Source organism: Pseudomonas saponiphila (genome assembly GCF_900105185.1).
GTDB classification, from domain to species: domain Bacteria; phylum Pseudomonadota; class Gammaproteobacteria; order Pseudomonadales; family Pseudomonadaceae; genus Aquipseudomonas; species Aquipseudomonas saponiphila.
The window spans coordinates 2,619,118-2,734,460 of the sequence record NZ_FNTJ01000001.1 but is presented as its reverse complement, the minus strand read 5'-3'; the positions used below and the strand labels follow the sequence as shown (position 1 = coordinate 2,734,460).

The following is a 115,343-nucleotide window of genomic DNA, read 5'->3' as shown; positions in this document are numbered from 1 at the left end:
TATCCATGAGGCACCATGAGCCACATCGATCTGAACCTGATCCGCACCTTCGTCACCCTCTACGAAGCCCGCAGCGTGACCCTGGCCGCCGAGCGCCTGTTCGTCACCCAGCCCTCGGTCAGCTACGCCCTGGCGCGGCTGCGGGAGCTGTTCGACGACGGTCTGTTCAGCCGCAGCCGCGACGGCATCCAGCCCAGCCAACTGGCCGATGAGCTGTACCCGCCGCTGCGCGAATCCCTGACGCGGATCGAAAACACCGTACACAGCACCCGGCGCTTCGACCCGGCGACCACCGAGCGGCGCTTTCGCATCGCCCTCTCGGATCTCGGCGAAATGGGCTTTCTGCCGCTGATCCTGGCGCGCCTGAACCAGCAGGCACCGGAGGCCGAAGTCGAAGTCCTGCCGCTGCAGGTGGATCAGGCCGGCGAATGGCTCGGCAGCGCCAAGGTCGACGCGCTGATCTGCCGCAAGCCCCTGACCGGCACCCGCAGCCAGGTACTGATCCGCGAGCGCTACGTGTGCCTGCTCAGCGACCGCCACCCGCGCATCGGCCAGCACCTGAGCCTGGAACAGTTCCTCGCCGAGCGGCACATCGCCGTGACCCGCACCAGCGGCCACGGCAACGTCGAGGACGTGCTCAAGCAGATGAACGCCAAGCGCCGCATCAGCCTGCAGGTGCCGCACTTCTCGGTGCTGCCCAAGGTCCTGCCCGGCACCGACCTGCTGGCGGTGCTGCCGGCGCAGATCGCCCGCCTGTTCACCCTCGAAGGCGGCCTGCGGCAATTGGAACTGCCGTTCCCCGTGGGGGAGTTCGAGGTGTCCCTGCACTGGCACCCCAACAGCGACAGCTCCGCCGCCCTGACCTGGTTCCGCCAGACCGTGGCCGCGGCGATCATCGACGGCCAGTCTTGAAGCGGCGCCCGCAGGCGCCTCCAGCTCCGCGGCCCTAGGCCAGGGCCGCCTGCCTCTGCGGCGCCGGGCGCAGCAACAACAGGCAAGCCGCCGCCAGCACGAACACCACGGCAAACACCCCGTACAGGTGCAGCGGCTGCCAGCCGGCATCCAGCAGCACCCCGGCCACCGTGGGCGAGACAATCGCGCCAATGCGCCCGATGCCAATTCCCCAACCGACCCCGGTCGCCCGCACCGAAGCGTCGTAGACCGCCGGCGACAAGGCGTAGAGCCCGGCCACGCAGCCGTTGGCGAACAGCCCGATCAGTAGCCCCAGGCCCAGGGCCGCGGCAATCGACGAGGCACTGCCGACAAACAGCACCAGGAGCCCGGCGGTGAGCAGCATGAACAGCGACAGCACCCGGGTCAGCGGCCAGCGCGAAGACAAGCCGCCGATCAGCGCCGCGCCGAAGATCCCGCCGACACTCAGCAGCACCCCGCCGGTGATCCCCTGCTGCGCCGAAAGCCCGGCGGCCACCAGCAGTTTCGGGGTCCAGCTCATGACGAAGTAGAAGCCGAACATCACCAGGAAAAACAGCAGCCAGATCAGCAGCGTGGTGCGCCGCATCGGCCCGGCAAACAGCTGGCCGAAGCCGCTGCCGGCGCCCTCCTCGCGCAGCGCCGCGGCGGGCAACCGCGCCAGCGGCGGGTGGCCCAGGCGCCGGGCCAGGCGATTGACCCGCAACAGCGCATCGGCCGGGCGCCGGGCCAGGAGAAAGTCCAGGGATTCAGGGAGCCAGAGCAGCACCAGGGGGATCACCAGCAAGGTGACGATGCCACCAAACACAAACACCGAGCGCCAGCCCCAATGGCTCAGCAGCCACACCGCCAGCAAACCGCCCAGGGTCGCCCCCAGGGCATAGCCGGTGGATTGCAGGCTCACCGCCAGCCCGCGCCAGCGGCGGCTGGCGTATTCGGCGGCGATCACGTTGCTGCTGGCCAGGATGCCACCGATGCCCAGCCCGGTGAGGCCGCGCAACAGCGCCAGTTGCAACGGGCTGTGGCTGATGGCCGAAAGCAGCATGCCGACACCGGACAGCAACAGGCAGCCCAGAATCAGTGGCCGGCGACCGAAGCGGTCGGCCCAGGGCGCGATAAACAGCGAACCGCCGGCCATGCCGAACAACCCGGCACTGAGCAGCAGGCCGATCTGCGCACCGTTGAGTTGCCACTCGGCGGACACCGAGGCGGCGGTGAAGGCCATCACCAGCACATCGAAGCCGTCGATCATGTTGAGGACGATGCAGATGCCGATCGCCAGGCACTGGAAGGCGCCCATCGGCCCCTGTTCGAGCCGTTGCTTGAGATCGTGGTTCATGGGCGCACCTGCCATTCGGCTACAAGCCGAAGCGCAACAGCCAGCGAACCTGTGCACGCAGAAAGCCAGCGCGCGCCAGCCAGGCGGCTGCACGCCGTCGATAAGACATTCATGACGAAACCCTTTTTGTTGTTTTTATTACGGACGGTCAGGAGGGCTCCTGCCATCGCCAGGCCGCCAATAAAACGCCTAATGGATCCAATAACAAGAGAGAAACGGGTTGAAATGGCTGAGCAAAGGGCCCCAGGCCCACCATGCTCGGGGTTAATTTCCATAGGGATCAAATGCTTAGGTGCCCGACAAGGCATCGGGATTAGCGGGCGATTATCGACCAGCACCGTTCAGGCACGCGCTGAGCCCCACTACCAGGCTCATTGCCAAGCAAGCCTGTGGCGAGGGAGCCTGCTCCCGTTCGATGGTGCAGCCAGCGCAAAGACTGCTGGCGCGCCGGGCCTGAAAACGCTCGGAGGCCGCAGATGGGGGGCGCTGCGCACCCCAGCGGGAGCAAGCTCCCTCGCCACAATATTGGATCCAATAGCCTGCATCACCTCAGATAAAGGCCAACTCCGCCCGGGCGCTGCGTACCGCCGTCATTCGCTGTTCGACCTGGGGCAACAGGTAGCTGAAAAAGAACTTCGCCGTCGCAAGCTTGGCCCCCCGCAGCGGGTCGCTCTCGGGCAGCCTGCGCGACACCCGGGCCGCCCGGGCCCAGGCCAGCGCCAACAGGCTCAGGCCACACAAGGCGAGAAAATCCCCCGCCGCGCGATACGGGTACTCGGCATCCTCCAGCGCCCACTGTTGCACCTCGGCCACCAATGCCTGCAACGCCTCGGCCAGCTCCGCCAACGGCCGGGCAAAGCCCGCGCATTCGGCTACGGCGGCGCCCTGCCCGGCCTCATCGCGCAGTTGCTCAAGCAACAGCGCGAAGCCCTGCCCGCCATCCCCCAGCACCTTGCGCAACAGCAGGTCGTTGGCCTGAATCTCGTTGCTGCCTTCGTAGATCATGGCGATGCGACTGTCGCGCAGGGTCTGCTCGATGGCGAACTCGGCGACGTAGCCGTAGCCGCCGAAGACCTGCAAGGCGTTGCTGGCCTGGCGAAAGCCCTGCTCGGTAAAGAACGCCTTGATGATCGGCGTCAGCAATTGCGCCAGCTGATCGGCCTGGTGCCGGACCCGCGGTTCGGGGTGATGCTCGGCCTGATCCAGCAGATGCGCGGCCCAGTAGCCGATGGCCCGCAAGCCTTCGCTGGTGGCGCGCAATTCCAGCAGCACACGGCGCATGGCCGGGTGGTAGCGAATCGGGTCGGCGGCCTGGGCGGCGACACCGGCGGGCCGCAATGGCGCGCGCATCTGCTGGCGCTCGCCGGCGTAGTCCCGGGCGTTCTGCCAGGCCGCTTCGACATGCCCCAGGCCTTGCAGGCCAACGTGCAGGCGCGCCGAATTCATCATCACGAACATCGCCGCCAGACCGCGATTGGCCTCACCCACCAACCAGCCCTGGGCCGCCTCGAACACCAGGGCACAGGTGGCGCTGCCCTTGATGCCCATCTTGTGCTCGATGCCGTCGCAGCGCACGCCGTTGTCCTGGCCCCGCTCCAGGCGCTTGGGCACCAGGAACAGCGAGATCCCCCGGCTGCCCTCGGGCGCGTCCGGCAACCGGGCCAGCACCAGGTGCAGGATGTTGGCGGTGAGGTCGTGCTCGCCACCGGAGATGAACAACTTGCTGCCGCTCAGGCGATAGCTGCCATCGGCTTGCGGCTCGGCCCGACAGCGCAGCAGGCCGACATCACTGCCGGCCTGGGGCTCGGTCAGGCACATGGTGGGCAGGCTTGCGCCGCTGATGATCCCAGGCAAGTAGCGCTCCTGGAGCCAGGGCGCGCCATGGGTCTTGAGGCACAGGTAGGCGCCGTGGGCGATGCCGGTGTACATGGCCCAGGCATGGTTGCTGGCGTAGAGCATCTCTTGCAGCGCCGCGTCCAGCAACTGCGGCAGGCCCTGGCCACCCAGGGCCTCGGCACAGGCCAGGGCCGGCCAGCCGCCCTCGACATAGGCCCGATAAGCCTGGGCAAAACCCTGCGGGGTGCTGACCTGCCCGTCCACCCACTGGCAGCCCTGGCGGTCGCCACTGGCGTTCAGCGGGGCCAGCACGCCCTGGCTGAAACGCGCGGCCTCCTCCAGCACCTGCAGCGCCAGGGGCAGGTCCAGCGCCGCGAACGCCGGGTTCCGGCGCCACGCTTCGGGCGCCTCCAGCCAGTGTTCAAGGACAAATTGCATATCGCGCAGCGGCGCCTGGTAGCTCCACATGGGGACACCTCATCGGATGGAAAAAAAGGCCCGCCGGGGAGCGGCGGGCGCTGGAACTCAGGCGCGCCAGGCCGGGTTTTCGATCAGCAGCGCCATGCCCTGGCCGCCCCCCACGCAGGCGGCGGCGATGCCGTAGCGCAGGTTGTGCTCGCGCAGTTGCCGGGCCAGGGTCAGCACCAGGCGCAGGCCGCTGGCGGCCAACGGGTGGCCCAGGGCCAGGGAGCCGCCCCGGGCATTCAGCCGATCACTGTCCAGTTCCAGCTCGCGAGCCACAGCCAGCACCTGGGCCGCCTGGGCTTCGTTGATTTCAATGCGGTCGATCTGCCCAAGGCTCAGCCCGCTGCGCTGCAGGAGCAGGCGGATCGCCGGGGCCGGGCCAATGCCCATGCACTCCGGCGCCACCCCGACCACGGCGCTGGCCCGCAACAGCGCCAGGGGCCTGTCCTTGCACGCCGACGCCCGCCCGACCAGGGCCGCCGCCGCGCCATCAACCACCGCGCAGCTGTTGCCGGCGGTCTGCACCCCGCCCTCGTGGATCGGCCGCAGTCGCGCCAGGGCAAACCGCTCGCTGGGGCGCGGATGGCTGTCCTGGCTGACCGTCTCGACACCCCGCGGCAGGCGAATGCCGCGCGCTTGGTAGCCGTCGAGCTCGAAGGTCTGCTGGCTCACGGCGACGATTTCCGCCGCGAACCAACCTGCCTCCTGGGCGGCCAGGGCCCGCTGGTGGCTGGCACGGGCGTATTCATCCACGGCTTCGCGGGTCAGGCCATAACGCCGCGCCAAATGGTCGGCGGTGGCGATCATGTCCAGCCCCGGCGCCGGGTCGTACAGCGCCTCCCATAAAAAGTCCTTGAACTGCACCGCCGCCCCCAGGCGAAAGCCGCCGCGATGGGTGTAGGCGGCAATCGGGTTGCGCGACATCGATTCACTGGCCACGCACAACGCCAGTTGCACCTCGCCGCGCAGTTGCTCAGCCGCCTGACGCAGCAGCTCGAAACCGGTGGCGCAGATGCGCTGCACCCCCAGGGCCGGCACCGCCTGCCCGACGCCGCTGTACAGGCCGATGTGCCGGGGCAGCAGGTAGGCGTCGAAACTGGCCTGGGCCATGGACCCGGCCAGCACGCTGTCCACCGCCCGGGCATCGATGCCGGCGCGCAGCAGAACCTCGCGCCCGACCTTGATCCCCAGATCGATCGGCGAGATCTCGGCCAGATCCCCGCCAAGGTCGACCCAGGGCGTGCGCAACGCCTCCAGGATCGCCACATCGGCAAACTCGCTGTACTGCCCGACGCCACTCATGGCTTGGGCCCGGCGCGCAGGATCGACGGCTCGCGGCCGCGATACAGGTTCTCGACCTGTTCGGCGCGCCACTGCAACACCGCGCGCTGGTTGATCGAGCCCTTGTCGGTGATTTCCCCGCGGTCGATGGACGCTGGCTCCACTTGCAGGGCGATCCACTCCAGGCGGCTGGCATTGCCGCTGGCCTCGCGGTTCAGGCGCTGCAACCAGTCGCCGAACCACTGGCGCACCGGCGCGCTGGCCAGCACCTGGGCATCGCTGGCCTCGGCGGGCAAGCCAGAAAGCCGTCGGCATTCATACAGGCGCGGGAACACCAGGGCCCCCAGGCACTCACGGTCCGGCGCGGCCACCACCAGATCCTGGACATAGGGCGAACCTTCCAGCACCGCGCGATTGCGCAGCGGGCCGACGCTGACAAACACCCCGGACGACAACTTGAAATCCTCGGCGATGCGCCCGTCGAACATCAGCCCCAGTTGCGGGTCCTGGGGGTCGGCGAGCTTGAGCGCATCCCCCGAGCAGTAGTAGCCCTGGGCGTCGAACACCTCGGCGGTCTGCTGCGCCGCGCGCCAGTAGCCGGGCATGATGTGCGGCCCGCGAAAACGCCCTTCGAGCTTGCCGGCCACCGGCACCAGGCGCACTTCGCAACCCGGCGCCGGCAGGCCGATGTAACCGGCCATCGACAGCGGCCCGGTGGTGAAGGTGCAGGACGGCGCGGCCTCGGTCATGCCCAGCCCGGCCATCATGCGGATGCGTTCGCCGCAGTGCTGCTCGGCCACCCGGTCCAGGCGATCCCAGACACTTTGCGAAAGCCCGGCAGCGGCGAAGAAGAACAGGCTCATGCGCTTGAAGAAGCACTCGCGCAACTCGGCATCCTGCTCCAGGGCGTTGACCAACTCCTCCCAGCCCTTGGGCACGGTCAGGTAGGCGGTGGGCGAGATCTCCTTGAGGTTGCGCAAGGTTTCAGCGAAGCCCTGAGCCGTGGGCTTGCCCTCGTCGAGGTAAAAACTGCCGCCGTTGTAGAGCACGATGCCGACGTTATGGCTGCCGCCGAAGGTGTGGTTCCACGGCAGCCAGTCCACCAGCACTGGCGGCTGTTCACCGAACACCGGAAAGGTCTGCAACAGCATCTGCTGGTTGGCGCAGAGCATGCGCTGGGTGGTGATCACCGCCTTGGGCAGCTTGGTCGAACCCGAGGTGAAGAGAAACTTGGCGATGCTGTCCGGGCCGGTGGCGGCAAAGGCGGCATCGGCCTCGGCGCCAGCGGGCTCGGCCAGCAGGCTGGCAAAGCTCGCCAGGCGCCGCCCCGGCACCTGGCCACGCACGCAGATCAGCGGCGTCTCGGGCGGCAGCACCGCGTCGATGGCGCGCTGGTAAGGGCCGGCGTCGCTGACAAACACCAGCCCCGGCTGCAGCAGATCGCAGACGTGACGCAGCTTGGCAAAGTCCTGGGACAGCAGCGAATAAGCCGGCGACACCGGGCAATAGGGAATCCCGGCGTACATCGCACCCAGGGCCAGTTGCAGGTGTTCGATGTCATTGCCCGAGAGCAGCACCAGCGGCTTGTCGGCCGACAACCCGTAGCCGAGCAGGCCCTGGGCGATGGCGCGCACGCTGTCGAGCATTTGCCCATAGCTGACCCGGCGCCAGTCGCCGCCGGCCTCGCGGGCGGCAATGAAAGTCTGCTCGGGACGCACCCGGGCCCAGTGCACCAGGCGATCGAGCAGGCGCTCGGGCAAGGGCGCCAGGGGTTCCAGGGAGCGCATGTGCAACACCCCCTGCTCCTCGCTGACGGCCACCGCTGGCCGGCCAATCGACACCTGGCGATAACGCGGCGGCTCGGCCACGGATGAAAGTGGCGCTCTGAATTCGGAACTCACGTACATGTCCTCCATCAAGGCACGCCGGCGCCGCGCCCCCAGGACGACAGCGGGCAAGCGTGACAGCCGGTGGCTGCGGCCTTGTTATTGTTGTGCCTGGCCCGTGGCGACGGATCAGATCGGGTAGTGCCGCGGGCCGTGCTGCAAGGTGACCCAGCGCAATTGGGTGAAGTGCTCGATCGAGGCCTTGCCGCCAAAACTGCCGTAGCCGCTGGACTTGACGCCGCCAAACGGCATCTGCGCTTCGTCGTGCACGGTGGGCCCGTTGATATGGCAGATACCCGACTCGACCCGTTGCGCCAGGGCCAGGGCGCGCCCGGTGTCGCGGCTGAAAATCGCCGCCGACAGGCCGAACTCGGAATCGTTGGCCAGACGCAACAGCTCTTCATCGCCGCGGCCACGCAGCAGCACCGCCACCGGACCGAAGGACTCCTCGCGGTACAGGCGCATCGACTCGGTGACGCCGTCGAGCAGGGTCGGCTGCAGGATGCTGCCGTCCAGTTGCCCGCCGACCACCAGTCGCGCGCCCTGCTCCAGGGCATCGTCGATCAGCGCCCGGATCCGCGTGCCGGCGCTGGCATCCACCAGCGAGCCGAGCACCGAATCCGCAGCCGTCGGATCGCCGGCCCGCAGGCTCGCGACCTTGGCCGCCAGCTTGGCGACGAAGGCATCGGCGACCTTGGCATCGACGATCAGGCGCTCGGTGGACATGCAGATCTGTCCCTGGTTGAAGTAGGCGCCAAACGCCGCGGCCTCGACCGCCGCATCCAGGTCGGCGTCGTCCAGCACCAGCAGCGGCGCCTTGCCGCCCAGCTCCAGCAGGGCCGGCTTGAGGTGGCGCGCCGCGAGCTGGCCGACAATCCGCCCGACATGGGTCGAACCGGTGAAGTTGACCCGGCGCACCGCCGGGTTGGCGATCAGCCGCTCGACAATCGCCGCGGCATCGGCCGGGGCATTGCTGATGACGTTGACCACGCCATCGCCCAGGCCGGCATCCTGCAGCACCTGGCCGATCAGCCGGTGCACCGCCGGGCTCAGCTCGGAGGCCTTGAGCACCACCGTGTTGCCGCAAGCCAGGGGCATAGCGATGGCCCGGGTGGCGAGGATCACCGGGGCGTTCCACGGGGCGATACCGAGCACCACGCCGCAGGGTTGGCGCAAGGCCATGGCGAAACTGCCGGGCACATCCGAGGGAATGACTTCGCCGTTGATCTGGGTGGTCATCGACGCCGCTTCGCGCAGCATGTTGGCCGCCAGGCGCACGTTGAAGCCGTACCAGTTGGCCATGGCCCCGGTCTCGCCGGCGGCGGCGATGAATTCGTCGCTGCGTGCCTGCAATTGCTCGGCGGCCCTGAGCAGGCGGCTGCGACGTTCGTTGGGGGCCAGGGCCGCCCAGGCGGGGAATGCGGCCTGGGCCGCGGCCACGGCGGCGTCGGCATCGTCCAGGGTCGCGGCGGCCACGCGCGATACCACCGCGCCAGTCACCGGGTTGCAGCGATCAAAGGTTCGACCGTCGCCGGCGGGGCGCGACTGGCCACCGATCAGCAGGGGCACGTCCAGCATGGTGATTCCTCTTGTTGTCTTTGTCGGGAATGCAGCACAGCGGTGTAGCAGTAATGCCAGGGCCTGGCGAACAGCGGGATGGGCCCGCCGTTCGCCCACCGGGCTCAGCGTTTATACGCCTGCAGGCCGGGCTTGATGCTCTTGTCGTCGAGGAACTGCTTCATGCCCTGCTCGCGGCCGCCTTCGGTGTCCAGCAGGCGCGACTGATCGAGCTTGGCGTACAGGTAGTCTTCGTTCTGCTCCCAGGTCAGCTCGCGGCAGCGCTTGAAGCCATGCTTGGCGGCGCGCAGCACCACCGGGTTTTTCTCCAGCAGGTTGCGCGCCAGCTCGAGGGTGACTTCACGCAATTGCGCCAGGGGCACGCTTTCGTTGACCAGGCCCATCTCGGCGGCTTTCTGCCCGCCAAAGGTCTTGCCGGTCATGATGTAGTACAGCGACTGGCGATGACCCACGGTGTCGGCCATGGCCTTGCTCACCAGGTTGCCCGGCGGGATGCCCCAGTTGATTTCCGAGAGGCCGAAGGTCGCTTCGTCGGCGCAGATCGCCAGGTCACAGGCCACCAGCGGGCTGAAGCCACCGCCGAAGCACCAGCCGTTGACCATGGCAATGGTCGGCTTGGCGTACATGCGCAGCAGCTTCCATTGCCACTGGGAGGCCTCGCGGCGGATCTTTTCCTGAAGGATCTCCGGGCCGGCGTCCACCTCGCGAAAGTACTCCTTGAGGTCCATGCCGGCGGTCCAGGCTTCACCGGCGCCGGTCAGCACCAGCACGCCGGCGGCCGGGTCCTGCTCCAGGGTTTCCAGCACGTCGATCATTTCCCGGTTCAGGGTCGGGCTCATGGCGTTGCGTTTTTCCGGGCGATTGAGGGTGACCCAGGCAATGCCCTCTTCGATTTCGACCTTGACCGTGGTCCAGCGACCTTCGTAGTTGCTCATGGCGATGCTCTCTTGTTCTGGCTTGAAGATGGATCGAAATTAAACCGCAAAATTAGTTATGTCAATTAACTATTAATTTTATTAGCCATTTCCTCAGCCCTGGAAAATTCCTTCAACAACGCCTGCCAACACAGGCAAACGTAGCCATCAGCGGCCGATCTCGGCAAACTGGATAGCCTTGTTAACCGACCCAGGATGTTTTCGTCATGGCCAAGCCCGCTCCCCTCGCCGACCCGCGCGAGGCCCCACCCGCCAACGCCGAGGTCCAGGCGCCGCTGGATTCGGCACTCGACGAACTGATTGGCTACGCCATGCGTCGCGCCCAGCTCAAGCTGTTCCAGAACCTGATCGGCCGGCTCTCGACCCACGACCTGCGCCCCGCGCAGTTCTCGGCCCTGGCGATCATCGACAGCAACCCGGGGCTGATGCAGGCCGACCTGGCTCGCGCCCTGGCCATCGAGCCACCGCAAGTGGTGCCCCTGCTCAATAAACTGGAAAGCCGCGCGCTGGCGGTACGGGTGCGCTGCAAGCCGGACAAGCGCTCCTACGGAATCTTTCTGAGCAAGACCGGCGAAACCCTGCTCAAGGAGCTCAAGCAGATCGCCGCGCAAAGCGACGTCGACGCCACCTCGGCCTTGAGCACCGAGGAACGCGAAGAGCTGCTGCGCCTGCTGAAAAAGGTTTACCAGGACTGAAGCCAAGGTGCCGGCACAGGGCCGGCACGCTGACGCAGCAAGGGGCTTGCGGGCTTACCAGATCGGCAAGGTGTAGAGCACCAGGAAGCGGGTCTGGTTTTCATCGCGAAACGCCGCGCCCGCCGGGAAGTCATTGCGGTAGATCGACTTGCGCGCCACCAGCCCGAGGTTCTTCAGCGGGCCACTCTGCAGCACGTAGCCCAACTCCATCTGAAACTCGCGCTCCTTGCGGTCCTGGGCATTGAAGGCCGCCAGCTCGATGTTGTCACCGCGCACGTAACGCAGCCGGCCCTTGAGCCCGGGCAGGCCGGAGGCGGCGAAGTCATAGTCGTAGATGGCTTGCCAGGTGCGCTCCTTGGCATTGAGAAAGTCCGAACTCATGGTCAGCTCGCTCATGCCCATCAACTCGGTGCCGGAGATGTAGGGCGTGGCCGTGGCGCCGCTGGAATGCATGTAGCCCAGGCTCAGCCGGTGCCCGCCGAACTTGTAGCCCAGCAGCGCCGAGAGGTTGCGGTTGTCGACCCGGCCGGCCTTGGCACTGCCGTCTTCACGACTGAAAAAACTGCGCAGGTCGCTGCTCAGCACGCCATCGCCCAGGGGCAGGTTATGCAGCAGGGCCAAGGTGTCTTGCTGGTAGAGATCAGCCACTTCGGCGTGGTAGGCGCGCAGGCTCAAGTCCTTGTTGACCTGGTAATCGCCCCCCAGGTAGGCCAGGTGCGAGGTGCTGGCCGTGGCATTGAAACGCCGGTTGGGCGAGGCAATGGTCATGGCCTGGTAGTCGGTGGAGTCGCGCTTGTTGATGCGATCGATATAGCCGGTGTTGAGGGTCAGGCCGTCGATGTCTTTGGAGCTCAAGGTGGTGCCGCGAAAGGTCTGCGGCAACAGGCGCGACGGGCTGGCAAAGGCGAACGGCAGGAAGATCGAGACATCGCCGGTCTTCACCGTGGTCTGGGCAAAGCGCAGTTTGGCGGTGGGCGCCAGCCGCGAGTATTCATCGGCGGCGCGCTTGTCGCGGGCAGAAACCGGCAGCAGTTCGGTGCCGCTGCGGTCCGGCGAGGAATCGAGCTTGACCCCCAGCAGCCCGCGCACATCCAGGCCAAAGCCGACAGTGCCCTCGGTGAACCCCGACTCCACGTTCATGATGAAACCCTGGGCCCATTCCCGCGCGGCGGTCTTCGCCCCATCGTCCTTGTAGTCGCGATCCAGGTAGTAATTGCGCAGGGTCAGGGTGCCGTGACTGTCGTCGATAAAACCCGCCGCCCAGAGTGGAGCGGGCAACAGGCTCAGGCCCAGCGAGGCCAGGAGCAGCCTCCGATGCAGACTGGGCACACAGGAAGCTGACGCCGACGCAACGGCGTTGGTGGGGAGGTTTGGCATGTCCGATGTCCATTTTTTGTTGTTGTTTTAGGTGTCGAACGCGGGCCTGGCAGCCAACGTCGCGAGCAGAGAATGGAAACAGCTCAAGCCTTACGTCAACCGTAAATGACCGATAATCGAACATTAATAATATTATCTATTTTTACTTAGAATCCTGATTGATGGTTTAACTATCTGTTTTAAATGAACTTATTTGCATTTATCGGCAAAAATAAAGGCTCTATTCATTTTTTAGTTAGCTTTGTTATCTTAATCACCAGCCAGCAACGCCGGCGCATTCAGCGCCAGCGTGCGGCTGGCCACCACAACAAAAACAACAATGAGGTTTGCCCATGGACAGTCCATCGCGTCGTTCGACGCTGACCATTGCTTTGTGCTTTATCGTCGCGTTGATCGAGGGCTTCGACCTGCAGGCGGCCGGCACCGCCGCCGCCGGGTTGCGCCAGAGTTTTGCCCTGGACCCGAAGATGATGGGCTGGGTGTTCAGCGCCGGGATCATCGGCCTGCTACCCGGGGCCTTCTTCGGCGGCTGGGTCGCCGACCGTATCGGACGCAAGAAGATCCTGGTCGGCGCGGTGCTGCTGTTCGGCCTGTTTTCGCTGTGCACGGCCTACGTCGAAAGTTATTCGAGCCTGCTGCTGGTGCGCTTCATGACCGGCCTGGGCCTGGGCGCGGCGCTGCCCAACCTGATCGCCCTGTGCGCCGAAGCGGTGAGCGAACAGCGCCGGGGCACGGCGATCAGCGTCATGTATTGCGGCGTGCCCCTGGGTGGCGCGCTGGCGGCGGTAGTGGCGATGTTCTCCAGCGAACACTGGCAGACCACCTTCATCATCGGCGGCCTGGCGCCGCTGCTGGTGGTGCCGCTGATGGCCTGGCTGCTGCCGGAATCCAGCGCCTTTCGTCAACACACCGCGAGCGTCGGCAGCCGCCGCGCCTCGACCGCCCAGGCGCTGTTCGGCGAGGGGCGCGCACGCACCACCCTGGCCTTGTGGCTGAGCTACTTCTTCACCCTGACCGTGATGTACATGCTGCTCAACTGGCTGCCGTCGCTGCTGCTCGAACAGGGCTTCAGCAAACCCCAGGCGGGCCTGGTGCAGATGCTGTTCAACATTGGCGGCGCTCTTGGCTCGCTGCTCGGCGGCCTGCTGCTGGACCGCTGCAACGGCCTCAAGGTGGTGCTGTTCGTCTATGCCGGGTTGCTGGCGGCGCTGGCCGGGGTCGGGCTGTCGGTGGGCATTGCGCCCATGGCCATGGCCGGGTTTGCCGCCGGGCTGTTCGTAATGGCTGCCCAGCTGGTGCTCTACGCGTTGGCGCCGCCCTCCTACCCGACCGCGGTGCGTGCCACCGGCGTCGGTGCTGCCGTGGCCATCGGCCGCCTGGGCTCGGTGGCCGGGCCCCTGGCCGCCGGGCAGATCCTCGCTGCCGGCGCCGGCACCGCCGGGGTCCTGCTGGCCACCTCCCCGGGCCTGGTCATCGCGGCGCTGTCGATCCTCAGCGTCGTCGCTCGCGCCGACGCTACTGCCCAACTCAAACCGGTGCATTGAGCCGAGGCGGCCATGCGGGCCAACGCCACACCTGGGCTGCGGCGACCCCCGGTCCAACCCGGGTGTCGCCGCGATCAACGCCTCAGAACGTCAGGCAGATTTTCCCCAGGTGCGCGCCCGAGGCTTCATGAGCGAAGGCCTTGGCGATATCCGCCAGGGGGAAGGTGCTGTCGATGATCGGCTTGATGCCGGTGGCTTCCAGGCCGCGGACCATATCGATCTGCTGCTGGCGACTGCCGACGATCAAGCCCTGCAGGCGCTGCTGTTTGGCCATCAGCGCCGCCGTCGGCACCGGCCCGGCCCAACCGGTGAGCACGCCGATCAGGGCGATATGCCCGCCGATACGGCAAGCGGTGATGGACTGCGGCAAGGTGCCCGGGCCGCCGACTTCCACCACGTGATCGACGCCGCGACCGCCGGTGAGCTTGAGCACCTCGTTGCCCCATTCAGGCTGAGTGCGGTAGTTGATGGTGTGGTCGGCCCCCAGTTCGCGCACCCTGGCCAGCTTGGCGTCCGAGGACGAGGTGGCAATCACCGTCGCGCCCATGGCCTTGGCCAGTTGCAGGGCGAAGATCGACACCCCGCCGGTGCCCAGCACCAGCACGGTTTCCCCGGCCTTGAGCGCGCCATCCACCACCAGCGCGCGCCAGGCGGTCAGGCCGGCGGTGGTCAGGGTCGCGGCTTCGGCATGGCTGTAGCCCTTGGGCGTATGGGTGAACCAGTGGCTGGGCTGGATCACCACTTCACGGGCGTAACCGTCGACGCCATCGCCCGGGGTGGTGCTGAAATCGGCAATCGCCGGACCGCCGTCGTGCCAATGGGGGAAGAAACAGGACACCACCGCGTCGCCGACCTTGAACTCGCTGGCGCCCTCGCCCACCGCTTCCACCACCCCGGCGCCGTCGGCCATGGGAATCCGCCCATCGGCGGTGGGCAACGCGCCGGTGACCACGGCGTAATCGTGGAAGTTCAGCGAACAGGCATGCAGGCGCACGCGGATCTGCCCGGCACCGGGTTGCCCGGGATCGGCCAGTTCCACGGTTTTCAGGTTGTCCAGGGATGCCGGCAGGCTGAGCTTGATGGCTTGCATGGGGGGTGTCTCCACAGATCGGTAATCTTCGGGGGGCTAACCCTACCACCAATGCCGGCGATCTGTAGCCGCTGCCGAAGGCTGCGAACGACTGCAAACGGCTGCGCAGGCTTTCAGTGGCGCCACAGGCTCGACTCGAAACCGCCAAGCAAAGCCCTGCGGACCTTTGCGCAGTTTCGCGGGCTCAGCAGCGGCTACAGCGCTCAGCGGATTGTGTCGCGTTCCGCCCGCCTCGCTCGGACAAAACACTGCTCGGTCACCGCCGCGCCCCACTGCTCGCCCACCTGCTCCTGCACCAGCACAAACCCCTGCTCCTCATACAATGCCCGCGCCGCGTCCAGGCCCTTGAAGGTCCACAAGAGAGTGGCGGCAAAGCCCCACTGGTCGCAGAACGCCAGGGCCTCCACCAGCAACCGCCGGCCCAGACCTTGGCCGCGCGCGGCAGCGTCGAGGATGAAGCACCGCAGGATCGCCTCGTCGCCCTCGCCTTCCCCATCAATGGCGATGGACCCGACGATCCGCTCGCCCCGCAATGCCACCCAGACCTCATTGCGCGGGTTGTGCAAACGTCCCATCAACTCGGCCATGTCCCGCGCCACCAGGCTCTCGAACGGCTGACCGAAACCTGCCAGGTCCGCGTAGTAACGGGCATGCATTTCGGCAATGCGGCCAATCACCCCGGGGCGGTAGCCGCGAGCGATGGACCAGCCCTCGGGCGCCTCGGGCACCTCGCCCAGGCGCGCCGCACGTAATGCTCGGGCGTAGTCGGCGATGCCCGTCGAGGCACGACGCTGCTGGTCCGCACTCAGGTGCCCCAGGGCCGCGGCCACCTGGGCCTGGGCGAAACGCTCGATACCGGCCAGGGTCCGGCGTCCCTGGGCGCTGAGTTGCAGGCGCTTGGAGCGGGCATCCCGGGCGTCGGCCTGTTCGCTGATCTCGCCCGCCTCCACCAGCTTGCGCACCAGCCGGCTGACGCTGGATTTCTCCAGCCCCAGCAGTGTCACCAGATCACCGCCGGTCACGGCATGGCCCTGGCCGATCTCCAGCAGGGCGTGCACCGCCGAGGGCGGGTAGTCGGTGGCGGCCAGGGTGGCCTGCATGAAGCCCAGCTCGCGGACCATCTGCCGCGAGGCCTGGCGCAGTTGCTGGATGAGCTCGGAGGATTCGACAGGCATGGCGCAGCACCTCGGCACGGATCGTTTTAGTTGTAGCGTACAACCATATAGCCGATCAACCGCCTGTTTCAAGCACTTCCTGCGCCCTGGCCGGCGAAATACTGGCTAACCCATTGCGCCGACCGCAGCGCCGAAAGGGCTACAGCCGTGCCGGGACATCTGTTAAAACGCCCTATCGTTTGTCCTGCGGTGAAGCCCTCCATGTCCCCAAGCCTGTTCCAGCGCCTGCACCGTCGCTGGTTTCCCCTGCTGTGCCTGGCCGCACTGATCGTCGGCCTGCCGGTGAGCTGCGCGGTGCTCCAACACCAGGAACGCCAGCTGGTGTTTCGCATCGAGCCCGGCACCGCCGGCTGGTATCGCGGCCTGCCCGGCACGGTGCAGGAACTGGAACTCAAGCCGCAAAGCTTCAAGGCCGGGCAGAACATCCACGCCTGGTGGTGGCCGGCCACCCGCGCCGACGCCCCGGCGATCCTCTACCTGCACGGGGTGCGCTGGAACCTCACCGGCCAGCTGTTTCGCATCGAGCAACTGCACGCCCTGGGCTACTCGGTGCTGGCCATCGACTACCGGGGGTTCGGCCAGAGCCACGGCGACCTGCCCTCGGAAAGCAGCGTGTATGAAGACGCGCGCATCGCCTGGGAGCGGCTCAAGCTGCTGCAGCCCGACGCCGGCAAGCGCCTGATCTACGGCCATTCCCTTGGCGGTGCGGTGGCCATCGACCTGGCCGCCGAACTGGGACGCACGGCCGCCCGCGACAACGCACCGATTGCCGCCCGCGGACTGATCGTCGAATCCACCTTCACCACCCTGGCCGATGCCGCCCAGGCGGTGACCAAGACCTCGCTGCCGGTGCGCTGGGTGCTGTCGCAGAAGTTCGATTCCCTCGACAAGATCCGCGACATCGGCATGCCGCTGCTGGTGGTGCATGGCCTGAAAGACGACTACGTACCACCGCGCCTGAGCAAGGAACTGTTCAAGGTTGCGCTGGAGCCGAAAAAACTGCTGCTGGTGCCCGGCGGCACCCACAACAACAGCATGAGCCTGGCAGGCAAGGACTACGGCCAGGCCATCAACGCCCTGCTGCGGGCCAAGCCCGGCCAGCACATCGCCGGCCCGACCACCACCTCCGCCGACAAGCCAGCCCCCACAGCAAAACACCCACCTCCCACGTAGGAGCTGGCTTGCCAGCGAAGAGGCCCGCAAAATCGCCTTCGCCGGCCAGCCAGCCCCCACAGCAAAACACCCCACCTCCCACGTAGGAGCTGGCTTGCCAGCGAAGCGGCCCGCAAAATCGCCTTCGCCGACCAGCCAGCCCCCACAGCAAAACACCCCACCTCCCACGTGGGAGCTGGCTTGCCAGCGAAGCGGCCCGCAAAATCGCCTTCGCCGGCCAGCCAGCCCCCACAGCAAAACACCCCATCTCCCACGTAGGAGCTGGCTTGCCAGCGAAGCGGTCCGCAAAGCCGGCTACAGGGAGAGGCCGCGCTTCTCGTAGGTGCTGGCCGCTACCGGGTGCAGGGCCTCGCCGATGGTGCGCAGCTTCAGGCAGGTTTCCTGGTACTCGCTCGCAGGGTCCGACTCGCCGACGATGCCGCAGCCGGCAAACAGGTGCGCCCGGTTGCCGCGAATCAGCGCCGAGCGCAAGGCCACGGCAAACTCGCCATCACCCTCGGCGTTCAGCCAGCCCACCGGCGCGGCGTACCAGCCACGGTCCAGTTGCTCGTGCTCGCGGATGTAACCCAGGGCCGCGCCTCGCGGCAGGCCGCCCACCGCCGGGGTCGGGTGCAGGGCGTCCACCACTTGCAACAGCTCGACCTGGGGCCGCAAGCGCCCCAGTACCGGGGTCAGCAGGTGCTGGACGTGAGCCAGGCGATGCAGCTGCGGCTGCGGCGCAATTTCCAGCATGGCGCAGTAGGGTTGCAGGGATTCACGCAGGGTCTGCACCACCAGGGCGTGTTCGTGGCGATCCTTGGCGCTGTCCAGCAGGGCCTGGCCCAGTTCCGCATCCTGCTGTTCATGCTGGCCGCGGGCGCAAGTGCCGGCCAGGGCCACGGTGCTCAAGGTGCCCCGGGCCACCCGCACCAGGCGCTCGGGGCTGGCGCCCAGAAAGCAGCTGTCGCCACGGCTGAAGGCGAACAGGAAAGCCTGGGGATAGGCCGCGCCGAGGTTTTCCAGCAACGGACCGCAGGGAATGTTGCGGCTCGCCTGCAGACAGACTTCCCGGGCCAGCACCACTTTGTTCAACTCGCCACCCTGGATTCGCGCAATCGCCTGGGCCACGCAGTCCTGCCAGCGTTCGGCGGCCTGGGGGTCGGCCTCGGCCTCGATCCCGGCGGGCAGTTGCGCCGCCGGGGCGTGCTGATAGCGCGCCAGCAGCAGGCTCCATTCCGCCTCCAGGGCCGCGGCGCACTGGGCGACATCGGCGCCGGGCTCGACCCACAGGCTGAACAGCCAGTGCTGCTGCTCGCCTTCGCACAGCAGCAGCAGGCGCGGCAGCACCAGGGAGGTGCTGGCAAACGACTGCCACTGGGCGCTGCGTGGCACCTGGGGGTCAAAGGCGAACCCGCCACACAGGTAGGCCTGGCGCGGCCCCACTTGATGGGCTCGCTCCAGCAATTGACGCCAGGCCCGGGTGCTGGCGCCAAAGCGCTCCGCCGACGGCGGGCTGATTTCCTCGGTGCAGCCAAACCCAGCCAGGGCCAGGGCGCCCTGGTCGCTGGACCAGAACAGGCTCTGGCCGAACACCTGGCGGTTGGCGGCGAACAGTCGCAGCGGCTGCAGGCGTTCAGCGGCCAGGCTGAACACCACCAGCACCGCCCGGCCCTCCCGCCGGGCCCGGGCTTGACCTTGCTGCAGGGCCCGGGTCAACCCGGACAGGCACGACTCATTCATCGCCGGCTCCCTGCTCAAGCCCGTGCTGCAAGCGCCAGTGGCGCACTTGCTGGGCAATATTCCAGTGAATGATCTGGGCAAACAGCGGCACCACGAACATCGGGTCCAGGCCCGCCTGTTCGGCCCATTGCCGGCGTTGCGGGAGCATCGCCGCGACCCGCTCCGGGGCGGCGATGCTGTCCTCGGTCGGCTTGAACTGGGCCGCCGCCTTGACGTAGGCCAGGCGCTGGCCGAGGGCCTGGATGATCTGCCGGTCCATGGCATCGATACCGCAGCGGACATCGTCCAGGCCGCTGCACTGCTCGGGGGTCTTCATATGAAGGTCTACCAAAGAAAGATTCATGGGGTCGAAGGCCAGCACTGCCACGGCTGCTCGCCGAGGCCCGCCAGCAGCCGGGTCAGGTGCCGCAGCACTTCGGCCTGCTGCTGGCGCAGGTAGAAGTGCCCGCCGGGAAACGTCTGAAAGTCAGTGACCTGGGCACTGACCTCGGCCCAGGCATAGGCTTCGTCCGCGTCGACTTCGCTGTCCTGGCTCCCCAGGCACACGCTCAGGGGCAGGTCCAGGGCGCGACCGACAGTGCCGCGATAGCACTCGATCAGCCGGTAGTCGTTGCGCAAGGCCGGCAGGTACAGCTCGCGCAGGGTCGGGTCGTCCAGCAGTGACGGTGCACCGTCCGACAGACGCCGCACATCCGCCAGCAACGCCTCGTCCGAGCCCAGGTGAAGCTCGCTGTGGCGCTGGCGATGGGGCGCCGGGTGCGCGGACACGATCAGCCGCTGCGGCGCCGAACCCTGCTGCTGCAGGCGCGCGGCCACCTCGTAGGCCAGGGCCGCGCCCAGGCTGTGGCCGAACAGCACCAGCGGCCGCTCCACCAGGTCCGACAGGGCCCGGGTGATGTTGCCGGCCATCCACTCCAGGCTGCCGGGCCAGGTTTCACTCAGGCGCTCCTCGCGCCCCGGGTACTGCACGGCGATCAGCTCGATATCCGTCGGCAACAGATTGCGCCAGTCATTGAAGAAGCTCGCGCTGCCCCCGGCATGGGGCAGGCACACCAGCCGGCAACGCGGCGGTTGTGGCTGCGGATAACGCCGCAGCCAGGCACTGGGAGCCTTTCTCACAAAACGCCCTCCTCTGCTTCGGCCAGGGCCACGCCGGTGAAGTCGGGCAACTGCACCCGAGTCTCCGGCAGCCAGCGCTGCAGCTGTTGCAGGCAGGCGGCCGCATCCAGCACCTGAGCGGCGTAATGCAGCCCCTCGGGCAATTGCGCCCAGTGCAGGGCGCAGAACGCCGCGACGCTGCCGGTCAGGCGCGAACCGTCCGCCGCCCGCAGCCAGGCGCAGGCATGCTGCTCGCGCCCGTCCCGTACACCGTCGATCTCCACCGCCAGCAGCTGATAGGGCTGGCGCCCGGCCACATCCAGGGCGCTGGCCTGGACCAGCGCGGCAACGTTCTGCGCCGCGTCCCGCGCCTCTGGCGCCAGGCCCTGGATCCGCTGCAAGGCCGCCGCCAGCTGCCCGCCCTCGAACAGGTTGAACCCCTGCCCGTGGCCTATCTGCAGGTCGCTGAACAGTCGCAGTTGCTCGCTGCTCAAGTAGGCATAGGCCGGCACTCCGCTCACCGGCAGCCAGGGCCGCTCCAGGTGCTGCGGGGTACTGGCACTGCTGCGCACCCGCTGCCCTTGGCTAAAGGCGCACTGGGCCTGGCCGAAGCCATTGCCCAGGCTCAGCAGAAAGTCCTCGGCGGCGGTGGCCGACAAGCGCCCCAGCCCACCGGCATAGCAGCGCATGGCATCGACCCGCTGGAAAGACTGCGCCAGCAACCGCGGAAACAGCCCCGACAGCCCCGGCAGCATGCCCGCCGACAGCAGCACCCGGCGCCCCGCCGGCAACTGCCCCGACAACCGCTCATGCACGGGATCGTCGCCGCCCACATCCAGGTAGTCGGCACCCGCGGCCAACGCGGCCCGGGCCACCCGATCGAGGATCCGGTAGCTGGGCCCGGCGCAGTTGATCACCAGCGCACAACCGACGCAGAAATCCGCCAGGCTCTGCGCGTCCCACAGGTCGAGGACGCGCACCTCGGCGCGCGCCCCCAACTGCCGGTTCAACAGCTCGGCCTGCTGCCGATCGCGGCCACCCAGGCGCAAGGCGACCCGGGGTGCCAGCAGCTGCGCCACTTGCCGGCCGACGCTGCCATAGGCCCCGATCAGGCCAATCACCGCCCCCTTCATGCCGCCACCTCGGCAACCGCCGCGAACGCCTGGGCCACGGCTTGCACCTGGGGCTGCTGCATGCAGCTGAAATGATCCCCGGGCACATCCACCACCCGCAGTTCACCCAGGCACAGGGCCTGCCAATAGGCGCTCATGTCGCGGTGCATGCCGGGCAGCACCTGCACCTCGCCGCTCTGGCGAATGAACAGCAGGTCGCCCGGGTACGGCGTGGCCTCGTGCAGGGCCACCGCCGCCAGACTGTGGCGCAGCACCTGCAACTGCTCGCCCAGCCAGTGCAGGTCGCTCAGTGGCGAGCCGGCGTGGCGCATGGCCTCGGCAATCGCCTGCAGGCGCTGCTCCGGGGTCTTCTGTGCCAGGCGCCGCAGGCCGGCCAGGGCCGGGGCGCACTGGGCATCCTCGCTCAGGGCCAGCAGCGAACCCTGGGGCACCCGCCCCGGGGTCTGCGCCAGCACCCGGGCGATGCTGCGCTCCATGGCCTGTTCATCCTCGGGGTAACCCAGGGCCAGCGGGTCGGCCTGCATCACCCGGGCGAACACGTACTCGGCCAACAGGTCGTCCTCGATCATGAACGGCACCCGGTAGCTGCTGATCACGCTCAGTTGCAGCACCTGGATCGAACGCGCCGCCAAGCACGCCGCCAGCTCCGTGGCCAGCAGTCCGCCCAGGCAATAGCCGACGATGTTCACCTGACGCCGGCCTTCGGCCTGCAGGGTGTCGGCATAGCGCTCGGCCAACTGGCGAATCGCCGTGGCCGGTTCCAGGGCCAGATAGCCCGCTACATCGTTGAGCACCAGCCCTTCCACCGGCACGTTTTCTCCCAGGGCGGCGAACAAGGCGCGGTACGGCGCCAGGGTGCCACTGCCGTCATGGACGAAGATCTGCGTCGGGCCCTGGGCCTTGTCGCTGATGCGCACCAGTGGCGAATCGCCTGCCACGCCCTGGCCGCGCAGGTAGTCGGCCAGGGCCGCCACCGTCGGCTGGTTGATCAGCTGGCGCAGCAGGTCGCTCCAGGGCAATGGCCGGGCCTGGGGCAAGACTTCCCGCAAACGCCCCACCACCTGCGCCACCAGCAGCGAGTCGCCGCCCAGCTCGAAGAAGCCCTGGTCACGGCCCACCACCGGCACCCGCAACAGGCTCTGCCAGACCTCGGCGATGCTGCGCTCCAGCGCGTCCAGCGGCGCCGCCCCGCTGCTCACCTGCTGCTCGGGGCCGGCCACGCCGATCCGCGCCAGGGCCTGGCGATCGACCTTGCCGTTGGCGCTCAGGGGCATTTCGTCAAGCACCAGCCAGTCCGCCGGGATCATGTAGTCCGGCAGGCGCTGGGCCAGGTGGGCCCGCAGCGCCTCGGGCTCCAGGGTCTGGCGCTGGCTCTTGAAGCGGGTGATGAACAGGTGCTGGCCGATCTGCGACATGGCGTCGTCGGCCTCGGGCAGGCACAGCGGGCGCTCGCCCCCGGCCTCCAGCAGCAACTGCTGCCACTGCTCGCGACAGATGAAGGTGGTGTCCTGCTCGGCGCGAAAATCCTCGAAAGCGCTCAGGCCTTCCTTGAACTCCATGGACGCCATGATCTGGTAGGTGTCGCGGGTGGCCTCGATGAAGATCAGCCAGCCACCCGGGGCCAGCATCTGCCGCAGCCGCGCCAGCACCCGGCCGGCGTGCCGCGAGTTGTGCAGCACGTTGGCGCAGAGGATCACATCCAGGGAATTGGCGGCCACGCCCTGGGCCCAGTGGTCCTGGTTGAGGTCGAACAGGCCGTAGCTGACCCAGGGGTAGGCGGCGAAATGCTCCCGCGCCTCATTCAGGAAGAACTGCGACAGGTCGGTGAACTGGTAGTCCACCGCCAGGCCGTCCAGCGCCGGGATCAGGTCGGCGCTGGTGCCGCCGACCCCGGCGCCGATTTCCAGCAGGCGCAGGCGCCGGCCCGCCGGCTGCTGGCGCACGATCTCCTGCACCGCGGCGCACACCGCCTGGTTCAGGTACTGGCTGATCAGGTTCTTGCGGTAGGCGCCCTCGGCGGTGTCGGTCCGGCCTTCGGGGAACAGCAGGTGCAGCGGGTCGAGCCGGTCGCTCATCAGTGCCGGCAATTGCTCCTGGCTTTCGCGCAGGTAGCGCAGGACCTCGGCGCCCCAGCCCACGGACGGCTCCAGGGCATCGATGCGCTGCCATTGCTGGCGGTACTCCTCGGCCGACACCTGCAGGTCCGAATAGCGCCCGGTGTGCAGGTCCCGGTGCACCAGGCCCTCCCTGGCCAGGGCTTGCAGCCAGCGACGGATCAAGCGCTGATTGCGTGGCGCCACCTCACAGACCGCGACAATTTCTTCCAGGGCATGGCTCTGCCCCGGGGCCTCGAACAACCCCGGACGCTGCAGGGCCAGGCCCATGGACAGCAGCGCGGCGCGCTCGACGCAGGCCGACATTTCAGTGACCAGGGCATCGCTCAAGTCGCCACGCACCGCCTGGGCCGCCGCCCGGGTCCGCGCCTGCAAGGGCTCCGGCCAGGCCAGCGGCATGTCCCGCAGGCTGGCCGTCAGGCAGGCTTGCAGGCGCCGGTCGAAGGCGCCCTCGCCCGCGGCCACCACCACCGCCGACTCCACATGGGGATGGCTGAGCAAGGCGCTTTCCACTTCCGCCAGTTCAATGCGGTGGCCGCGCACCTTGACCTGGAAATCCTCGCGGCCGAGGAACTCGATCAGGCCATCTTCCAGGTAGCGCCCCAGGTCGCCGGTGCGGTACAGGCGCTCGCCGCTGCGCGGATGCTCGACAAAGCGCTCGGCGTTTTTTTCGGCATCCCCCAGGTAGCCCAGGGCCAGGCCGCTGCCGGCGATGTACAGCTCGCCGGCGACCCCTTGCGGGCGGTCGCGGCCCTGCTCGTCGAGGATCATGAAGCGCTGGTTGGCCAGCGGCCGGCCGTAGGGAATGCTGCGCCACTGCGGGTCGACCTGGTTGATCGGGTAATGGATCGACCAGATCGCCGCCTCGGTGGCGCCCCCCAGGCTGATCAGGCGCAGCCGAGGCAGCAACTGGGCGGTTTCCGCCGGCAGGTTCAGGGGGATCCAGTCCCCCGACAGCAACGCCAGCCGCAGGGTCGCCGGGGCCATGGACGGCAGCGCCTGCAGGTAATGGGTGAGCATCTGCAACTGCGCCGGCACCGAGCTCCACAGGGTCACCCCGTGCTCCCGGGCGCACTCGGCCCAGTGCGAAGGGTCGGCGCGGCGTTGCGGGTCCGGCAGCACCAGGGCGCCGCCCACCGCCAGCAGGCCGAAGATGTCGTACACCGACAGGTCGAAGCCCAGGCTGGCCAGGGCCAGCACCCGGTCCTCGGCGTCGATGGCAAAGCGCTGGTTGATGTCGACCACGGTATTGAGCGCCGCCTGATGGCTGATCATCACCCCCTTGGGCACCCCGGTGGAGCCGGAGGTGTAGATCACGTAGGCCAGTTGCTGCGGGTCGATGGCCACGGTGGGCACGGGCCGCTGCGGCAGCCGCGGGCCCTGGTCGACCTGGATCACCTGGGTCACCCGCGCCGGCCAGCACAGCTCATCGCTCAACCAGGACTGGCTGAGCACCCGGCCGACCTCGGCGTTGTCCAGGATCAGCTGGCGCCGGGCCTCGGGCTGGTTGGTGTCCAGCGGCAGGTAGGCGGCCCCGGCACGCAAAATGCCAAGCACCGCGATCACCTGTTCCAGGCCCTTGTGCATGCACACCGCAACCCGCTCCCCGGGCTGGCAGCCGGCATCGAGCAGGGCCTCGGCCACGGCTTCGGCGCGCCCGGCCAGTTCGCCGTAGCTGATCTGCGCGGCGCCCTGGATCAGCGCCACCCGCTGCGGCGCCGCGGCCGCCTGGCGCCAGAACGGCTCGTGCAGCAGCCCCTCGGGCAACGGCGCGGCGCTCTGGTTCACCAGCTCGCGTTGCAGGCGCTGCGCCGCCGGCAGCTCCAGGCAGTCGTCCAGGGTCCAGGCCGAGGGTTCCCGGGCCAGGCGCTTGAGCAAGCGTTCGAAGGTGTCGAACAGCGCATCCAGCAGGGTGTCGCTGAACACCCCTTCGCGGATGTCCCAATTGATCGCCAGGCCGTCGTCCCGCTCGCTGACCTGGCAATCGATCAGCACCTGGGGCGTCTGGCTGATGCCGAACACCAGCTCGGCACCGGGCATGAAGGCCCCGCCGCCGCTCTCGCCACCTGCGCCCAGGGTGCTGGTGAAGGCATAGGGCATCAGCGCCGCCTCCTGGCCCTTGCGCCGCGCCAGCTCACGCAGCACTTCGATGCCCGAACACAGGCGATGGTCCATGTCCTGCCACAGGCGCTCCTGCAACTGCTGGCTGCGCTGGCCGAAGCTGCCGCCTTGCAGGGTCTGCACTTCCAGCAGCTCCACCGAGCTGAAGTCGCCCACCAGGCGGTCCACCTGGGGGTGCAGCGACAGGCGATTGAGCAGGGTCAGGCTCAGGCAGAAATGCCCGCGCCGGCTCCAGCGCCCGAGGGTTTCGGCGTAGGCCGAGAGGATCGCCGCCGACACCCCGACCCCGGCCGCCGCCGCGTTCAGGCGCAGGGCGTTGCAGTCGCGGGCCTGCAGGCTCATGGCCCGGCGCAGAAAGCGCGGCCCGCTGGGCGCGCCCAGCGTGGGCAGTTCCGGCGCCCCCGGCAGGCTGTCGACCCGCGCCCACCAGTAGTCGCGGTCGCGCTGGTAGCGCGCTTGCTCACGCAGGCGCCGCTCCCCCAGCACATAGTCGCGAAAGCTGATCTGCGCCGGTGCCGGCAAGGGCTCGCCACGGTACAGCTGCTGCAGTTCGGCCAGCAGCATGCGCACGCTCTGGTAGTCGCACACCAGCAGGTCCACCGACAGGTGCAGGCGCGAGGTGTCGCGGCCCTGGCTCACGCACAGCTCGATCAGCGGCCATTGCTGCGGCGTGGCGAGGCGCAGTTCCATGCGTTCGCGCAGGGCCTGCAAGGCGCTGCCATCGTCCTCGCGCAGGTCGTGGCAGGCGATGGCGTAATACGGCACCTGGGGCAGGATGCGCTGGTAGCCCTCTTCCAGCACCACCGCCCGCAGCATCTCGTGGCGGGCGATCAACTGGTTCCAGGCCTGCTCCAGGCGCCGCGGGTCGAGGTCGTGCTGGGCGAACTCCAGGTAGCCGTGGCAAGCCACGCCGCCATAGCTGAAGGCACTGGTGCGGCCCAGCAGGTAGGCGGCCTGCACGTCGGTCAGCGGAAAGGGTTCTTCACGGGCCGAATGATCGGCCTCCAGGGTCGGCAACTGCGCCGCCTGCAGCTGTTGCAGCAACCCTTCCTTGTGCTCGCGCAGCTGTTGCAGGCGTGCCTCGTCCATGACCCCGGCCGGGGCCCGATAACGCAGGCGGCCCTGTTCTTCCCAGAGCTCCACGCCCAGTTGTTGCAGATCCTGTTGCAGTTGCTGCAGCGTCATAACACGCCCTCCACCATTGCGTTCTGATTGACGGGCCGCTGTGCCTGGCGCGAGGCGAGCAACTGCCCCTGCAGGGCCACGGTGGCCGCGTTGAAAAAATCCTTGAGCGACAGTTCCAGCTGGAACTGCCGGGCGATGCGTTCGATCAGGCGGGCCGCCAGCAGGCTGTTGCCGCCCAGGGCAAAAAAGCCCTGGTGGCGACCGACCTGGGGCACGTGCAGCAACTCCTGCCACAGCGCGGCCACGGCCTCTTCCCACGCCCCTTGGGGCGCTTCGGCGCTGTGCGGCTGGATGCCCCGACGCTGCTCCTGCAGCAGCCACAACAGCGCCGCGCGATCGACCTTGCCGTTGGCGCTCAGAGGCAGCGCGGACAGGCTCAGCCAAGTGTCCGGAAGCATGTGCTCGGGCAGCCATTGCCCCAGCCACTGGCGCAGGGCCTGGGATTCGGGCAGCGGCTCCCGGGCCAGCAGTACCGCCGCCAGCTGCGGTTCGCTGCCGGGCAGTACCAGGCTCAGCGCGCGGTCGATGGCCGGATGGCGCTCCAGGGCCAGGTCGATTTCCGCCAGCTCGATGCGAAAGCCGCGGACCTTGACCTGATGGTCCAGGCGCCCGAGAAACTCCAGGCTGCCGTCGGCCCAGTAGCGGCCCTGGTCGCCGGTGCGGTACCAGCGCCCGCCGTCATGCTCGACAAAGCGCTGGGCGCTGAGGGTCGGCAGGCCGCGATAACCGGCGGCCACCCCGGCGCCGCCGATCCACAGCTCGCCAGGTACCCAGTCCGGGCAGTCCCGGCCCTGGCTGTCCACCACCCGGAAGCACTGGTTGTCCAGGGGCCGGCCGTAGGGGATCGAGCGCCAATGGGCGGGCACCGCCGCCACCTCCTGATAGTTGGACCAGATCGCCGCCTCGGTGGCGCCACCCAGGGCCACGAACGGCACGTGGCGCCCCGCCGCCTGTTCCAGGCGCCGCGGCAGGTCGAGGCCGACCCAGTCGCCGGACACCATGGCCAGGCGCAGTGCCCCGAGCCCGCCGCCATCGCGCACTTGCAGGGTTAGCATCTCCAGCAGCGCCGGCACCGAGTTCCACAGGCTCACTTGCTGTTCGCGGATCAGCCGCAGCCATTCCCGGGGCTCCTTGCGCAGGTTGTCCGCCGGCAGAACCAGGGCGCCGCCGACACTCAACGGGCCGAACAGGTCGTACACCGACAGGTCGAAATCCAGGGCCGAGAGCCCCAGCACCCGGTCCTCGGCGCTGACCTGGTAACGCCGGTTGATCGCGGCGACGGTGTTCATCGCCGCCTGATGAGACAGCTCGACGCCCTTGGGCTCGCCGGTGGTGCCCGAGGTGAAGATCACATAGGCCAGGGCATCCGCCGCTACCTGTCGGGGCTGCTCCAGCGCTGGTGCGACAAGCGCCTGGGCCAGGGTCACCACCCGCAGCTCGGCCAGCCAGATGCCGCCCTCGCGGTGGGCCTGATCGGTGATCACCACCCGCGCGCCGGCGCGCTGATAGATCATGTCGCGGCGTGCCGGCGGCTGCTCGATGCCCACCGGCACATAGACCGCCCCGGCGGCGAGAATCCCCAGCACCGCGATCACCTGTTCGCGGCCCTTGGGCAGGGTGATCGCCACCGCGTCACCGGGCTGCACGCCCCACTGCACCAGCGCCCCGGCCAGTTGCAGGGCCTGCCGCGCCAGCTCGGCGTAGCCCAGGCGGCCCTGGTCGTCGATCAGCGCCAACGCCTCGGGGTGCTGGCGCGCCTGTTGGAAAAACCCTTGGTGCAGGCACTGCGCGGGCGTGGCGTGTGCAGTGGCATTGACCTTCTGGCGCCGTTGCTGCTGCGCCGCCGGCAGTGGCAAGGGCGCCGGCTGCTGCCAGTCGTTGGCGCACAGCCACAACAGCAAGGCGCGGTAGGCGTCGAACATCTGCTCCAGCAGGCCTTCGGGGAACAGCCCCTGCACCGCGTCCCAGTTCAGCAGCAAGCCATCGGCCAGCGGGTAGCTCTGGTGGTCGAGCCAGACCTGGGGCGTCTGCGACAGGGCCCAGCCGGGTTCACCCAGTTGCTCGCGGCAGGTGGCGTCGACAAAGGCCGGGCCCAGGTTGCAGGCGAACACCACCGGCGCGCCCTGGCCGCCACCCTGGCTCAGCCGCGCACGCTCGCGCAGCACCTCGACCCCGGGCCAGGCGCTGTGGGCGATGTCGCGGTGCAGCTGGGCCTGCAGCGCCAACGCCTGCTGGCTGAAGGACGCGGGCTGGCGCAGGTCGACTTCCAGCAGCACCAGGTTGGAGAAATCCGCCAGCAGATGGGGCACGCAGGGGTGCAGTTCCTGGCGGTCGAACAGCGGCACGTTGAGCAGGAAGTGCTGGCTGGCGCTCCAGCGCCCCAGCACCTGGGCATAGGCGCAGGCGAGCACGCTGGCCAGGGTCAGGCCCTGTTGCCGGGCACGCCGTTCCAGGGCCTGCAACTGCTCGTGGTTCAGGCGCATCGCCAGCCGGCGAAAACGCGGCGTGCCGAGCTGCTGCGGCTCCTGGGCCAGGGGCAACTGCGGGCCGTCCGGCAGATCCTCCAGGCGCTCCAGCCAATAGTCCCGGGCCGCCGCCACCTGCGGCGCACGCAGCGCCTGCTCGGCCCGCAGGTAGTCGGCGAAGTTCCACTCCAGGGCCGGCAGGCGCTGCTCCTGGCCGGCGTGGATCAGCGCCAGGTCGCGCAGCAGGATGCCGATGCTGAGCACGTCGGCCACCAGCAGATCGATATTCAGGTGCAGGCGGCTGCGGCCTTCGGGCAGCAGGCTCAGTTGCACGTCGAACACCTGCCCGCGACTGACGTCCAGGCGTCGGTGCGAGAGGCTTTCACGGATCTGCTCCAGGGCCTCGGCGGCGCCGACGCAGGACGCCTGGCGCAGGTCGTGCACGGTCAGCCCGGGCCAGGGGCTCTGGGGCAGGATGCGCTGGCAGCTGTCGCTGATGAAACAGGCGCGCAGCATCGGATGGCGCTGGCACAGGCGCTGCAATGCTTGCTCCAGGCGCTGCGGCTCAAGGCCGTGGCCATCCAGTTCCTGGTACAGGTGGCAACCGATGCCGCCCAGGGGCAGGCCCGGCTCGCGGCCGAACCAGTAGGCCTGTTGCAGCGGGGTCAGGGCAAAATCGCCGCTGGCGGGAGCGCTGGCCACGGCCTGCAGGCGCGGCGCCGCGAGGCCGCGGCGGGCCTCGATCAGCGCCCACCAGGCGGCCAGGGTCGGCTGCTGGATCAGCTCGGCGAAGCTCAGGGTCACGCCTTCGCTGGCCAGCAGTGCCGGCAGGCGCATGATGCTCACCGAGTCGAGGCCCTGCTCGATCAGCGACGCATCCGCTTCAAGGTCGCCGGGCTCGTAGCCGAGCAAGCGGGCGATGCCTGCGCAGAGTCCTTGGGGTGAATGACTCAGGCCGGCGGGCGCTGGATGGGCGCGTGCCAGTGCTGGGTTATCAGTCATGGTGGACGGTCCTTTGGGGTACGGAAGAAGGTGTGCGCAAGCGCCAGCGATTGATCGCCTCGCGCTCGTGAAACAACTGGCGATAACGGCCGGGAGCCGCCATCAGTTGGCTGTGGCTGCCGTGCTGGGCCAGACGGCCCTGGTCCAGTACCAGGATCTGCCCGGCGCACGGAGCCAGGGTCGGTTTGTGGGTCGCCAGCAGCACCGTGTGCTTGCGCGCCAGCTGCCGCAGGCTCTGGTTGACCCGGGCCTCGCTGATGGCGTCCAGGGCGGCGGTGGGCTCATCCAGCAGGATCAGCGTGGCGTCCTTGAGCATGACCCGGGCCAGGGCCAGGCACTGGCGTTCGCCGCCGGAAAGGCTCACCCCGCCCTCGCCGACCCGGGTCTGCCAGCCTTGGGGCAGGCGCTGGGCCAGCCGGTCGAGGCCGGTGGCGCGGGCCGCGTCCAGCAGTTGCGCTTCGCTGGCCTCGGGGCGGCCCAGGCGCAGGTTGTCCAGCAGGCTGGCGGCCAGCGGCGGGCAGTCCTGGAACATCAGGGCGATGTCCCGATCACGCTGACTGGCCGACAGCTGACGCAGATCGACACCGCCCAGCAGGATCGCGCCGTGGCTGACATCGCAAAAACGCGCCAGCAACCGCAGCAGGCTCGACTTGCCGGAACCGGATGGCCCCACCAGCAGGTTCAGCGAACCCGGCTCCAGCGTGAAGCTGATGTCTTGCAGGATCGCCCGCCCCTGGCGCTCCAGGCCCAGCTGGCGAACCTCCAGGCGCCGATCGGCCGGCACCTGGGGCCAGGCCGGTTCCGGCAGCGGCGCCAGGTCCAGCAACTGGCGCAGACTGTCCAGGCCATGGCGGGTCTGGCGCAGGCTGGTGCCCAGGTTGACCAGGGCGCCCATGGGCTCCACCAGGCAGGTGGCAAGCACCGCCAGGGCCAGGTATTGCACGGCGCCGAGGCTGCCGCCGAGCACCGCGTAGAGCCCGCACAACAGCACCGCGGTGTAGCCGGCCTGAAGCGCCAGCACCAGCCCCAGGGCCGCCGGAAAGGTTCGCCAGTGCGCCCGGCGCTGGGCCTGGCGCTGTTGCTGCAACGCCGCGCCGAGCAGGCTGAAACCTTCGCCGTTGCGCCCGCTGGCCCGCAACAGCGGCTGCTGGCGCAGGTATTCCAGGACCCGCGCCGCGGCTTCGCCGGCCGCCGCTTCGCTGTGCTGCTCGGCCTGCCCGCCCCAGCGCACGCCCCAGTGATAGAACAGCACCAGCAAGGGCAGGCAGGCCAGGGCCGCCAGGGCCATGGACAGGTCGTAGCACCACAGCGCCACGAGCAGGGCCAGGGGCGTCAGCAGGGCATTGGCCATGGGCTGCAGCAAGTGCGCCGGTGCGCTCATGATCTGCGCCACGGTATGGGTCACCAGGCGGTTGAACTCGGCGCCGCGGCGCTCGACAAACCACTCCAGGGGCAGGCGCGCCAGATGCCGGCCGATGCGCAGGTTCAACGAACGCGCCGCCGCGGCTCCGGCCCGGTAGCCCGCCAGTTGCGCCCGGCGGCGCAGCCACAGGCAGAGCCCGGCGAATCCGCCAAAGGCTGCGGCCCAGAGCCAGGGCGTCCGCGCCGTGGCGGCCTCCAGGGCGCTGGCCAGCGCCATGGGCAATAACCCCAGGGCCAGGCCCTGGGCCAGGGCACTGGCGGCCATGGCCAGCAAGGCCCGACGCAACAGCGCGGCTTCTTGCGGCTGCAGGCTGCGTAACAGCGCGGCGATCATGGGCGACTCCCGTTCAGCGCGGCGGCGTCCAACTGCTCCGCGGCCCAGAGCCCGGCATACACCCCCTGCCGCTCCAGCAGGGCCTGATGCTGGCCGCACTCCACCAGGCGCCCGCCCTGCAGCACGGCAATCTGCTCGGCGTCCTGAATGCTGCTCAGGCGGTGGGCGACCACCAGCACCGTGCGCCCCTGGGCCAGGCGCGACAGGGCCTGCTGGATCGCCGCTTCCGATTGCGGATCGCTGGCGGCGGTGGCCTCGTCGAGCACCAGGATCGGCGCGCGGCTGAGCATGGCCCGGGCGATGCCCAGGCGCTGGATTTCACCGCCGGAGAGCGCCAGCCCCTCCTCCAACTGGCTGTGATAGCCCTGGGGCAAGGCGCAGATGCGATCGTGGATCTGCGCCGCCCGGGCCGCGGCTTCGACCTCCGCCAGACTGGCTCCGGGCCTGCTCAGGCGCAGGTTGTCGAGGACGCTGGCACGCAGCAGGCGCACCTCCTGGAAGACAAAGGCCACCTGGCGATACAGGGTCGCGCTGTCCATCTCTCGCAGGTCGACACCACCGATGCGGATCGCCCCGGCGCTGACATCGGCAAAGCGCGCGAGCAAGGTGGCCAGGGTCGATTTGCCGGCCCCGGAATCCCCCACCAGGGCGGTCAGGGTGCCCGGCTGCAGGCACAGATCGATGCCGTGCAACACCTGGCTGCCGTCGGGGTAGCTGAAGTCCACGCTTTCGAAGTTCACCACTGCCCCGTCGGGCTCCCGCGAGCAGGCCGGCTGCGCCAGCACCGGCGTGCCCAACAGCGCACTGATGCGCTGCGCCGCCGCCCGGCCCTGGACCAGGGAATCGGCGCCATGCCCCAGGGCCGCCACCGGCGCCGCCAGGGCCGGCCCCAGCAAGGCAAACGGCAGCAACTGCAGCGGCTGCAAGACCCCGACGGCCACCAGCGGAACTCCAGCCAGCAGTACCAGGGCCAACACCAGCAGCGGCGAGAGCAGCACCTCGACACTGGCGCCCAGGCCCGCCCAGCGCTCGACCCAGCTGGAGAAGAACGCGGCGAAATCCTCCACCGCCTTGAAGAACTCGTCCTGGACCCGCTGCACCCGGCCAAAGGACTTGACCATGGCAATGCTCTGCACGAAGTTCAGGGTCGCCGTCGACAGCGCGCCCATGGCGCCGCCCAGGCGCTGGCGCTCGGCGCGGTAGGCCGGGGTGCCCATCACCCGCAGGCGCCACAGCGCGATCAACGGCGGCGCCAGCACCACCAGGGTCATGGGCAGGCTCACCGTCAGCAGGTAGATCAGGCTGGCCAGGGGCACCACCAGGGCCGCCACCAGATTGTTGGGCAGGTGCGCCACCAGTTGATGCAGGGCACCGACGTCCTCCAGCAGCACCCGCTCGGCGGTGTGCCGCTGGCCCTCCAGCCAGGCCAGGGGCACCCGCGCCAGATGGGCGGCAATGCGCTGGCGCAAATGGCGCTGCAGATCACTGTCGGCCAGATGGGTGATCTGCAACCCCGCCGCCAGCCCTAGCAGGCGCAGGAGCAGCGCCCCGGCCCCGGCCAGCAGCCAGAAGCCCGCGCGCTCAAGGTCCAGCTCGCCGGCCAGCAGCAGCGGCGCCAGTTCGGCAACGGCGATCAGCGGCAGCAGGCCCACCAGCGCCGCCAGCACCTGCAGCAGCATCGCCGCCAGCAGGCGCCCGCGCACCGGGCGCAGCAGTGCGGTCAGTCCTGGGTGTTCAGCCACGGCCATCGGTGGCCTCCAGGGCCTGGGCCCGGTTGCCGAAATACTGGGCCTGGATCGCCTCGCGCAGGTGCTTGCGGCTGACCTTGCCGACCCCGGTCTGGGGAAACGCCGGGATGAATTCGAAGCGGTCCGGCAGCTTGAACGCCGCCAGCCCCTGGGCCCGCAGATGGCGCAGCAGTTGCGGGGCCCGGGGCGCGGCGCCACGGGGGATGACGAAGGCGCAGGTGCGCTCGCCGAGGAAAGCATCGGGCATCGCCACCAGGGCCACGTCGGCCACCGCCGGGTGGCTGAGCAGCAGGTTCTCCACTTCTTCGGCGGCGATCTTTTCACCGCCGCGGTTGATCAGGTCCTTGTCCCGCCCTTCCACCATCAGGTAGCCGTCGGCGGTGAGTTGCACCCGGTCGCCGGTGCGGTAGAAGCCGTCGGCGGTGAAGGCCTGGGCGTTGTGCTCGGGGTAACGGTAATAACCGCGAATGGTGTAGGGGCCACGGGTCAGCAACTGCCCCACCTGCCCCACCGGCACCGGCTGCTCGTGCTCGTCCACCACGCGGATTTCGTCCGCCGGCGACAGCGGCCGACCTTGGGTGTGCAGCACCCGCTGCGGCGGGTCCTCAGGGTCGGTGTAGCAGATCAGCCCTTCGGCCATGCCGAACACCTGCTGCAAGCGGCAACCCAGCACCGGCTCGACGCGCCGTGCCGCTTCGAAGCTGAGCTTGGCCCCGCCCACTTGCAGCAGTTGCAATGACGCCAGCCCGTGCCCGCGAGCCTGGGCTGCCTCCAGCCAGACCAGGGCCAGGGGCGGCACCAGCGCGGTGTGGGTCACGGCTTCGCGCTCGATCAGCTCGAAGCAGACTTGCGGGCTCGGCGAGGGGCTGAGCACCACCCGCCCGCCCACCGCCAAGGTGCCGATGAAGCCCGGGCAGCACATGGGAAAGTTGTGCGCCATGGGCAGCGCCACCAGGTACACGCTGGCCTCGGACAGGCCGCAGCGCTCGGCGCTGGCCCGCAGGTTGTAGAGGTATTCGTGGTGCCGACGCGGGATCAGCTTGGGAATCCCGGTGGAACCGCCGGAGAGCTGGAAGCAGGCCACCGCGTCGGCACTGGGGGCCGGGAAAGCGCGCGGGGCGCTGGCGTCATACAGGCTGTACAGGGCGGTGAACTCCTCGGCCTCGCCGGCCACCAGCACCCATTCCAGTTGCGGGTTGCCCGCCTTGAGCTCGCGGGCCATGGCGCGAAAGTCGAAGCCGCCGTCGCGGTCGGCGCAGAAGTAGGCGCGGGCCTGGGCGAACTCGCAGAAACGGCCGATTTCCAGGTTCCGGTGGGCCGGCAGCGCGAAGATCGGCCGCACGCCCAAGCGATATAGGGCAAAGCAGACTTCAACAAAGGCCGTGCTGTTGGGCAGTTGCAGCACCACGTTGTCGCCGGCCCGCAGCCCCAGCCGGTACAGGCCGGCGGCCAGTTGGTCGACTCGCAGGTCCAGTTGTCGATAGCTCAGGCGCTGCGGGCCATCGGTCAGCGCCTCGCGCTCGCTGAAGGTCCGGGCCGCGCCTCGCAGCAGGTCGCCAAAGGTTTCATCGCGCCAGTAACCGGCCTCGCGGTAAGCCTGGGCGAAGGCCTCGGGCCAAGCGGGGCAATCTTGCGAATCGTCGAATGTGGACATGCTGTCTCCTGAGTTTTTTTCGGCAAAAGGCCGCCCCGGACCTGAAATTTCAGGCCCCTGGAATGAGGGGAAGATGAGCCGTCAGCGCGGCGGAAAATGCGGGCCGGGCGGCGCTCCTGCGGGGCGGCGGATGGCGGGGTCGTCCATGGTGAGGGGCCGTGCTTGCAAATGAGAGTGATTATTAACCGGTAATTTCCGGGGCCCGGCAATCGCCAGGACATTCGTTTGCGCGGCTTTTTCTTTTGATTGCGTACCAAGTCCCGGCAGTACGGGGCACAAAAGCTAAAGGATAATCATTCTTAATTACATGAAAGGAATTTCCTGATAGCGTATGGCCTCTTTTCCGGTCTACAGGGAGTTCGCCATGCTCAGCCCCCACGCTGCGCCGCAGCCTGTCCAAAGGGATTTCACCCTGCACTTGCCCAATCCGCAGCACCCCGGCACGGCGGCCGTGGTGCCGGAAATCACCCTGTCCACCGGCACGGTGCTGATGGACAGCCAGATGTGGATGCAGGAACCGCTGTGGCAGGGCCTGAAAATCATCCTGGTGCTCAGCGGCCAGCTCAACTGCCGGGTCGAAGGCCAGCCGGAAGTGGAGATTCGCGGCCCGACCCTGTGCGCGGTGGCCAACCAGGGCGAACACTGCGGCGACCACCTGTTCGCCCGCGGCGTGCCGGTGCGCTACACCACGGTGCAGCTGGACTTCCCGGCGATCCGCCAGGCGGGCCTTGAGCCCGAGCGCCTGCTGGACCCGCTCGGCGGCGGGCCGATGCTGTTCTGCCAGCCGGCCAGCAAGCCGCTGCTGGCCCTGGCCCAGCAGATCCTCACCTGCCCGCTGCAAGGCCCGACCCGCTCCTTTTACCTGGGAGGCAAGGCCCTGGAACTCACCGCCCTGGGGGTCGAGGGGATCCTCGCCCAGGCCGAGTCGCGGCCGCTGCAGGACAGCCCCGGTAGCGCGGCGGACATCGAACGCATCCATGCCGCCCGGGACCTGTTGCTGGGTTCCTTGCAGGCCTCGCCGTCGCTGTCCGAGCTGTCGCGCCAGGTGGGCCTGAATCCGCGCAAGCTCACCGCCGGTTTTCGCCAGGTGTTCGGCACCAGCGTCTACGCCTACCTACAGGAGCAGCGCCTGAGCGAGGCGTACCGCCTGCTGGCCAGCGGTGAAACCAATGTCTCCAGCGCGGCCTATCGGGTCGGCTACAGCCCGGCACATTTCTCCACCGCCTTTCGCAAGCGCTTCGGGGTGTCGCCCAAGTCCTTGCGCTGAAGTTGCCGTTGCCTGGAATGCCTGGAGCCTTGAACAACGCCCCAGCCTGGCGCTGTCGAACCGCGCGCCCGGTGCCCGGACGCCCTGCCCGCGCGGTGCCGCAAACGAAAGAAATGGTCGCTCAAGCCAAAGTTTTAGCCGGCAACCCAGGCGCACAAATGAGATACGTTTGCATTCTCATTTAATCCCCATCACGGAGTGAAGCATGGGTAGCCGCGTTGCGCACCAAAACACCCAAGGTTGGCCGGCCGCAGGTCCGGTCTTGCGTCCGGCGCTGCGCCGCAGCCCGCTGGCGTGCCTGATCCATGGCCTGGCCCTGGGCCTGTCGCTGACCCAGGCCGGCGCGGTGCTGGCCGCCGATGGCGAGGCCGATCAGGACCACAGCCTGACCCTGGACACCAGCGTGATCAGCGCCACCCAGATCGACTCCCCCACCGGCCAGCAAAGCGGCTACGTGGCCAGGCGTAGCCTCAGCGGGACCAAGACCGACGCCGCGCTGAGTGAAATTCCCCAGGCGATTTCCGTGGTCACCCGCGATCAGATGGATGCCCAGCAGGTGCAGTCGGTGAACGAGGCGCTGCGCTACACCGCCGGGGTCCAGGCCAACACCACCGCCGCCAGCCAGCGTTTCGACACGCTCTCGATCCGCGGTTTCGACGTCACCACCGGCATGCTCCGTGATGGCCTCAAGGGCAACACCGCCCAGGCCTGGCCCAAGGTCGAAGCCTATGGGCTGGAGCGCATCGACGTGCTCAAGGGCCCGGCCTCGGTGCTGTTCGGCCAGAACTCGCCGGGGGGCGTGGTCAACCAGATCAGCAAGCGCCCGCTGGAGCAGCCCTTCCATGAAGTGCAGATCCAGGGCGGCAGCTTCGACCGGGCCCAGGGCCAGTTCGACTTCAGCGGCCCGTTGGACGACGAGGGGCAGTTCCTCTACCGCCTGGTGGGGCTGGAGCGCGACAGCGGCACCCAGTTCGAGCACATCAAGGACGACAAGCAGTACTTCGCGCCCTCCTTCACCTGGAAGCCCAACGACGACACCCGCCTGACCCTGCTGGCCGACTACACCCAGGATGCGTTCGGCGCCCCCAGGGTGTTCCTGCCGGCCCGCGGCACCCTGCTCGGCAACCCCAATGGCAAGGTCAAGCACAACGTCTTCCTCGATGAACCGGGGCTGGACAACGACCGCACCCAGTACGCACTTGGCTACCTGCTGGAGCAGCGCCTGAATGACGTCTGGAGCCTCAACTCCAGCGCCCGCTACGGCCACGTCAACCTGCTGACCAATACCGCCAGCGGCATGTCCCTGGCCCCGGACCTGCGCACCCTGAACCGCGCCGCCTATCGCTTTCGCATCGTTGGCGACACCTACTCCCTGGACAACAACGCCCAGGCCCGCTGGAACCTGGGCAATACGCAGATGCTGTCGCTGCTCGGGGTCGACTACCGGCGCACCCGCGAGGACTACTACCTGCGCGGTGGCAGCGCCTCGCCCATCGACATCTACCACCCGGTGCATGGCGGCGTGTTCGACCCCAGCACGCCATTCACCAATACCGTGCAGCGCGCCGATCAGGTCGGGGTCTATGCCCAGCAGCAATTCACCTTCGACGAGCACTGGGTGCTCACCGTCGGCGGCCGCCAGGACCGCTCCAGCGCCCGTACCGACAATCGCCTGGAACAGACCGGGAGCAAGCAGAAAGACCAGAAGTTCACCTACCGCACCGGCCTGGTGTACCTGGCGGACAACGGCCTGGCGCCCTACATCAGCTACTCCACCTCGTTCGACCCGGTGCTGGGCACCAACTTCTATGGCACGCCGTACAAGCCCACCAGCGCCAAGCAGTCGGAGGTGGGGGTCAAGTACCAGCCACCGGGGATCGACAGCTACATCACCCTGTCGCTGTTCGACCTGACCCAGGAAAACGTCAAGACCACCGACCCCGCCAACCGTCTGAACACCCTGCAGACCGGCGAGGTGAACGTGCGCGGCATCGAACTGGAAGGCAAGGCCAGCCTGGCCCGGGGCCTGGACCTGCTGGCAACGCTGACCTACAACGACGCCGAGGTGAGCAAGAGCAACAACCCGCTGGAGAAGGGCAAGCGCCCCACCGACACCCCGGAAAAAATGGCCTCGCTGTGGGCCGACTACACCTTGCCCGAAGGCCCTTTGCGCGGCCTGGGCTTCGGCGCCGGGGTGCGCTACATCGGCGCCACCGAGGCCGACGCCGCCAACACCGTCAGCGTGCCCTCCTACACCCTGCTGGATGCGGCGGTGCACTACGACTTCGACCAGCTGATCCCGGCGGCCAAGGGCCTGCGCCTGGCGGTGAACGCCACCAACCTCACCGACAAGCGCTATTACGAAGGCTGCTCGCTGACCAGCTGCAGCGCCGGCTATGACCGCAGCGTCATCGCCAGCCTGCGCTATCGCTGGTAAGCCGCCGTGGCGCGCCTGCGTGACATCTGGCTCGGGCTGCATCGCTGGCTGGCCCTGAGCCTGGGCCTGTTGCTGGCACTGCTGGGGCTCAGTGGCTCGCTGCTGGAGCTCAAGGGGCCGATCCTGCGCTGGGAAGTCGGGGCGCCGATGCTGCAACTGGCCCCTGGCGCACACGGCGCCCTCCTTGAGCAGAGTGCCTGGATCAGCGCCGCCAGCAGCGCCTACCCGCAGTTGCAGAAGGTCTTCGGCGCGGCGCCGCCGCGCCAGGGCTTTCTCGAATCGGACAACGTGATCGTCTTCGGTGCCCTCAAGGAACGCCCCGGCACCGGCATCGCCATGATCGATCCCTACACCGGCGAGCCCCGGGGCTTCTTCGTCTTCGACGACCTGTGGCTGGCCAGGCTGGTGGCCCTGCACCGCAGCCTGCTGTTGCCCCAGGCGTCGGGCTCGACCCTGGTGCTGCTGTGTGGCCTGGTGCTGCTGGGCTCCCTGGGCAGCGGCCTGTACCTGTGGTGGCCGGGCCGGCGCAGTTGGTGGAAAGCCGCCAGCCTGCGCCCCGGCAGCCAGGGCACCCGGCGCCTGCGCGAGTGGCACAACCTGGCCGCCGCCTGGCTGTGCCTGCCGCTGCTGCTGATCGCCGGCAGCGGTGCCTGGCTGGCGCGTCCCGAGCTGTTCACCTGGCCCGGCGCCCAGCCGATGGCGCTCAAGCCGCTGTTCTCCGCCGCCCACGGGCACCTGCTGCTGGGGGCTCCCGGCGCCTGGCTGGGGTTTGCCTGCGGTCTTGCGTTACCCCTGCTGTACATCACCGGCCTGCTGCTGTGGTGGCGCAAGCGCGTCGCCCGCCGGGCCGTCCAATCGTTCAAGGAAACCTGACATGACACACCGTGATTTCTTGCGCCGCGCCCAGCGCGGGCTACTGCTGGGCCTGCTGCTCCTGGGCCTGCCATGGGCCGCCAGCGCCGCGACCCTCACCGATCTGGCCGGGCGCCAGGTCCAGGTGCCGGAGAAGGTCGAGCACATCCTCCTGGGTGAAGGGCGGATGATCTATTCCCTGTCGCTGCTCGAAGGCCAGAACCCCTTCGCCCGTCTCGCCGGTTGGCAGGGGGATTTTCGCGGCCTCGACGTGCAGGGCTACGAGGCCTATCGCAAGGTCTTCCCCCAGGCCGACCAGGTGCCGCTGGTGGGCGGCACCTCCGCCGAGACCTTCAGCGTCGAAAAGGCCCTGGCGGTGCACCCGGACCTGGCGATCATGGCCCTGAGCGGCGGCCACGGGCCGAGCCCCGACAGCGAGGCGGTGCAGCAGCTGGAAGCCGCCGGGGTGGCGGTGATCTTCGTCGACTTCAGCGACCATCCCCTGAGCAACACCGTGCCCAGCATGCGCCTGCTGGGCCAGGCCCTGGGCCGCGAGCAGCAGGCCGAGGCTTTCATCGCCTTCTACCAGCAGTCCCTGGCCCGGGTCAGCGACACCCTGGCCAAGGCCGGCAAGGTCCAGCAGCCGAAGATCTTCATCGACATGCTCGCCGGGCTGCAGGATTGCTGCGGCTCGCCGGGCACCGGCAACTTCGCCGAGATGATCAAGCTGGCCGGCGGACGCAACATCGCCGACGGGCGCATTCCCGGGCCGATTGGCGTGCTCAACGTCGAATACATCCTCTCCAGCGATCCGGATGTGTACGTCGCCACCGGGGTCTTCGCCGCCGGCCAGGGTGGCGTGACCCTGGGTTATTCCGCCACCCTGCAACAGGCGCGGGACAGCCTGCGCCAGGCCGCCCAGCGCCCGCCGCTGAACGAGCTGCGGGCGGTGCGCCAGGGCAACGTGCATGGCCTGTGGCACATCTTCTATGACTCGCCGGAGCACCTGGTCGCGGTCCAGGCCCTGGCCAAGTGGCTGCACCCGCAACTGTTCAAGGACCTGGACCCAGACCAGACCCGCCTTGAGCTGTACCAGCGCTTCATGCCGATTCCCGCCAGCGGCGTGTTCGCCACGAGCCTGCAACCATGACCCGGGCCGCCACCGAGGTGCAGGAGCGCATCGCCAGCGGGCATTACCGCAAACGCCATGGCCGCCGGGTGCTGCTGTTGTCCGCCCTGGCCCTGGCCTTGCTCCTGTCCCTGGCCCTGGACATCACCACCGGGCCCTCGGGCCTGAGCCTTTCGCGCCTGCTGCAGGTGCTCTGGGACCCGGGCTCGATGCCCCGGGTCGAGGCGGTGATCGTGTGGAACGTGCGCCTGCCCTACGCGCTGATGGCGGTGCTGGTGGGCGCCGCCCTGGCCCTGGCCGGCGCCGAGATGCAGACCGTGCTCGACAACCCGCTGGCCAGCCCCTTCACCCTCGGCGTGTCCGCCGCCGCGGCCTTCGGTGCGGCCCTGGCGATTGTCCTCGGCCTGGGCCTGCCCGGGGTGCCGGCGCAGTACCTGATCTCGGCCAACGCCTTTCTCTTCGCCCTGGCCTCGGTGGCCTTGCTGTACCTGCTGGCGCGCTGGCGCGGCTTCGGCGTCGAGAGCCTGGTGCTGTTCGGCATTGCCCTGGTGTTCGCCTTCAATGCCCTGGTGGCCCTGCTGCAGTTCGTCGCCACCCAGGACAGCCTGCAGCAACTGGTGTTCTGGACCCTGGGCAGCCTGGCCCGGGCCTCCTGGGAAAAACTCGCGTTGCTGGCCCTGGCCCTGGCGCTGTGCCTGCCGTTTTCCCTGCGCCAGAGCTGGGCCCTGACCGCCCTGACCCTGGGCGAGGAACGGGCCCGCAGCTTCGGCATCGACGTCGGCCGCCTGCGCCTGCTGGCGCTGCTGCGCATCAGCCTGCTGTCGGCGCTGGCGGTGTCCTTTGTCGGCACCATCGGTTTTATCGGCCTGATCGCCCCGCACATCGCCCGGCTGCTGGTGGGCGAGGACCACCGGCTGTTCCTGCCGGCCAGCGTGCTCAGCGGCGGGTTGATCCTGTCCATGGCCTCGATCGCCAGCAAGGCGCTGATTCCCGGGGTGCTGGTGCCGGTGGGTATCGTCACGGCCCTGGTGGGCATTCCCTTTTTCATGGCCATCGTCATGCGCAACCGCCGAGGTGTCCTGTGAGTCATACCGCCGCTTCCGCGTCCGGGCTGTGCACGCTCGGCCTGAACATGCATTACGGCAATCGCCAGGTGCTGCGTGACGTCGCCCTGCCGAGCTTGGCCTGCGGCAGCGTGACCGCGCTGATCGGCCCCAACGCGGCGGGCAAGTCGACCCTGCTGCGGGGCATCGCCGGGTTGCAGAACACCACCGGGCAGGTGCTGCTCGATGGCGTCGACCTGAACCGCCTGCCCCAGGTGGAACGGGCACAGCACATCGTCTACCTGCCCCAGAGCCTGCCGGAACGCACCCGCCTGTGCGCCTTCGAAGCGGTGCTCAGCGCCGCCATGGCCGGGCAGCGCGGCCGTGGGTTTGCCCCTGGCCGGCCCAGCGCCGCGGTGCTGCACGGGGTGGAGCAGGTGCTCCACGACCTGGACCTGAGCGCCCTGGCCGACCGCCCGATCGACGCCCTGTCCGGCGGCCAGCGCCAGTTGGTGGGGCTGGCCCAGGCCCTGGTGCGCCAGCCTCGGGTGCTGCTGCTGGACGAACCCACCAGCGCCCTGGACCTGTACCACCAGTGCCAGGTGGTGGACGCCATCACCCGCGCCACCCGCGAGCGCCAGTTGATCACCCTGGTGGTGGTGCACGACATCAACCTGGCCCTGGGTTTCAGCCAGCAGGTGGTGGTCCTGCACAACGGCGCCGTGGCCGCCGCCGGCCCGGCCCTGGAGGTGATCAACCAAGCGCTGCTGCGCGACGTCTATGGCGTCGACGGCCGCCTGGAACAGGTGCGCGGTCGACCGCTGGTGCTGGTCGACGGCCGCCTGCCCTTTCACTCAGCCCTGGGATAAACCATGACCAACCCTCAACACCTGCCCATCGACACCCTGGATACGCCCCAGGCCGCAGCGGCCTTCGACCTGCGTCCGCTACTGCTGGCCAACCTGACCTGCACCATGGCGATGATGGCCTTTGTCTCGCTGATCGGTCCCATCGCACGGGTTCTCGGCCTGGCCACCTGGCAGGCGGGCATAGCGGTGACCGTTTCCGGGGTGATCTGGATGCTCCTGGCCCGGCCCTGGGGCCGGGCCAGCGACCGCCTCGGCCGGCGGCGCATCCTGCTGCTGGGCACTGGTGGCTTCACCCTGGCCTTTGTCGCCCTGAGCCTGTTTATCGACCTGGCGCTGCACGCCCTGCCCTCGGCACTGCTGGCGTTTGCCGGGCTGCTGCTGGGACGGGGCCTGGTCGGGGTGTTCTATGCAGCGATCCCGGTGGGCGGCTACGCGCTGATCGCCGACAACATCGAACCCGAGCACCGGGCCCGGGCCATGGCCTCCCTGGGAGCGGCCAACGCCTGCGGCCTGGTACTGGGCCCGGCGATTGCCGCGCTGCTGGCGCGCCACAGCCTGAGCCTGCCGTTCTATGTGCTGGCCGTGCTGCCGCTGCTGGGCTTCACCTTGCTCAAGGCCCGGCTGCCGCGCCAGGAGCTGCACCTCAAGCAGCCGCCGAAATCGGTGCGCCTGAGCGACCCGCGCCTGCGTCGGCCGCTGCTGGTGGCGTTCATCGCCATGCTGTGCGTGGCCATGGCACAGATCAGCGTCGGCTTCTTCGCCCTCGATCGCCTGGGCATGGAGCCGGCGCGCGCGGCGCAGACCGCCGGCATCGCCCTGACCCTGGTTGGAGTGGCACTGATCGCCTCGCAACTGTTGGTACGCCAGCTGGAGTGGCCGCCGCTGCGGATGATCCGCGTCGGTGCCCTGGTGGCGGCCCTGGGTTTTGCCACGAGCATTGTCGCGGCCCAGGCCTGGGTACTGTGGCTGGGGTTCTTCGTTGCGGCGGCGGGCATGGGCTGGATCTTCCCCTCGTTCGCCGCCCTGGCCAGCAACGCGGTGGACGCCGCCGAGCAAGGCGCCACCGCCGGTTCCGTCGGCGCGGCCCAGGGCCTGGGGGTGGTGGTCGGGCCCCTGGCCGGGACCCTGATCTACGGGCTGGAACCGCGCCTGCCCTACCTGCTGGCGGCGCTGCTGCTGGTGCTGGTGGCCTGCTGGCCCGAAGCCCGACGCCGCTGACCCAGGCGGGCAAACGGCGCGCGTCGGGCAAATCGCCGGGGCGGCTGCGGCAGCGGGCTACGCGCTGGGGCGGGCCATGCGCCGCAGGGCCAGGCTGTACAGCAACAAGGCCAGGCTCGCCAAGGCACCGCCCGCCAGGCCGACATAGGCAAAACCCAGCTGCCCGCCCACCCAGCTGCCCAGCAGTGCGCCACCGCCGATGCCGATGTTGTAGATCCCGGAGAACATCGCCATCGCCACGTCGGTGGCATCCGGCGCCAGCACCAGCACCTTGGATTGCAGGGCCAGGCCGAAGCCCATGATCGCCATGCCCCAGACCACGCTCAGCGCCACCAGCGACCAGACCTGGCCATTGAGCGGCAACAACAGGCTCAGGCACAGCGCCAGCAGCACCACCGCGGTCAGCAAGAAGCCCTGGGGGCTGTGGCGATGCAGCACGCTGAACAGCAGCGAGCCGATGATGCCGGCGCCGCCGAACACCAGCAGCACCAGGGTTACCACCTCGCCGCCCAGGCCCGCCGCCACCTTGATGAAGGGCTCGATGTAGCTGTAGGCGGTGAACTGCGCCGTCACCACCAGCGCCGTCAGCACGTAGATCGCCACCAGCGCCGGGCGCTTGAACAGCAACGGCAGGCTGCGCAGGGAACCGGAGTTCTGGCTCGGCAACAGCGGCAAGGTGCGCATCAGCCACAGCACCAGCAAGCCGGCCATGGCCGCAATCACGCCAAAGGTGGTGCGCCAGCCCAGGGCTTCGCCGAGCAAGCGCCCCAGGGGAATCCCCAGGACCATGGCCAGCGAGGTGCCGGTGGCCAGCAGGCCCAGGGCCTGCACCTGCTTGCCCGCCGGCGCCAGGCGCACCGCCAGGGACGCGGTAATGGACCAGAACAGGGCATGGGCCAGGGCCACGCCGATGCGACTGAGCATCAGCAGGCCGAAGCTGTTGGCCAGGCTGGACAGCACATGGCTGACGATGAACAGGCCGAACAGCACCGTGAGCAGCTTGCGCCGCTCGACGTTGCGGGTCAGCAGCATCACCGGCAGCGAGGTCAGGGAGACGATCCAGGCGTAGATGGTCAGCATCAGCCCGACCCGCTCGGTGGGCAGGTCGAAGCTGGCGCCAATGGCGCTGAGCAGGCCCACCGGCACGAACTCGGTGGTGTTGAAGACAAAGGCCGCCAGCGCCAGCGCGATGACCGGCTGCCAGTTGCCTTGGGGTGTCGCCGGGGAATCGCTCATGGGGGGCGTCGTACTCTGTCGATGATGAAGCAGGTCCAGGACCCGATATAAGTGCACAACCCGGGCCAGCCTTACCGGGCCCCGGGTGGCGGAGCACAGTCCGTTGCCCGGCGCCTCAGTGCCCCTGGGCGCCGTCCGGCAAGACGTGCATGGCCAACGCCACGCCCTGCAACAGGCGCGCCGCACTGACGCCGTCGCGAGCCTGCACCGAAAGCCCGTGGAGCACCATGGCGTAATAGTCCCCCAAGGCGGTTGCATCGCTGTCGCGGGGTAACTCGCCGGCCTGCACCGCCGCTTCCAGGCGCTGGATGATGCTCGCGGTGCGCGCCCGGCGATGCTCGGCCAGCCATTCGCGCACGCTGTCGTTGTCGCTTGAGCAGTTCACCGCGGAGGCCACCACCATGCAGCCCCGAGGGCCCTCGGGCCGGGTGTAGAGCGCCACCGCGTCCTGCAGCATGCGCTCGATGGCGAGGTGGACGTCGGGTTCCTGCAGGGCCAGGTCGGCGAAGCCGCCTTCCTGGCTTTCATACAGCTCAATGGCCTCGCGAAACAGCGCCTCCTTGGAACCGAAGGCGGCATAGATGCGCGCCGAGGCAATGCCCAGGGCCGCCACCAGGTCGGCCATGGAGGTGGTTTCGAAACCACGGGTCCAGAACAGTTCCTGGGCCTGGCGCAGTGCCTGGTCACGATCGAATTCGCGGGGTCTTCCAGCCATGGGGGTCGGGTATCTCGTCAGGACAGGGAGGGTGTTCGGCGCGGGCCGAACAGCCGGTTGGCGCAGCGCGCCGGGACGAAATGATATTAGATTTGCCCCGGCCGCGGCCATTTTCCGTGCCCGCGGCCGTGCCTGCGCCGTGCCTCAGTCACGGCCCTCCTGCAGAAACGGCAGCAGCAGCGCGAGAAATTCCTCGGGTGCCTCTTCCATGATGAAGTGCCCGCAGTCCGGCACTATGGCGCCGCGCAGGTCGCTGGCGTGGCCTTGCAGGGTCAAGAGCGGCGCATCGTTGGTGGCGTGTTCGGCGCCGATCGCCAGCACCGGCATCGCTAGCGGGCGCTGGGCCCGCTGTTGGTTCTGGCGCACCGTCTCGGGAATCGCCCGGTAGTAGGCAAAACCCGCCCGCAGCCCGCCCGGCGCCGTATAGGCGTCGATGTAGACCTCGGCGGCCACCGCCTCGCGACGATGGGACCAGTGGTCGAAGATGTAGCTCAGGTAGGCCCGTTCGCGCCCGGCGATCAGTGCCTCGGGCAGATCCCGCAGCTGGTTGAACATGAAGTGCCAGAGAAAGATGTTCTGCTCCGGCGCGACGAAAATCGGCGGCGCCTCCGCCAACCCGGGGATCACCGCCTCGGTCAGCGCCAGACGCTCCACCGCCTGCGGCCGGTCGCTGGCCAGGGCGTAGGCGATCCACATGCCGACGTCATGGCCGACCACGCTGTAACGGGCAAAGCCCAGTTGCAGCATCACCTGGTGCAGCACCTCGGCCACGTGGCCGGTGTCGTAGCCCTGCTCCGGGCGATCGGACTGGCCGCTGCCCGGCGGGTCCACGGCGATCGCCTGGAACCCCTGGGCCGCCAGGGCCCGGATCACCCCGCGCCAGGCGTACCAGGTCTGAGGCCAGCCGGGAATCAGCAGCACCGGGCGACCGCTGCCGGCGCTGACGCAATGGATGCGCTGGCCATCGATGCGCACATAGCGATGGGTCAGGCCGTCGGTGTCGGCCTGGGTGTTGTCCGTCAAAGCATTCATGGGGTTTTCTCGCTGAGGGGGTCAGGCCATGCCGAGCATGGCGTTGATTTGTTGGCGGTCGATCCGTGCACCGGCGAAGTCGTCGAAGATCCGCTCGGTGACCTGGATCATGTGGCGGTTGATGAACTCCACGCCTTCCCGGGCGCCGTCTTCCTGGTCCTTGAGGCAGCACTCCCATTCCAGGGTCGCCCAGCCCGGGTAGTCGTATTGCGCCAGCTTGGAAAAGATCCCCTTGAAATCCACCTGGCCGTCGCCCAGGGAACGGAAGCGCCCGGCGCGCTCGACCCAGGAGCTGTAGCCGCCATAGATGCCCTGGCGCCCCGTGGGATTGAACTCGGCATCCTTGACGTGAAACATGCGGATGCGCTCGTGGTAGATGTCCAGGTAGCTCAGGTAGTCCAGCTGTTGCAGCACGAAGTGGCTGGGATCGAAGAGGATGTTGCAGCGTGGGTGCCGGTCCACCAGTTCATAGAAGCGCTCGAAACTGGTGCCGTCGTGCAGGTCCTCGCTGGGGTGGATTTCGTAGCACAGGTTGACCCCCTGCTCGTCGCACGCATCGAGGATCGGCCGCCAGCGCCGCGCCAGCTCGTCGAAGGCGGTTTCGATCAGGCCTTCGGGGCGCTGCGGAAAAGGAAACAGGTAAGGCCAGGCCAGGGAGCCGGAGAAGGTCCCCAGCTCACTCAGCCCCAGGCGCCGCGAAGCCTTGGCGGCAAGCTTCATCTGCGCGATCGCCCACTCGGTCCTGGCTTGCGGCCTGCCCCGCAGCGCCTCAGGGGCGAAGTTGTCGCACATCGCGTCGTAGGCCGGGTGCACCGCCACCAGCTGGCCGAAGATATGGCTGGTCAGCTCGCTGATCTGCAGGCCCTTCTGTGCCAGTTGGCCCTTGAGTTCATCGCAATAGTCCTGGCTCTCGGCCGCCGTGGCGACATCGAACAGACGCGCATCCCAGGCGGGAATCTGCAGCGCCTTGAAACCCAGGTCGGCGGCCCATTGGGCAATCGCCGGCAGGCTGTGAAAGGGCGCGCTGTCGGCAGCAAATTGCGCCAGGTGCAGGCTGGGGCCCTTGAGGGTTTTCATTGAATCGCTCCTATTCTTTGTTGGTCGACAAAGAATAGGGAGGCGCTGCTGCCGCGTCAATCATCGCGCTGCGGAAAATTCATTTCCGGCACATGGGAGAACCGCAGGAACGGGCTTTTGGCCAAGGCCTGGATCAGGCATGCAAGGGCTCGACAAGGCAAAAAAAAGCCCGCGATCAAGATCGCGGGCGCGCTTTGTTTCACCTGGCAATCACCGCCGGGCATGCACCTGGTCCCGGCTTCAGGCGCCGGGTTGCGGCACCGGGATCTGCCGCAACGGCTTCACCGACTTGAAGGAAAAACTCGAGTAGATCTCTTTCACCGCCGGCAGGGTCTGCAGCACTTCGCGGGCGAATTCGCCGAAGGACTCCAGGTCCCTGGCCAGCACTTCGAGGAGAAAGTCGTAGCGTCCGGAGACGTTGTGGCAGGCGATGATTTCCGGAATTTCCAGCAGCCGCTGTTCGAAGGCCCGGGCCGTTTCCCGGGAGTGGGATTCCATCATCACGCTGACAAAGGCGGTGACCCCATAGCCCAGTGCCTTGGGTGAAAGGATGGCCTGGTAGCCGCTGATCACCCCGCTTTCCTCCAGCAATCTGACCCGGCGCCAGCACGGCGACGTGGTCAGCGCCACGCTGTCCGCCAGCTCGGCGTTGGTCAGCCGGGCGTTGTCTTGCAGGGCGATCAGCAGGGCCTTGTCGATACGATCCAGAGCTTCGGGCATGTTTTGCCTCTATATCTTGTTTTTATGGTTATTTATTTCAATAAAGTGATTTTACAAGGGCAAGATTAGAATTTATTGCGCCGGATTTGAGCATAGCATTAGAGCAAATCCGGGAGCGTTCACCATGCACAATAAAAACAATGACCTTGGTTTTTCCACTCGCGCCATCCATCACGGCTACAACCCGCAGGAGCATCAAGGCGCGCTGATCCCGCCGATCTACCTGACGTCCACCTTCACCTTCGCCACCGCCGAATACGGCGCCGGCTGCTTTGCCGGTGAACAGCCCGGCTACTTCTACACCCGCATCGGCAACCCGACCCTGGCGCTGCTGGAGGCGCGCATGGCGGCCCTGGAAAACGGCGAAGCCGCGGTGGCCTTCGGCTCCGGCATGGGGGCGATTGCCGCGACCCTGTGGACCCTGTTGCGCCCCGGCGACGAAATCATCGTCGGCCAGACCCTGTACGGCTGCACCTTCGCCCTGTTGCACCATGGCCTCGCCGAGTTCGGGGTCAAGGTGCGCCATGTCGACCTGACCGACCTGGGCGAGCTGCGAGCGGCCATCGGCCCGAACACGCGGATGATCTATTTCGAGTCCCCGGCCAATCCCAACATGCAATTGGTGGACATTGCCGCGGTGGCGCAGATCACCCGCCAGTACCCGCACATCACCCTGGCGGTGGACAACACCTACTGCACCCCTTACCTGCAGCGGCCACTGGAACTGGGCGCCGACCTGGTGCTGCACTCGGCCACCAAATACCTCAGCGGCCACGGCGACATTACCGCCGGCATCGTCATCACCCGCCAGGCCCTGGCCGAGCGCATCCGCCTGCAAGGCCTGAAGGACCTGACCGGCGCGGTGCTTTCGCCCCAGGACGCCTTTCTTCTGATGCGCGGCCTCAAGACCCTGGCCCTGCGCATGGAGCGCCATTGCGCCAACGCCCAGGCCATCGCCAGGTTCCTCGAAGATCACCCGGCGGTGGCCACAGTGGCCTATCCCGGGCTGGCATCCTTCGCGCAACACGCCCTGGCCACGCAGCAGATGAAACTGCCCGGCGGCATGATCGCCTTCGAACTCAAGGGCGGCCTGGCCAGCGGCCAGCGCTTCATGAACGCCCTGGGCCTGTTCAGCCGCGCGGTCAGCCTGGGGGACGCCGAATCCCTGGCCCAGCATCCGGCGAGCATGACCCATTCCACCTACACCCCGCAGGAGCGCGCCGAACACGGGATCGCCGAAGGCCTGGTACGGTTGTCGGCGGGCCTGGAGGATATCGCCGACCTGCTGGCCGATATCGCCCAGGCCCTGGACGCCAGCGCCGAGCCCGGCATCAGCCGCCCGGTCCTGGAGGTCGTGACCGGCAAGGCCCTGCCTTGAGCAGGATCAACACGGCCGGCCCGCCAGCCCGCTACAACAGCCTGCCGCCCCTCGGCGGCGGGCCTGGCAACACCCGCAACACCCTTGAACCGTAACCCACAGGAGTGGAACACCCCATGAGTCGTATCAATAACAAAACCACCCAACTGCTCAGCGCCATGATCCTTGCCGGTTTCGCCTGCCATTCCCTGGCCGCCGACAGCATCCGGATCGGCATCGCCGGGGCCAAGACCGGCCCGGTGGCGCAATACGGTGACATGCAGTTCAGCGGCGCGCGCATGGCCATCGAGCAGATCAACGCCAAGGGCGGCGTCGACGGCAAGCAACTGGTGGCCGTGGAATACGACGATGCCTGCGACCCCAAGCAAGCCGTGGCCGTGGCCAACAAGGTGGTCAATGACGGCGTCAAGTTCGTGGTCGGGCACCTGTGCTCCAGCTCCACCCAGCCGGCATCGGACATCTACGAAGACGAAGGCATCGTGATGGTGACCCCGGCCGCCACCAGCCCCGAGCTGACCGCCCGGGGCTACAAGATGGTGTTCCGCACCATCGGCCTGGACAACGCCCAGGGCCCGGCGGCGGCGCGCTACATCGCCCAGCTCAAGCCGAGCAATGTCGCGGTGCTGCACGACAAGCAGCAATACGGCGAAGGCATCGCCAGCTCGGTCAAGGACATCCTGGGCAAGGAAGGCATCAAGGTGGCGATGTTCGAAGGCATCAACGTCGGCGAGCGCGACTACTCGTCGATCCTGGCCAAGCTCAAGCAGGCCAATGTGGATTTCGTCTACTTCGGCGGCTACCACCCGGAAATGGGCCTGCTGTTGCGCCAGGCCAAGGAAAAGGGCCTGACCGCGCGCTTCATGGGGCCTGAAGGCGTGGGCAACGACTCGATCTCGCAGATCGCCAAGGATGCCTCCGAAGGCATGCTGGTGACCCTGCCCAAGTCCTTCGACCAGGACCCGGCCAACAAGGCCCTGGTGGAAGCCTTCGAAGCCAAGAAGGAAAACCCCAGCGGCCCGTTCGTCCTGCCGTCCTACTCGGCCGTGGAAGTGATTGCCGGGGGCATCGCCGCGGCCAAGAGCGAAGACCCGGAGAAAGTCGCCGAGGCGATCCACAAGGGCACCTTCAAAACCCCGACCGGCGATCTGAGCTTCGATGAAAAAGGCGACCTCAAGGACTTCAAGTTCGTGGTCTATGAATGGCATTACGGCAAGCCCAAGAGCGTAGCGGCAGAAAACGCCGGGCTCTAAGCCGGGCGACGGGTGCCGCTCCACGTCAGGGCGCGGCACCCGACAGGGCTGTTCAAACGGCCAATAACTTCAACTAAAACATCATCTTAGATAAACAACCAACTCACGAACCCGCGCAATATCCGAGCAATTTACTTGGCAATAAACTTCCATACACGCGACAAGTAAGCATCGGCTCCGATGCGCACTTCAACGGTTATCTCCCCCTCCCCTTTCTGACTAGCCAAGCACTACTTTCGACATACATCGTTAGCTCCCTTAGTTTCTACAACGCCAACTAGCGCCCTCCCCAGAAGTCATCCTGAAAGCAACCAGTCCAGCTGCAGCCCACACCCTGCGGGGGATAGAACCACACAACCAGCTTCAGGCAGCGATATCCGGGAAGCCATTCCATCTAAAAATAATGTTCCGAAGGCTCAACTATGGGCTACTAGACAGCGCATTAAACAAGTTCCACCAAACAACTAGAAATAACGTTTGCACACTAAATTCACTTTTGTTTATTGTGCATCTACGCACTTGCTAGCCTTCCAGCAAGAAATGGATAACCGGCGTCAATATCTTGTTCAAGGAGAAAAGAACCATGGACCCCTTTCTCGGCGAAATTCGTCTGTTCCCCTGGGGCTGGGCACCTCAAGGCTGGCTTCCCTGCGAAGGGCAGATCCTGCCATTCAGCAGCAACGTGGCGCTGGCATCCCTGCTGGGCAAAACCTATGGTGGCAACGGCACCACAACCTTCGGCTTGCCGGACCTGCGTGGCCGCGTCGCCCTGGGACAGAATCTCCAGGCCATAACGATCCCGGTGATCATAGACGCCCATTTGCTGGGCACCAATGGCGGTACTGAAACAGTGTCCTTGCCCCCGACTTCTCTGGCCATGCACACCCATACCACCCATGTCTCGAATGCAGTCGGCACCTCAGGCCCCTCGAACTGCATCCCCGCCATCAGTTCGAAGACCAACGGCCAAGAGGCAAAACCGACTTATGTCCCGGCGGCATCCGGCCTGGTCGCCCTCAACAGCGCCACCGTGGCGCCGACCCTGGGCTTGCCCATGACGAACATACAGCCCTCCATCGTCGGGTGTTTCTGCATTGCCACGACGGGTACTTACCCACCGCGCCAATAACCGCTGTCTACAGACCCTCAAGCAAGGAAACTGACATGTCTGAAGCATTCGTCGGAGAAATTCGCATGTTTGCCGGCAACTACGCGCCCGAAGGCTGGACGTTTTGTAACGGCACACTCCTGCAGATCAACAACTTTGAAGCCCTCTATTCGTTACTGGGAACCCTCTACGGCGGTAATGGCGTCACCACATTCGGCCTGCCGGATTACCGCGGCCGCCTTCCCGTGGGCATGGGTAACGGCCCGGGCCTGACCCCAAGAGTGCTGACGAGCACCGTGGGCCAAGCCACCGTCACCATGACCCCGGAAAACACGCCAAGCCATACTCACGCCTTTATGGTGAGCACCCTTGATGCCACCTCGGCGAATCCGTCCCTACCGGCTGATCCCAATAAAATGACCTTCGGCAAGTTCGATACGGCCGGCATCATTACCGGCTTGTACAGCGCGGGAACCGGCACGTCCGCCACCCAGGTGCTGCATTCGGGCTTTCTCGATTCGGCACAAACCAACAATGCCTACGCAACCGCGCATGACAACCTGATGGGCTCATTGACGGTCAGCTACATCATTTGTCTGGTCGGCCTGTATCCGACTCGCAACCAGTAACGTTAATCACTCAATCTGGAACGACCGATCATGGACGCTTTTACCGGTGAAATCAGACTGTTCCCCTACAACTTTGCCCCACAAAACTGGGCCTATTGCGACGGCTCGCTCGTCACTGTCCAGCAGTATCCAGCGCTCTATTCGGTGATTGGCACGATTTATGGCGGCACAGCAGGGCAGAACTTCAGACTGCCCAATCTCAGCGGACGCGTTGCCATGGGTTCAGGCGGCACCCTCGGCACCAACGTCGGAACCATGTTGGGCGCCGACCGCATAGCGCTGACGGCCAATAACATCTGCTCCCACAGCCACCTGGTATTGGCCAAGGATGGCAGCGAAGCGGCAGCGGCCGTGGACACCCCCAACAACACCGCCTATCTGGCGCAGCCACGCAATATCCGCCTGTACAACAGTACCGTTCCGTCGGCGAACGACCCAAAGCTGGCCATGAGCACCATCGCGCCGACCGGAAACGCCGCACCGCCGCCAACGATGCGCAACACCATGCAACCCTTCCTGACACTGTGCTATTGCATCTGCCTCGATGGCGAATACCCGATCAGATCCTGATGACTTACTGCACCCACCGCCAACCGCCGACGAACCAGGTGGTCGTACTGCGCCAGCAGGACGACCACGACCGGCCTTTTCTGCAGGACCTGTACCTGTCGCGCCGCTGGGCCGAGGTCAGCGCGGTCCCGGGCTGGAACGACGCCCAACGCCGCGCCTTCCTGCTTGCCCAGGCCGAACTGCAACGTCAGCACTATGAAAAACACTACCCGGCAGCGAGTTTCCTGATCATCGAGCAGGCCGGCACATCCATCGGCCGCCTGTGCGTGGATCGCCAGGCCCATGATGTACGCATCGTCGATATTGCCCTGCTCCCCGCCTGGCACGGCCAGGGCATCGGTACGCAGTTGCTGCGCAGCCTGCTCGCCGAAGCGGATGCCGAGCGCCAGTCCTGCAGCCTGAGTGTCGAACAAGGCAACCCGGCCCGCAGGCTCTATGAACGACTGGGCTTCGAGCCCGGTGCCAACAGCGGCCTTTATACCCAGATGCAGCGGCCCGCCAGGCCGGTTGCCAAACACAACCTCGATAACCCTTGAGCGCCAAGCAAAACCAGCCCATTGGGCCGGCTGTAGCCGTGCTGTAACCGCTGGACCTTTATCAACAATCAAGCTGGATACGACCCACGCACCGGTCGCAAGGCAGGAAGCCCTCATGAGAACACCACTTACCGCGCTAGGTACCTGGGTACAACGCCCGCTGATTTCACTCTTCATGCTGCTGGTCATGCTGGCCCTGGCCAACCAGGCAATGGCCGCTGCGCCCGTGATCACCAGTCCGGCGACGGGTACGACCTTGCCCAGCGTGGCGGTAGGCCAGTCCATGAGCATCCCCATCAGTTCCACCGGCGGCGCCATGCCGCTGGACAAATGGGTGCAGTGCGATGCCAACGACCCAGACTACGACGGCGTGACACCCTGCCTGCCAGCGGGACTGATCCTCGACCCGTCGCCGGGCAGCTCGACCACCCTGCTCCACGGCGCGCCAACCACGGCCGGGACCTACACATTCAGCATCACCCTCAATGACGCCCTGAATCAGGGCGGTGTCGCCACCTATACCCTGGTGGTCACCAGCTCCGCGGCGCCGACCCTGACTTCCGCTGCGCCGAACACTGGCACCACTGCCGGCGCCACCTCCGTCACCCTGACCGGTACCAATCTGACCGGCGCCACCGCCGTGAGCTTTGGCGGAACGGCGGCCACCGGCTACACCGTCAACAACGCCACCACCATCACCGCCACCACCCCGGCCCACGCCGCCGGCGCGGTGAACGTGGTGGTCACCACGCCAGGGGGCACCGTGACCCTGAGCAACGGCTATACCTACACCGTACCGGCCCCGGTCGCCGGCCCGGTCAGCGCCACGGTCGCGGCCAACAGCAGCGCCAACCCGATCACCCTGGCCCTCAGTGGCGGCGCCGCCACCAGCGTCGCCGTGGCCAGCGCCGCCAGCCATGGCACCGCCACCGCCAGCGGCACCAGCATCACCTATACCCCAACCGCCGGGTTCTCCGGGTCCGACAGCTTCACCTACACCGCCACCAACGCTAGTGGCACCTCCAGCCCGGCCACGGTGACCATCACCGTCAGCGCGCCGAGCATCAGCCTGAGCCCCACGACCCTGAGCAACGGCACCGTCGGCACCGCCTATAACCAAACCGTCAGCGCCAGCGGCGGCACCGCGCCCTACACCTACGCCATCACCGCCGGTAGCCTGCCGGTCGGCCTGGCACTGAACACCAGCAGCGGTGCCATCATCGGTACACCGGGCGCCAGCGGCACCTTGAACCTGACCGTCACCGCCACCGACGCCAACAGCGCCACCGGGTCCCAGGCCTACACGCTCACCATCAACGCCCAGGCCCCGGTAGCCAATGCCGTCAGCGCCACGGTCGCGGCCAATAGCAGCGCCAACCCGATCACCCTGAACATCACCGGCGGCGCCGCGGTCAGCGTCGCCGTGGCCAGCGCCGCCAGCCATGGCACCGCCACCGCCAGCGGCACCAGCATCACCTATACCCCGACCGCCGGGTTCTCCGGGTCCGACAGCTTCACCTACACCGCCACCAACGCCAGCGGCACCTCCAGCCCGGCCACCGTGACCATTACCGTCAGCGCGCCGAGCATCAGCCTGAGCCCCACAACCCTGAGCAACGGCACCGTCGGCACCGCCTATAGCCAGACCGTCAGCGCCAGCGGCGGCACCGCGCCCTACACCTACGCCATCACCGCCGGTAGCCTGCCGGTCGGCCTGGCCCTGAACACCAGCAGCGGTGCCATCATCGGTACACCGGGCGCCAGCGGCACCTTGAACCTGACCGTCACCGCCACCGACGCCAACAGCGTCACCGGCTCCCAGGCCTACACGCTGACCATCAACGCCCAGGCCCCGGTAGCCAATGCCGTCAGCGCCACGGTCGCGGCCAACAGCAGCGCCAACCCGATCACCTTGAACATCACCGGCGGCGCCGCGGTCAGCGTCGCCGTGGCCAGCGCCGCCAGCCATGGCACCGCCACCGCCAGCGGCACCAGCATCACCTACACCCCGACCGCCGGGTTCTCCGGTTCCGACAGCTTCACCTACACCGCCACCAACGCCAGCGGCACCTCCAGCCCGGCCACCGTGACCATTACCGTCAGCGCGCCAAGCATCAGCCTGAGCCCCACGACCCTGAGCAACGGCACCGTCGGCACCGCCTATAGCCAGACCGTCAGCGCCAGCGGCGGCACCGCGCCCTACACCTACGCCATCACCGCCGGTAGCCTGCCGGTCGGCCTGGCCCTGAACACCAGCAGCGGTGCCATCATCGGTACACCGGGCGCCAGCGGCACCTTGAACCTGACCGTCACCGCCACCGACGCCAACAGCGCCACCGGCTCCCAGGCCTACACGCTGACCATCAACGCCCACGCCCCGGTAGCCAATGCCGTCAGCGCCACGGTCGCGGCCAACAGCAGCGCCAACCCGATCACCTTGAACATCACCGGCGGCGCCGCCACCAGCGTCACCGTAGCCAGCGCCGCCAGCCATGGCACCGCCACCGCCAGCGGCACCAGCATCACCTACACCCCGACCGCCGGGTTCTCCGGGGCCGACAGCTTCACCTACACCGCCACCAACGCCAGCGGCACCTCAAGCCCGGCCACCGTGACCATCACCGTCAGCGCGCCGACCCTGGTGCTGACCCCAGCGACCCTGGGCGCCGGCACGGCGGGCAGCGCCTACAGCGCGACCCTCAGCGTCGCCGGCGGCACGGCGCCGTACACCTACGCCATCTCCGCCGGTAGCCTGCCAGCGGGCCTGAGCCTGAACGTCGCCAGCGGCCTGATCAGTGGCACGCCGAGCACCGCCGGCACGAGCAACCTGACCGTCACCGCCACCGATGCCAACGGCGCCACCGGCGTGCGCAACTACTCGATCGCCATCTCCGCCGTGGCGATCACCGTGCCAGCGTCCAGCCAGATCCTGGCGGCGGGCCAGTCGGCCACCGTCGACCTGACCCAAGGCGCCACCGGTGGCCCGTTCACCCAGGCGATCCTGGGTTCGGTCACCCCGGCCTCCGCCGGGCGAGCGCGGATGATCGGCCCATTCTCGATGAGCTTCGTGCCCTCGGCCGCCTTCGCCGGCACCGCGGTGGTCAGCTTCAGCCTGCAGAACGGCGGCGGTGCCAGCGCCGCCAGCACCGTCAGCTTCATCATCCAGGAGCGTCCAGACCCGACCCAGGATGCCGAGGTCATCGGCCTGCTCAACGCCCAGACCCGTGCAGCAGAACGCTTTGCCAGCACTCAGATGGACAACTTCAACCGCCGTCTGGAGCAGTTGCACCAGATGAACTGCGACCGCAATTCGTTCAACGCCAGCTTGCGCAATGAAGGTCGTGACGTGCCCCTGGGCGAGATCGCCAAGGCCGTCCAGGACCAACTGGGGGCCTCAGCCCACCAGACCGAGCAGGAAAAACGTGAAGCGGCCGCCGCCCTCAAAGACAGCTGCAAACAGGATGCCCTGGCCTTCTGGAGCGACGGCTTCGTCAACGTCGGCTCGACCCACACCCGGGGCGCGCGGGACAGCAGCTTCACCACCCTGGGCCTGAGCGTCGGCGTCGACTATCGCCTGTCGCCCAGCGCCATTGCCGGGGTCGGTATCGGCTACGGCAACGACCGCAGCGACATCGGCAAAAACAACACGCGCAGTGACGGGGACGCCATCGGCATCGCCACCTACCTGAGCCTGAACCTGGCGCCGCAGGTGTATGTCGACGGCCTGCTGGGCTACAACCGCATCAGCTTCGACTCGCGCCGCTACATCACCGGCAGCGCCGATGACTATGCCCGTGGCTCCCGCGATGCCGACCAGCTGTTCGCCTCCCTGACCGCCAGCTACGAGTATCGCCAGGGTCCGCTGTCGCTGACGCCCTATAGCCGCCTGAACGCCAGCACCACACGCATGGACGCCTACCGTGAACGTGGCGGCGGCATTTACGGCCTGTCCTACGACGAACAGCGCCAGCAGAACTTCACCTCCTATCTGGGTGTGCGCACGGGTTACGACCTGATGACCCGCATCGGTGTGGTCACGCCCAAGGTCGGCCTGGCCTGGGGCCACAACTTCAGTAGCAGCAGCGACTACAAGATGCGCTACACCGACCAGGGCGACGAAGGCACGCTGTACCGGCTCAAGCCCGATGCCCTGGACAGCGATTTCGCCAGCCTGGACATGGGCGTGGACTTCAACCTCGGACGCGCCTGGCAACTGGGCGTCTCGTACAAAACTGCCCTGGGCTCGGACGAACGCAACGACACCTTCCGCCTGGGCTTGAACGGCAAGTTCTGAACCCTGGCCACAGATTAGTGGCCCGGGACCGGGCCCTACAGCAGGAAATGGCTCCCCCCGAGCCAAGGCAAAAAAACACACCCCGCCAGAGTCCGACTCTGGCGGGGTGTGGTGTTTTTGCCGTGACCCCAGGCGCTGAACCGAGGACTGTCCTCAGGCCGTCGGCAACTGCCCGCTCTCGATCTCCCGGGCCGTGCGCTCCACCGCGCGGCGGGTCTTGTCGATCAACTCATCGATATCGCCACGCGTCGCCACCAGCGCCGGGGCCATGATCATCCGCCCCAGGGTCGAGCGAATGATCACCCCTTCTTCAAAGCCCAGGGTGCGGCAGCGCCAGGCGATGTCGTTCTCGTTGGCAAAGCGCTTGCGGCTGGCCTTGTCCTTGGCGAACTGCAAGGCCGCCACCAGCCCGCAGCCCTGGATCTCGCCGATCAGCGGGTGGTTGCCGAACACTTCGCGCAGGCATTGCTGCAAGTAAGGGCCGGTGTCGTTCTTGACCTTTGTGACCACCCCTTCATCGCGCAGGGCCTTGAGGTTGGCGATGGCCACGGCGGCGGCCACCGGGTGCCCGGAATAGGTCAGGCCGTGGGCGAACACCCCGCCCTGCTCCACCAGCACCTGGGCGATGCGCTTGCTCAGCACCAGCCCGCCCATGGGGACGTAGCCGGACGTCAGGCCCTTGGCGATGGACAAGGTGTCGGGCTCGAAACCGAAATGCTGATGAGCGAACCACTCGCCGGTGCGGCCGAAGCCACCGATCACTTCGTCGGCGCACAGCAGCACGTCGTACTGGCGGCAGATGCGCTGGATTTCCGGCCAGTAGCTGTCTGGCGGGAAGATCATGCCGCCGGCGCCCTGGAACGGCTCGGCGATGAAACCGGCGACGTTCTCGGCACCCAGTTCGAGGATCTTCTCCTCCAGCTGGCGGGCGCAGCGCAGGCCGAATTCGGCCGGAGTCAGGTTGCCTTCGTGGGCGAACCAGTAGGGTTCGTCGATGTGCGCCACGTCCGGGATCAGCCCGCCCATGTCATGCATGAACTTCATTCCGCCCAGGGCCGTGGCCGCCAGGGTCGAACCGTGATAGCCGTTCCAGCGGCCGATCATCACCTTCTTCTGCGGCTGGCCGAGGATCTGCCAGTAGCGGCGCACGCTGCGGATCAGCACCTCGTTGGCCTCGGAGCCGGAGTTGGTGTAGATGGCGTGGCTGTAGTGCCCGGGCAACAGGCTGAACAGCAGCTCGGAGAGCTTCACCACCGCCGGGTGGGTGGTGTGGAAGAACATGTTGTAGTACGGCAGTTGCTCCAGCTGGGCCGTGGCGGCGGCCGCCAGGTCCTTGCGACCGTAGCCGAGGTTGGTGCACCACAAGCCGGACATGCCGTCCAGGTAGCGCGTGCCGTCGTTGTCCCACAGGTGCAGGCCCTGGCCACGGACGATCACCCGCGGGCCTTCGGCGTTCAGCGCCTTCTGATCGAGGAAGGCATGGATATGGTGGGCGGCATCCAGGGCCTGGTAGTCCTGGGTACTGCGTTGGGCGGTTGGGTTTTCAGCACTCATGGTCATTCTCCTGCACGACAAGTGGATTCAAGGGAAGGCGCGGCGACGGGACTCGGCCCGGAAGGCACCAGCGGTTCGGGAACAAACAGGGGCTTGCGCATCACCCACTTGATCCAGACCACGGCGATCAGCGAGATCACGCCCAGCACTACGCCGGCGCTGCCGAAGATCCGCGCGGTCATCTCGGGGGACGGCGAGACGTGGTAGATCGCAAACAGCATGCCGACGATGCCCAGCACCTGGGGCCAGGGGTAGAACGGCGAGCGGAACGGCCGTGGCGCGTCGGGGTAGCGCCGGCGCAGGGCGATCACGTCGATGTGCGCGATGATGTAGGCCAGCAGCCAGGCCAGGGCCGCGGCCAACAGCAGCAGGCTGATGGAATCCGGGTCCTGACCCAGGACCAGGATCGGCAGCCCCGTGAGCGCGGCGACGAACAGCACCGCCACCCAGGGCGTGCGGCCCCGCCGGCTGAGGCGCTTGAACTGAGGGAAGGCCTGGCCGTTCTGGGCCATGCCGTAGAGCATCCGCGGCAGCGCCGCCAGGGACGAGTTGACCGTGCTGCAGGTGGCGGTGATCACCGCGCCCACCAGGAACAGCTTGCCGAACTCGCCGAACACCGTGGTGGCGAACAGGAAATGCGGCAGCGGATCACTGGCCAGCTGCGCCCGTGGCACACAGAGCAAGGCCCCCAGGCAATACAGGGTGATCACCAGGAAGATCACGCTCAGGCCGATGATCATCGAGCGCGGAATGTTGCGCTCCGGGTTGCGGGTTTCCTCCACCAGCGGGCAGACGAACTCGGCGCCGACAAAGCCCCAGATGGCCATGGCCGCCAGGGCCAGCGCCCCCACCTGCATGGGGTTCCAGCCCTGATCCAGGGGCAGTTGCAGGTCCGCCTGGGCGCTGCTTACGGCGCCCAGGCCGAGGGTCAGCAGGATCACCACCATCACCACGGCCAGCACCGTCTGCAACTTGGCGAACACATCGATGCCCAACAGGTTGAGCAAGGTGAACAGCCCGAGCACCCCGTAAGCCACCAGCATCGGCGGCAACACCCCGGGGTAGACCTTGCCGATGATCAGGTCCAGGAGCAGCAGCTCGGCGGACAAGGCAAACATCGCCACCACCATGTAGCCGGAGAAGGTGGCGAGGATCGCCGGAAAGTGCCCGATGGCCACTTCGGTGTAGCTGCTCAGGCTACCGGCCCGGGGCACCATCAGCGCCAGTTCGGAAAACGACAGCGCATAGGTCAGCGCCAGCAGGTAGGCCAGCAGCAGCGGGATGAAGAAGCCCAGCCCGGCCATCCCCGCGCCTTGCAGCATCAGTACCATTACCCCCTGGGACACCACCAGGCCGACAGCCACCGACACCAGCGAACCCAGGCCCAGCACCCGGCGCAAGCCGCCGTTGCTGGCGGGGCTCAAGGCCGCCGTGGAGAGATTTGCAGTCATGGCACGCACTCCTTTCTTATTGTTGTTGTGGGCCTGCCGCTACGGCGGCAGGTGCAGCGGCGCCGGGGTGGCGCCGCCCAGGCTCGGCAGCGCTCAGCGCAGCTGGAACCAGGTGGTTTTCAGTTGGCTGTACTTGTCGAAGGCATGCAGCGACAGGTCGCGACCGAACCCCGATTGCCGGCCGCCGCCAAAGGGCACGCTGACGTCCAGGGCGTCCACGGTGTTGACCGACACCGTGCCGGCGCGCAACTGCCGGGCCACCCGGTGGGCACGGTTGAGGTCGTCGGTCCACAGCGAGGCGGCCAGGCCGTAGACGCTGTCATTGGCCAGGGCAACGGCCTGCTCCTCGTCATCGAAGGGGAGCACCGCCAGTACCGGGCCGAACACTTCTTCCCGGGCGATGGTCATCTGCGGGGTCACTCCGGTAAGGAGGGTGGGCTCGATGTAGTTGTCGCTGCCGTCGATGCTCAGTTGGCGGCCGCCGCACACCAGCTGCGCGCCCTGCTCCCGGGCGCCGTCGATATAGCCCATGACACTGGCGGTCTGGCGCGCGTCGACCATGGCCCCGGCGCGGCTGGCCGGGTCCAGCGGGTTGCCCGGGCACCAGTCCCGGGCCTTGGCCTGGAGGCGCTCGACGAATTCATCGTGAATGCTGCGCTGCACCAGCAGCCGCGAGTTGGCCGAGCACACCTCGCCCTGGTTGAAGAAGATGCCGAAGGCGGCCTTTTCGGCGGCCAGCTCCAGGTCCTGGCAGTCGGCAAACACCAGGTTCGGGCTCTTGCCGCCGCATTCGAGCCAGACCTGCTTGAGATTGGATTGCGCCGAGTACTGCATGAAGCATTTGCCCACCGCGGTGGAACCGGTGAACACCAGGCAATCCACATCCGGGTGCAGGCCCAGGGCACGACCGGCCTCGCTGCCCAGGCCCGGCACCACGTTGAGCACCCCTTCCGGCACCCCGGCCTCCAGCGCCAGCTCGGCCAGGCGCAGGGCCGAGAACGGCGACTGCTCGGCGGGCTTGAGCACCACCGAGTTGCCCACCGCCAGGGCCGGGGCCAGCTTCCAGGCGGCCATGTCCAGGGGGAAGTTCCAGGGCACCACCGCGCCGATCACTCCCAGGGGCTCGCGGGTGATGCTGGCGTGGCTGTTGCGGGCACCGGGGGCCAGCTGATCGTAGAGTTTGTCGACGCTCTCGGCGTACCAGGCGAAGACATTGGCCGCACCGGGCACGTCGATGTTCCAGGCGTCCATCACCGGCTTGCCCATGTTCAGTGAGTCCAGCAGCGCCAGCTCTTCACGGTGGGCAAGCATCAGCTCGGCCAGGCGCAGCAGGACTTTCTTGCGCTCCACCGGGGCCATGCGCACCCAGGGCCCCTGCTCGAAAGCCCGGCGCGCGGCGGCCACCGCCAGCTCGACCTCGGCCGCGCCGCAGGCGCTGACCCGGGCCAGCACCTGGCGGGTGGCCGGATTGACGGCATCGAAGGTGGCGCCGGACTGGGCGGCCAGCCGTTGGCCGCCGATCAGCGCCTGGTCGATGAATGTCTGTTGGGCAGCTCGCTGCTGCCAGTAAGCGAGATCGAACACGCTGCACTCCCTCGTCGGCCGTTGCGACGGCCTGCTTGTTATTAGGTCCTGAGGGATGGTGCGTCACCGCGAGCCCGAGGAAAAATACTAAAAATATGCTCCAGCACCATGAAAAAGCTCTGTAGCCTTCAGGCCCCGAAGGGCCCGCGCAAACGCCAGCGCCCCAGGGCATCCGTGCGATGGCCTGGGGGTGGAACGACGCCTGCTTCAAGCGCTCGGCAAGCTCAGCCGGGCCCCTCCAGCCAGTCGCCCAGGCGCTGCAACAGGGCGTCGCAGGCGTGCAACTGCTCAAGGCTGATGAACTCGTCCGGCTTGTGGCCCTGCTCCATGCTGCCCGGGCCGCAGACCACCGTGGGGATGCCCGCCTCATGGAACAGCCCGCCCTCGGTGCCAAAGGCCACGGTGGCGAACTCCCGCGAGCCGCTGAGCAGGGCCAGCAGTTGCGCGGCCTCGCTGTCGGCGGCGGTGGCCAGCCCCGGGTAGGCACTCAAGGGTTGCAGGTCGATCCCGGTGTCGGCCTGGACCGCCTGCATCTGCGGCACCAGCTCGGCCTCGGCATAACCTTGCAACTGCTCCACCACGGCCTGGGCGTCGTAGCCCGGCAGGGTGCGCACCTCGAAATCGAACTGACACTCGGCAGGCACGATGTTCAGCGCGCGGCCGCCCTGGATGGTGCCGGTCTGCACCGTGGAAAACGGCGGATCGAAACGCGGATCGTGGTGCTCGGGTTGCGCCAGCCGGCTGCCGATTTCCCCCAGTTTGCCGATCAGCCGCGCGGCGTACTCGATGGCATTGACCCCATAAGGCGCGTAGGCCGAATGGCAGGCCGCGCCCCGCACCTGGCAGCGCATGGCCAGCTTGCCCTTGTGCCCGAGCACCGGACGCAGCTCGGTGGGCTCGCCGATCAGGCACAGCAGCGGCTTGTGCAGGCGTTGCTGCAAGCGTTCAAGCATCGGCCGCACGCCCAGGCAGCCCACCTCCTCGTCGTAGGAAAACGCCAGGTGCACCGGCAGCCGCAGGCGACGCCGGGTCAAGCCCGGCACCGCCGCCAGCACCGAGGCGAGAAAGCCCTTCATGTCGGCGGTGCCACGGCCGTACAGCCGCCCTTGCCGCTCGCTCAAGACAAACGGCTCGACGCTCCAGGCCTGGCCATCCACCGGCACCACGTCGGTGTGCCCGGACAGCACCACCCCGCCGCGATCGCCCGGGCCGATGCTGGCAAACAGATTGGCCTTGGTCCGCTCGGGGTTGTAGATCAGCTCGCTATCCACCCCATGGCGCGCCAGGTAGTCGTGGATAAAACCGATCAGTTCCAGGTTGGAATCGCGGCTGACCGTGGCAAAGCCCACCAGCTGCGCCAGCAGCTCGCGGCTCGATGGTTCACTCATTGCCCGGCACCCCGTAGCTGGGGGCCGCCGTCGGGTCCAGGGCGCGAGTCAGGTAGTCCTGCATCTGTGGCCGGTAGGCCTGCCACAGGCCGGCGAGCTGGCCGATGGGGTCTTCATCGGCCCAGTCCACCCGCAGGTCGACGATGGGCCAGGTCAAATCGTCCACCACGCTCAGCGCCGCCGAATGTACCGGGCCCGCCTCGCCACCGGCGGCCATGGCCGCGTGCATCGCCGCCAGCAGGCGCTCGACCAGCATCCCCGGCGTCTGTTCGAACGCCTGGACCATGGCCTGGATGACCCCGGCGTCCGCCAGCAAGTTGCCCGCGGCCACGCACTGCTCGCCGGCCAGCGCGTGGTGGGTGCCCAAGGCCTGCTGGCCACTGAACAGCGCCGTACGGCCCTGGTTGTCGATCACCGTCACCTGGCGGTACTGGCTCCAGCCGTTGCGACTCAGGGCCTGCTCCAGGGCGGTGCCGGGGTCGAGCCGGCGCTGTTCCAGGAGGTCGAGAATCTGCGGCCCCAGGGCCGGCAGGGTGACGTTTTGCGTAGCCACCGCCCCCACTCCGGCCCGCAGCCAGGGGCAGCGGGCGCCGACGGCGATGCTCGACGAACTGATGGCGATGCCCAGCTGGCCGGTTTCGGCGCAGCGGCCAACGATGGAAAAAGTCATGCAAACTCCTTGGCCCATGGGGCCTGCGTCGACGCCGGACGCGGCGTCGGTGAGAACAGCGCCGGGGTCACTCGGGAATCACCGCGATCACGTCGATTTCCATCAGCCACTGCGGCTGGCCGAGGGCCGACACCACCAGCCCGGTGGATATCGGGAACACCCCTTTGAGCCACTTGCCCACTTCCTGGTACACCGGCTCGCGGTAGCGCGGGTCGGTGAGGTAGGTGGTGGTCTTGACGATGTGGGACAGGTCGCTGCCGGCCTCCTCCAGCAGTTGCTTGACGTTTTTCATCGCCTGCTCGGCCTGGGCCCGGGGGTCGCCGAGGCCCACCAGCCGGCCATCGAAATCGGTGCCGACCTGACCGCGAACGTACACCGTGTTGCCAGCGCGCACTGCCTGGCACAGGTCGTTGTCCAGGGACTGGTTGGGGTAGGTGTCCTTGGTGTTGAACATGCGGATGCGAGTATGGGTAGGCATCACAGGGCTCCTACGGGGCTGAGGTTGAGGGCTGGCGCATCGCTGGTGGCCGCAGGCTGTCGGGCTTCGCTGTAGGCCTGGTACTTGCGCTGGGTCGCGATGTGATCGGCGATGTGCTTGGCGTCGTGCCACACCCCCCAGATAAATGACGAACCGCGGCGCGACAGCCAGGGCAGGCCGAGGAAATACACCCCCGGCTCCCGGGACACACCACGCTGGTGCTGGGGCTTGCCCTGTTCGCTGAAGGTATCCACCTGCAACCAGGAGAAATCCACGGCGTAGCCGGTGGCCCAGATGATCGAGTTGATGCCGGCCTGCTGCAGGTCCAGTTCGAGGATCGGCTGCTTGACGCAGTCCGGGTCCGGCAGGCGCCGACGGGCTTCGGGCTCCAGCGGCAGGTCGAGGCCGTTGCGCTCGACATAGGCATCGGCGGCATCCAGCAGCGCCAGGTAGTTCTCGTCGCCCCGGGCCAGGTTGTCCAGCAGGTCGGCCCGAAAGCTCACCTGCTCGCCGGCGAAGGCCTGGGTCAGCCCGACCAGGGTGATGCCCTGGTGGGCCAGGGCGCGAAAGTCGATGGTCTGGCCGCCGCGAGCACCGCTGACGGCGATGGTCACGTGCTCGCGACCGGGCTTGGCGATCTCCGCATCCCACTCCCCCAGCACCCCGAGCCACCAGCAGAAATCCCGGTTGCGGTAGGAACGCGGTGGCCGGTCATGGGCCCCCACCGACAGGTAGACGCGGCGGCCCGAGCGTTGCAGCTCATCGGCGATCTGCACCCCGGACGACCCCGCCCCCACCACCAGCACCGCGCCCTCGGGCAACTGTTGCGGGTTGCGATATTCGGCGGAATGGATCTGCGTCAGGCGCGGGTTCTGCCCGGCAATCGGCGGAATCACCGGACGCTGGAACGGCCCGGTAGCGGCCACCACGCGATGGGCCTGGATCACGCCCTCGGAGGTTTCCACGGTGAACCCCGGACGCCCGGCATTGCGCACCACCTTGCGTACTTCCACGCCGGTGCGGATCGGCGCGTTGAACTGGCGCGCATAGGCCTCGAAATAGTCCGCCACCTGGTCCTTGGCCGCAAAGGCATCGGCAGGCATGGCGAATTCCATCCCCGGGAAGCGGTCATGCCAGGCCGGCCCGTTGGCCACCAGGGAATCCCAGCGCCCGGTGCGCCAGGCCTCGGCCACGCGGCTGCGTTCCAGTACCAGATGGGGCACCCCAAGCTTGCTCAGGTGTTCGCTCATGGCCACGCCGGCCTGGCCGGCGCCGACCACCAGGGTATCCACGTGCATTGGTTGTTCTACGGTCATGTCTGTGTCCTTCTGCGAGACGATTGGCGCCAGCCCAAAGGCGTGGCGCACTCTGTTCAGAACCCGGGGTAAGTCGGATGGGGCAGATGGTGCGACAGACGCCAGCGAAGGAAAATTATTAAAAATGTGCTCCCTGGATAAGAAAAAGCGAGGCAGCGCGGGGGCTGCAGGCGGATCGGCGCCGGGCCGGGGCAAGGCCTCCAGGCACTGTCGGCAGCCGCCCGAGCGATCAGACTGATCACCAGGGCCTTTCAGATGATTACCCGGCAAAAAAGCATTTCCGAGCTTTCGATCTGCAGGCACTGAAGGCACAATGCGTACCTTTTTGGCTGGCCCTGCCGGAGACCCTGAAATGATCAAGACGCCGTACTACCTCATCGACAAGCAGAAGCTTTTGCACAACATGCAGAAGATCGCCTACGTGCGCGAGCAGTCCGGCGCCAAGGCCCTGCTGGCCCTCAAGTGCTTCGCTACCTGGTCGGTGTTCGACCTGATGCAGCAGTACATGGACGGCACCACCTCCTCGTCGCTGTACGAGCTCAAGCTCGGCCGGCAGAAGTTCGCCGGCGAAACCCACGCCTACAGCGTGGCCTGGGCCGACGACGAGATCGAGGAGATGCTCGCCAACTGCGACAAGATCATCTTCAACTCCATCAGCCAGCTGCAGCGCTTTGCCGAGGCCAGCGCGGACAAGGTCCGTGGCCTGCGGGTCAACCCCCAGGTCAGCAGCTCGGACTACCTGCTGGCCGATCCGGCCCGGCCGTTCAGCCGCCTGGGCGAATGGGACCCGGCGAAAATCGAACAGGTGATCGAGCAGATCTCCGGCTTCATGTTCCACAACAACTGCGAGAACGGCGACTTCGGCCTGTTCGACCAGATGCTGAGCACCATCGAGGAGCGCTTCGGCCACCTGCTGCATCAGGTCGAGTGGGTCAGCCTCGGCGGCGGCATCCACTTCACCGGCGAGGACTATGCCCTGGACGCCTTCTGCGCGCGGCTCAAGGCCTTCTCCGAGAAGTACGGCGTACAGGTCTACCTGGAGCCGGGCGAAGCGGCGATCACCCAGAGCGCGTCCCTGGAAGTGACCGTGCTCGACACCCTGTACAACGGCAAGCACCTGGCGGTGGTGGACAGCTCCATCGAAGCCCACATGCTCGACCTGCTGATCTATCGCTTGAACGCCAAGCTGGCCCCCAGCAGCGGTGAACACAGCTACATGATTTGTGGCAAGTCTTGCCTGGCCGGAGACATCTTTGGCGAGTATCAATTCGAACGTCCGCTGGCCATCGGCGATCGACTGTCATTCGTCGACGCGGCGGGCTACACCATGGTCAAGAAAAACTGGTTCAACGGCCTGAAAATGCCATCCATCGTTGTGAAACAACTCGATGGCAGCATCGACGTGGTTCGCGAGTTTGGTTTCGAAGACTACCTGTCCAGCCTTTCCTGAGCGGACAGACACGAGGAGAAGTAAATAAATTGAAGAAGAATGTTCTTATCATTGGTGCAGGAGGTGTCGCCAAGGTGGTGGCCCACAAGTGCGCGCAGCACAACGACGAACTCGGTCGTATTGCTATCGCGTCGCGCAACATCTCCAAATGCCAGGCCATCATCGACAGCGTCAAGGCCAAGGGCAGCCTCAAACAGCCCGCTGAAATCAAGGCCTACGCGCTGAATGCGCTGGACATCGAAGCGACCAAGACGCTGATCCGCGAAACCGAATCGCAGATCGTCATCAACGTCGGTTCGGCCTTCCTCAACATGTCGGTGCTGCGTGCCTGCATCGATACCGGCGTGGCCTACCTGGACACCGCGATCCACGAAGAGCCGGGCAAGATCTGCGAAACGCCGCCCTGGTACGGCAACTACGAGTGGAAACACCTCGAGGAATGCCAGGAGAAAAAGATCACCGCCATTCTTGGCGTGGGCTTCGATCCGGGCGTGGTCAACGCCTATGCCGCCCTGGCCAAGCAAGAGCATTTCGACCGCATTGATTCCATCGACATTCTCGACGTCAATGCCGGTTCCCATGGCAAATATTTCGCCACCAATTTCGACCCGGAAATCAACTTCCGCGAATTCACCGGACAGGTGTGGAGCTGGCAGAACAGCCAGTGGACCAGCAACACCATGTTCGAAGTCAAGCGCACCGACGACCTGCCAGTGGTCGGCTCGCAGAACCTGTACCTGACCGGCCACGACGAAGTGCACTCGCTGTCGAAGAACCTCGACGTGCCCAACGTGCGTTTCTGGATGAGCTTCGGCGAGCACTACATCAATGTGTTCACCGTGCTGCGCAACCTCGGCCTGCTCTCCGAGCAACCGGTCAAGACCGCCGAAGGCCTGGAAGTGGTGCCTCTGAAAGTGGTCAAGGCGGTGCTGCCTGATCCGGCTTCCCTGGCCCCGGGCTACACCGGCAAGACCTGCATCGGTGACCTGGTCAAGGGCACCAAGGATGGCCAGCCACGTGAAGTCTTCATCTACAACGTGGCCGACCACGAAGAAGCCTACGCCGAGACTGACAGCCAGGGCATCTCCTACACCGCCGGCGTACCGCCCGTGGCCGCCGCCCTGCTGGTGGCCCGTGGCGAGTGGGACGTGCAGCGCATGGTCAACGTCGAGGAGCTGGCCGCCGAGCCGTTCCTCAAGGCACTGGACGTGATGGGCCTGCCGACCCGCATCAAGGATGAACATGGCGACCGTCCATGGGACGCCAAGGCTTGATGCACTAGCCACAACAGGGGGCGCCGCACAGGCGCCTCCTGCCCGGGACGAGTTTTTCGCTGGTGCGTCGCTTTTGCATTTCTGTGCGACAGATCCCACTTCAGGGGCTCCCGCCCGACTCCTTCGCAGTGTTAGCTTGGCAAGGTTTCTGACTAATCGTTCAGATAATCCTTACCCCCTGCCAAGGAATGCCCTACGCAATGGATTTTTCTCTCAAGCACCTGGCTGCGGCCACCCTGATGCTCGCCAGCCTGTCCGCGTTCACCAGCAGCGCCCAAGCCAACATCACCCCGCAGCAAAGCGCGGCCATCCTCAAGACCTTCAGCGACGCCCCGGCCGGTGACTTCCGCCAGTTCCTCGGTGCCCTGGCCAAGAGCGAAACGGCCAAGAGCGCCAACCTCGGTCCGGCCATCGCCGCCTTTCTCGACAAAAAGTCCCTGAGCGCCGAACAGCAGAACGAAATCCATCGCCTGCTGGGTATCTACGCCCGGATCAAGTACGGCAAGGCCGCCACGCAAACCCTGCGCGAACTGGTGGCCATCCCCACCTTCAACGTCGACGGCCTACCGCAGTACAAGAACCCCGAGTTTCTCAAGATCGCCGAGAAGATCCAGGAGCTGGCCAAGGCCTTCAACCTGAACTTTCGCAACATCGACAACCGGGTCTACGAGATTTCCCTGGAAGGCGCCGGCCAGGAAGTGGTCGGCATCCACGCCCACGCCGACGTGGTGCCGGTGACCCCGGAAAACTGGGTGCTCGAAGACGGCACCCGCCTCGACCCGTTCAAGGTCACCCTGATCGGCGACCGCATGTACGGCCGCGGCACCGAGGATGACAAGAACGGCATCGTCGTCGCGCTCTACGCGATGAAGATCATCAAGGAAGAACAACTGCCCCTGGCCAGGAACTTCAAGCTGCTGGTGGACACCACCGAGGAAACCAGCGGCGACGCGATTCCCTACTACTTCGAGCACAACCCGACGCCCAACTACAACCTGGCGCTGGACGGCGGCTACCCGGTGGTGATCGCCGAGAAAGGCTACGGCACGGTGATGGCGACCTTTGCCCGGCGCGCCGCCGAGGGTAAAGGTGCAGAAATCACCCACCTCACCGGCGGCCTGGCGACCAACCAGATCCCCTCGACCTCGGTGGCTACCCTGATCACCGAGCAGCCCGCGCAGCTCGCCGCCAGCCTGCAGAAAGCCGGCGCCGAGTACGTCAAGCAGCACGGTGGCAACTTCCAGGTCGCGGCCAAGGTCGTGGGCAAGGACGTGGAGTTGACCGTCACCGGCGTCTCGGCCCACTCCTCCGAGCCCGAGTCCGGGGTCAACCCGGTGGCGCGGATGCTGGACTTCATCAACAGCCAGGACGGCAAGATCGCCTTCAAGCACAATGCCTTCACCGACGCCGCCCGCTATGCCGCCGATAACTGGGGCCTGGACTACCTGGGCAAGCAACTGGGCATCGGTTTTTCCGACGACTTCATGGGCCCGCTGACCACCTCGCCGACCCTGGTCAGCGTGGATGACCAAGTCCTCAAGCTGGCGGTCAACCTGCGGGTGCCCAAGGGCAAGACCCCGGAGGTGCTGAAGGGCGAAATCACCGACAAGCTGGCGGCCTGGAGCAAGAAGACCGGCGTGGCGGTGAACATCGACACCAAGATCGCCGAACCGATGTACCGCAACCCCGAGGGTGAATGGGTCAAGGCGCTGCTGGCGGTGGCCAGCGAGAACCTGGGCATGGCGCACAAGTTCGGCACCTCCGCCGGTGCTACCTCGGTGCATGAACTGCCCAACGGCGTGCAGTTCGGCCTGGCGCGGCCCGAGGTCAAGTACACCGGCCACACCGACAACGAGTTCAAGACCCAGGAGCAGTTCCTGCTGGACCTGCAGATCGTCACCGAAATGATGGGCCGCATCGGCCAGTTGCCCAAGCTCTGATGCACAGCCCGGGCCCGCCACCCTGGCGGGCCCGAGGCTTTTCCCCGCTCAAGCGCAGCGCGCTTTCTATACTGATGGTCGGCGCCCTGTGCCCTGTCCCCGCCGGTTTCCCCTAACCTCGGCAAGCCCCCTCCCGGCACAGGCAAGATCAGCTTCTGAGCGCGGAGAACTCGATGAACAAGCCGGGGATTGTCCTACTGGCCAGCACCGTTGGCCTGCTGGCGCTGCTCGCGCCCCTGTCGCTGTCGCTTTATCTGGCCCAGAGCCAGGGCCGTGAAGCGGTCATGTCCTCCTTGCACGAAGTGGCCAACGACGTTCTGGAACGCGCCCGCATCGAACGTGGGCAGATCAATGACGCCATCAGCCAGCTCGACCAGCAACCCTCACCCCCTCGGTCTTCATTCCCATGGCCGAGGCTAACGGACTGATCCAGCGCATCACCGCCCGGGTCATGGAGATCGTGGTACGGGATGCGGCGCAACTGCTGCGCGACGATGAACGCCTGCACATCGCCATCAACCTGTCCACCGAGGACCTGAAGACCCAGGACGCCGAACAGCGCTTGCGCAGGCTGTCCGCCGAGGCTGGCATGGGGCCGCGCAGCCTGATGGTGGAGATCACCGAACGCGGGCTGATCGACCCCGACAAGTCGCGCGCCGTGCTGCTGGCGGTCAGGGCCAGCGGCTTCCAGGTGGCGATCGATGACTTCGGCACCGGGCACTCCAGCCTGTCGTACCTGGCCACCTACGATCTGGACTTCCTGAAGATCGACAAGATGTTCATCGACACACTGGGCACCGACGCCCCGACCCGCCTGGTGACCTTGCACATCATCGAGCTGGCGCGCTCCCTGGGCCTGCAGATGATTGCCGAAGGCGTCGAAAATCAGACCCAGTGCGACATCCTGCGCCAGCACGGCGTGCAGTACGCCCAGGGCTGGCTGTTCGCACGTCCCATGAGCATCGAGCAACTGAGCGCGTTCATCGACCAGCACACCGCAGCTGCCCGGCACGACAGCGAGCAGGCTCAGCCGGCCGGGGGTTTCAACGGCGGGTAGCTGACGTCCCGCAGCACCCCGATGTAACCGCGATACAGGTTGGCCGTCGGCAGCAGCTGCCGCGCGGCCAGTTGCCGATGCAAACGACGCAGATGGTAGAACGGCACGCGCACGTAGAGGTGATGCTCGATGTGGTAGTGGATGGCGTGGGGGCCGAACAGGAAGGTCTGCCAGTTTGGCCGCACGATGCTGCGGGCGTTCTGGCTCTGGTCGGCATGGGCCGGCAGGCCGGCATGCTCCATGATCGCCCGCACCCGGCCCAGCAAGGGCAACAGGGTAATCGCCGGCAGCAGCCACAAGCCCGGGTACAGCCAGGGGTGGCCGCTCCAGGCCAGCAGGCCGAACAGCAAGGCGTTGCTGACCAGCATCGACAGCACCTCTCCCAGCGCCTGGCGCGGCGACTTGTCGACCTTGGGCATGATTGCCCGATAGTCGCCCCGGGCGAACCGCCAGGCACTGATGCAATAACCCACCCCGCTCAGGTCCGCCAGCAGCCGCAGGATCAGCCGGCCCCGGGGCAAGGGGTAATCCCCCAGGCCGAACACCGCCACTATCGGGTCGTCATGCTGCATCGGTTGCAGGTGATGCTTGAGGTGCCCGGCGCGGTAGGTGCGCAGCGAAAGAAACAACGGCCCGGCCGCCAGCCACTGACCGACCAGGTCGTTGGCTCGCTGCCCGCGCAGCAGCAGGCCATGGGCGCTCTCATGCATGAGCACCGCCAGCGCCAGCTGGCTGCGGGCGATCAGCAACGCGGCCAGCAGGTAGCTGAGCGGGTGCGGCCAGAGCGCGGCGCCGGCGAACCCGGCGCCGATCAGCGTCCAGTCGCCCAGCAGCGCCAGCCAACTGATCCAGGGCTTGGCCACGAACAGCTCCGCGGCAGGGGCAAAGGCATGCAGTGCGCGGTTGTCGCCGGCACGAGGTTCAGGCTGGGACACGGCGGTGGTTTCCTTGTCGTTGGGTGACCAGGGCACAGACCAGGGCCAGGAGCACGCCGCCCGCCACATCGACCAGCGTGTGCTGCTTGAGGGTCAGGGTCGACAGGCAGATCAGCAGTCCGCTGGCGGCGCTCAGCCATGGGTAGGGGCGGCCCCGGAGCGCCCACCAGGCCAGGCAGGTCACTGCCACATGCAGACTGGGAAAGCCGTTGCAGGCCCGGTCCAGTTGCCACATGCGGCTCAGCCGCTGTTGCAGGAAGGCATTGTCCAGGGCGTCGAGCTGCGGCCTGGGCAGCACTTCCGGAAACAGCCAGAAGCACAGCAGCGCGACGCCGAAAGCCAGGCCGGTGGCGTTGCGCAGCCCGCGAAAGCGCTCCGGGCTGGCGTAGGCCGCCGCCAGCAGGACAAAGGGAAAGAACAGCACATACAGGAACCACGACTCGGCCACGAACGGGATCCATTGGTCCAGCGGCGTGACCCAGTTGTAGCGAGGCGTGACCAGGCGCTGCAGGCCGATGAACAGTGCCAGCCCCAGCAGCAGGGCAAACGCCGCCGCCAGGGCCTGCCCGGGGTGGGCGGCCAAGATCAGGCGGCGCACGGGGCTGGCCATGGCCACTGGCTGGACGGCTGCGCTGGAGCGCTGGCGCTTCAAGGCGAGCGCCTCACAAGCCGAGCAAACGGCTGACCCAGGCATCGGTCCGCGCCCGGGCACGCTGGTTGCCCGCCGCCACGTCGGGCGCCGGCGCCGCCGCGCTCAACTGCCGCGCCGCCTGCGCCACCTGGCGGCGAAAATCGTCGGCGTCGCCGCGCCAGGTCACCACCTCATGCAGCACCTGCAGCTGGGCTGCGCGCACGGCATTGCTGGTCTGTTCGGGCTGATCACTGAGGACCAGGATGATCGGCCGCTGATAGACCCGGGCAATGGCCAGGGCGGCCATGCCGGGGGCCGACACCATCAGCCGGGCCCGGGCCGCGCGACTGGCCCAGTGCGGGTCGACCCCAAGCCAGCCATCGTGCCCGGCATAGCCCTCGCCCACCCGATGCCCGCGCAGCCCGGCACCCTCCAGCCCGGCGCTCAGGGCGTCGGCCAGCAAGGGTTGGCGAAAATGCGGATTGAGGTACACCGCCGCGTCCGTCCCGAGCGCGTCCGGCAGGGCTTCGGCCAGGGCCACCGGCGTCGGCAGGCGATACAGCGCCGGGGCCTGGGCATCATCGACCTCATGGGCGAAGTCGTGTTCGATGCGCGCCCGCGCCGCATCGATCTGGCGGTTGACGATCCAGCCGAACAGGCGCCCGAACTGCCGCGGCCACAGGCCCTCGAAATTGTTCAGCAGCGCCCGCTTGAGACTGGCGCCATAGACATGCACCACCTTGCGCCGCCACCCCGGCAGCATGCCCATGTACAGCAACGCCGGATGGAAGGAGTCGTTGATCACCAGGTCGACGCCGCGCCAACGGCGCCGCAGCTGCAAGATGTCCCGCAGCATGCGGCCGGGACGGAACAGGTAATGGGCGACATTGCGGTTGGTGGCCTGGCGCTGCATGTTCTGCTCGCGGTCGAACTGCACCGCGTAGTGCAGCGAAAGGATCTGCGCCTGGATGCCGAAGCGCTGCAGAAACGCCTGCCCCGGCACCGAGGTGGTCAGCACCTCGACTCGGGCCCCGGCCGCACGCAGGGCATGCACCAGCAGTTGCGCGCGCATCAGGTGGCCGCGAGCGTCGGCGGTGGCCAGGTAGAGAATCCGCGTACTCATCGGCGTCGGCCCACGCCACCCAGCGCCCAGCCGGCGCCCAGCATGGCCAGGGCCCCGCTGACGCCGAAGCTGGCATCCACGGCGCGAATCTCCTTGAGCAAGGCCGCCAGCCGGCCCGCTTCCCCGGGCGCCACGATGCGCCGCAAGGTGTTCTGGCACAGCCGCACATGGGCTTGCTCATCGGCCAGCACCCGCGCCAACAGCGGATACAGGCGATGCCCGGGATCCAGCACGGCGCAGTGGCGACGCAACACCCGCTCGGCCATCTGCTCGGCGCAGAGCCCGGTGGCATAGGCCGGCACCAGCAGACCCTGCTCGAAAGACCCGGCATAACGATGGGCCAGGCGCTGCCAGCGCCGGATCTTGCGCCGACTCAGCCAGTCCGGTTCCAGGCGTACCGAACCTTCGTCGCCCAGCGCCCGCAGGGCTTCGGCGAACAGGTTCACATGGCGCTGCTCATCGGCCAGATGCTGCTGCACCTGACGTTCGAGCCAAGGCGGCGACTGCGGCAGCAGCTCGTCCAGCAGCGTGCGCTCGGTGGCGTCTTCGCCGGCCAGGTACATGCGCAACAACAGGCGCTCGCCCCTGCTGCTCAGGTGCAGACGCCGCAGCGCGGCGCGCTTGATGCGATCCACCAGGCGCGCCTGCAGCGCCCCCAGGCCCCGCGCCCGGGGCGGGTTCAGGCAGCTGAAATCGGCCGTACCCACCCACCCTTGCTCCGCGCTCATTGCCCGGGCTGCGCCGTGGCGGCGCTGCTGGCCTGCTGGCTGTGGTGCCAGGCCAGAATCAGGCCGATGAAGCTGTCGCGCATAAAGGCCGAACCGCTGGCAGCGGCACCGGGAAAGGCTTGCTCCTGGCCGTTGTAGCGCAGGTAGCCGCGGCCGTTGACCGCGCCCAGTTGCAGGTTGTCGTGCTTGTTCAGGCCGCGGCGGCGCACCTCCTGGAGCAACGGGCTGTCCTCCAGGCCGAACACGAACAGCTGGCGCTGCACCACCCAGTGCGGAATCTGCCCGCTGAGGGCGCGCAGGTCGAGGTTCCAGGTGCCCTGCTCCAGCACCTGCTGCAGGGCCTGGGTGTCCGCCTGCCTGGCGTTGAAGCTGGCGCGCATCAGCGACTTGGACACCCGGCCAAGCCCCAGGCCAATGGTGATGTCGTCAGCCGCCGGGTGCTGCGGGTCACTGGGGCGCACCACCACCAGATAGCTGGCCAGCCGCGCGGCGAGCGACGGCTGGGCCAGTACCTTGCGCGCCTGCTCGGCGCTCAGCAGCAGGCGCTCGCCAGCCCCTTCGCGGACGCTGATGCGATAGGGATCCAGAGCAATGTCGCGAAACGCGCCGCGCACCGGTGCATGCACGTAGGTGTCGGTCTTCCAGGTAGGACCGGAGCGGCGCAACAGCACCTGCAGGCTCAGGGGCACGCGCTGGCCATCACCGGCGACGCCGCTGCCGTGCAGCAGAATGTCGCCGATCACGGTCTTGTCGTCATGGTCGCCGGCGGCATCGATCACGATGGCCCGGGCTTGCCGGTCGACGCTGGCGCGGGCGTCGGCCACGTCCAGGGCCACCCGGTTGCACTCGATGTCGCTGGAGACGGACGTGGCACAGCCACTGTCCGAGGCGAAGTGATACACCCCGCGACCGGCGAACTCGCTGGGCGCGGCCTGGGCCTGGGCCGCCAGGGCCAACACCGCCAGGCATAGCAGGGAGCGGCCGAATGAAGCCAGTGAAGGTTGGGGCATGAAAGTTTCCTCTAGGCACGCCGGCGGCGTGCGACGATGCGGCGCGCCGCGGATCAATCCAGGTGGCGGTGGTAGGACAGTGCTTCACTGTGGCGGGCACTGGCGCGGCCGATCTGCAGTCCGCAACCACGGACCACGGCACCGGCGGTATCGAGCAGGGAAATGGCCGTGACCATGGCCATCGCCCCCAGGCGCCGCAACCCGCGCACGGGCGGCAGGTCCTGATGATTGAGAGCCCGCAGGCTGTAGCCCAGGCGTCCGAGCATCACGCACAGGGGGCCGAGCGGCCCGCTGCGAGCAAGCCATTGCAGCCAGCCCGGCAGGTAGGCGCGAACCAGATAAGGGGTCAGGTCGACACTGTCGCCGCCACGGAGCCAGCGCAGCTTGAGCACTTCGCCCTGGCTGTCGGGCAGACGATGCTCGGTGTGGGCCGCAGGGGCATAGAGCACCGCCACCCCGGCCGCCTGCAGGCGCAGGCCCATGACCTGGCAATGGGCCCGGTACACCCCATCCAGCGGCTCGTAGCGGTAGTGCTCGAAGGTGTCGCAACGAAACGCCACGTTGTTGGCATAGAAGTTACGCGTGGCGCCCTGGCGCAAGGGGCTGGGGAAGTACATGAAGTCGATGGCGGTCAGGGCGCTGCCGGCGACGCTGGGCGCATAGCTGGTGCGCCCGGCCACCGCCAGCGGCGCATCGGGCCCGGCCAGGGGGGCAAGCAACTGTTCCAGCCAAACGGCGCAGGGAATGCAGTCGGCGTCGGCAAACACCACGTACTGGCAGCGCTGCCGATCGACCGCGTCAAAGCCGACATTCTTCGCGTCGTAGTAGCCGGTGCCGCCATCGATCTCGACAAAATCCACGGGCCGACCCGCCAGGGCGCACAAAGCCTGGCGCGCCGCCAGGTCGAGGCCATCGTGGGTGATGATCCACTGGGCAAAGGACTGGGGCGCCAGACTCTGCAGGGCCAGCCGGGCGATCAGCCGCTCAAGGCTGTGCAGGGCCTCCAGCGCATCCTTGCCGCCGCGCAGGTTGTTGGTTTCCAGCACCAGGGCGGAGCTGGCGGCGATCGCCTCCAGGCGCTCGCGCCCCTGGCTGCCGGGAGGCAACGGCGACATCCCGGTTGTCGTCTCTTGGCTATCCATTTCGTCGTGTCTCTGTAAAAGCGCGGTCGCCCCAGGGGCGGGGGCGCAATCACAGCATTATTCCCGGGATTATTCAAACACCGGCTGCGTGCGGCGCAGGCCGACGCAGCCACGGGACCCGGTCCCTTGCACAGACAGCGCAGATGGCATCGGGCGCAGCAGCCACCTGCGCCGCCAGGGCCGGTCGCCCCTTGAGCCTGCCGGGCCTACTTGCCCGAGAACGACACGGGCGGGGCAAATTCGGCCTTGCGTCGCTTGAGCCCATAGTTGCCCATGCGCAAGTAGCGCTCGTTCATGTTCATGAACGGCTTGATCATCGGCGCAATGATCAGGAGAAAGGCAATGGTGCCGATGCCGAAAGGTCCACCCAGGGCCCAGCCGACGAGGAAGATGCTGATCTCCAGCACCATCTTGGCCAGGGTGAAGGACCAGCCGAGCTTGTTCATCATGCTGATCACCAGCAGATCGATGACCCGGATGCCGATGCCGCTCATGATGATCAGCGCCGAGGCATAGGCACACAGGGCCAGGCCGATGCTCAGCAGCACATAGGGGCCCATGATCGCCGACAGCGCCCGGTCAAGCTCAAGCCACAGCCAAAGGTCGATGAACAGGCCGGTCAGGGTGGTGGTGATGAACGGACTCAGCGGCGGCCACTGGCGGTTCCACAACGCCCACCACAGCAGCAGGCCCACCGAGAACAGCGCCGAGCAGGCTCCCAGCCCGACCTGCAGCTGGTTGTTCAGGGCAATCACAAACACATCCAGCGGATCGGTGCCCAACTGGCTGACGATGAAAAACAGCGCCCCCAGGGAAAAGATCATCACCCCTATCAAGTACATCGCCAGCCGGTCCGGCGAACGCCAGGCGCGAACGGAGGCCGCCAGTGCCTGTTTGATGCCCTTGGGCCCGACGTGTTGTTCCTGGGTCATAGCGCTTCCCTCTTCTGATGATTGATACGTCCGTGCAGGTCTGCCATGGCGCGCTCACTTGGCCCCCATGGAGATGAAACTCATGCCGCTGCTGACATGGCGGATGGTGACCCTGGAATTGTCGAGGCCGCCCTCGCAGATCTCGTTCTGCACCTCATGGCTGGCCTGGGCCAGATACAGGCCGCCCATCACCGTGGCTTCGGTGCCCTGGGGCGAATGCATGACCAGCGGCGGTGTCAGTGACGGCTTCAGGTAGCCCGGCTCGCGCAGCAGCATGCCCACTTGCTGGGGAATCTCCGGAAAGCGCCCGAGCATGCCGCCGCCCAGGCAGATCACCTCGACCCGGAACAGCTCCACCAGATTGGCCGTAGCCAGGGCCAGGGCCTGTACCGCCCGCAAGCGCCAGTGATTGAGCGTGGCCTCATCGGAAAAGCCCATCGACGCGACGAACTTGTCCAGCGAACGGAACGAGGCATAGGCCTGCAGACAGCCCGCCCGGCCACAGGAGCAGGGAGCGCCGCCGGGCCAGACCAGCAGGTGCCCCAGCTCCCGATTGGGCAACATGCGCCCCTGATAGACCACGCCGCCACCGACCCCGGTGCCCAGGGAAAAATGCACCAGGTTGGAGGCGCGCATCACCGTGGCGTCGCCAAAGGTCGCGGCGGTGCCGTCATCGCACCAGATCACCCGCTCGACCCCTTCGATGCGCAGCGCCGGGCCGATGGCCAGGCCCTCCCAGTCCGGCCGGTTGGGCCAGCGGATGATGGTGCCGTCGGCGTTGAGGGTCGGGGCGCTGGCAATCACCAGGCAATTGATCGGGCCGTACAGGGCGATCTGCTGATACAGCAGGACCACCGCCTGCTCGATGATGCTCTGCGGATTGCAACCGGCCGCAATCTCGATGCGCTCACGCTGCACCACGCGGCCGCCGACACTGCAATGGATGGCCATCTTGCTGCCACCCAGATCGACACTGGCGCAATGCATCAGAAACGCCCCCCGCCATCGACCGCGATCACCGCGCCGTTGACATAGGACGCCTGGGGCGAAACCAGAAAGCCGACCACCGCCGCCACTTCCTCGGGACGCCCCAGGCGCCGCAGGCCGATGCGCTGGCAGACCTGCCGCTGGTCCTCGGCGCTGTAGTGGCTCGACGCCGCGGCGATGGCGCCGGGGGCCACCACATTGACGGTGATGCCCATCTCGCCGACCTCGAACGCCAGGGAGCGGGCGTAGCCATGCAGGGCCGCCTTGGACGCGGCGTACAGGCTCTGCCCCGGCATGCCGTTTTCACCGGCCAGCGAGCCCAGGAGCACCACCCGCCCCTCGCGCTGGCCGATCATCGGCCGCACCAGCTGGCGCACCAGGCGTATCGTGGCTTGCACATTGAGGTCGAACAGCTGCTCGCCCTCATGCTGCTGGCTGAGCAAGGCGGACTTGCGCAACATCCTGGCGGCGCAACAGACCAGGGCGTAGACCGGTCGCGAATCCTCGGCCAGGGTGGCCAGCAGGCGCGTGGTATCTGCCGCGGATGTCAGGTCGCAGGCGACCGGAAGCAGTGTGCCGGGCAGCTCCTCGGTACTGGCGACCAGGGCTTGCATACGCTCGATGTTGTGCTGGTAGACCCCGTAGACCCAAGCGCCTTCGGCGACCAACGCTTCACATATCGCGGCGCCCAGCACACCGGAGGCCCCTGTGACCAGGCACACTCGTCCATTCAGTTTCAGCATGATTTTCCCTATCTGCGATCGATTTAGGCGGGCAGCTGAACCGCTACCCTGTAAGACACCCGGTACTGCGTGGTTCCTGCCGTCGCCACGGGAAGCTGGCGAAAATACTTGTCATCGAAACAGCCCAGGCATGGCGCTCCGTCCTGGTCATAGGCATCGACCACGGACAGCCGCAACAGGGCGCCCAGCGGCGACCGGTGCAGCGGCCACAGGTCACGGCAAAGCCCCGCCTGTTCGGACAACAGGCGGATCATCAGGGGGTCCACGGCTACCCACTCGCCACAGATCTGCAGCTCGGCCCAGTAATGGCCGGTGGCATAGGGAGAACTGAGCAACAGGCCGAACACCTGCCTGGCCGCCAGGCCACGAGCCTGTGCCTGTTCGACCAGCAATTTCGAAAATCCACCGCATTCGGCCAACCGGTGCCGGCGCATGAAGTCGAGGTCCCAGCGTATGCCGTCATGCAGCATGTAGAACTGCATGTCGGTGCAGACCTCTTCGACCAACTCCCGAAAGGGGCTCGGCAGGAGCAGTCTTCGGCCGGGTATGACTAGGCATTGGCGATAGAAGTCACCCCCCGCGGCAGCCTCCAGGGAACACTGGCGCTGATCGCCGATCAGCACCTGGATCGGTCCCCGGGGCGGGGTTTTCTCGTCGAGGGTGTAGACCAGTTCCACCCGCCGATCGCGCTCGGAATGACGAAACGCCGCGGCCCAGCCGCGCATGGCCAGCTTGTGCAACGACGGCAGGCGCAGGTGCAGCGACAGGTTGTACAGATCGTCGGGATCGAAGCAGCGCTCCTCGCCCTGCTGCCGCGCGGCCAGGCCGATGGCCTCCAGCGCCGGCAGCTCATCGGCGGCGAAGCCATACAGCCCGGCCTGCGCCGCAGTCACGCTGAAGCGCCGATGCCGGTCATCGACCTTGGCCAGGTTGTGCACAATGCCCTCGGCCAGGGACAGCCGCTGCTGGGCCGGATTCAGCATGCGAAACCCGGCATTTCGCACTGGGCCGAGGCCTGGCAGCCGCTCAATCCGGCGATGGTCGGGGCGATCTGCTGCAACTGCAACGGCCCCGGCGCGGCGTCGATCCAGGCCCCGTCCAGCAGCACGAAGCCGCCCTCGCGGTGCCATCCCGACTGGGCGGTGCGGCGCACATGGCTGGCCCAGCGCGGGTCGCCCAGGGGCGGGCGCCGGGCATCCGCGGGGGTCACGATCAGGCTCGGCGCGAGGTGGGTGTAGGGGCCCTGGTAGACCGCCTCCCGCGGCCGCACGGCGGCCAGCACCGGCTGGCCGTCGGCAAAACGCATCGCCTCCAGGCACTGCATCACCGCCTGGCGCTCGGCATCACTGGCCCGCCCTTCATTGCACAGGTCGCGGCACAGCATCACCCCGTGGGAGCCCTGCACCGTCTCCAGGGCCACGCTGCGCTGCAGGTCGACCTGGCCCTGCGGGTCGAGCACCTGCAGACCGGCGGCCTGCAGCTGCTGGTTGATGGAAAAGAAGCCCTGCAGTTCGCCGAAGCCCATCTCGGAAAACACCAGCATCGACTCCGGCGCCAGGGACTGCAGGCGGGCACAGGCGCGATCGATGAAGTCATAGGCCTGGAGAATCTGCGGGCGCCGGGCCGGTTCGGGGTCGAGCATTTCGTACCACATGAAATGCGACAGGCGATCGGCCAGGGTCAGGTTGACGATCATCACGTCCGCCTCCGCCCCCAGGGCCATGGCGCTGTCGAGCTGGTGCTCGGCGATGCGCATGGCCTGGGCGGCGAATTCCTCGAAGGGCTGGCCGGTGTAGAACAGCGAAACATCGTGGGCATAGCGCACCCCCTGAGCGTTCAGGTCGCGCAACAGGCTGCGCGGGTGGCTGGTGTTCATCGAATTCTGCATCGGGTAGGTGATCAGCGTGCCGTTGAGCGGCCGCGGCGGATGGGTCAGTTGCACGTTGACCACGGCGAAACGCAGGTCGGCCATTTCCGGCCATTCCCAGAGCCGGGACGCCATGACATCGGTGGTTTCCAGAATCCGCGGGATCTCTCCCGAACTGTGGGCACTCCAGTAGGAAAAACAGCCGTGCCGACCGGGGTTGACCCCCGAGAACGCGGTGGCCAGGTTGCTCGGTTCATAAGGCACCGGACCACAGTCCAGATGCCGGTACGCCTTGGCTCCCAGGCGTTGCGAAAACCAGGGCAGCCGTCCTTTGGCAACTTCGGACTCCAAGACCTGCGGGTCCATTCCTTCGGCAATGACAATCAGCGTTTTCATAATAGCGGTTCGCCCTTTATCGTCCTTGATTGCGACACACTTAACGAGCGCCGAACCAACACTTAAACATGACCACACAATGACAATCACCTTGCAACAAGGCGAATATCAACACATATAAAAAACAAATAAACGGCAGCCACTCACAAACAACTCTTTTAATTAAAAGAGTAGCCACAGAGAATCTCTTATATACAAAACGCCACTTCCTTGACGTCAGCAATACTTGGAAAGGCAGGCCAGAGCCAGCTGAATAAATAGGGGAACCCCATAGGAACCGGGACTTTCCGCCCCTTCAAGTTGTTTGCGATTTTTTAACACAGGAATTAATTCCCGCACGATAACTGCAACTTCGAGTTTATTTCATAATATTACAAAGCATTGCTAAAAATAACCTTGCATTGACTTTTGAAGTCCATGATATCTTCGACGCCGGGCTGAAATTGATTCACCAACAGCCTTCAATCGAAACTAAAAAAGTAATAACGCAAGCCAGTCCGACAAACGGATAAAACTTAAGGCACAACACTTCATCACCCCCCTGAGATTTCCCGCGGATATCTCGGTCGGATGCTGTTTGCCTGTCGCTTGCTCAACCTTTCCAAGGGAATGGACCTATGACCCTGGCTATTCATGGCGGCACCCCGGTTCGACAAACGCCTTATCCCGACTGGCCGCAGTTTGGCGTCGAGGAAGAAAACGCCCTGCTGCGCAGCCTGCATCAGGGCCAGTGGTGGCGCATGCAGGGCCGCGAGAACCTCGACTTCGAGCAGGCCTTTGCCCAATTGCATGGGGGCCATTCGGCCTTTGCCGTGAGCAACGGCACGGTGGCCCTGGAAATCGCCCTGCAAGCGGCCGGTATCGGCCCCGGCGACGAGGTGATAGTGCCGGCCTTCACCTTCATCTCCACCTCCATGGCCTGCCAGCGCATCGGCGCCACGGCGATCGCCGTGGATGTACTGGCCGATACCCTGTGCATCGACCCGGCCGCGGTGCTGGCCAGCATCGGTCCGCGTACCCGGGCAATCATTGCCGTGCACATGGCCGGCCATCTGTGCGACATGCACAGCCTGGCGCGCATCGCCGACCAGCACCGCCTGGTGATCATCCAGGACGCCGCCCACGCCCACGGCGCACGCGGCCTGGGCGATACCGGGATCGGTGAATACGGCTCCCTGGCCTGCTTCAGCTTCCAGAACTTCAAGCTGATGACCGCCGGCGAAGGCGGCCTGGTGCTGTGCCCCAACGAAGAACTGCGGGAAAAGGTCTTCCTCTACGGCAACGTCGGGCGGCCCCTGGGGGATCGCAGCTACCAGCACACCGTGGTCGGCACCAATGCCCGCTTGAGCGAGTTCAGCGCCGCCGTGCTCAGTGCCCAGCTCGGGCGCCTGGAACAGCAGACCCGGGTACGCCAGCACAACGCCCACCTGCTCGGCGAAACCCTGGTGCGCCAGGGGCTGGTGACGCCGCAGGTGCGTACCGCGGATGCCCACACCCACCCCTACTACATGTTCCTGTTCACCCTCGACGACCTCCCGGGACAGCCACAGCTGGACCGCAACCAGGTGGTGGACTGCCTGGTGGCCGAGGGTATTCCGGCCTTTCGCGCCTACCAGGCGCTGTACCGCATACCGAGCTACTGGCAGGCACCGGCGCCGACGCGGCAGAACCTGGAGCAGTGCATCGCCGCCTGCCCGGTGAGCGAGCGCATGGCCCAGCGCGGTATCTGGATCCACCACCGGGCCCTGCTCGGCACCGAGCAGGACACCCTGGACATTGCCGCGGCCATCGCCAAGGTCCACCAGCATCTGGTCGGCGCGCAATGATCGAGCCCCGTGTCGCCCTGGTCGGAGCCGGTTGGGTGGTGCGCCAGGTCTGGGCGCCGCTGCTGGTGCAACAGCAGGCGCAGATCGTCTCGGTGATCGACCCCCAGGCCGACGCCGCCGGGGCCTTCCCGGCCCTGGCGCCGGCGCCGCGCTGGCACCGCTGCATGAGCGACCAGGCCTTGCGCGGCTGCAACCTGGCGCTGATCTGTTCACCCAACGTGCATCACGTGCACCAGGCCTTGCGGGCCATGGACCAGGGCCTGCACGTGATCCTGGAAAAACCCGCCTGCCTGTCCCTGGCCGAGGCCGAATGCCTGATCCAGCGCAGCCGGGCCAGTGCCACCGAGCTGCTGGTCAGCGCCGCGGCCTCGCACCGCAGCGACGTCCGCGCCCTGGTCGCGGCGGTGGCCGGCGGCGCGATCGGCACCCTGCATTGCCTGGATATCAGCTGGCGGCGCCAGCGCGGCATACCACGCCCTGGCTCCTGGTTCACCCAGGCCGGCCAGGCCCTGGCCGGCTCCGGCGCCGACCTGGGCTGGCACCTGCTGGAGGTAGCGCTGCAGGTGCTGGACTACCCCTTGGTCGAGGCCGCGCTGTACCACCACGTGGCCGCGCCAGGCGACGCCGGAGAACACCAGGCCAGCTGGCGCGCCGAGCAGGCCGCGGCCGCCGAGGCCCGCATCGAGGTCGAATCCCAGTCCTTCAGTTGCCTCAAGGTCGAGGGCGGCCCGCTGATCCGCATGAGCACGGCCTGGGCCTCGCACCAGGAACGGGACGCGACCCGGATCACCCTGTACGGCAGCGCCGGGGAACTGCAGCTGCACACCACCTTCGGCTTCAGCCAGAACCGGGTGGCGCAACCCAGCCTGACCCTGACGGTGGACGGCCGGACAACCCCGCTGGCCTTTGCCGCCGAGGACAACGTCGCCCCCTACCGGGCCTTTTTGCGCCAGCACCTGGCCACCCTGGGCAGCAGCCCCCAGGCCCGCGAAGGTGAATACCGCAAGCTGCGCTCGCTGGCCTCGGCCATGTCCGCCCTGTACCCCCACTTATCGTCATCCGGCGCCGCACCTTCGGTTCAATGACCGCGCGCCGCAGCCAGGAGCCCATCCCATGGCCGATTCAAGCCTTTTCAAAGACAAGTTGCTGCAACTCTCCCGACTCTCCGGCCCGATCGTGGTATCGCGTATCGGCTTCCTCCTGCTGTCGCTGGTGGACACCATGATGGTCGGGCGCTACGCCACCGAGTCGCTGGCGGCGATCTCCATCACCCACGCCATCGCCGACACCTACATGCTGATCGCCGCCGGGCTGCTGCTGGGGATCCTGGTCATGGGCTCGATCGCCATCGGCCAGCAAGACCCGCGCGCCGCCGGCCTGGCCGCTCAGCGCGGCGTGGTCCAGGCCCTGGGCCTGGGCCTGTTGTGTGCCCTGGCCAGCGCCGCCAGCCTGCCCCTGCTGAGCCGCTTCGGGGTCCAGGCGGACCTGGCTGCGGCCATCGCGCAACTGATGGGGGTGGTGGCCCTGGGGTTGCCGGCGATCCTGATCTACATCGCCTATTCGTTCTTCCTCGAAGGCATCTCCCGCCCCATGCCCGCCACGCTGGTGATCCTGGGCGGCAACCTGATCAACGGGGTGCTGTGCTACGCCATGGTCTACGGCGCCTTCGGCCTGCCGGAAATGGGCGCCCTGGGCTCGGCCTGGTGCACCACCCTGGTCAGGCTGCTGATGGCACTGGCGATCATGCTCTATGTGCACCGCTTCATGGCCGACCGGGCCGACTTCGGCATCAACCGGCGCTTCGCCTGGGGCTGGTCGCAATGGCAGATGCAACGGCGCATCGGCTACGGCGGCGGCTTGAGCTTCGGCATCGAGGCCGGCGCCTTCATGCTGATCGCGGTCATGGCCGGGGTGGCCTCGCCGCTGATCGCCGCCGCCTGCGCGGTGCTGGTCAACATCCGTTCGATCCTGTTCATGATTCCCATAGGCGTGGGCTTTGCCACCTCGATCCTGGTCGGCATGGCCCACGGCAACCGCGACCTGCCGGACATCCGCCGCTCGACCCAGGCCGGCCTGTGGCTGGGGGTGACGCTGAGCACCCTCTGCGCCCTGCTCCTGGCCGCCCTGCCCGGGCCGTTGCTGGCGCAGTACAGCCATGACGCGCAACTGCTGGCGGCGGCGCTGTCGAGCATGCTGCTACTGGCCCTGGCCATGCCCTTCGACGCCTGGCAGGGCGTCATGTCCAATGCTCTGCGCGGACGCGAGGATGCCTTGGCGCCGACCCTGATCCACGGCATTGCCTACCTGCTGCTGATGGTGCCCCTGGGCTGGCTGCTGACCCTGCACTGGCAACGCGGCCTCAACGGTCTGGTGGAAGCCATGCTGATCGGCAACCTGGTGGCGGCGGCGCTGATGACCCAGCGCCACTACCAGCTCAACCGCCGCGGCAGCGAGGCCCCTGCGGCCGCCGCCCTGCCGGATGAGGGGGTCTGATGCAGCTTTCGGTGATCATCCCGGTGCACGCCAAGGCCGAGCGCCTGCGCTTGACCCTGGCCAGCCTGCGCCGCCAGCAGCAGCGTTGCCAATTCGAAACCCTGATCGTCGCCGACGCCGCGCAACCGGCGGTCATGGCCCAGCTCGCCGCCTTGAGCGATGTGCGCATACTCCACTCGCCGGGCCTGGGGCGCGCGGCGGCGCGCAACCTCGGGGCAAGCCTGGCCCAGGGCGAGGTGCTGCTGTTTCTCGACGACGACATCCTGGTCCGGGACGGCTTCTTCGAGGCTCATCTACAGGCCCAGCGCGCCCAGGCCGGCCTGGTCCATGGCCGGCTGCGGGAGCTGATCGCCCTGAGCACCCTGAGCGATCCGGCCCTGGGCTGCCCCGGCTGCCCGCCGATCCTGCCGGAGGATCTGCTGGCCGGGCGCTGGAGCGCCGACGGCGCGCGCCTGGTCGCCAATCCCCTGGAGCAGGCCGCGGAACATCCTCGGGCCAGCCAGTGGCCGTGGCTGGGCAGTGCCGGAGCCAATATCTCGGTGTCCCGCAGCGCCTGGCAGCAGGTTGGCGGTTTCGATGCCTCCTATGGCCGACGCTGGGGCATGGAAGACCTGGACCTGGGCTACCGCCTGTGGCGGGCCGGGGTCCGGCTCAGCCTGGCCCCCGCCGCCTGCGGCTATCACATGTCCCATCACAACCCGCAGCGCTGGCAGGATCACCGGCACAACCTGGAGCTGTTCCAGGCCCAGGCGCCCATCGCCGAGGCCCTGGCCCTGGACCAGTTGCTGTCGCCCACCGGCTCGCTGCAGCGCTACATCGCCCGTGTCGACCAGATCCGGCAGAACGCCCTCTCCCCCTGCGCCCGGGAGTGACGCTTGAGCGCGTCGAGAAAGCGCCCCTGGCTGCCAAACAGCATCAGCACCTGGGAGCGGTAGCACAACGCGGCCTCGCGCCAGCGTGACCAGGAGCAGGCAATGTCCCGGGGCCGCAGGCGTAGGCCCAGGGCCTGCATGTGCTCCAGTTCACGCTGTGGGGAGCACTGTTCGACGTAGGGAAAATCGCTGTAGAAGAACAGCCGGTGGTCCAGGGCGCGGGCCAGACGATGGGTCAGGCAATGATCGACATGGGCGCCGATGGCCAGGGGCGCGCACAGCACATCCTGCGGCCGCAGACAGCCGCGCAAGCGCTGCAGCAGCCCCGGGTCGGGCTCCGGCCAGGCCGCCGGGTCGGGCGTGAGAAACAGCGACTGCGGGCTGGCATGCAGGAACTCGCCATGGCCATCCAGGCGCAAGGCCGCGTCCTGCGCCCCCAGGCTGGAACAGGCGCAACCAAGGAGCGCCGCGGCGCGCTGATCCTCCTGGCGCCGCTGCCCGGGGCTGGCAAAACAGCGCCAGCGCTGTTCGCTGGCATGGGCCCGGGCGATGGCCGGACCGGCGTCGCCGGCGAACAGGCTCAGCAGCACGATCTGCCGTCCCCCGGCCCAGGGCACCAGGCCACTGCCCAGCGACCAGACGGCGTCGTCCGGGTGCGGTGACAGCACCACCACCCGGCCGCGCGGCGCCTCAGCGGGCATTGACGGCACCGCCGGCATACAGCTGCCCCAGGCGCAGGAAGCGCGAGATCTCCCGGTCGTTGCGCTCCACCACCCGGCAACGGCCCATTTTCAGCGGCGAGAGCTGGATATCGGGGAAGTTGGCCATCTGCACCCAGGACAGTTGCTCGAACGCCCGGTACAGCCCCTGCAGCTCGACCTCGCAAGCCGCCAGGCGCATGGCCGGTGGCACTTGGGCCAGGCGCCGGGCGCTGGCACTGAAGGCCTCTTCGAAGTCCGGACCGACATGGGTTTCCGGACAGGGCACGCAGTAGTCCAGGTACATGCCAAAGCGCAACAGCGTCTGATACAGCTCCGCCTCCTCCTGGACCCGGGCCGCCGAAGGCACCTCGTGGCTGCCGAAATTCAGGTAACCGCTGGCCATCGCCGCCGGTGCCTTGAGTGCTTGCAGGGCGCGGCCGACGAACATCAGCAGGCCCCCCAGGTCCTTGAAGCCATTGACCGCGAAGCAGTCGAAGCGGCCACGCAGGCTGGGCGGCAACGGCTCAAAGACGTCGTAGTGGACCACCTCGATATTGTCGAAGCCCTGTTGCGCCGCGACCCGGGCGATGGTCGCCAGCAGTTGCGGATCGATGTCCGCCACGACGATCTGCCGGCGGTAGCCGTGGACCGCGAGAAACAGCGAGAACAACGCGTCGTCCCCCAGCAGCAACAGCGCCTCATGGTTCAGGTCGCCCAGGCTCTGCATGATCTTGTAGCGCCGCACCAGGGTTTCGTATGTCTCGATGGATTGGCTGTAGCGGTTCTGCTTGTCGCTGACGAGGTCGGCGAGGATCTCGCGAAAATGCGGGTTCAGTTGCAGGCAGTCATCGCTGACCAGGTGCAGCCCATGCCCGGGCGCCGGCGTGTCCGGCACGCCTTGCCAGACGAAACGCGGCGCGTCCGTGCCCGGCACCTGGCCCACGCGCCCATCGGCCAGCAGTTGCGCCAGGCACCAGAGCACCTGGCGCACCGTCAGGCGCGACGAGAGCAGTTGGTAGATGCGTTGCGGGCGCCCGAGCTTGGCCAGCAGATCGTCCAGCGCCGCCGCTTGCGCGCCGCTCGCGCCGGGCAGTGTCGCCAGCGTCGCCTGAAGTTCCGAACCCGTTGCAGTCACTGTATGCATGCAGCCTCCTGTGGCGTTGCTTGAAGTGAAATGCCGTCAGAGCACGGCATGCAGAATGTTTCCGGCACAACGGCCGTGAAAGAAATTGACCCCGACTTCCAGGGTGTCGCCACGGCGATCGGCATAGCCCAGCCCGGTGCCGAACAGCCCGGGCAGCGCCTGACCGCCGACCATCAGTTCGTGGGTTTGCGGGTGTTTGCACAGATTGCCGTCACGCTCATCGAGGGTCAGGCTGACGCCCGTCGCATTCAGCAGCCCGGGCACTCTCGGGCGGTAGCCGGTGGCATTGATCAGCAGCGCACCGCGGCTGAGCCAGGGTCGCGGATCGGCGTTGCCGATCTGCAACTCGACGCAGGCCCAGGTCCCCGCCTCAATCTGCAACAGGGTGTCGCGGGCGGCGCCGCGCAGGCCACAGAAACGGTTGACCTCGCCGCTTTCCGCGTCGATCAGGTCCTGGGCCTGCAAGGCTGGCGCAACCTTGGCCGAGGCCGCCCACAGTGCCGGACGCTGGCGGCACAGCACCTGGATCGCCGCCGCTGGCAGGCGTCCGGCAAAACGTTGCAGCAGGTAGCCGACCACGGAGAACGCGCTATGGCTGCCCCCCAGCACCAGCAGTGGCCGGCCCTGCTCCAGGGCCTGCAGCAGCAACGGGTCGGCCTGCCCGCGCAACACCCGGTCGGAACACAGGCTCGCCGGCGCCGCGCCCTCTTGCGGCAGCAGCTCGCGCACCCGGGCGCCACAGGCCAGCACCAGGTAACGGCTGTGGCTGCTGCCCCAGTCGCCCTGGACGCTGAAGCCACTGGCGCTGCTGCGGACACTGGCCACCGGGTGGGCAAAATGAATCGCCGCCTTGGGCTGGTCCCGGCACAGATCGAGGATCACCTGGGCCAGTTGGCGCAGGAACGCCGAGACTTCGAGCAGCGACACCACCTGCTCCGGGTTCTGCAGCCAGCGCTGCACCTGGGGCTGGCGCAGGCACTGGGCGAACACCCCATCGCTGCGGATGCCGCGCAGAAAGTCGGCGATCGGCGAATTGGCCTCGATGGCGTAGGCCAGGCACTGCCACTGGCTGAAGGATGCACTGCGCTCATGCACCTGCACCCCGCCGTCGAGCAATGCCTGCAAGCGTCCATTGCGGTCCGCGGCAATGAACAGGCCCAGGGCGGCGGGCCCGAAGCCGATGATCTGTAGCAGCGTTTCCATGGCGTTACCCCTTATAGCGAGAGCATGGGATCGCCCCGGTGGTGACCGGCGCGATCAGAATGAATAGGACAGTTCCAGGGCCAGGTGGGAGTCGCTGGCCAGCGCATCCCACACCGCATCGCTGCGGGAGCTGCTGACCAGCACTGCGGAGACTCCGGCCCGCAGGGCATCGCTGAGCCCCAGGTCGAGGGACGCGCTGAGCATGTTGTTGCCCAAATCCGAGGCCTGCGCGGTGTAGCCCAGGAACAGCGAGGACAGGTGCGCATCGTTGAGTTCCAGGCGCGCGCCGAGCAGGAACTTGCGGTCGAAGATGCTCACCGGGGCCAGGCGCTGATCCTGGTCGCGGTGGTACTCGCCGATCAGGCTCAGGTCGGCGTCACGCCAGGCCCGGGTGATGGCGTATTCCAGGCCGACGGACAGCTTGCGCGAGTTGTAGGCGCTGTCCGAAACCCGCTGGTCCAGGGCTTCGAGCTTGTACAGCCACTGTTCGCGGACCCAGATCGCGTCCAGCCCCCACTGCGTGACCTCGGTGTACTGGGCCACCAGGCTGTCGCCTGCGCTGCGGAACGCCGGCGCCCGGTTGGTGCCCTTGAAGTAGCTCAGGCCGATGTCCAGATCGGACACCGAAACGAAATAGCGCGCCGCCACATCCAGCCCATCCCGATCGGCGCCGTGGAGGTACTCGGCCTGCGACTGCACCCGGTAAGCGGCAAAGCGCGCCGGCTCGCGGTAGAACTGCACCGGCTCGAAACCGTCCAGCAGGTACAGGCTCAGGTGCCCGGGGCCCAGGCTGCTGCCCAGCTTGAGGGCCTTCTGCGAGAGTTTCTCCTCCGGTTGCAGGCCGTCGAGGTTGTCATAGGTGTTGATCACATCCACCAACTGGCGGGTTTCCATGACGCCCCAGTGTTCCTTGATCCGGCCCACCTTGAGCTCGCGGCTGTCCTGCTCCAGCAGCACGAACAGTTCATCCCAGTAGAAGTCCGGGCGCGGATCCCTCTTGGCGCTTTCGAGGTAGCGCGGGTTGACCACCAGCCGCAGGCGCAGGCTGTCCCAGCTCTGCAGGTACTGATAATCCAGGCCCAGTTGCGCGGTGCCGGGCAGATCGTCGTCGACCCCGTCGGCGGGCGACGAGGTGAAGAAATAGCGCTTGAGGGCGATCTTCGCCGACAGTTCCTGCTCCGCCGCCTGGGGCTCGGGCTGGGCCGGCGACCGAGCTTGCGCCTGGGCCTGCCCGACAGCGCCCCACAGCCCCAGCGCCAGGGCCGCAAGCCCGGGACGGCGGGTGATCATTGCGTCAGGTTTCCGAGCCGGGCCGGTTCGAAGGCGTCCTCGCCGATGCCGGTGCGAAACTGCACGTCGGAGCTGACCAGCAGGGTCTGGCGTCCGGTGATGTGGTTGACCATGGTCATGTTCAGGGCGCGCCAGTAGCGTCCCAGGAACAGCTGGTAGCCATCCAGGGTCAGGGTCTTGAACTTGCTGCCCTTGCGGTCGTAGTACTCGGTCTTCATCTGCCGGTAGTCGGCCTTGTTGTACCAGACCCAGATCGACGAATAGCCCGAGTACGGGTACAGCGGCACCTGCTTGACCACCGCGCACTGGGCATCGCCGCAGGGCTCGTCGCGCAGCCACTGGTAGTCGTAGTTGCCGACCTCCATCGAGCCGATGTCCTCATAGGAGAACTCGCTGCCGGAGAACGAGCCGGAACGGTCGGCCGCCGCCACCCGCTTGACCCGCTTGAGGGCCGGCAGGTACAGCCAGACCTGATCGCCCTCCTTGATCTTGGAGTGGATCAGCACCCGGGAATTCTTGATGTTCTCCGGGGCCTCGAAGGTCAGCAGCACCTTGTCCCCCACCGCCGTGCTGGCGGTTTCGAAACTGTTCATGCGCATGAAGCGATCGGTACGGGCGCCCTCCTTCTCCACCAGGGTCAGGCGGATCCGCGCGCTGGTGTCCTGGTAGCCCAGGTCGCTGTCGCGCCAGCGATGGGCGTATTGCTGCCCCAGTTCCTGTTCAGGGCTGGCCAGGGTCGGTGCCTGGTGCAACAGGGCGCACAGTGACAGGCAGGCGCTGAATGCGGCTTTGTGGTTCATGGTCGAGTCCTTGTCTGAATGAGGGTCGGGTCAGGCTTCGCGGGGCGCCAGCCGAGTGGCGGCACGGCCCCACAGGAAGCGGTCGAAGGTCAGCAGCACCAGGGGCAGGCACAGGGCGTCGAAGATCAGTCCGAGGAAGATCGCGATCACCGCCAGCAGGCCGAAGTCGGCGTTCATGGAAAACGGCGAGAGGGTCATCACCATGAAGCCCGAGGCGAGGATCACCGAGTTGGCGAACACCGAGGGCAGCACATGCTGGTAGGTCAGGCGCAGGGCTTCCCGGGGCGAATGCCCCTGCTCCAGGCGCAGCCCCTTGTAGTGGCTCATGATGTGGATCGTGGCCTCGACGATCAGGCCGTAGACCACCACGCAGACGTTGATCGCCGCGGTGTTGATCTCGCCGCGCCACAGGCCCCAGAGGCCGAACATGATGAAGAACGGAAAGATGTTGGGCAGCACGCTGATCAGCCCCAGCCCGGCGTTGCGCAGGAAGAACGCCACCATCAGGGTGATGGTCAGCAACTCGAACAGCAGGCCGTTGACCATGTACTCGATGCTGATGTGGGTCAGGTTGGCGAACACCACCGCCTCCCCCGTGCCCAGGCCCGGGATCAGCGCGCTGCGCCGGGCATTGGCCTGCCACCAGTCATCGGCGCGCTGCTTGATGTCGCGGATCTGCTGGGTGTCGAGCCGGGTCAGGGTCACCACCAGGCGCGTGGCCGACTTGTCGATGTTGATCTGGCTGCCCAGGTCCAGGCCGAAGGGCAGCGACATCTCGTAGACCAGCAGCATCTGCGCCGCCAGCGCCGGGTCCACCGGCAAGCGGTAGTCCTCGGGCCGACCGCCGTTCATGGTCTGGTTGAGCTTCTTCAGGGCATCGCCGAGGGTGGTCACCGAATCGACCTCCGGCTGGGTCCTGAGCCATTGGGCGAAGCGATCCAGCTCCTGCAGAAAGGCCGGATCGGAGATATCGCCCTTGCTGGAGGTGGCGACGTACTCCAGGCGATAGATGCCGGACAGGTTGTCCATGGCGAACTCGGTGGCATTGCGCACCGGGATGCTGGTGTCGAAGTTCTCGACGATCCGGTCATTGATCAGGTTGTGGCGCGCCGGCTCGATCGCCAGCACGAACAGCACCACGAAGCCCAGCAGGCAGAGTTTCGGGTAGCGCAGCAACGGCTCCATGTACGCCGAGTAGCGGCGGCTGGCCGCGCCTTCCAGCGGCTTGAGGCGCAGCAGCGGAATCAGCACCGCGGCCACCGAGAGAGTCACCAGCAGCGCCATCACCGCGCCGATCGCGGCCAGCACGCCGAACTCCTTGTAGGGCGGCGACGCGGCGAACACCAGGCTGTAGAAGCCCACGGCATTGGTCGCGGTGCCGATGGCGATGGGCTTGATGGTGTCCTTGATCGCCGCACAGGCCAGGTCCACCCGGCGCTCGCCGTACTGGCCGCTCATCTGCCGCGCCGCCGACAGCACGTGCATGATCTCCGCCACCGAGGTGGCCAGCACGATGGTCGGCAGCAGCCCGGTCAGCGCGGTCGCCTCGAACCCCAGCCAGCCGCTGGCGCCCAGGGTCGCGGCGGTGGCCAGGCTGATGGCGATCAACACCACCAGCAGCGCACCGAGGCTGCGCAGCATCAGCACGCTGGCCAGGAGAATGATCAGGTACATCAGCGGGGTCAGCACCGCCATGTCCTGCTGCGCGGCTTGCGGGTAAGCCGCCTCCACCGCGGCCAGCCCGGTCAGGTGCACTTGCAGCCCGGGGTTATTGCGCGCGAAGTCATCCAGCAGGCGCTGGCCTTCGGCGGTGGCGGCGAGCGCCGCGTCCAGGGTCTGGGGCGGAAACTGCAGGGTCACCAGCACGCCCACGGTCTGCCCATCACTGGACACCAGGCGCTTGACCAGTTCGATGTCATTGCGTCCCAGGCGCTCCATCAGCTGGATATGCGCCGGTGTCAGGTCCGCCGGTTCGCGCACCAGGGCCTCGACGTGCACCGTGTCGTCCTCGGCGAACACGTGCTGGAAGTTGGTCACCGAGTCGACCCGATAGGCGTGGGGAATGTGCCAGGCGCGCTGGGTCAGCTCATGCAGCTGTTCCAGGTAGGCACGGGTGAACATCGTGCCCTTGGGGTTCTTGATCACGAACAGCAGGGTGTCGGACTTGCCGAACTGGCGATGCAGCGCATCCAGTTGCTCGACGGTCTTTTCGCCCTCGGGAAAGAACGCCCGGTAGTCGGCGGCGAAGCGGATCGAGGTCATCCCCCAGGACAGCACCGCCACCAGGATCAGCGTCAGGGTGAACAGCCAGAAGCGGTAACGCTTGAGCCAGCGCTCGAAGGTTGAAGTGGCCATCAGCGGCGCCCTCTAGGACCGGTGCCGATCAGCTCAAGCAGCTGGGCGACGCCCTCCTCGACGCTGCGTCCGGCCGTCTCGATCTGGCACTCGCAGGCCGGCGGCGGCTCATAGGCGCTGTCGATCCCGGTGAACTGCGCCAGCTGGCCGCTGCGGGCCCGGGCATACAGGCCCTTGGGGTCGCGGGACTCGCACAGCGCCAGGGCGGTGGCCACGTGCACTTCAAGGAAGTGCCCGCCAGGAAACAGCGCCCGTGCCCGCTGGCGATCCTCGATAAAGGGCGAAATGGCGCTGACCAGCACGATGTAGCCACTGTCGTAGAACAGCCGGGCGACCTCCCCCAGGCGGCGGACGTTTTCCTTGCGGTCGGCGGCGGAGAACTTCAGGTCGCTGTTCAAGCCACTGCGCAGATCGTCGCCATCGAGCACCCTGACCCGCGCCCCCAGCGCTTCGAGCCGGGCCTCCAGGGCCCTGGCCAGGGTCGACTTGCCGGCACCGGACAGGCCGGTGAACCAGACGCACAGCGGCCCGTGGGCCAGCGCCGTTGCGCCACCGCGGGCCCTGCCGCCGGTGTCGCCCTTGCTCATGTCATAGCTATTCACTGTCACGTCTCTCATAGGCACATCCAATGGGGTCACTCATAGACCGAGCGAATGATTCGGCAGGGGTTGCCCGCCGCCAGCACACCGGGGGGAATCGAACGGGTGACCACGCTGCCGGCGCCGATCACGCTGTTGTCACCCACCTCCACACCTCCCAGCAGCACGGCGCCGGCACCGACCCAGACGTCGTTGCCCAGGACGATCGGCGCCGCGCGCTGCACGCATTTGCGCCGGCCATCGACCAGCACCGTGCGCGCCTCGGGCTGCAGCGGGTGGCGGGTGGTCATCAGTTGCACGTTGGGCGAGAGGTAGACCCGGTCGCCAAGGACGATCCGGTTGCCGTCGACAAAGGTGCAGTTCATGTTGATGAACACCTCGTCGCCGATCTCGATATGCACGCCGTAGTCGCAATGGAAGTTGGCTTCCACCCAACTGTTGCGCCCCACTCGCTTGAGCAGCCGGGCCAGCAAGGCTTGTTGTTGCTTGATATCCAGCGGCGAACAGTTGTTGTAGAGCCGCTGCAACTCCTGGGCACGCATGCGCATCCGTGCCAGTTCCATATCAGGGGTGCAGAACCATTCACCGGCCAACATGAGTTCCCGGGCCGAAGGTTGTTTGCGGCTTGCGTTAGTTGCAACTTGCGAAACATCCATGAGCAACTCCGAAGTTCAATAAGTTCAGGCCTGCGGCAACTTTTCATAGACGGATATATGTTTGAACGAACCCTCGACGAAGGGCGTCTTGTCCCAGCTCGACCAACGCTCCAGCAGACGCATGCCGGCCAGTTCGGCCATCAGGTCCAGCTCGGCCGGCCAGGCGTAGCGCAGCTCCACCGGAATCACCCGCATGCCCTGCGCCTGCAGGCGGATAAAGCGACAGCTGACCCGCTGGGCCACCGGGTCCAGGCGCGAGGCTTCCAGCAGCACCTCGTTGCGCTCCAGGCCACCGACGTACACCGGCTGGTCCTTGGCGTAGCGCGACAGGTCCGGGTAGAAGGTTTCGATCACCAGCCGTCCGTGTTCCTTGAGCAAGCCGCTGGTGGCCTTGAAACAGCTGACCTGGGCGGCCTGGGACGGCAGCAGGAACAACGAGCTGAAGGTGCAGAAGGCCAGGCTGAAAGGTCCGCCGCGGACCCCTTCGAGGGTGGCGAAGTCGGCCTGGGTCAGTGGCAGCTCGGCGCCGCCGGGCTTGGCCCGCAGTTTCTCCAGCATCGACGGCGAAGCATCGACGCCATGCACCTGGACCCCGCGCTCGCGCATCGGCAAGGCAAAGCGCCCGGTGCCGATGCCCAGTTCCAGGACCGGCTCGCGGGTGCCGGCCATGGCCACCAGCACTTCGATGGCATTGGCCGGCGCCTCGCCATACAGATCGTCATAGATATCGGCCAGGGTTTCGCCGTAGGTGCTGGCATCGCTCATGTGCTGTTCCACTCTGTGTTTTTTTGGGCAATAAGGTCCCGTGCGGGGGATAGAATCCCCCGCAGGAAACAACCGTTAGTTAAGTGTTCAGTTCAAGGAACTAGTGATTGAGTGCTTGCCTTATATAATCGGCAAGATGTTTGTCTTGAACATCCGCTAGTGTCAGCAGTTTTATATGTCGGCGAAACTTTCCCGAGCCTTCCAGAACCCGATGCGGGTCTTCGAACAGATAGCCCTGGCCAAACTCCACCGACACATGTCCGGTATAGGCGTAGACCCCGCAGAACGGCGCGACACGGGAAAACAGGATGCCCCCGTACTTCACCGATTCGGCGACCGTGCCACAGCACTCCTCCACCACCTGGCGTACCCGTTGCACCACCTGCAGCAGGTGGCCGTGGGTGCTGCCGATGTCCTCGAGCAAGGTCAGAACCGCATCTTCGGTTTTACGCATGCTTGGGCACTCCCTGCCGCTGTCTTGGGTCGGACCGAGCAATCACTGGCCCACCGGGGTGCACAGCTCCACCAGGGTCCCGGCCGGGCAGCGAACATAGGAAACCACCTGCCCCCAGGGCTTTTTCTGCACTGGCGCATGTTCCGTGGCGCCGAAGGCCAAGGCCTTGGCATGGGCCTTGGGCACATCGTCGGTGACCAGGGCGATCTCGATGCCCAGGGGTTGCTGCTGGGGGCTGCAGAACTGATAGCCGCCTTCGCAGTTGGAATGGGCCAGCTCGCGACTGGCAAACGCCAGGGTGGTGGCGCCACTGTCGAGTTCACCGTAATCACCGGATTCGTCGAGAAAGCGCCGGGAGAAGCCGAAGGCGTCTTCGAAGAAACGGATCGAGGCTTCGACATCGGGGACATAAACAATCGTGTATCCAAACTTCACAGTGTCACTCCTTAAATTGCTCTGTTTATGCGACTCGTGGTGCCGCAGGGCAGCCGCGAGCCGGTGTGGATTTTCCCGGTAAGGCTGTACTTGCGCCAGCACTGAATGCCCCTGCCGCCGGTGTTTCATCGGGCCGCCTGCATCAGGCACTGCACCACCTGCTCCAGGGCAGCCCCGGACAGCAGGCTGTAGTGATCCGCGGTCAGGGTCAGGCAGCGCTCGCCCACGGCTTGCTCGGCCAAGGGCCGCAGGCCGCTGGAGCGGTGTTCGACACTGGCCCGCAGGTGCCAGCTCGGGCAATTCACCGGCCGGTAGCGATAGTCCAGCAGGGCCGCGTAGTGCCGACAGAACAGGGCAAAGCGTTCCTGGGAGGCGCTTTCGGCGATGGCCGGCAGCGCCTGGCCCTCGGCCTGGATCCGTGCGGACTGCTCCAGGTCGCGCTGGAACAGTTGCTGCAACAGGCTGGGCGGCAACTCCGGCGCCGGCTCCGGCGGCGCGCCCGCGTCGAGGGTCACCAGGGCCGGCCGCACCTGCCCCTCGGCACTCAGCAGGCGGGCCATTTCCACCGCCAGCACACCGCCGAACGACCAGCCGGCGACCACCACCGGGCGCCCGGCCAGCAGGCGCTCCTGCAGCTGTCCGAGGTACTCCCGGGCCTGGGCCTGGAGGCTGTCGAAACGCTGCCCGGCGTCGGCGCACAGGCCGATCACCTCGAAGCTCTCGCGCAGCAAGCGGATCAGCGGCCAGTAGCACGACAGCGCGCCGCCCACCGGGTGCACCAGCACCAGCAGCGGCCGGTTGTCATCGACGCGGGCGCAGAAGTCCACCCGATTGCGCGGCCGCTGTCCGCCGCCCTGCAGGTAGCCGAGCAAGGCATTGACCGAGGGGTAGGCGTAAATGTCCGCCAGACTCAGGTCCAGCCCCAGTTCGCTGTTCAGTGCCAACAGGATGTGCACCGCATGCAGTGACGAAGCTCCTTGGTCGAACCAGGACGCGTCGGCCTCGCGCAGCGCCGGCAGGACCCGCTGCACGCAGCCCAGCAGCAGTTCCCGGCGCGCCGAGAAGCCTGCATCCGCGGCCGCCGCCTGTGGCCCGCAGAGCCCCGGCAGCAAGGCCCGCAGCGCCTCGCGGTCGACCTTGCCATTGGCCGTCAGCGGCAACTGCGCCAGGGCGAACAGGCGCACCGGCACCATGTAGGGGTTGAGGTACTGGGCGGCGAAGTCCTGCACCGACTCGCCGCTGGGCAGCGGCTCGCGGGCCACGAAGAAGCCGTACAGGGCGCCGCTGCCGTCGACGCAGGTGGCCGCCTGTTGCACCCCGGGGGCCCGGGCCAGCACCGCCTCGATTTCCGCCAGTTCCACACGCATGCCATTGAGCTTGACTTGCAGGTCCTCGCGGCCGAGGAACTCGATCTCCCCGTCCATGCGCAGGCGGCCCATGTCGCCGGTACGGTAGACCCGCTGCTGCAACCCGGGCTCGATGAAGAACGCCTGGTCGGTACGCTGGCGGTCGTGGATGTAACCGGCGGCCAGGCCTTCGCCGGCGATGTACAGCATGCCCTTGACCGCGGGCGGACAACGGCGGCCCAAGGCGTCGAGTATGTAGAAACGCTGATTGCTCAGGGGCCGTCCGTAGGGAATGCTCGGCCATTGCCGGTCCACCTGCCGGACCTCGAAGCAATTGGACCAGATGGCCGCTTCGGTGGCCCCGCCCAGGGCCATGAAGCGCGAGCCCGGGGCCAGTTCCCGCAAGCGTTCGGGCAGGCCCAGGGCGATCCAGTCGCCGCTGGCCATCCACAGCCGCACGCTGGCGAGAGCGTCCGGCCGGTCCACGGCCCTGGCGTAGCCCAGGGCCATTTCCATGATCGCCGGAACCGAGTTCCAGACACTCGCCCGGTGGCGCTGCGCGGCGTCGAGCCAGGCTTGCGGATCAGTGCTGCGCTGGCCATTGGCCGCGAGGATCAGCGCACAGCCGCACAGGGCCGGCATGAACAGGTCGAACACCGACAGATCGAAGCTGAACTCACTGACCCCGAGCAAGCGGTCCGCAGGCTCGATGGCCAAGCGTTCGCGGCAGTCCTGCAGGGTGTTGAGCGCCGCGCGATGGCTGATCGCCACGCCCTTGGGCGTACCGGTGGTGCCCGAGGTGAACATGATGTAGGCCAGGGCCGTATCCACCGCCGGGTAGGCCGGGCTGATCGCCGGGCCCCGGGCCTCGGACGACTGCAGCCAGTGCCGGTAGTTGAGCGACCAGTTCACCGGCGAAGCGATGATCGCCGCGATGTCCCCGTCGTCATCGCCCAGGACCGTGGTGGCCGCGGCCTGATTGATGATCGAATGCACCCGGCGCGGCGGCGAAGTCTTGCTCACCGGAACATAGGTGGCACCGGCCATCAGCACCGCGTAGATCGCCACCACGTTGCCAATGTCACGACTGCCACGCACCACCACATGGTCGCTGGGCCCGACTCCGTTCTCGTTCAGGTGGCTGGCCAGGCGACTGGCCAGACACAGCAACTGGGCAAAGCTCAGGCTGGCATCGTCGCTCAACACCGCCGGCGCGTCGGGGCGCTGCGCCGCCTGATGCAGCAGCCCCTGATAGAGCGCCTGTCCGGACAGCGGCCGCTGCAAGTGGTTGAAACGGTCGACCCGTTCCAGCAAGGACTGCGGCAAGGGCAGCTCGCTCAAGTCCCAGCTCTGCGGCTGCAGGGCCAGGCGCTCCAGGGCGCCATGAAAATGCTCGAAGGCCTGGGCAATCAGCCCGGTTTCGAACAGCCCCTCGCGCTCGTCCCAGGACAGGCACAGGCCGTCGGCGCTGGCGAAGGCCTGGGCGTCGATCCAGATCTGCGGCGTCATCATCGCGTGGTCGGTCTGCTGCAGGGGCGCGGCCGGCAGGTCCATCTCCAGCAACGAGGAGAACACATAGGGCATCGGCGGCTCGGCGCTGCTGGCCCGCTGGTCGTGCTCGCGGATCCACTGGCGGACCACCGACACGCCGTCGTAGGCGCCATGCTGCAGCGCCGCGTACAGATCCTGTTGGACCTGCCGGGCACAGGCGGCGAACGCCAGAGGCTGGGGCGGCAGGTCAAGCAACAGGGTGTCGGCCTGGTTGCCGAGGGTCGAAGCCAGCGCCGGTTCGAGCTGTGCCCGGGTGTTGTACATGACGCTGCAGGTTACCGAGGCCTTGCCCGACCAGCGCGCCAGGGTCTGCAGGAACAGGGTCAGCAAGGTGGCGTTGAGCGACACCTGATGGCGTCTTGCCGCGGCCTCCAGGGCCTGTTGCAGCTGCGGGCCCAGGATCCGCCGGTGCTCGATGAAACGCGGCGCCGTCGGCGTTCCGGGGCTGCGCCGGGCCAGGGGCAGATCGGGGCCGGCGGCCAGTTGGGGAATCTTGCGCTGCCAGTAGTGGCGGGCCTTGAAACGCGCCAGACGCCGGTCGCGGCTCAAGGCCGCGAGCGCCGCCGGGGCATAGCCGGGGAGCGCGCCGTCGGCCTCCTGCGTCACCAGTGCCAGCAGGTCGTTGATGAAGATCTGCACCGCCGGCGCATCGAACAACGCCAGCCGGTAGACCACATGCAGGCAGCGCTCCTCGTGGTCCTCCACCAGTACCAGGCGCAGCAGCGGCTGTTCCGCGGCCAGGGGCGCAATGGGCATGGCGCTGTCCGCCAGGGAGGCGCAATGCCGCGCCCGCGCACCGGCCAGCGCGGGCTGTTGCTCGACGCTCGGCAACCCCGCGGCCAGGGGCTTGAAGCGCGGTGAATGGGCGTCCAGGGTGTAGCCCAGGACCGGATGCCGGACCAGCATCCGCGCCAGGGCGCTCTGCAGCTGTGCCGCCGTCGGCACGGCACCGGCATACACCAGGTGCAGGTAGGCGGCGCTGCCCTGGCTGAAGGCCGAGTGCTCCCCCAGCCAGTAGGCCTGGCGCAGGCCGGCCAAGGGTGCCGCCAGCGGGTCGGGCGGCGCCAGGTAATCCAGCAGACGGTGCTTTTCCTGGCCGACGCTGTGCCGGATGTCCGCGGGCAGCCCGGCCTCGTCGCAGCGATAGCGCAGGCGCCCGGCCTCTTCGTAGAGATGGACGCCGCGCTGCTCCCAATGCTCGATCAGTGTCGCCACCGCCTGGCTCATAGTTCGCCCTCCAGCATCGACGCTCGCGGCTCGCTGTGCGCCGCGCGCAGCAGCCCGGCGACGAACTCGCCGAGGCTAGCGGTGCCGACGATCAGGGTCAGGTCGATACCGTCCTCGCCCCACAGCTGCGGGTGACGTTGTTCCAGCAGCGCGCACAGCTGAAGGGCCTGCAGCGAGTTGCCACCGCAGCCGAAGAAGTTGGCCGCGCCGTCCAGCTGGTGCGGCGCCAGTTTCAGCAACTGGGCACACAGCCCCAGCACATCGTCCAGCAGCCGGGCCTGCAACGGGCCCGTCGAGATTGCACTAGTCATGGACGGCTCCCAGCAGCGCCCGCGCCGCCAGCACATAGGCATCGCTGCCCAGGCCGGCGATGAAACCGTGGCACAGGGGCGCCAGCACCGAGCTGTGGCGGAACGCTTCGCGGGCGAACAGGTTGGAGATGTGCACTTCCATCCAGCGGCCCGGGTAATCCTGCAGCGCATCGCGCAGGGCCCAGCCGGACATCATCAGGGCCCCCGGATTGATAATCAGGGCTTCGGCCTGGTGCTGGCTTTCGATGAAGTCGATCAGCTCGCCTTCGTGATTGCTCTGCCGGGCCAGCAGCGTCCAGCCGCGGGCAGCGGCCAGCGCGCCGACCTCGCGGGTGATCTCGGCCAGGCTCTTGGCGCCATAGACCTGGGGCTCACGCTGCCCCAGGCGGCCCAGGTTGGGGCCATTAAGCAGGAGTAACGTCGGCATGGCTGGCCACCTCCAGCAGGGCCAGGATCTGGCGTGGGTCGGTCAATCGATAGGTGCAGGGGTAGCGCCGGATGTCCTCGGCGGGATGGTCCCAGAGCGCCAGCGCGGTCTGCATGCCCGCCGCCTCGCCGCATTGCAGGTCGGCCAGGGCGTCGCCGATGAACAGGCAGCCGGCGGCCGGCACCTGCAAGTGCTCGACGATGATCCGTGCCATGTCCGGCGCCGGCTTGGGGTTGGCCACATCGTCGCTGCCGACGATCCGCGCGAAGTACTGCAGCAGGCCCAGGTGATCGAGAATCGCCACCGTGCGCTGGTGATCCTTGCCGGTGGCGATGGCCATGGGAATGCCCCGGTCGCGCAGCCCCGCCAGCAGCGGGCGGACGCCATCGAACACGCGGATCTTCTGCATCCGCGCATTGCTTTCCTGCATGAACACCGGATGCATCTGTGGCGGCAGCCCCATGATCTTCATGATCTGCACGAAGCTGCGGCCCAGGTGCTTGCAGTATTCGCTGAAGGGTGGCGGCTCGACATCCGCCCCCAGCACCTGGGCGTGGGCCGCGTGATAGGCCTCGCGGATCACCTGCTTGCTGTCGATGAGGGTGCCGTCGAGGTCGAAGATGACCGCGTTGATCGCAGATTCAGACATGGGCCGCAGTCTCCAGCGCCGCTTGATGATCCAGGCCACGGTCCACCGTGGCCACCATGGGGGTCAGCGCCAGGGACTGCGGCGCCAGGAAGGCCGCGACCCGGGCGAACTCGCCGTGCGGGTCCTGCAGCACCCGTTGATAGTCCAGCTCCAGCAGTTGCATGTTGGGCCGCTGGCGGACCCAGGCCAGGACCTCTGCCACATGCTCGCGATACAGCCGGGCCAGGTCCTGCGCCTCGCGCGCGCCCCAGGCCTGGCCGCTGTGGTGCTCGGCCATGTCGCGCTGCGAGCGGATCACCGCGTCGATCTCGCGGTGCATGAACAGCACCCGGTAGCCATGGGTCGCCGGCAGGTACTGGAGAAAGCGCGACACCAGCTTGACCGCCCGCCCGCGGGCCTGATCCATCCAGGCCAGATAGCCGTCCCGAGTCTTGACCGCCTCCCATTCGAAGTAGCCATGGGGATTGCGCGCATCGCCCTGGCGCAGGTAGTCGGTCAGCGGCGCCAGGCCGCCACTGGCCAGGGCGCGCATCATCATCGAGGTGCCGGAACGCGGCAGCCCCGACACCACGGTCACGCTGCCGCCATCGGCAGCGACACAGTCCGGCACGTTCATGCACTCATATTGCTTAAGCATCCCTGCTCCTTAGTCGTTCTGTTGCGGGCCCGGGTCCCGGGGCTCGCGCTGCACCAGCCCGAGCCGATGGCCGAAGGGGTCCTCGATCACCGCCTTGTAGCTGCCCCAGAGGGTCGCCACCGGCGGCTCGATGATCCGCGCCGCCGCCGGCAGCCGGGCGATCAGTGCATCGAGCCCGGACACCAGCAAGTCATGCATCACCGCCGCCGATGGCCAGGGGCGCTCCGGGTCCTCGATCAGGCCGAAGCCGGCACCGCCCTGCTCGTCCACGTCCAGGCTGATCCAGCGGGTCGGGGCAAAGCGCCGGCTGACGCGGAACCCCAGGACCTCCACGTAGAAGGCTTCGGCGGCGGCCAGGTCGGGCACCGCCAGGGTGGCGAAGCACAGGGTCGAGCCACTCAGCAGGGCAGGCATTGGCGCGCCTCCTCGGGCTGTGGCCGGGCACCGACCTGGAACTCGAAGGCGACCCGGTGGCGAATCAGCGCGCAGACCACCGAGGCCTCGATGCTCGCCGCCAACTGCGCCTGCAGCCGGGAGCGTTGCGCCGCCGGCCAGCCCTCGACCTGCAGGTCCAGCTCGATGTCCTGCAGGTGCACCGGGGTCGGCGCCACCTCGCACATGCCGCGGATGTCGACCATGGCGCGGATGTCCAGGCGCACCGCCCCGGGCAATTGCTGGCGGCGGCTGAGCTGGGCCAGCACATCGGCGGCGATGGCCATCAACAGGTACTCCTGGGGGTTGGGGCCCCAGTCGATGCCCGCCAGCTGCTTGGGCTGGTCGATGGGAAAACTGCGCCGATCCTCGGGCGCCTGCCCGGCGAAATCGGCACGCAACTGGGTGCCGTAGAGCCACTGGCAATCCAGGCTCAGGGCCTGCCCCGGCGCCGCAGCGGCGGATGCCGGGGCGCTGTCCAGTGGCGCAAAGCGCTGCCAGTCCTCTGGGCGCCCGGCATCCACCAGCCGCGCCGCCAGCCCCAGGGGCTGGACGAAAGTCTGATGGTTGGGGCTGTGGGTCTTCACCGCCTCGATCACCTCCAGCGCCTCGCTGAGCTTCTTGTCGGTTCCCGAGCGGATCTCGTAGCGCACCTGGGGCGCGGCGGCGCCGGCCTCCTGCAACTGCGCACGGGTGGTCATGGACAGGTGATCGACGGTGGTCCGGCGCGCGGAAAACCCTGAAACCGCCGACACCAGGAAGCACCCGGACAACGCCGCCAGGGCCAGTTCCTGGGGCCACGCCGGGTCCAGCAGGCCGTGGCACTGCAACGCCGGGCTCGGGCGGATCGGCACCTCGAAATGCCGCGGCGCGCGCAGCAGGCCGATGGTCGCCGGGGCGACCCCGGCGAGCATGCCGGCGGCAGGCGAATACTGGGCGTAGGCCCCATAGCGGAAGATCGCCTGGGCCGGCTCTTGCTGGATCTCGTGGACGATCTCACTGAAACCCGAGATGTTCATGCCGTTTCTCATGGCTGCTCGCCTCCTTGGTAGACCTGCTGCAAGGCCTGTTCGAGGTCGGCGCACAGGTCGTCGGGATCCTCGATCCCCACCGACAGGCGCACCAGCCCGGGATTGAGGCCGATCTTGGTCTGCTGCTCGCGGGTCAAGCCGCTGTGGGAGGTGTTGAACGGCAGGCTCACCAGGGACTCCACGCCGCCCAGGCTGGTGGCGCAGGTGATCAGCCGCAGGTGCTCCAGCAGCGCCAGCGCCGCGGCGTCGCCGCCCTCCAGTTCAAAGCTGAGCATGCCGCAGGTGGCCTGGCCGGCGTACTGGTACAGATGGGGGTGGGCATAGTCCTGGGCGTACAGCGAATGCACCCGCTTGACCCGCGCGTGCCGTTCGAGAAAAGCCGTGACCTGCCGGGCGCCGGCGGCATGGGCCTGCATGCGCACCGCCAGGGTCTTCATGCCCCGCTCCAGGAGGAAGCACACGAAGGGGTCGAGGCTGCCGCCAAAGCGCAGCAGCTGGGCCCAGATCCGGTCCACCAGCTTGCGACTGCCCGCCACGGCGCCGCTGGTGGCGTCGCTGTGGCCGTTGAGGTACTTGGTGGCCGAGTGGATGACGATGTCCGCGCCCCATTCCAGGGGGCGGCAACTGATGGGGGACAGGAAAGTGTTGTCCACCACCAGCAGAATGTTCTGCTGTTTGCACAATGCGGCGATGGCGACCAGGTCGATGGCCTTCATCAGCGGGTTGGACAGCAGCTCGAAGAACATGATCTGGGTTTGCGGGCGGATGGCCCGGCGGATCTCGTCCAGGTCCAGCGGATCGACATAGCTCACCGAGCGCCCGGCCTGGCCGATATCGGCGTGCAGCAGGCTGTAGCTGCCGCCGTACAGGTCATAGGAAGAAATGATGTGGCCGTTGCGATTGGTCAGGGCGAACAGGGTCGAGGATATCGCCGCCATGCCCGAGGACAGCACCAGGGCGCTCTGCGCGCCTTCCAGCGCGGCCACCTTCAACTGCACCGACCATTGCCCCGGGTTGCCGTAGCGGCTGTAGGTCGGGATGTCGCGGATATAGCCTTCCAGAAACGACTCGTAGGTGGTCTGGCTGAAGCGGAAGGTGGTGCTGGGAAATATCGGCGTGCCCACCGCCCCGGTCACCGGGTCCTCATAGGTGCCGGCGTGCACACAGAGTGTCGCCGCCGTCTCGCCCTGGTTCAGGCAACGATTGTTGGCCATCGCCGGACCGGCCAGGCGCTGGCGGTTCAACTGGTTGAGCCAGGGCAACTGGGCGTCGGTGCCGGGACGATTGGCAAACTCCGCCGCGGTCTTGTTTACGTCGTTCACACGCATTCCCTCGTCTTGCGAATCTTGCGGGTGATCCAGCGGATGCCGGATCACCCTGGTCGGTACGGGCCGAGAACAGCACGCCCGAGCTTGGCTAACGGGATCGGCCGCCAGCCAGGTCAGCCCACCCGGGCCTGGGTCTTGTCGGCGACGAAGGCCTCCAGGCGCTCCAGGGAATTGACCAGTTCGATGGACAGCTCGTTGTCCTCGATGGAGAAGCCAAATTCGGTTTCCACCTGGATCAGCAGTTGCAGGGCGTCGATCGAGTTCAGCCCGAGGCTGCCGATCAGGTCCCCTCCCGAGAGGTCTTCCCGGTTCAGTTCACGGCCCACGGTGCTGGAGAACACTTTGATCAAGCGGTCGGTGTCGGTCATTTTTCTAAACTCCTGGTGAATAACATCGTGCATTGGTAAATCGTCGATTCGCGGCGCCAGACTGGCTCGGCGACGAATCCATGGCGCGCCAGCGCCGTCACCACTTCGGCCTGCCGCGGGTACTGGCAGCCACCATGGGTCAGCCAGTCCACACCGACGGCCGCCGAAGCCGTGTCGTTGAAAAAGATCTCGTCGATGATCAGCTGGCCATCGGGCCCCAGGCGTTCAAGCAAGGCCGGCAGGGCCTGGGCCACCCCGGGCTGATGCAGGGTGTTGTCGAGCACGATCACGTCGAACCCGCGCGCGTCCAGCTGCGCCAGGTCCTCGTGGCTGTGCACCGGAATATCCGCCGCCGGCGGGTTGAGCCCGCCCAGCTGCACGATCCGACTGGCCCGGCAATCCAGGCGCCGACGGCCCAGCAAAGCCTGGGTGTACACCGCGCCGGTGGCGCAGATGTCCAGCAGGGCGATGGCCCTGGGGGCCTTGTGCAGGGCCTTGCGCCAGGTCAGTTGGGCTGCCAGTTGCTTGTCCGCCCCGGCCACCGCGCGCTGGTAACGGCGCTGCAGTTGCGGGTGCTTGGGGGTCTGTTCGAAGGCGCGCCGGTCCAGGCCGTCGTGCAGCACCGCCAGCAACGCGTCCAGGCGGTTCCAGTGGCGGCTGTTGAAGGACTCCAGGTCCAGCACCGCGGCCAGGTCCTCCAGGTCCTGCGGCGTCTCGGCCTCCGCGGCCTCGTGCAGCAGGCCGTTGGCCTGGGCCGTGTCGAAGGCCACCGCCAGGGTGTGGGCATGCAGGCCGGTGCGCTGGGCGATCTGATCGACGCTCAGGCCCTGGGCACTGAGCTGCAAGGCCCCGCTCTCCCATAGCGCCAGCAGCAACTGCGAACGCTTGTAGGCATGGGCGGCCTCCAGCAGCACCTGATTGTTCGCCGGACGATAGCGCCGGCTGAGCAGCGGCTTGCCGTTGCCGCTGCGGGCGATCAGCGGCGTGCGCTCGAAACGGTCGGGAACCTTGGCCGGCGCCAGGTGGGCCTGGCAATGCTCGCGCAGCAGGCGCGGGTCCCACGGGCGTTGCGGGTTCCAGACCACGAAGGCAAAGACATGGTCGTTGCCCGCCTGGGCCGACTTGACCGCACGCACCGCGCAATCCTGCACATCCGGGTGGCTGCCCAGCACCGACTCGATCTCGAACGGCGAGATCCAGCGCTCGCCACGGCGGATCGCCGTGCTTTCGCGGCCGACGATGCTGTAGCCGGCGGCGCTCTGTTCGGCGATGTCGCCGGTGTCGTAGAGGCGCCCGTCTTCGAGTCGCACCTTGAGGGCGAAGGGCAGGCCCGGCGCGCCCGGCTGCAGCACCTCGATCCCCGGCATGGGAAAGCCGATGGACAGCGGCGGCAACGGCGCGACGCCGGCAAACACCGCACCGCTTTCGGTGCTGCCATAGTTGCGCGACAGGCCGATGCCGAAGGCCTGCTGGAACTGCTGGTCGAGCTGGCCGTCCACCGGGCCGGCGCCGGACATCACCCCCTTGAGCCCTTCGGGACGGGTTCCCGGTCCGCCGCGCTGGGCCAGCAGACCGGCCAGCAGTGGCGTCACCACGGCATGGCTGGCCCAGTGGCGCAACGCCCGCAACCCGGCCCCCAGCTCCGTGGGCTTGCAGACCCGCACCTGGCTCCCGGCCAGCAGCGCGCCCCATAACCAGCCCAGGGCATAGGCGTGATACACCGGAGCGATGAACAGCACCCGGTCCTCGGGGGCCAGTTGCAGCAGGCGGCAGTAACGCAGGCCTTCGTCACGCCAGCTTTGCAGATCGCGAAAGATCAGCGACGGCTCGCCGGTGGTGCCCGAGGTCAGCAGATACAGGCCACGCCGCTGCGGCAGCGGCGCCGCCTCGCCGCTGCCCGGCTCCAGGCGGGTCACCTGCAATTGCCCCTGGTCCAGCGCCAGGCAGTGGCTGATGGCGGCCTGGGCCGCGTAGCGCTGCAATTCCCCGGGCCGGGCATCGCTGGCCACCAGCAGCGGCGACAGGCCGTGCTGCAGCAGCATCAGCAGCAGAGCGACATGCTCCAGGGAACTGTCGAACACCAGCAGCAGGCGCTGCGGGCCAGCGGCGGCCAGCGCCGCCAGCGGCTCTGCCCAGCGCTCGCGCACGGCGACAGGCAAGGCGGCCAGCACCGGGCCGGCGGTCACTTCGTTGAACCAGCGCTCGTCGTCAGGCCACTCATGCACCATGGCGATAGGCCTCCTTGGCGTGTTCAAGCAGGCTCCTGACCGCTGCCGGAGCGTAGGACGGCGCGCGGCACAGTTCGTCGAGGCTGATGGCGTCCTCGAAGTACAGGCTCAGGGTGTCCCAGGGGGTGAAGCAGCCCTTGCAGGCATCCAGGCGCGGCCGCTCGGCCAGCAGCAATTGATAGAAAGGTGAACGGTTGACCGGGGCCAGGGCCTTGTTCCAGTCGTCCTCCAGCAGGTTGCCCATGTTGTGGAACCAGATGTTCGGGCACGGCGTGGCCACGCCGTCGCTGAAGGTCGACAGCACCAGCCGCGGCAGGTGGCAGCGCCAGGTGCGCCGGCCCTGGTGATAGAAGGAACTGAGGCGGTCCAGGTAGGCCTTGGGCGGCAGGATCTGCGGGTAGCGCTCGCGCAGCTCGAACAGCTCATCGATCAGCGGATACTGCTCGGGCCGGACCTTGAAGCTGTCGCTGTCCGGGCCGCGCACGGGGAAGGGAAACAGCTGCGGCGGGTTGTCTTCGAACTGGGCGCACCATTCGACGAACTCCCGCAGGTAAGGCGCGCTGCGATCATTCAGCACGCCGTAGATTTCCAGCGGCAGGCCGGCCTCCAGGACCATGGCGATGCGCTCCATGATCATCTCGTGGATGCGCGGCGACAGGACCCGGTAGCTGTTGCCCTCATAGTGGCTGCTGTCCAGGGAAATCTGCACCACGACATTGCCCAGCTCGGCCAGGCGCCGCACTTTGTCCCGGGTCAGCGGCAGGCCGTTGGTCTGGACGATCAGCACCTCGTGCAGCGGCGCCATGCGCTCGATGAAGCTCATGATGCCCTTGATGATGAAGATCTCGCCGCCGGTGAGTTTCAGCAGCGGTGGCCTGAAGGTGCGGTTGACCCGTTCGACGATGGTCTGCAGGCGCTGGCCCAGCTCGCTGTCTTCGCTGTAGACGTCATGCACCGGCGGTTGGAAGATCAACTTGCCCTCGTGGGACGACTTCATGTTGCTCTGCCCGGTCAGGCAGTAGGTGCAGCCCAGGTTGCAGGAGTCCTCGTTGATCACCAGGTCGTTGCCCAGCAAGCGGCTGTGGCCGAGGAAGTTCACCGGTTCGGCTTTGCTCATGGCTCAGGACTCCTTGCTGAACTGGATGTCGCGCAGACTCAGGCCCGCGCGGTGCAGCTGCATGCTGATGCCCAACTGCACCTGGCGCAGCTCGCCGAGCTTGCCCCGGTAGAACTGCTCGACCTGGGGCCGCCGTTCGTGGGCATAGGCCTCGGTGAGGGTTCCCTCTTCGGCCAGGTCGGTCATCTGGGAAATCAGCTCGTAGTTGAAGTCGCTCATCTGCCGGCGCAGGTCGGCGGCCTTGGCCTCCCCCGCCTGGAGGATCGCCAGGCCCCGGGGGTCATCCAGCACCGCCCGGCGCAGGCGCGACATGAAGGTGTGCATGACGATGTCGTATGTCTCGAATTCGAACACCGCCGGTTCCTTTTCGATGACCATTTCCGAGGCGTACCTCTCGCCGTAGAGCAAGGCGCTGATGGACGACAGCTGGCGCACCCGCGGGTCTTCGAAGTCGTAGCTCAGGGCGTTGAGCGAGACGTCGAAGTCGTCATGCAGCTTGCCTTCGGCGCGCAGGGTTTCCACGGCTTCGGCACCGGGATAGAGCTCCAGGCGCACGGTGTAGCGGCGCAGGTTGTAGCCCATGTACTGGCGCAGGAAGAGGTTGTTGTCGCGGATCTCCTGGAAGGTCGACCAGGGGTGGTAGGCGATGAAGCCGAAGGCCACGTAGATGCCGGCGCCGCGCACCAGTTCGATGGCGCGCTTGTTGTCCTCGACCGTGGATTTCTTCTTCCAGCGGTCCAGGCCGATCTGCGAACCCGACTCGATGCCGATCAGCACCTTTTCCAGGCCCGAGCGGTACAGCAGGTCCAGCAGCGGCTGGTCCTCGGCGTGCCAGTTCTTGGCCTGCATGCAGCAGTTGTAATAAATCTTCAGGCCGCGATCGAGTACGCCCTGGGCAATGTCGGCGATGCGCTGCTTGGCGAACGGCGCGCCACCCGGGTCTTCGAAGGTGGAGTCGACGAAGTCGAAGGTGTTGAAGTTGTACTTGTGATACAGGCGCTCGATTTCATCGACGATGTTGTCCGGGGTCCTGGCCCGCCACAGCTTGCCGGGGTTGATCTTGTTGCCGGCGTGGGGGGCGTTGCAGAAGGTGCAGCGAGCGGTGCAGCCGCGGGTGGTGGCCAGGCGCAGGTAAGGCAGCTTGCCATGGTTGAGTTCGAACTGATCCCGGGCCGGTTCGGGCAGCATGTCCAGTTCCGGCAGCGGTTTGCCGATGGGGTTGTCGATGACGAACCCGCCCTCCTCGCGCCAGCTCAGGCTAGGCACCGAGGCGTAGTCGCCGTGATCCCAGAAGGCTTCCACGTAGCGCACCAGCGGCACATCGCCCTCGCCCCGCACCAGGGCGTCGAGGAAGCTCCAGTTGGGGTTGCTCAACAGCTTGGAGCCGAGGAAGGTGGCCAGCGGACCGCCGGCCAGAAAGGCCACCCGCGGCTCCAGCGCCGCACGCAACGCCGCACCGAACGCGGTGGCGTGGCTGACGGTGACCGTGGTCAGGGAGAACCCGATCAGGTCGGGCTTGAAAGCCACCACCTCGGCGATGGCGATCTCGTCGCCGTGCTGGATCGACTTGACCTCGACCACCAGGCACTCGGCCCCCAGGTCCCGCAGGATCGACACCAGGTAACTGACGCCCAGGTGCTCGGAGCTCATCACCAGGTCGCCGTCGAGCAGCACCGGGAAGCACACCCGCATGGGCTGCGGCTTGCGGAAGTCGACACTGGAATGCAGTGGATTGGCCGCTGGCGCGTCAAACGACTCGGCCAGATTGGTCAGGGGAATCAGCCCTTCGGCGGCGTTGGTGAACGGCACGGTTTCCATTAAAAGTACCCAATTTGCTGTAATTGGCTGTCCATGAAGCGCTGCTCTTCTTCACTCATGCGGGGCCCGCCGCTGCCTTTGCGCCCGGGCTCGCGCCGGGGCTCCTGGGGCGGTTCCAGCAGCCAGTGGCCTTCGAGCCCTTCCGGCACCGGCAGCCCCAGGTGGGCGAGGATCGTCGGGTAGATGTCTTCGATCCGCGCTTGCAGCGCGGCGTCTTGCGCAAAGTTCGAACCGCGGATGAAGACGATGCCGTCGGGGCGATGCACCCCGCGCTGGGTCGGCGTGCTCCAGACCTGCCCGGTGAGGCTCGGGGTCGGCATGACGCTGAAGTCCCTGGGGATCAGCAGGTAGTCCGGGGCATCCGTCAGCCGCGCACCGGCATAGACCTGGTCGGCGCGGACCAGCCTGAACCAGGGCTGGCCCTGATCGTCGAGCACCTGGGCCAGGGCGCGCTTGAGGCGCTCTTCGGCGGCCGGCAACTGCTCGTCGGTCAGGCGGCCCTGGGCCTCGCGCCCCACCCGGTTGGCGTTAAGGCCGAAGCAGCCGGGAGTGGGCATGTAGAAGTCGGTGCGCGACCAGTCGATCAGCCGCCGGTAGCTGGCGGGGTCGTCGAACCAGGAGCGCGCGCCCGGATCGTCGTGCGCCGTCTCGGCGCCGTCCTGCTGTCGTTCGAAACGGGTGGCCAGCAGGCCATGCTGCTGGAGGAATTCGTGCACGCTGAAGTCGGCCTCGCACAGGCCGAAGCCGTGATCGGAAGCCACCACCACCAGGGTCTGGTCGTCGGTCAGGGTCAGCAAGGTGCCCAGCGCCCGGTCGATGTCGACGTAGCACTGTTCCACCGCCGCGCTGGGGGCCTGGGCATCGCCCCAATAGTAATGACTGACCCGGTCGACTTCGGTAAAGACCACGAAGAGTGCATCGACCGGCCGGTTCTTTTGCAGAAAACAGCAAGTTTCGGCGCGACCATCGATAAACTTTCGCGCCTGTTCGCAATAATCTTCCTGGCCGCGATACATGGTGACCAGATCGGAATGATAGTGCAGCCCCGCCTGCATCAGTTCATGCATCAAGTTGCCGGGAGCGGTATATCTCAAAGTCTTGGCCAGGGGCCAGCTGATCATGTAGCCGCCCTGCAAGTCGGCCGGCGGGTGAGTCATGGGAATGTTATAAGCGCCGACTTTCAGGCCATGGCGCTGCAAGGTCAGCCAGCAGGGTTCGCGCCCGTAATCGGCGGCATTCATGGCGCGGAAACGATAGTCGGCGCTGTGGGTCGACCAGAACTGGTAGATCCCGTGCTCACCCGGGGAAACCCCGGTAAACATGGAGGCCCAGCCCGGTGCGGTATGGGGTGGAAAGGTCGATTGCAACACCCCGTGGGCGGCGCGCCGACGCAGCGCGCTGAAGTTGGGCAACAGGCCCCGCGCCATCAATTGCTGGAGCACGGCATGGGAGGCGCCATCGACACCGAAGACCAGCAACTTCAACTTTTGATCTTCCATGATCACTCACTCCCAAGAGATAAACATAATGAACAGCAGGTTACGAACAGGCACCGGCCGACCACTGGCCTATAACCACTTATAAAAACAATCAATCAAGGTTCTGCTCTTTCAAACTTGAAAGATGCAGTGCAACTTGCAAATGGACAGTTCAATCAATGGCAATGGCACAACCAAGCGACATGGCCTGGATGAACAAGCTCCCCTGTAACAAACATCAACTTGCAACAAACTTGCTCAGCGTATTCACCGGCTGTTCATCAGCCGCCGAACCTGCGAGCGTCTTGCCTTCCCCAGGGGGCCCGCTCAGTGACTGTGCAGCCCCTGGCTGGCCAGCGCCGGCCGGGCCGCTCGACTGTCGCCGCCCAGCGCTCCGCGCTCGACGATCTTCATCGCTCGCACATCGCACTTGAGGCTGGCGCAGATGTAGTCGAAGGCCTTGACCGGATCGCAGGTGGTGCCACAG

The 115,343-nt window shown here is 67.2% G+C and carries 94 protein-coding genes (1 of these 94 running past the window's edge); 27 read left to right on the top strand and 67 right to left on the bottom strand.

Annotated elements, in window-relative coordinates:
- Positions 1 to 15: 15 nt before the first annotated feature.
- The gene (locus tag BLV47_RS12755; RefSeq protein WP_092314047.1) at positions 16 to 912 is read left to right on the top strand and encodes a LysR family transcriptional regulator; all 897 of its coding nucleotides are present in this window, start codon (positions 16 to 18) and stop codon (positions 910 to 912) included.
- A gap of 34 nt (positions 913 to 946) precedes the next feature.
- Here BLV47_RS12755 and BLV47_RS12750 read toward each other — a convergent pair whose 3' ends face one another.
- The 6 genes from BLV47_RS12750 to BLV47_RS12725 all read right to left on the bottom strand — a co-directional run bounded on the left by BLV47_RS12750 (position 947) and on the right by BLV47_RS12725 (position 10,250).
- Positions 947 to 2,269, bottom strand: coding sequence for an MFS transporter (locus BLV47_RS12750; protein ID WP_092314045.1), 1,323 nt, complete (start codon positions 2,267 to 2,269; stop codon positions 947 to 949).
- A gap of 549 nt (positions 2,270 to 2,818) precedes the next feature.
- Positions 2,819 to 4,573 carry an acyl-CoA dehydrogenase gene (locus tag BLV47_RS12745; protein ID WP_092314043.1) on the bottom strand — a complete coding sequence of 585 codons (1,755 nt, stop codon included), beginning with the start codon at positions 4,571 to 4,573 and terminating at the stop codon, positions 2,819 to 2,821.
- A 57-nt stretch (positions 4,574 to 4,630) separates the two neighbouring features.
- Complete coding sequence (locus tag BLV47_RS12740) at positions 4,631 to 5,872, bottom strand: thiolase family protein (protein WP_092314041.1); 1,242 nt, start codon at positions 5,870 to 5,872, stop codon at positions 4,631 to 4,633.
- Positions 5,869 to 7,752, bottom strand: a complete 1,884-nt coding sequence (locus BLV47_RS12735; RefSeq protein ID WP_092317213.1) for a feruloyl-CoA synthase — start codon at positions 7,750 to 7,752, stop codon at positions 5,869 to 5,871. The genes BLV47_RS12740 and BLV47_RS12735 overlap by 4 nt, the downstream gene beginning before the upstream one ends.
- Positions 7,753 to 7,866: 114 nt before the next feature.
- Positions 7,867 to 9,315, bottom strand: coding sequence for an aldehyde dehydrogenase (locus tag BLV47_RS12730; RefSeq protein ID WP_092314039.1), 1,449 nt, complete (start codon positions 9,313 to 9,315; stop codon positions 7,867 to 7,869).
- A gap of 104 nt (positions 9,316 to 9,419) precedes the next feature.
- Positions 9,420 to 10,250: a p-hydroxycinnamoyl CoA hydratase/lyase gene (locus BLV47_RS12725; RefSeq protein ID WP_092314037.1), complete on the bottom strand. Its 831-nt coding sequence runs from the start codon at positions 10,248 to 10,250 to the stop codon at positions 9,420 to 9,422.
- A 206-nt stretch (positions 10,251 to 10,456) separates the two neighbouring features.
- Here BLV47_RS12725 and BLV47_RS12720 point away from each other — a divergent pair, with 206 nt between their 5' ends.
- Complete coding sequence (locus BLV47_RS12720; protein ID WP_092314035.1) at positions 10,457 to 10,945, top strand: MarR family winged helix-turn-helix transcriptional regulator; 489 nt, start codon at positions 10,457 to 10,459, stop codon at positions 10,943 to 10,945.
- Positions 10,946 to 10,999: 54 nt separating this feature from the next.
- On the opposite strand, the gene BLV47_RS12715 is transcribed toward BLV47_RS12720, so the two are convergent.
- Complete coding sequence (locus BLV47_RS12715; protein WP_092314033.1) at positions 11,000 to 12,322, bottom strand: OprD family porin; 1,323 nt, start codon at positions 12,320 to 12,322, stop codon at positions 11,000 to 11,002.
- A 332-nt stretch (positions 12,323 to 12,654) separates the two neighbouring features.
- On the opposite strand from BLV47_RS12715, the gene mhpT reads away from it, so the two are divergent.
- Positions 12,655 to 13,866 (top strand): 3-(3-hydroxy-phenyl)propionate transporter MhpT, encoded by a 1,212-nt coding sequence (mhpT, locus tag BLV47_RS12710; RefSeq protein WP_092314031.1) that lies wholly within the window; start codon positions 12,655 to 12,657, stop codon positions 13,864 to 13,866.
- 82 nt (positions 13,867 to 13,948) lie between these two features.
- On the opposite strand, the gene BLV47_RS12705 is transcribed toward mhpT, so the two are convergent.
- The gene (locus tag BLV47_RS12705) at positions 13,949 to 14,956 is read right to left on the bottom strand and encodes a zinc-dependent alcohol dehydrogenase family protein (RefSeq protein WP_092314029.1); all 1,008 of its coding nucleotides are present in this window, start codon (positions 14,954 to 14,956) and stop codon (positions 13,949 to 13,951) included.
- A 203-nt stretch (positions 14,957 to 15,159) separates the two neighbouring features.
- Positions 15,160 to 16,131 carry a bifunctional helix-turn-helix transcriptional regulator/GNAT family N-acetyltransferase gene (locus tag BLV47_RS12700; RefSeq protein WP_092314027.1) on the bottom strand — a complete coding sequence of 324 codons (972 nt, stop codon included), beginning with the start codon at positions 16,129 to 16,131 and terminating at the stop codon, positions 15,160 to 15,162.
- A 201-nt stretch (positions 16,132 to 16,332) separates the two neighbouring features.
- Between BLV47_RS12700 and BLV47_RS12695 the strand changes: the two genes are divergently transcribed.
- Complete coding sequence (locus BLV47_RS12695) at positions 16,333 to 17,304, top strand: alpha/beta hydrolase (protein ID WP_092314025.1); 972 nt, start codon at positions 16,333 to 16,335, stop codon at positions 17,302 to 17,304.
- A gap of 294 nt (positions 17,305 to 17,598) precedes the next feature.
- Here the strand turns inward: BLV47_RS12695 and BLV47_RS12690 are convergent, their stop codons facing one another.
- The 9 genes from BLV47_RS12690 to BLV47_RS12650 are packed head-to-tail and all read right to left on the bottom strand — an operon-like array spanning position 17,599 to position 35,299.
- Positions 17,599 to 19,023 (bottom strand): isochorismate synthase, encoded by a 1,425-nt coding sequence (locus tag BLV47_RS12690; protein WP_092314023.1) that lies wholly within the window; start codon positions 19,021 to 19,023, stop codon positions 17,599 to 17,601.
- Positions 19,016 to 19,339: an isochorismate lyase gene (locus BLV47_RS12685; RefSeq protein WP_167365656.1), complete on the bottom strand. Its 324-nt coding sequence runs from the start codon at positions 19,337 to 19,339 to the stop codon at positions 19,016 to 19,018. Before BLV47_RS12685 ends, BLV47_RS12690 begins: the two co-directional genes overlap by 8 nt.
- 23 nt (positions 19,340 to 19,362) lie before the next feature.
- Positions 19,363 to 20,142 (bottom strand): thioesterase II family protein, encoded by a 780-nt coding sequence (locus BLV47_RS12680; protein ID WP_092314019.1) that lies wholly within the window; start codon positions 20,140 to 20,142, stop codon positions 19,363 to 19,365.
- Entirely contained in the window at positions 20,139 to 21,254 is a 1,116-nt protein-coding gene (locus BLV47_RS12675; protein ID WP_244168871.1) for a saccharopine dehydrogenase NADP-binding domain-containing protein, read from the bottom strand. The genes BLV47_RS12680 and BLV47_RS12675 overlap by 4 nt, the downstream gene beginning before the upstream one ends.
- On the bottom strand, positions 21,251 to 26,674 hold the full coding sequence (locus tag BLV47_RS12670) for a non-ribosomal peptide synthetase (RefSeq protein WP_092314017.1): 5,424 nt from the start codon (positions 26,672 to 26,674) through the stop codon (positions 21,251 to 21,253). The genes BLV47_RS12675 and BLV47_RS12670 overlap by 4 nt, the downstream gene beginning before the upstream one ends.
- Positions 26,671 to 30,141, bottom strand: a complete 3,471-nt coding sequence (locus tag BLV47_RS12665; protein WP_092314015.1) for a non-ribosomal peptide synthetase — start codon at positions 30,139 to 30,141, stop codon at positions 26,671 to 26,673. The genes BLV47_RS12670 and BLV47_RS12665 overlap by 4 nt, the downstream gene beginning before the upstream one ends.
- Positions 30,134 to 31,897, bottom strand: a complete 1,764-nt coding sequence (locus tag BLV47_RS12660) for an ABC transporter ATP-binding protein (protein WP_092314013.1) — start codon at positions 31,895 to 31,897, stop codon at positions 30,134 to 30,136. Before BLV47_RS12660 ends, BLV47_RS12665 begins: the two co-directional genes overlap by 8 nt.
- Positions 31,894 to 33,645: an ABC transporter ATP-binding protein gene (locus tag BLV47_RS12655; protein ID WP_092314011.1), complete on the bottom strand. Its 1,752-nt coding sequence runs from the start codon at positions 33,643 to 33,645 to the stop codon at positions 31,894 to 31,896. The genes BLV47_RS12660 and BLV47_RS12655 overlap by 4 nt, the downstream gene beginning before the upstream one ends.
- Positions 33,632 to 35,299 (bottom strand): (2,3-dihydroxybenzoyl)adenylate synthase, encoded by a 1,668-nt coding sequence (locus BLV47_RS12650; protein ID WP_092314009.1) that lies wholly within the window; start codon positions 35,297 to 35,299, stop codon positions 33,632 to 33,634. Before BLV47_RS12650 ends, BLV47_RS12655 begins: the two co-directional genes overlap by 14 nt.
- A 364-nt stretch (positions 35,300 to 35,663) precedes the next feature.
- On the opposite strand from BLV47_RS12650, the gene BLV47_RS12645 reads away from it, so the two are divergent.
- The 7 genes from BLV47_RS12645 to BLV47_RS12615 all read left to right on the top strand — a co-directional run bounded on the left by BLV47_RS12645 (position 35,664) and on the right by BLV47_RS12615 (position 44,114).
- Positions 35,664 to 36,566: a helix-turn-helix domain-containing protein gene (locus tag BLV47_RS12645; protein ID WP_092317207.1), complete on the top strand. Its 903-nt coding sequence runs from the start codon at positions 35,664 to 35,666 to the stop codon at positions 36,564 to 36,566.
- Between the two features lie 205 nt (positions 36,567 to 36,771).
- Positions 36,772 to 39,003, top strand: coding sequence for a TonB-dependent siderophore receptor (locus tag BLV47_RS12640; RefSeq protein WP_092314007.1), 2,232 nt, complete (start codon positions 36,772 to 36,774; stop codon positions 39,001 to 39,003).
- A 6-nt stretch (positions 39,004 to 39,009) separates the two neighbouring features.
- Entirely contained in the window at positions 39,010 to 39,876 is an 867-nt protein-coding gene (locus BLV47_RS12635) for a PepSY domain-containing protein (protein WP_092314005.1), read from the top strand.
- Between the two features lies 1 nt (position 39,877).
- A complete protein-coding gene (locus tag BLV47_RS12630) occupies positions 39,878 to 41,005 on the top strand; it encodes an ABC transporter substrate-binding protein (protein ID WP_092314003.1) in 1,128 nt (375 codons plus the stop codon).
- Positions 41,002 to 42,069, top strand: coding sequence for a FecCD family ABC transporter permease (locus BLV47_RS12625; protein ID WP_092314001.1), 1,068 nt, complete (start codon positions 41,002 to 41,004; stop codon positions 42,067 to 42,069). Before BLV47_RS12630 ends, BLV47_RS12625 begins: the two co-directional genes overlap by 4 nt.
- A gap of 47 nt (positions 42,070 to 42,116) precedes the next feature.
- Positions 42,117 to 42,896, top strand: a complete 780-nt coding sequence (locus BLV47_RS12620) for an ABC transporter ATP-binding protein (RefSeq protein WP_092313999.1) — start codon at positions 42,117 to 42,119, stop codon at positions 42,894 to 42,896.
- Between the two features lie 3 nt (positions 42,897 to 42,899).
- Positions 42,900 to 44,114, top strand: a complete 1,215-nt coding sequence (locus BLV47_RS12615) for an MFS transporter (RefSeq protein WP_092313997.1) — start codon at positions 42,900 to 42,902, stop codon at positions 44,112 to 44,114.
- A gap of 57 nt (positions 44,115 to 44,171) precedes the next feature.
- On the opposite strand, the gene BLV47_RS12610 is transcribed toward BLV47_RS12615, so the two are convergent.
- The 6 genes from BLV47_RS12610 to BLV47_RS12590 all read right to left on the bottom strand — a co-directional run bounded on the left by BLV47_RS12610 (position 44,172) and on the right by BLV47_RS12590 (position 48,894).
- Positions 44,172 to 45,350, bottom strand: a complete 1,179-nt coding sequence (locus BLV47_RS12610) for a sugar transporter (RefSeq protein WP_092313995.1) — start codon at positions 45,348 to 45,350, stop codon at positions 44,172 to 44,174.
- A 115-nt stretch (positions 45,351 to 45,465) separates the two neighbouring features.
- Entirely contained in the window at positions 45,466 to 46,065 is a 600-nt protein-coding gene (locus BLV47_RS12605) for a TetR/AcrR family transcriptional regulator (RefSeq protein ID WP_092313993.1), read from the bottom strand.
- Positions 46,066 to 46,209: 144 nt separating this feature from the next.
- Positions 46,210 to 47,097: an alpha/beta fold hydrolase gene (locus BLV47_RS12600; RefSeq protein ID WP_092313991.1), complete on the bottom strand. Its 888-nt coding sequence runs from the start codon at positions 47,095 to 47,097 to the stop codon at positions 46,210 to 46,212.
- 21 nt (positions 47,098 to 47,118) lie between these two features.
- A complete protein-coding gene (locus BLV47_RS12595; RefSeq protein WP_092313989.1) occupies positions 47,119 to 48,174 on the bottom strand; it encodes a sugar phosphate isomerase/epimerase family protein in 1,056 nt (351 codons plus the stop codon).
- 56 nt (positions 48,175 to 48,230) lie between these two features.
- Positions 48,231 to 48,398, bottom strand: a complete 168-nt coding sequence (locus BLV47_RS36190; RefSeq protein WP_167365655.1) for a hypothetical protein — start codon at positions 48,396 to 48,398, stop codon at positions 48,231 to 48,233.
- Between the two features lie 16 nt (positions 48,399 to 48,414).
- Positions 48,415 to 48,894: an Lrp/AsnC family transcriptional regulator gene (locus BLV47_RS12590; protein ID WP_092313987.1), complete on the bottom strand. Its 480-nt coding sequence runs from the start codon at positions 48,892 to 48,894 to the stop codon at positions 48,415 to 48,417.
- A 124-nt stretch (positions 48,895 to 49,018) separates the two neighbouring features.
- On the opposite strand from BLV47_RS12590, the gene BLV47_RS12585 reads away from it, so the two are divergent.
- The 7 genes from BLV47_RS12585 (at position 49,019) to BLV47_RS12555 (ending at position 58,659) form a co-directional block, all read left to right on the top strand.
- Positions 49,019 to 50,272: a methionine gamma-lyase gene (locus tag BLV47_RS12585; protein WP_092313985.1), complete on the top strand. Its 1,254-nt coding sequence runs from the start codon at positions 49,019 to 49,021 to the stop codon at positions 50,270 to 50,272.
- A gap of 116 nt (positions 50,273 to 50,388) precedes the next feature.
- On the top strand, positions 50,389 to 51,522 hold the full coding sequence (locus BLV47_RS12580) for a branched-chain amino acid ABC transporter substrate-binding protein (RefSeq protein ID WP_092313983.1): 1,134 nt from the start codon (positions 50,389 to 50,391) through the stop codon (positions 51,520 to 51,522).
- Between the two features lie 583 nt (positions 51,523 to 52,105).
- Positions 52,106 to 52,651, top strand: coding sequence for a phage tail protein (locus tag BLV47_RS12575; RefSeq protein WP_092313981.1), 546 nt, complete (start codon positions 52,106 to 52,108; stop codon positions 52,649 to 52,651).
- Between the two features lie 35 nt (positions 52,652 to 52,686).
- Positions 52,687 to 53,259: a phage tail protein gene (locus BLV47_RS12570; protein ID WP_092313979.1), complete on the top strand. Its 573-nt coding sequence runs from the start codon at positions 52,687 to 52,689 to the stop codon at positions 53,257 to 53,259.
- 30 nt (positions 53,260 to 53,289) lie between these two features.
- Positions 53,290 to 53,829, top strand: a complete 540-nt coding sequence (locus BLV47_RS12565) for a phage tail protein (protein ID WP_092313977.1) — start codon at positions 53,290 to 53,292, stop codon at positions 53,827 to 53,829.
- Complete coding sequence (locus BLV47_RS12560; RefSeq protein ID WP_092313975.1) at positions 53,829 to 54,365, top strand: GNAT family N-acetyltransferase; 537 nt, start codon at positions 53,829 to 53,831, stop codon at positions 54,363 to 54,365. Before BLV47_RS12565 ends, BLV47_RS12560 begins: the two co-directional genes overlap by 1 nt.
- 115 nt (positions 54,366 to 54,480) lie before the next feature.
- A complete protein-coding gene (locus tag BLV47_RS12555) occupies positions 54,481 to 58,659 on the top strand; it encodes a putative Ig domain-containing protein (protein ID WP_092313973.1) in 4,179 nt (1,392 codons plus the stop codon).
- Positions 58,660 to 58,812: 153 nt separating this feature from the next.
- Here BLV47_RS12555 and BLV47_RS12550 read toward each other — a convergent pair whose 3' ends face one another.
- The 7 genes from BLV47_RS12550 to BLV47_RS12520 form a co-directional block, all read right to left on the bottom strand.
- Positions 58,813 to 60,213 (bottom strand): aspartate aminotransferase family protein, encoded by a 1,401-nt coding sequence (locus BLV47_RS12550; protein ID WP_092313971.1) that lies wholly within the window; start codon positions 60,211 to 60,213, stop codon positions 58,813 to 58,815.
- 2 nt (positions 60,214 to 60,215) lie between these two features.
- On the bottom strand, positions 60,216 to 61,664 hold the full coding sequence (locus BLV47_RS12545) for an APC family permease (protein WP_092313969.1): 1,449 nt from the start codon (positions 61,662 to 61,664) through the stop codon (positions 60,216 to 60,218).
- Between the two features lie 93 nt (positions 61,665 to 61,757).
- Positions 61,758 to 63,248, bottom strand: a complete 1,491-nt coding sequence (locus BLV47_RS12540; protein WP_092313967.1) for an aldehyde dehydrogenase — start codon at positions 63,246 to 63,248, stop codon at positions 61,758 to 61,760.
- A 224-nt stretch (positions 63,249 to 63,472) separates the two neighbouring features.
- Positions 63,473 to 64,636, bottom strand: a complete 1,164-nt coding sequence (gene argE / locus BLV47_RS12535) for an acetylornithine deacetylase (protein WP_092313965.1) — start codon at positions 64,634 to 64,636, stop codon at positions 63,473 to 63,475.
- Entirely contained in the window at positions 64,629 to 65,306 is a 678-nt protein-coding gene (locus BLV47_RS12530) for a DUF1028 domain-containing protein (protein WP_092313963.1), read from the bottom strand. The genes argE and BLV47_RS12530 overlap by 8 nt, the downstream gene beginning before the upstream one ends.
- Positions 65,307 to 65,373: 67 nt before the next feature.
- The gene (locus BLV47_RS12525) at positions 65,374 to 65,784 is read right to left on the bottom strand and encodes a RidA family protein (protein ID WP_011061806.1); all 411 of its coding nucleotides are present in this window, start codon (positions 65,782 to 65,784) and stop codon (positions 65,374 to 65,376) included.
- Positions 65,784 to 67,100, bottom strand: a complete 1,317-nt coding sequence (locus BLV47_RS12520) for a flavin-containing monooxygenase (RefSeq protein ID WP_092313961.1) — start codon at positions 67,098 to 67,100, stop codon at positions 65,784 to 65,786. Before BLV47_RS12520 ends, BLV47_RS12525 begins: the two co-directional genes overlap by 1 nt.
- 352 nt (positions 67,101 to 67,452) lie before the next feature.
- Here BLV47_RS12520 and nspC point away from each other — a divergent pair, with 352 nt between their 5' ends.
- The 5 genes from nspC to BLV47_RS12495 all read left to right on the top strand — a co-directional run bounded on the left by nspC (position 67,453) and on the right by BLV47_RS12495 (position 72,821).
- Entirely contained in the window at positions 67,453 to 68,550 is a 1,098-nt protein-coding gene (gene nspC, locus BLV47_RS12515) for a carboxynorspermidine decarboxylase (RefSeq protein ID WP_092313959.1), read from the top strand.
- Between the two features lie 29 nt (positions 68,551 to 68,579).
- Positions 68,580 to 69,824 (top strand): saccharopine dehydrogenase family protein, encoded by a 1,245-nt coding sequence (locus BLV47_RS12510; RefSeq protein ID WP_092313957.1) that lies wholly within the window; start codon positions 68,580 to 68,582, stop codon positions 69,822 to 69,824.
- 200 nt (positions 69,825 to 70,024) lie between these two features.
- Complete coding sequence (locus BLV47_RS12505) at positions 70,025 to 71,764, top strand: dipeptidase (protein WP_092313955.1); 1,740 nt, start codon at positions 70,025 to 70,027, stop codon at positions 71,762 to 71,764.
- Positions 71,765 to 71,937: 173 nt separating this feature from the next.
- Complete coding sequence (locus BLV47_RS12500; RefSeq protein WP_092313953.1) at positions 71,938 to 72,192, top strand: hypothetical protein; 255 nt, start codon at positions 71,938 to 71,940, stop codon at positions 72,190 to 72,192.
- Positions 72,171 to 72,821 carry an EAL domain-containing protein gene (locus BLV47_RS12495; protein ID WP_092313952.1) on the top strand — a complete coding sequence of 217 codons (651 nt, stop codon included), beginning with the start codon at positions 72,171 to 72,173 and terminating at the stop codon, positions 72,819 to 72,821. The genes BLV47_RS12500 and BLV47_RS12495 overlap by 22 nt, the downstream gene beginning before the upstream one ends.
- Here BLV47_RS12495 and BLV47_RS12490 read toward each other — a convergent pair.
- The 11 genes from BLV47_RS12490 to BLV47_RS12440 all read right to left on the bottom strand — a co-directional run bounded on the left by BLV47_RS12490 (position 72,791) and on the right by BLV47_RS12440 (position 83,315).
- A complete protein-coding gene (locus BLV47_RS12490; protein WP_092313950.1) occupies positions 72,791 to 73,756 on the bottom strand; it encodes a fatty acid desaturase family protein in 966 nt (321 codons plus the stop codon). The genes BLV47_RS12495 and BLV47_RS12490 overlap by 31 nt on opposite strands.
- Positions 73,743 to 74,366 carry a phosphatase PAP2 family protein gene (locus BLV47_RS12485; protein WP_092317204.1) on the bottom strand — a complete coding sequence of 208 codons (624 nt, stop codon included), beginning with the start codon at positions 74,364 to 74,366 and terminating at the stop codon, positions 73,743 to 73,745. Before BLV47_RS12485 ends, BLV47_RS12490 begins: the two co-directional genes overlap by 14 nt.
- 52 nt (positions 74,367 to 74,418) lie before the next feature.
- The gene (locus tag BLV47_RS12480; protein ID WP_092313948.1) at positions 74,419 to 75,510 is read right to left on the bottom strand and encodes a glycosyltransferase family protein; all 1,092 of its coding nucleotides are present in this window, start codon (positions 75,508 to 75,510) and stop codon (positions 74,419 to 74,421) included.
- A complete protein-coding gene (locus BLV47_RS12475; RefSeq protein WP_244168869.1) occupies positions 75,507 to 76,217 on the bottom strand; it encodes a diiron oxygenase in 711 nt (236 codons plus the stop codon). The genes BLV47_RS12480 and BLV47_RS12475 overlap by 4 nt, the downstream gene beginning before the upstream one ends.
- A gap of 17 nt (positions 76,218 to 76,234) precedes the next feature.
- Positions 76,235 to 77,248 carry a hypothetical protein gene (locus BLV47_RS12470; RefSeq protein WP_092313944.1) on the bottom strand — a complete coding sequence of 338 codons (1,014 nt, stop codon included), beginning with the start codon at positions 77,246 to 77,248 and terminating at the stop codon, positions 76,235 to 76,237.
- Between the two features lie 53 nt (positions 77,249 to 77,301).
- A complete protein-coding gene (locus tag BLV47_RS12465; protein WP_092313942.1) occupies positions 77,302 to 78,363 on the bottom strand; it encodes a glycosyltransferase family 2 protein in 1,062 nt (353 codons plus the stop codon).
- Positions 78,364 to 78,596: 233 nt separating this feature from the next.
- Entirely contained in the window at positions 78,597 to 79,322 is a 726-nt protein-coding gene (locus BLV47_RS12460; protein ID WP_092313940.1) for a YczE/YyaS/YitT family protein, read from the bottom strand.
- A 54-nt stretch (positions 79,323 to 79,376) separates the two neighbouring features.
- On the bottom strand, positions 79,377 to 80,309 hold the full coding sequence (locus BLV47_RS12455; RefSeq protein WP_092313938.1) for an ROK family protein: 933 nt from the start codon (positions 80,307 to 80,309) through the stop codon (positions 79,377 to 79,379).
- Positions 80,309 to 81,052, bottom strand: coding sequence for an SDR family NAD(P)-dependent oxidoreductase (locus BLV47_RS12450; RefSeq protein ID WP_092313936.1), 744 nt, complete (start codon positions 81,050 to 81,052; stop codon positions 80,309 to 80,311). Before BLV47_RS12450 ends, BLV47_RS12455 begins: the two co-directional genes overlap by 1 nt.
- Positions 81,053 to 81,075: 23 nt before the next feature.
- Positions 81,076 to 82,035 (bottom strand): transglutaminase-like domain-containing protein, encoded by a 960-nt coding sequence (locus BLV47_RS12445; protein ID WP_092313934.1) that lies wholly within the window; start codon positions 82,033 to 82,035, stop codon positions 81,076 to 81,078.
- Positions 82,029 to 83,315 carry an alkaline phosphatase family protein gene (locus tag BLV47_RS12440; protein WP_092313932.1) on the bottom strand — a complete coding sequence of 429 codons (1,287 nt, stop codon included), beginning with the start codon at positions 83,313 to 83,315 and terminating at the stop codon, positions 82,029 to 82,031. The genes BLV47_RS12445 and BLV47_RS12440 overlap by 7 nt, the downstream gene beginning before the upstream one ends.
- A 617-nt stretch (positions 83,316 to 83,932) precedes the next feature.
- Here BLV47_RS12440 and BLV47_RS12435 point away from each other — a divergent pair.
- Genes BLV47_RS12435 through BLV47_RS12420 form a run of 4 tightly spaced genes read left to right on the top strand, consistent with a single transcriptional unit; the run spans position 83,933 to position 88,506 of the window.
- Positions 83,933 to 85,141 carry a DegT/DnrJ/EryC1/StrS family aminotransferase gene (locus BLV47_RS12435; RefSeq protein ID WP_092313930.1) on the top strand — a complete coding sequence of 403 codons (1,209 nt, stop codon included), beginning with the start codon at positions 83,933 to 83,935 and terminating at the stop codon, positions 85,139 to 85,141.
- Positions 85,138 to 86,226 carry a Gfo/Idh/MocA family protein gene (locus BLV47_RS12430; RefSeq protein ID WP_092313928.1) on the top strand — a complete coding sequence of 363 codons (1,089 nt, stop codon included), beginning with the start codon at positions 85,138 to 85,140 and terminating at the stop codon, positions 86,224 to 86,226. Before BLV47_RS12435 ends, BLV47_RS12430 begins: the two co-directional genes overlap by 4 nt.
- 28 nt (positions 86,227 to 86,254) lie before the next feature.
- On the top strand, positions 86,255 to 87,634 hold the full coding sequence (locus tag BLV47_RS12425; RefSeq protein ID WP_092313926.1) for an MATE family efflux transporter: 1,380 nt from the start codon (positions 86,255 to 86,257) through the stop codon (positions 87,632 to 87,634).
- Positions 87,634 to 88,506 carry a glycosyltransferase family 2 protein gene (locus BLV47_RS12420; protein WP_016965808.1) on the top strand — a complete coding sequence of 291 codons (873 nt, stop codon included), beginning with the start codon at positions 87,634 to 87,636 and terminating at the stop codon, positions 88,504 to 88,506. The genes BLV47_RS12425 and BLV47_RS12420 overlap by 1 nt, the downstream gene beginning before the upstream one ends.
- Here BLV47_RS12420 and BLV47_RS12415 read toward each other — a convergent pair.
- The 25 genes from BLV47_RS12415 to speD all read right to left on the bottom strand — a co-directional run.
- A complete protein-coding gene (locus BLV47_RS12415; protein WP_167365654.1) occupies positions 88,446 to 89,207 on the bottom strand; it encodes a PIG-L deacetylase family protein in 762 nt (253 codons plus the stop codon). The genes BLV47_RS12420 and BLV47_RS12415 overlap by 61 nt on opposite strands.
- On the bottom strand, positions 89,197 to 90,351 hold the full coding sequence (locus tag BLV47_RS12410; RefSeq protein ID WP_092313922.1) for a bis-aminopropyl spermidine synthase family protein: 1,155 nt from the start codon (positions 90,349 to 90,351) through the stop codon (positions 89,197 to 89,199). Before BLV47_RS12410 ends, BLV47_RS12415 begins: the two co-directional genes overlap by 11 nt.
- A 36-nt stretch (positions 90,352 to 90,387) precedes the next feature.
- Positions 90,388 to 91,554, bottom strand: a complete 1,167-nt coding sequence (locus tag BLV47_RS12405) for an FAD/NAD(P)-binding protein (protein ID WP_092313920.1) — start codon at positions 91,552 to 91,554, stop codon at positions 90,388 to 90,390.
- Positions 91,555 to 91,608: 54 nt separating this feature from the next.
- A complete protein-coding gene (locus tag BLV47_RS12400; protein WP_092313918.1) occupies positions 91,609 to 92,844 on the bottom strand; it encodes a hypothetical protein in 1,236 nt (411 codons plus the stop codon).
- Positions 92,841 to 93,644 (bottom strand): outer membrane lipoprotein-sorting protein, encoded by an 804-nt coding sequence (locus BLV47_RS12395; RefSeq protein ID WP_092313916.1) that lies wholly within the window; start codon positions 93,642 to 93,644, stop codon positions 92,841 to 92,843. The genes BLV47_RS12400 and BLV47_RS12395 overlap by 4 nt, the downstream gene beginning before the upstream one ends.
- 30 nt (positions 93,645 to 93,674) lie before the next feature.
- Positions 93,675 to 95,999 carry an efflux RND transporter permease subunit gene (locus BLV47_RS12390; RefSeq protein WP_092313914.1) on the bottom strand — a complete coding sequence of 775 codons (2,325 nt, stop codon included), beginning with the start codon at positions 95,997 to 95,999 and terminating at the stop codon, positions 93,675 to 93,677.
- Positions 95,999 to 96,601 (bottom strand): adenylyl-sulfate kinase, encoded by a 603-nt coding sequence (cysC, locus tag BLV47_RS12385; protein WP_244168868.1) that lies wholly within the window; start codon positions 96,599 to 96,601, stop codon positions 95,999 to 96,001. Before cysC ends, BLV47_RS12390 begins: the two co-directional genes overlap by 1 nt.
- 32 nt (positions 96,602 to 96,633) lie before the next feature.
- Positions 96,634 to 97,194 (bottom strand): sugar O-acetyltransferase, encoded by a 561-nt coding sequence (locus tag BLV47_RS12380; protein WP_042941677.1) that lies wholly within the window; start codon positions 97,192 to 97,194, stop codon positions 96,634 to 96,636.
- A gap of 84 nt (positions 97,195 to 97,278) precedes the next feature.
- On the bottom strand, positions 97,279 to 98,019 hold the full coding sequence (locus BLV47_RS12375; RefSeq protein WP_092313910.1) for a class I SAM-dependent DNA methyltransferase: 741 nt from the start codon (positions 98,017 to 98,019) through the stop codon (positions 97,279 to 97,281).
- 100 nt (positions 98,020 to 98,119) lie between these two features.
- Positions 98,120 to 98,473: a DUF1801 domain-containing protein gene (locus BLV47_RS12370; RefSeq protein ID WP_016966241.1), complete on the bottom strand. Its 354-nt coding sequence runs from the start codon at positions 98,471 to 98,473 to the stop codon at positions 98,120 to 98,122.
- 42 nt (positions 98,474 to 98,515) lie between these two features.
- Positions 98,516 to 98,908: a VOC family protein gene (locus BLV47_RS12365; RefSeq protein WP_092313908.1), complete on the bottom strand. Its 393-nt coding sequence runs from the start codon at positions 98,906 to 98,908 to the stop codon at positions 98,516 to 98,518.
- 125 nt (positions 98,909 to 99,033) lie between these two features.
- On the bottom strand, positions 99,034 to 103,032 hold the full coding sequence (locus BLV47_RS12360) for a non-ribosomal peptide synthetase (protein ID WP_092313906.1): 3,999 nt from the start codon (positions 103,030 to 103,032) through the stop codon (positions 99,034 to 99,036).
- Positions 103,029 to 103,343, bottom strand: a complete 315-nt coding sequence (locus BLV47_RS12355) for a phosphopantetheine-binding protein (RefSeq protein ID WP_167365653.1) — start codon at positions 103,341 to 103,343, stop codon at positions 103,029 to 103,031. The genes BLV47_RS12360 and BLV47_RS12355 overlap by 4 nt, the downstream gene beginning before the upstream one ends.
- A complete protein-coding gene (locus BLV47_RS12350) occupies positions 103,336 to 103,770 on the bottom strand; it encodes a type II 3-dehydroquinate dehydratase (RefSeq protein WP_016967067.1) in 435 nt (144 codons plus the stop codon). Before BLV47_RS12350 ends, BLV47_RS12355 begins: the two co-directional genes overlap by 8 nt.
- Positions 103,748 to 104,419, bottom strand: a complete 672-nt coding sequence (locus tag BLV47_RS12345; RefSeq protein WP_092313902.1) for an HAD-IA family hydrolase — start codon at positions 104,417 to 104,419, stop codon at positions 103,748 to 103,750. The genes BLV47_RS12350 and BLV47_RS12345 overlap by 23 nt, the downstream gene beginning before the upstream one ends.
- Positions 104,412 to 105,056, bottom strand: coding sequence for a sulfotransferase (locus tag BLV47_RS12340; protein WP_143038269.1), 645 nt, complete (start codon positions 105,054 to 105,056; stop codon positions 104,412 to 104,414). Before BLV47_RS12340 ends, BLV47_RS12345 begins: the two co-directional genes overlap by 8 nt.
- A 9-nt stretch (positions 105,057 to 105,065) precedes the next feature.
- Positions 105,066 to 105,470, bottom strand: coding sequence for a VOC family protein (locus BLV47_RS12335; RefSeq protein WP_016967070.1), 405 nt, complete (start codon positions 105,468 to 105,470; stop codon positions 105,066 to 105,068).
- Complete coding sequence (locus tag BLV47_RS12330; protein WP_085057525.1) at positions 105,455 to 106,519, bottom strand: OsmC family protein; 1,065 nt, start codon at positions 106,517 to 106,519, stop codon at positions 105,455 to 105,457. Before BLV47_RS12330 ends, BLV47_RS12335 begins: the two co-directional genes overlap by 16 nt.
- Positions 106,516 to 107,841 (bottom strand): trans-sulfuration enzyme family protein, encoded by a 1,326-nt coding sequence (locus tag BLV47_RS12325; protein ID WP_208605263.1) that lies wholly within the window; start codon positions 107,839 to 107,841, stop codon positions 106,516 to 106,518. Before BLV47_RS12325 ends, BLV47_RS12330 begins: the two co-directional genes overlap by 4 nt.
- A 119-nt stretch (positions 107,842 to 107,960) precedes the next feature.
- A complete protein-coding gene (locus BLV47_RS12320) occupies positions 107,961 to 108,215 on the bottom strand; it encodes an acyl carrier protein (protein ID WP_016967073.1) in 255 nt (84 codons plus the stop codon).
- Positions 108,212 to 110,443 (bottom strand): ANL family adenylate-forming protein, encoded by a 2,232-nt coding sequence (locus BLV47_RS12315; protein ID WP_092313896.1) that lies wholly within the window; start codon positions 110,441 to 110,443, stop codon positions 108,212 to 108,214. Before BLV47_RS12315 ends, BLV47_RS12320 begins: the two co-directional genes overlap by 4 nt.
- Entirely contained in the window at positions 110,433 to 111,560 is a 1,128-nt protein-coding gene (locus BLV47_RS12310; protein ID WP_092313894.1) for a radical SAM protein, read from the bottom strand. Before BLV47_RS12310 ends, BLV47_RS12315 begins: the two co-directional genes overlap by 11 nt.
- Before the next feature lie 3 nt (positions 111,561 to 111,563).
- Entirely contained in the window at positions 111,564 to 113,378 is a 1,815-nt protein-coding gene (locus BLV47_RS12305) for a B12-binding domain-containing radical SAM protein (protein ID WP_092313892.1), read from the bottom strand.
- Positions 113,378 to 114,877 carry an alkaline phosphatase family protein gene (locus BLV47_RS12300; RefSeq protein ID WP_092313890.1) on the bottom strand — a complete coding sequence of 500 codons (1,500 nt, stop codon included), beginning with the start codon at positions 114,875 to 114,877 and terminating at the stop codon, positions 113,378 to 113,380. Before BLV47_RS12300 ends, BLV47_RS12305 begins: the two co-directional genes overlap by 1 nt.
- Positions 114,878 to 115,183: 306 nt before the next feature.
- Positions 115,184 to 115,343: the 3' end of an adenosylmethionine decarboxylase gene (gene speD / locus BLV47_RS12295; protein WP_016964572.1), read on the bottom strand. It continues 260 nt past the right edge of the window; only the last 160 of its 420 coding nucleotides appear in the window; the start codon falls outside the window, past its right edge — the gene reads right to left on this strand; the stop codon is at positions 115,184 to 115,186.

Coding starts and splice junctions, on each gene's coding strand:
- BLV47_RS12755 (WP_092314047.1), top strand. CDS start 16: ATGAGCCACATCGATCTGAACCTGATCCGCACCTTCGTCACCCTCTAC.
- BLV47_RS12750 (WP_092314045.1), bottom strand. CDS start 2,269: ATGAACCACGATCTCAAGCAACGGCTCGAACAGGGGCCGATGGGCGCC.
- BLV47_RS12745 (WP_092314043.1), bottom strand. CDS start 4,573: ATGTGGAGCTACCAGGCGCCGCTGCGCGATATGCAATTTGTCCTTGAA.
- BLV47_RS12740 (WP_092314041.1), bottom strand. CDS start 5,872: ATGAGTGGCGTCGGGCAGTACAGCGAGTTTGCCGATGTGGCGATCCTG.
- BLV47_RS12730 (WP_092314039.1), bottom strand. CDS start 9,315: ATGCTGGACGTGCCCCTGCTGATCGGTGGCCAGTCGCGCCCCGCCGGC.
- BLV47_RS12725 (WP_092314037.1), bottom strand. CDS start 10,250: ATGAGCAACTACGAAGGTCGCTGGACCACGGTCAAGGTCGAAATCGAA.
- BLV47_RS12720 (WP_092314035.1), top strand. CDS start 10,457: ATGGCCAAGCCCGCTCCCCTCGCCGACCCGCGCGAGGCCCCACCCGCC.
- BLV47_RS12715 (WP_092314033.1), bottom strand. CDS start 12,322: ATGCCAAACCTCCCCACCAACGCCGTTGCGTCGGCGTCAGCTTCCTGT.
- mhpT (WP_092314031.1), top strand. CDS start 12,655: ATGGACAGTCCATCGCGTCGTTCGACGCTGACCATTGCTTTGTGCTTT.
- BLV47_RS12705 (WP_092314029.1), bottom strand. CDS start 14,956: ATGCAAGCCATCAAGCTCAGCCTGCCGGCATCCCTGGACAACCTGAAA.
- BLV47_RS12700 (WP_092314027.1), bottom strand. CDS start 16,131: ATGCCTGTCGAATCCTCCGAGCTCATCCAGCAACTGCGCCAGGCCTCG.
- BLV47_RS12695 (WP_092314025.1), top strand. CDS start 16,333: ATGTCCCCAAGCCTGTTCCAGCGCCTGCACCGTCGCTGGTTTCCCCTG.
- BLV47_RS12690 (WP_092314023.1), bottom strand. CDS start 19,023: ATGAATGAGTCGTGCCTGTCCGGGTTGACCCGGGCCCTGCAGCAAGGT.
- BLV47_RS12685 (WP_167365656.1), bottom strand. CDS start 19,339: ATGAAGACCCCCGAGCAGTGCAGCGGCCTGGACGATGTCCGCTGCGGT.
- BLV47_RS12675 (WP_244168871.1), bottom strand. CDS start 21,254: ATGAAGGGGGCGGTGATTGGCCTGATCGGGGCCTATGGCAGCGTCGGC.
- BLV47_RS12670 (WP_092314017.1), bottom strand. CDS start 26,674: ATGACGCTGCAGCAACTGCAACAGGATCTGCAACAACTGGGCGTGGAG.
- BLV47_RS12665 (WP_092314015.1), bottom strand. CDS start 30,141: ATGACTGATAACCCAGCACTGGCACGCGCCCATCCAGCGCCCGCCGGC.
- BLV47_RS12660 (WP_092314013.1), bottom strand. CDS start 31,897: ATGATCGCCGCGCTGTTACGCAGCCTGCAGCCGCAAGAAGCCGCGCTG.
- BLV47_RS12655 (WP_092314011.1), bottom strand. CDS start 33,645: ATGGCCGTGGCTGAACACCCAGGACTGACCGCACTGCTGCGCCCGGTG.
- BLV47_RS12650 (WP_092314009.1), bottom strand. CDS start 35,299: ATGTCCACATTCGACGATTCGCAAGATTGCCCCGCTTGGCCCGAGGCC.
- BLV47_RS12645 (WP_092317207.1), top strand. CDS start 35,664: ATGCTCAGCCCCCACGCTGCGCCGCAGCCTGTCCAAAGGGATTTCACC.
- BLV47_RS12640 (WP_092314007.1), top strand. CDS start 36,772: ATGGGTAGCCGCGTTGCGCACCAAAACACCCAAGGTTGGCCGGCCGCA.
- BLV47_RS12630 (WP_092314003.1), top strand. CDS start 39,878: ATGACACACCGTGATTTCTTGCGCCGCGCCCAGCGCGGGCTACTGCTG.
- BLV47_RS12625 (WP_092314001.1), top strand. CDS start 41,002: ATGACCCGGGCCGCCACCGAGGTGCAGGAGCGCATCGCCAGCGGGCAT.
- BLV47_RS12620 (WP_092313999.1), top strand. CDS start 42,117: ATGCATTACGGCAATCGCCAGGTGCTGCGTGACGTCGCCCTGCCGAGC.
- BLV47_RS12615 (WP_092313997.1), top strand. CDS start 42,900: ATGACCAACCCTCAACACCTGCCCATCGACACCCTGGATACGCCCCAG.
- BLV47_RS12610 (WP_092313995.1), bottom strand. CDS start 45,350: ATGAGCGATTCCCCGGCGACACCCCAAGGCAACTGGCAGCCGGTCATC.
- BLV47_RS12605 (WP_092313993.1), bottom strand. CDS start 46,065: ATGGCTGGAAGACCCCGCGAATTCGATCGTGACCAGGCACTGCGCCAG.
- BLV47_RS12600 (WP_092313991.1), bottom strand. CDS start 47,097: ATGAATGCTTTGACGGACAACACCCAGGCCGACACCGACGGCCTGACC.
- BLV47_RS12595 (WP_092313989.1), bottom strand. CDS start 48,174: ATGAAAACCCTCAAGGGCCCCAGCCTGCACCTGGCGCAATTTGCTGCC.
- BLV47_RS36190 (WP_167365655.1), bottom strand. CDS start 48,398: ATGCCCGGCGGTGATTGCCAGGTGAAACAAAGCGCGCCCGCGATCTTG.
- BLV47_RS12590 (WP_092313987.1), bottom strand. CDS start 48,894: ATGCCCGAAGCTCTGGATCGTATCGACAAGGCCCTGCTGATCGCCCTG.
- BLV47_RS12585 (WP_092313985.1), top strand. CDS start 49,019: ATGCACAATAAAAACAATGACCTTGGTTTTTCCACTCGCGCCATCCAT.
- BLV47_RS12580 (WP_092313983.1), top strand. CDS start 50,389: ATGAGTCGTATCAATAACAAAACCACCCAACTGCTCAGCGCCATGATC.
- BLV47_RS12575 (WP_092313981.1), top strand. CDS start 52,106: ATGGACCCCTTTCTCGGCGAAATTCGTCTGTTCCCCTGGGGCTGGGCA.
- BLV47_RS12570 (WP_092313979.1), top strand. CDS start 52,687: ATGTCTGAAGCATTCGTCGGAGAAATTCGCATGTTTGCCGGCAACTAC.
- BLV47_RS12565 (WP_092313977.1), top strand. CDS start 53,290: ATGGACGCTTTTACCGGTGAAATCAGACTGTTCCCCTACAACTTTGCC.
- BLV47_RS12560 (WP_092313975.1), top strand. CDS start 53,829: ATGACTTACTGCACCCACCGCCAACCGCCGACGAACCAGGTGGTCGTA.
- BLV47_RS12555 (WP_092313973.1), top strand. CDS start 54,481: ATGAGAACACCACTTACCGCGCTAGGTACCTGGGTACAACGCCCGCTG.
- BLV47_RS12550 (WP_092313971.1), bottom strand. CDS start 60,213: ATGAGTGCTGAAAACCCAACCGCCCAACGCAGTACCCAGGACTACCAG.
- BLV47_RS12545 (WP_092313969.1), bottom strand. CDS start 61,664: ATGACTGCAAATCTCTCCACGGCGGCCTTGAGCCCCGCCAGCAACGGC.
- argE (WP_092313965.1), bottom strand. CDS start 64,636: ATGAGTGAACCATCGAGCCGCGAGCTGCTGGCGCAGCTGGTGGGCTTT.
- BLV47_RS12530 (WP_092313963.1), bottom strand. CDS start 65,306: ATGACTTTTTCCATCGTTGGCCGCTGCGCCGAAACCGGCCAGCTGGGC.
- BLV47_RS12525 (WP_011061806.1), bottom strand. CDS start 65,784: ATGCCTACCCATACTCGCATCCGCATGTTCAACACCAAGGACACCTAC.
- BLV47_RS12520 (WP_092313961.1), bottom strand. CDS start 67,100: ATGACCGTAGAACAACCAATGCACGTGGATACCCTGGTGGTCGGCGCC.
- nspC (WP_092313959.1), top strand. CDS start 67,453: ATGATCAAGACGCCGTACTACCTCATCGACAAGCAGAAGCTTTTGCAC.
- BLV47_RS12505 (WP_092313955.1), top strand. CDS start 70,025: ATGGATTTTTCTCTCAAGCACCTGGCTGCGGCCACCCTGATGCTCGCC.
- BLV47_RS12500 (WP_092313953.1), top strand. CDS start 71,938: ATGAACAAGCCGGGGATTGTCCTACTGGCCAGCACCGTTGGCCTGCTG.
- BLV47_RS12495 (WP_092313952.1), top strand. CDS start 72,171: ATGGCCGAGGCTAACGGACTGATCCAGCGCATCACCGCCCGGGTCATG.
- BLV47_RS12485 (WP_092317204.1), bottom strand. CDS start 74,366: ATGGCCAGCCCCGTGCGCCGCCTGATCTTGGCCGCCCACCCCGGGCAG.
- BLV47_RS12480 (WP_092313948.1), bottom strand. CDS start 75,510: ATGAGTACGCGGATTCTCTACCTGGCCACCGCCGACGCTCGCGGCCAC.
- BLV47_RS12470 (WP_092313944.1), bottom strand. CDS start 77,248: ATGCCCCAACCTTCACTGGCTTCATTCGGCCGCTCCCTGCTATGCCTG.
- BLV47_RS12465 (WP_092313942.1), bottom strand. CDS start 78,363: ATGTCGCCGTTGCCTCCCGGCAGCCAGGGGCGCGAGCGCCTGGAGGCG.
- BLV47_RS12460 (WP_092313940.1), bottom strand. CDS start 79,322: ATGACCCAGGAACAACACGTCGGGCCCAAGGGCATCAAACAGGCACTG.
- BLV47_RS12455 (WP_092313938.1), bottom strand. CDS start 80,309: ATGCATTGCGCCAGTGTCGATCTGGGTGGCAGCAAGATGGCCATCCAT.
- BLV47_RS12450 (WP_092313936.1), bottom strand. CDS start 81,052: ATGCTGAAACTGAATGGACGAGTGTGCCTGGTCACAGGGGCCTCCGGT.
- BLV47_RS12445 (WP_092313934.1), bottom strand. CDS start 82,035: ATGCTGAATCCGGCCCAGCAGCGGCTGTCCCTGGCCGAGGGCATTGTG.
- BLV47_RS12440 (WP_092313932.1), bottom strand. CDS start 83,315: ATGAAAACGCTGATTGTCATTGCCGAAGGAATGGACCCGCAGGTCTTG.
- BLV47_RS12435 (WP_092313930.1), top strand. CDS start 83,933: ATGACCCTGGCTATTCATGGCGGCACCCCGGTTCGACAAACGCCTTAT.
- BLV47_RS12430 (WP_092313928.1), top strand. CDS start 85,138: ATGATCGAGCCCCGTGTCGCCCTGGTCGGAGCCGGTTGGGTGGTGCGC.
- BLV47_RS12425 (WP_092313926.1), top strand. CDS start 86,255: ATGGCCGATTCAAGCCTTTTCAAAGACAAGTTGCTGCAACTCTCCCGA.
- BLV47_RS12420 (WP_016965808.1), top strand. CDS start 87,634: ATGCAGCTTTCGGTGATCATCCCGGTGCACGCCAAGGCCGAGCGCCTG.
- BLV47_RS12415 (WP_167365654.1), bottom strand. CDS start 89,207: ATGCCCGCTGAGGCGCCGCGCGGCCGGGTGGTGGTGCTGTCACCGCAC.
- BLV47_RS12410 (WP_092313922.1), bottom strand. CDS start 90,351: ATGCATACAGTGACTGCAACGGGTTCGGAACTTCAGGCGACGCTGGCG.
- BLV47_RS12405 (WP_092313920.1), bottom strand. CDS start 91,554: ATGGAAACGCTGCTACAGATCATCGGCTTCGGGCCCGCCGCCCTGGGC.
- BLV47_RS12400 (WP_092313918.1), bottom strand. CDS start 92,844: ATGATCACCCGCCGTCCCGGGCTTGCGGCCCTGGCGCTGGGGCTGTGG.
- BLV47_RS12395 (WP_092313916.1), bottom strand. CDS start 93,644: ATGAACCACAAAGCCGCATTCAGCGCCTGCCTGTCACTGTGCGCCCTG.
- BLV47_RS12390 (WP_092313914.1), bottom strand. CDS start 95,999: ATGGCCACTTCAACCTTCGAGCGCTGGCTCAAGCGTTACCGCTTCTGG.
- BLV47_RS12380 (WP_042941677.1), bottom strand. CDS start 97,194: ATGTTGGCCGGTGAATGGTTCTGCACCCCTGATATGGAACTGGCACGG.
- BLV47_RS12375 (WP_092313910.1), bottom strand. CDS start 98,019: ATGAGCGATGCCAGCACCTACGGCGAAACCCTGGCCGATATCTATGAC.
- BLV47_RS12370 (WP_016966241.1), bottom strand. CDS start 98,473: ATGCGTAAAACCGAAGATGCGGTTCTGACCTTGCTCGAGGACATCGGC.
- BLV47_RS12360 (WP_092313906.1), bottom strand. CDS start 103,032: ATGAGCCAGGCGGTGGCGACACTGATCGAGCATTGGGAGCAGCGCGGC.
- BLV47_RS12355 (WP_167365653.1), bottom strand. CDS start 103,343: ATGACTAGTGCAATCTCGACGGGCCCGTTGCAGGCCCGGCTGCTGGAC.
- BLV47_RS12350 (WP_016967067.1), bottom strand. CDS start 103,770: ATGCCGACGTTACTCCTGCTTAATGGCCCCAACCTGGGCCGCCTGGGG.
- BLV47_RS12345 (WP_092313902.1), bottom strand. CDS start 104,419: ATGTCTGAATCTGCGATCAACGCGGTCATCTTCGACCTCGACGGCACC.
- BLV47_RS12340 (WP_143038269.1), bottom strand. CDS start 105,056: ATGCTTAAGCAATATGAGTGCATGAACGTGCCGGACTGTGTCGCTGCC.
- BLV47_RS12335 (WP_016967070.1), bottom strand. CDS start 105,470: ATGCCTGCCCTGCTGAGTGGCTCGACCCTGTGCTTCGCCACCCTGGCG.
- BLV47_RS12330 (WP_085057525.1), bottom strand. CDS start 106,519: ATGAGAAACGGCATGAACATCTCGGGTTTCAGTGAGATCGTCCACGAG.
- BLV47_RS12320 (WP_016967073.1), bottom strand. CDS start 108,215: ATGACCGACACCGACCGCTTGATCAAAGTGTTCTCCAGCACCGTGGGC.
- BLV47_RS12315 (WP_092313896.1), bottom strand. CDS start 110,443: ATGGTGCATGAGTGGCCTGACGACGAGCGCTGGTTCAACGAAGTGACC.
- BLV47_RS12310 (WP_092313894.1), bottom strand. CDS start 111,560: ATGAGCAAAGCCGAACCGGTGAACTTCCTCGGCCACAGCCGCTTGCTG.
- BLV47_RS12305 (WP_092313892.1), bottom strand. CDS start 113,378: ATGGAAACCGTGCCGTTCACCAACGCCGCCGAAGGGCTGATTCCCCTG.
- BLV47_RS12300 (WP_092313890.1), bottom strand. CDS start 114,877: ATGGAAGATCAAAAGTTGAAGTTGCTGGTCTTCGGTGTCGATGGCGCC.